Origin of the sequence: Streptomyces sp. NPDC048623 (assembly GCF_040650755.1) — a bacterium.
Taxonomy (GTDB): domain Bacteria; phylum Actinomycetota; class Actinomycetes; order Streptomycetales; family Streptomycetaceae; genus Streptomyces.
Genome location: NZ_JBEZHV010000015.1, coordinates 1 through 115,343 on the forward strand (window position 1 = coordinate 1; position 115,343 = coordinate 115,343).

General features: G+C 71.4%; 88 protein-coding genes and 8 pseudogenes. 42 read left to right on the top strand and 54 right to left on the bottom strand.

From position 1 onward, the window contains the following. Positions 1-110: 110 nt before the first annotated feature. Positions 111-1,127, bottom strand: a complete 1,017-nt coding sequence (locus AB0C73_RS21755) for a PHB depolymerase family esterase (RefSeq protein WP_362532506.1) — start codon at positions 1,125-1,127, stop codon at positions 111-113. A 147-nt stretch (positions 1,128-1,274) separates the two neighbouring features. Then, the gene (locus tag AB0C73_RS21760; RefSeq protein ID WP_362532509.1) at positions 1,275-2,774 is read right to left on the bottom strand and encodes a long-chain fatty acid--CoA ligase; all 1,500 of its coding nucleotides are present in this window, start codon (positions 2,772-2,774) and stop codon (positions 1,275-1,277) included. Between the two features lie 173 nt (positions 2,775-2,947). On the opposite strand from AB0C73_RS21760, the gene AB0C73_RS21765 reads away from it, so the two are divergent. Both AB0C73_RS21765 and AB0C73_RS21770 read left to right on the top strand, forming a co-directional pair. Next, on the top strand, positions 2,948-3,619 hold the full coding sequence (locus AB0C73_RS21765; RefSeq protein ID WP_362532512.1) for a TetR/AcrR family transcriptional regulator: 672 nt from the start codon (positions 2,948-2,950) through the stop codon (positions 3,617-3,619). Positions 3,620-3,714: 95 nt separating this feature from the next. After that, a complete protein-coding gene (locus AB0C73_RS21770; RefSeq protein WP_362532513.1) occupies positions 3,715-5,202 on the top strand; it encodes a carboxylesterase/lipase family protein in 1,488 nt (495 codons plus the stop codon). Positions 5,203-5,314: 112 nt separating this feature from the next. Here AB0C73_RS21770 and AB0C73_RS21775 read toward each other — a convergent pair whose 3' ends face one another. Further along, positions 5,315-5,458 carry a hypothetical protein gene (locus AB0C73_RS21775; protein ID WP_362532516.1) on the bottom strand — a complete coding sequence of 48 codons (144 nt, stop codon included), beginning with the start codon at positions 5,456-5,458 and terminating at the stop codon, positions 5,315-5,317. A gap of 48 nt (positions 5,459-5,506) precedes the next feature. Further along, positions 5,507-5,998, bottom strand: coding sequence for a GNAT family N-acetyltransferase (locus tag AB0C73_RS21780; protein ID WP_362532519.1), 492 nt, complete (start codon positions 5,996-5,998; stop codon positions 5,507-5,509). 50 nt (positions 5,999-6,048) lie between these two features. Between AB0C73_RS21780 and AB0C73_RS21785 the strand changes: the two genes are divergently transcribed. Next, positions 6,049-6,627 carry a TetR/AcrR family transcriptional regulator gene (locus AB0C73_RS21785; RefSeq protein WP_362532522.1) on the top strand — a complete coding sequence of 193 codons (579 nt, stop codon included), beginning with the start codon at positions 6,049-6,051 and terminating at the stop codon, positions 6,625-6,627. Between the two features lie 78 nt (positions 6,628-6,705). Here the strand turns inward: AB0C73_RS21785 and AB0C73_RS21790 are convergent, their stop codons facing one another. Continuing rightward, positions 6,706-7,194 (bottom strand): hypothetical protein, encoded by a 489-nt coding sequence (locus AB0C73_RS21790; RefSeq protein WP_362532944.1) that lies wholly within the window; start codon positions 7,192-7,194, stop codon positions 6,706-6,708. Between AB0C73_RS21790 and AB0C73_RS21795 the strand changes: the two are divergent. Both AB0C73_RS21795 and AB0C73_RS21800 read left to right on the top strand, forming a co-directional pair. Next, a pseudogene (locus AB0C73_RS21795) lies at positions 7,153-7,341 on the top strand (HxlR family transcriptional regulator); the annotation flags it as partial. The gene AB0C73_RS21790 and the pseudogene AB0C73_RS21795 overlap by 42 nt on opposite strands. Further along, complete coding sequence (locus AB0C73_RS21800; RefSeq protein WP_362532524.1) at positions 7,266-7,700, top strand: transposase; 435 nt, start codon at positions 7,266-7,268, stop codon at positions 7,698-7,700. The pseudogene AB0C73_RS21795 and the gene AB0C73_RS21800, both read left to right, overlap by 76 nt. A gap of 635 nt (positions 7,701-8,335) precedes the next feature. Here the strand turns inward: AB0C73_RS21800 and AB0C73_RS21805 are convergent. From AB0C73_RS21805 to AB0C73_RS21830, 6 genes are read right to left on the bottom strand one after another with little or no spacing between them, the layout of a single operon-like run. Further along, complete coding sequence (locus AB0C73_RS21805; protein WP_362532527.1) at positions 8,336-9,220, bottom strand: alpha/beta hydrolase; 885 nt, start codon at positions 9,218-9,220, stop codon at positions 8,336-8,338. After that, a complete protein-coding gene (locus AB0C73_RS21810) occupies positions 9,217-10,269 on the bottom strand; it encodes a branched-chain amino acid ABC transporter permease (RefSeq protein WP_362532530.1) in 1,053 nt (350 codons plus the stop codon). Before AB0C73_RS21810 ends, AB0C73_RS21805 begins: the two co-directional genes overlap by 4 nt. Next, entirely contained in the window at positions 10,266-11,276 is a 1,011-nt protein-coding gene (locus AB0C73_RS21815) for a branched-chain amino acid ABC transporter permease (RefSeq protein ID WP_362532533.1), read from the bottom strand. Before AB0C73_RS21815 ends, AB0C73_RS21810 begins: the two co-directional genes overlap by 4 nt. Further along, a complete protein-coding gene (locus AB0C73_RS21820) occupies positions 11,276-12,010 on the bottom strand; it encodes an ABC transporter ATP-binding protein (protein WP_362532535.1) in 735 nt (244 codons plus the stop codon). Before AB0C73_RS21820 ends, AB0C73_RS21815 begins: the two co-directional genes overlap by 1 nt. Further along, positions 12,007-12,747, bottom strand: coding sequence for an ABC transporter ATP-binding protein (locus tag AB0C73_RS21825; RefSeq protein ID WP_362532538.1), 741 nt, complete (start codon positions 12,745-12,747; stop codon positions 12,007-12,009). Before AB0C73_RS21825 ends, AB0C73_RS21820 begins: the two co-directional genes overlap by 4 nt. Before the next feature lie 4 nt (positions 12,748-12,751). Then, a complete protein-coding gene (locus AB0C73_RS21830) occupies positions 12,752-13,939 on the bottom strand; it encodes a substrate-binding domain-containing protein (RefSeq protein ID WP_362532541.1) in 1,188 nt (395 codons plus the stop codon). A gap of 377 nt (positions 13,940-14,316) precedes the next feature. Between AB0C73_RS21830 and AB0C73_RS21835 the strand changes: the two genes are divergently transcribed. Next, entirely contained in the window at positions 14,317-15,282 is a 966-nt protein-coding gene (locus AB0C73_RS21835) for a PHB depolymerase family esterase (RefSeq protein ID WP_362532544.1), read from the top strand. A gap of 106 nt (positions 15,283-15,388) precedes the next feature. Here the strand turns inward: AB0C73_RS21835 and AB0C73_RS21840 are convergent, their stop codons facing one another. Next, a complete protein-coding gene (locus tag AB0C73_RS21840; protein WP_362532547.1) occupies positions 15,389-15,514 on the bottom strand; it encodes a hypothetical protein in 126 nt (41 codons plus the stop codon). 218 nt (positions 15,515-15,732) lie between these two features. Here AB0C73_RS21840 and AB0C73_RS21845 point away from each other — a divergent pair, with 218 nt between their 5' ends. Next, positions 15,733-17,124 carry a PHB depolymerase family esterase gene (locus AB0C73_RS21845; protein ID WP_362532929.1) on the top strand — a complete coding sequence of 464 codons (1,392 nt, stop codon included), beginning with the start codon at positions 15,733-15,735 and terminating at the stop codon, positions 17,122-17,124. Between the two features lie 37 nt (positions 17,125-17,161). Here AB0C73_RS21845 and AB0C73_RS21850 read toward each other — a convergent pair whose 3' ends face one another. The 3 genes from AB0C73_RS21850 to AB0C73_RS21860 all read right to left on the bottom strand — a co-directional run bounded on the left by AB0C73_RS21850 (position 17,162) and on the right by AB0C73_RS21860 (position 19,777). After that, on the bottom strand, positions 17,162-17,971 hold the full coding sequence (locus tag AB0C73_RS21850) for an SDR family oxidoreductase (protein ID WP_362532549.1): 810 nt from the start codon (positions 17,969-17,971) through the stop codon (positions 17,162-17,164). A gap of 52 nt (positions 17,972-18,023) precedes the next feature. Then, on the bottom strand, positions 18,024-19,211 hold the full coding sequence (locus tag AB0C73_RS21855) for a lipid-transfer protein (RefSeq protein WP_362532551.1): 1,188 nt from the start codon (positions 19,209-19,211) through the stop codon (positions 18,024-18,026). Between the two features lie 356 nt (positions 19,212-19,567). After that, positions 19,568-19,777 carry a hypothetical protein gene (locus AB0C73_RS21860; protein ID WP_362532946.1) on the bottom strand — a complete coding sequence of 70 codons (210 nt, stop codon included), beginning with the start codon at positions 19,775-19,777 and terminating at the stop codon, positions 19,568-19,570. An 852-nt stretch (positions 19,778-20,629) separates the two neighbouring features. Between AB0C73_RS21860 and AB0C73_RS21865 the strand changes: the two genes are divergently transcribed. Continuing rightward, entirely contained in the window at positions 20,630-21,112 is a 483-nt protein-coding gene (locus tag AB0C73_RS21865; RefSeq protein ID WP_362532554.1) for a hypothetical protein, read from the top strand. 296 nt (positions 21,113-21,408) lie between these two features. On the opposite strand, the gene AB0C73_RS21870 is transcribed toward AB0C73_RS21865, so the two are convergent. Next, positions 21,409-22,305 (bottom strand): helix-turn-helix transcriptional regulator, encoded by an 897-nt coding sequence (locus tag AB0C73_RS21870; RefSeq protein ID WP_362532556.1) that lies wholly within the window; start codon positions 22,303-22,305, stop codon positions 21,409-21,411. A 228-nt stretch (positions 22,306-22,533) separates the two neighbouring features. On the opposite strand from AB0C73_RS21870, the gene AB0C73_RS21875 reads away from it, so the two are divergent. The 4 genes from AB0C73_RS21875 (at position 22,534) to AB0C73_RS21890 (ending at position 24,464) form a co-directional block, all read left to right on the top strand. Next, the gene (locus tag AB0C73_RS21875) at positions 22,534-22,854 is read left to right on the top strand and encodes a carboxymuconolactone decarboxylase family protein (protein WP_362532559.1); all 321 of its coding nucleotides are present in this window, start codon (positions 22,534-22,536) and stop codon (positions 22,852-22,854) included. A 69-nt stretch (positions 22,855-22,923) separates the two neighbouring features. Next, positions 22,924-23,358: a cupin domain-containing protein gene (locus AB0C73_RS21880; protein ID WP_362532562.1), complete on the top strand. Its 435-nt coding sequence runs from the start codon at positions 22,924-22,926 to the stop codon at positions 23,356-23,358. Beyond that, positions 23,355-24,212: an aldo/keto reductase gene (locus tag AB0C73_RS21885; RefSeq protein WP_362532565.1), complete on the top strand. Its 858-nt coding sequence runs from the start codon at positions 23,355-23,357 to the stop codon at positions 24,210-24,212. The genes AB0C73_RS21880 and AB0C73_RS21885 overlap by 4 nt, the downstream gene beginning before the upstream one ends. Positions 24,213-24,341: 129 nt before the next feature. Beyond that, a complete protein-coding gene (locus AB0C73_RS21890) occupies positions 24,342-24,464 on the top strand; it encodes a hypothetical protein (protein WP_362532568.1) in 123 nt (40 codons plus the stop codon). 144 nt (positions 24,465-24,608) lie between these two features. On the opposite strand, the pseudogene AB0C73_RS21895 reads toward AB0C73_RS21890, so the two are convergent. Both AB0C73_RS21895 and AB0C73_RS21900 read right to left on the bottom strand, forming a co-directional pair. Further along, positions 24,609-25,519: pseudogene (locus tag AB0C73_RS21895) on the bottom strand (Tn3 family transposase); the annotation flags it as partial. Further along, the gene (locus tag AB0C73_RS21900) at positions 25,479-27,107 is read right to left on the bottom strand and encodes a DUF4158 domain-containing protein (RefSeq protein ID WP_362532571.1); all 1,629 of its coding nucleotides are present in this window, start codon (positions 27,105-27,107) and stop codon (positions 25,479-25,481) included. The pseudogene AB0C73_RS21895 and the gene AB0C73_RS21900, both read right to left, overlap by 41 nt. Before the next feature lie 84 nt (positions 27,108-27,191). Here AB0C73_RS21900 and AB0C73_RS21905 point away from each other — a divergent pair. Next, a pseudogene (locus tag AB0C73_RS21905) lies at positions 27,192-27,329 on the top strand (cytochrome P450); the annotation flags it as partial. A gap of 229 nt (positions 27,330-27,558) precedes the next feature. On the opposite strand, the gene AB0C73_RS21910 reads toward AB0C73_RS21905, so the two are convergent. The 6 genes from AB0C73_RS21910 to AB0C73_RS21935 all read right to left on the bottom strand — a co-directional run bounded on the left by AB0C73_RS21910 (position 27,559) and on the right by AB0C73_RS21935 (position 34,376). Next, positions 27,559-29,517, bottom strand: coding sequence for a GAF domain-containing protein (locus tag AB0C73_RS21910; protein ID WP_362532574.1), 1,959 nt, complete (start codon positions 29,515-29,517; stop codon positions 27,559-27,561). A gap of 120 nt (positions 29,518-29,637) precedes the next feature. Next, positions 29,638-30,672 carry a branched-chain amino acid ABC transporter permease gene (locus AB0C73_RS21915; protein WP_362532576.1) on the bottom strand — a complete coding sequence of 345 codons (1,035 nt, stop codon included), beginning with the start codon at positions 30,670-30,672 and terminating at the stop codon, positions 29,638-29,640. Beyond that, entirely contained in the window at positions 30,669-31,535 is an 867-nt protein-coding gene (locus AB0C73_RS21920; protein WP_362532578.1) for a branched-chain amino acid ABC transporter permease, read from the bottom strand. Before AB0C73_RS21920 ends, AB0C73_RS21915 begins: the two co-directional genes overlap by 4 nt. Before the next feature lie 63 nt (positions 31,536-31,598). Beyond that, positions 31,599-32,846 carry an ABC transporter substrate-binding protein gene (locus AB0C73_RS21925; RefSeq protein ID WP_362532581.1) on the bottom strand — a complete coding sequence of 416 codons (1,248 nt, stop codon included), beginning with the start codon at positions 32,844-32,846 and terminating at the stop codon, positions 31,599-31,601. Positions 32,847-32,932: 86 nt separating this feature from the next. Further along, entirely contained in the window at positions 32,933-33,625 is a 693-nt protein-coding gene (locus tag AB0C73_RS21930; protein ID WP_362532584.1) for an ABC transporter ATP-binding protein, read from the bottom strand. After that, positions 33,618-34,376 carry an ABC transporter ATP-binding protein gene (locus AB0C73_RS21935; RefSeq protein WP_362532587.1) on the bottom strand — a complete coding sequence of 253 codons (759 nt, stop codon included), beginning with the start codon at positions 34,374-34,376 and terminating at the stop codon, positions 33,618-33,620. The genes AB0C73_RS21930 and AB0C73_RS21935 overlap by 8 nt, the downstream gene beginning before the upstream one ends. 241 nt (positions 34,377-34,617) lie before the next feature. Here AB0C73_RS21935 and AB0C73_RS21940 point away from each other — a divergent pair, with 241 nt between their 5' ends. From AB0C73_RS21940 to AB0C73_RS21950, 3 genes and pseudogenes are all read left to right on the top strand, one after another. After that, positions 34,618-36,225 carry a long-chain fatty acid--CoA ligase gene (locus AB0C73_RS21940; protein WP_362532590.1) on the top strand — a complete coding sequence of 536 codons (1,608 nt, stop codon included), beginning with the start codon at positions 34,618-34,620 and terminating at the stop codon, positions 36,223-36,225. A 1,290-nt stretch (positions 36,226-37,515) separates the two neighbouring features. Further along, positions 37,516-38,019, top strand: a complete 504-nt coding sequence (locus AB0C73_RS21945; RefSeq protein WP_362532593.1) for an N-acetyltransferase — start codon at positions 37,516-37,518, stop codon at positions 38,017-38,019. 271 nt (positions 38,020-38,290) lie between these two features. Beyond that, positions 38,291-38,908, top strand: a pseudogene (locus tag AB0C73_RS21950) (IS5 family transposase). Between the two features lie 89 nt (positions 38,909-38,997). On the opposite strand, the gene AB0C73_RS21955 reads toward AB0C73_RS21950, so the two are convergent. The 8 genes from AB0C73_RS21955 to AB0C73_RS21990 all read right to left on the bottom strand — a co-directional run bounded on the left by AB0C73_RS21955 (position 38,998) and on the right by AB0C73_RS21990 (position 54,227). Further along, complete coding sequence (locus AB0C73_RS21955; protein ID WP_362532595.1) at positions 38,998-39,366, bottom strand: hypothetical protein; 369 nt, start codon at positions 39,364-39,366, stop codon at positions 38,998-39,000. Positions 39,367-40,159: 793 nt separating this feature from the next. After that, positions 40,160-40,426 (bottom strand): hypothetical protein, encoded by a 267-nt coding sequence (locus tag AB0C73_RS21960; protein ID WP_362532597.1) that lies wholly within the window; start codon positions 40,424-40,426, stop codon positions 40,160-40,162. A 42-nt stretch (positions 40,427-40,468) separates the two neighbouring features. Further along, positions 40,469-40,675, bottom strand: a complete 207-nt coding sequence (locus AB0C73_RS21965; protein WP_362532600.1) for a hypothetical protein — start codon at positions 40,673-40,675, stop codon at positions 40,469-40,471. Between the two features lie 13 nt (positions 40,676-40,688). Further along, the gene (locus AB0C73_RS21970; RefSeq protein WP_362532603.1) at positions 40,689-40,883 is read right to left on the bottom strand and encodes an MbtH family NRPS accessory protein; all 195 of its coding nucleotides are present in this window, start codon (positions 40,881-40,883) and stop codon (positions 40,689-40,691) included. Next, complete coding sequence (locus tag AB0C73_RS21975; protein WP_362532606.1) at positions 40,880-46,417, bottom strand: amino acid adenylation domain-containing protein; 5,538 nt, start codon at positions 46,415-46,417, stop codon at positions 40,880-40,882. The genes AB0C73_RS21970 and AB0C73_RS21975 overlap by 4 nt, the downstream gene beginning before the upstream one ends. After that, entirely contained in the window at positions 46,410-49,520 is a 3,111-nt protein-coding gene (locus AB0C73_RS21980; RefSeq protein ID WP_362532608.1) for an amino acid adenylation domain-containing protein, read from the bottom strand. Before AB0C73_RS21980 ends, AB0C73_RS21975 begins: the two co-directional genes overlap by 8 nt. Continuing rightward, positions 49,517-52,630 (bottom strand): amino acid adenylation domain-containing protein, encoded by a 3,114-nt coding sequence (locus AB0C73_RS21985; RefSeq protein WP_362532611.1) that lies wholly within the window; start codon positions 52,628-52,630, stop codon positions 49,517-49,519. The genes AB0C73_RS21980 and AB0C73_RS21985 overlap by 4 nt, the downstream gene beginning before the upstream one ends. Further along, positions 52,623-54,227 (bottom strand): condensation domain-containing protein, encoded by a 1,605-nt coding sequence (locus AB0C73_RS21990; protein WP_362532614.1) that lies wholly within the window; start codon positions 54,225-54,227, stop codon positions 52,623-52,625. The genes AB0C73_RS21985 and AB0C73_RS21990 overlap by 8 nt, the downstream gene beginning before the upstream one ends. A 172-nt stretch (positions 54,228-54,399) precedes the next feature. Between AB0C73_RS21990 and AB0C73_RS21995 the strand changes: the two genes are divergently transcribed. From AB0C73_RS21995 to AB0C73_RS22010, 4 genes are all read left to right on the top strand, one after another. Further along, on the top strand, positions 54,400-56,028 hold the full coding sequence (locus tag AB0C73_RS21995; RefSeq protein ID WP_362532617.1) for a class I adenylate-forming enzyme family protein: 1,629 nt from the start codon (positions 54,400-54,402) through the stop codon (positions 56,026-56,028). Continuing rightward, positions 56,015-59,086 (top strand): amino acid adenylation domain-containing protein, encoded by a 3,072-nt coding sequence (locus tag AB0C73_RS22000; protein WP_362532620.1) that lies wholly within the window; start codon positions 56,015-56,017, stop codon positions 59,084-59,086. Before AB0C73_RS21995 ends, AB0C73_RS22000 begins: the two co-directional genes overlap by 14 nt. Continuing rightward, on the top strand, positions 59,083-60,060 hold the full coding sequence (locus AB0C73_RS22005) for a hypothetical protein (RefSeq protein WP_362532623.1): 978 nt from the start codon (positions 59,083-59,085) through the stop codon (positions 60,058-60,060). Before AB0C73_RS22000 ends, AB0C73_RS22005 begins: the two co-directional genes overlap by 4 nt. Before the next feature lie 75 nt (positions 60,061-60,135). Next, positions 60,136-60,453 carry a hypothetical protein gene (locus AB0C73_RS22010; protein ID WP_362532626.1) on the top strand — a complete coding sequence of 106 codons (318 nt, stop codon included), beginning with the start codon at positions 60,136-60,138 and terminating at the stop codon, positions 60,451-60,453. A gap of 406 nt (positions 60,454-60,859) precedes the next feature. Here the strand turns inward: AB0C73_RS22010 and AB0C73_RS22015 are convergent, their stop codons facing one another. The 3 genes from AB0C73_RS22015 to AB0C73_RS22025 all read right to left on the bottom strand — a co-directional run bounded on the left by AB0C73_RS22015 (position 60,860) and on the right by AB0C73_RS22025 (position 62,634). Continuing rightward, on the bottom strand, positions 60,860-61,558 hold the full coding sequence (locus tag AB0C73_RS22015; protein ID WP_362532628.1) for a hypothetical protein: 699 nt from the start codon (positions 61,556-61,558) through the stop codon (positions 60,860-60,862). Between the two features lie 432 nt (positions 61,559-61,990). Continuing rightward, complete coding sequence (locus AB0C73_RS22020) at positions 61,991-62,296, bottom strand: hypothetical protein (RefSeq protein WP_362532631.1); 306 nt, start codon at positions 62,294-62,296, stop codon at positions 61,991-61,993. A gap of 23 nt (positions 62,297-62,319) precedes the next feature. Further along, positions 62,320-62,634 carry a hypothetical protein gene (locus tag AB0C73_RS22025; protein WP_362532634.1) on the bottom strand — a complete coding sequence of 105 codons (315 nt, stop codon included), beginning with the start codon at positions 62,632-62,634 and terminating at the stop codon, positions 62,320-62,322. 1,638 nt (positions 62,635-64,272) lie between these two features. On the opposite strand from AB0C73_RS22025, the gene AB0C73_RS22030 reads away from it, so the two are divergent. Together AB0C73_RS22030 and AB0C73_RS22035 are read left to right on the top strand one after the other, a co-directional pair. Further along, positions 64,273-65,718 (top strand): alpha-amylase family protein, encoded by a 1,446-nt coding sequence (locus tag AB0C73_RS22030; RefSeq protein ID WP_362532637.1) that lies wholly within the window; start codon positions 64,273-64,275, stop codon positions 65,716-65,718. 204 nt (positions 65,719-65,922) lie between these two features. Further along, the gene (locus tag AB0C73_RS22035; RefSeq protein ID WP_362532640.1) at positions 65,923-68,265 is read left to right on the top strand and encodes an isoamylase; all 2,343 of its coding nucleotides are present in this window, start codon (positions 65,923-65,925) and stop codon (positions 68,263-68,265) included. Between the two features lie 454 nt (positions 68,266-68,719). Here the strand turns inward: AB0C73_RS22035 and AB0C73_RS22040 are convergent. The 3 genes and pseudogenes from AB0C73_RS22040 to AB0C73_RS22050 form a co-directional block, all read right to left on the bottom strand. Continuing rightward, a pseudogene (locus AB0C73_RS22040) lies at positions 68,720-68,863 on the bottom strand (ammonia channel protein); the annotation flags it as partial. 122 nt (positions 68,864-68,985) lie between these two features. Further along, entirely contained in the window at positions 68,986-69,321 is a 336-nt protein-coding gene (locus AB0C73_RS22045) for a hypothetical protein (protein ID WP_362532643.1), read from the bottom strand. 414 nt (positions 69,322-69,735) lie between these two features. Beyond that, on the bottom strand, positions 69,736-70,518 hold the full coding sequence (locus AB0C73_RS22050; RefSeq protein ID WP_362532646.1) for a branched-chain amino acid ABC transporter permease: 783 nt from the start codon (positions 70,516-70,518) through the stop codon (positions 69,736-69,738). A 371-nt stretch (positions 70,519-70,889) separates the two neighbouring features. Here AB0C73_RS22050 and AB0C73_RS22055 point away from each other — a divergent pair, with 371 nt between their 5' ends. Both AB0C73_RS22055 and AB0C73_RS22060 read left to right on the top strand, forming a co-directional pair. After that, positions 70,890-72,941 (top strand): SpoIIE family protein phosphatase, encoded by a 2,052-nt coding sequence (locus tag AB0C73_RS22055; protein ID WP_362532648.1) that lies wholly within the window; start codon positions 70,890-70,892, stop codon positions 72,939-72,941. A 330-nt stretch (positions 72,942-73,271) separates the two neighbouring features. Then, positions 73,272-73,418, top strand: a complete 147-nt coding sequence (locus tag AB0C73_RS22060; RefSeq protein WP_362532651.1) for a hypothetical protein — start codon at positions 73,272-73,274, stop codon at positions 73,416-73,418. A 779-nt stretch (positions 73,419-74,197) separates the two neighbouring features. On the opposite strand, the gene AB0C73_RS22065 is transcribed toward AB0C73_RS22060, so the two are convergent. Beyond that, positions 74,198-74,479 carry a hypothetical protein gene (locus AB0C73_RS22065; protein ID WP_362532654.1) on the bottom strand — a complete coding sequence of 94 codons (282 nt, stop codon included), beginning with the start codon at positions 74,477-74,479 and terminating at the stop codon, positions 74,198-74,200. A 259-nt stretch (positions 74,480-74,738) separates the two neighbouring features. Between AB0C73_RS22065 and AB0C73_RS22070 the strand changes: the two genes are divergently transcribed. Beyond that, a complete protein-coding gene (locus tag AB0C73_RS22070; protein WP_362532656.1) occupies positions 74,739-75,977 on the top strand; it encodes a nucleoside monophosphate kinase in 1,239 nt (412 codons plus the stop codon). An 843-nt stretch (positions 75,978-76,820) separates the two neighbouring features. Here AB0C73_RS22070 and AB0C73_RS22075 read toward each other — a convergent pair. Further along, positions 76,821-77,354 carry a MarR family transcriptional regulator gene (locus AB0C73_RS22075; protein ID WP_362532658.1) on the bottom strand — a complete coding sequence of 178 codons (534 nt, stop codon included), beginning with the start codon at positions 77,352-77,354 and terminating at the stop codon, positions 76,821-76,823. Positions 77,355-77,464: 110 nt separating this feature from the next. After that, complete coding sequence (locus AB0C73_RS22080) at positions 77,465-78,829, bottom strand: MFS transporter (protein ID WP_362532661.1); 1,365 nt, start codon at positions 78,827-78,829, stop codon at positions 77,465-77,467. A gap of 292 nt (positions 78,830-79,121) precedes the next feature. Here AB0C73_RS22080 and AB0C73_RS22085 point away from each other — a divergent pair, with 292 nt between their 5' ends. From AB0C73_RS22085 to AB0C73_RS22135, 11 genes are read left to right on the top strand one after another with little or no spacing between them, the layout of a single operon-like run. Further along, entirely contained in the window at positions 79,122-80,606 is a 1,485-nt protein-coding gene (locus tag AB0C73_RS22085; protein ID WP_362532664.1) for an aldehyde dehydrogenase, read from the top strand. Between the two features lie 37 nt (positions 80,607-80,643). Then, positions 80,644-81,588 (top strand): VOC family protein, encoded by a 945-nt coding sequence (locus tag AB0C73_RS22090; RefSeq protein WP_362532667.1) that lies wholly within the window; start codon positions 80,644-80,646, stop codon positions 81,586-81,588. Then, entirely contained in the window at positions 81,585-82,388 is an 804-nt protein-coding gene (locus AB0C73_RS22095) for an aspartate dehydrogenase domain-containing protein (protein WP_362532670.1), read from the top strand. The genes AB0C73_RS22090 and AB0C73_RS22095 overlap by 4 nt, the downstream gene beginning before the upstream one ends. Continuing rightward, complete coding sequence (locus AB0C73_RS22100; RefSeq protein WP_362532673.1) at positions 82,385-83,185, top strand: alpha/beta fold hydrolase; 801 nt, start codon at positions 82,385-82,387, stop codon at positions 83,183-83,185. The genes AB0C73_RS22095 and AB0C73_RS22100 overlap by 4 nt, the downstream gene beginning before the upstream one ends. 20 nt (positions 83,186-83,205) lie before the next feature. Further along, positions 83,206-83,727, top strand: a complete 522-nt coding sequence (locus tag AB0C73_RS22105) for a cupin domain-containing protein (protein WP_362532676.1) — start codon at positions 83,206-83,208, stop codon at positions 83,725-83,727. Beyond that, positions 83,720-84,475: an SDR family oxidoreductase gene (locus AB0C73_RS22110; RefSeq protein ID WP_362532679.1), complete on the top strand. Its 756-nt coding sequence runs from the start codon at positions 83,720-83,722 to the stop codon at positions 84,473-84,475. The genes AB0C73_RS22105 and AB0C73_RS22110 overlap by 8 nt, the downstream gene beginning before the upstream one ends. 35 nt (positions 84,476-84,510) lie before the next feature. Then, entirely contained in the window at positions 84,511-85,299 is a 789-nt protein-coding gene (locus AB0C73_RS22115; protein WP_362532682.1) for an SDR family oxidoreductase, read from the top strand. Between the two features lie 9 nt (positions 85,300-85,308). Further along, a complete protein-coding gene (locus AB0C73_RS22120; protein ID WP_362532685.1) occupies positions 85,309-86,943 on the top strand; it encodes a thiamine pyrophosphate-binding protein in 1,635 nt (544 codons plus the stop codon). A 15-nt stretch (positions 86,944-86,958) separates the two neighbouring features. Further along, positions 86,959-87,894: a PDR/VanB family oxidoreductase gene (locus tag AB0C73_RS22125; protein WP_362532687.1), complete on the top strand. Its 936-nt coding sequence runs from the start codon at positions 86,959-86,961 to the stop codon at positions 87,892-87,894. 30 nt (positions 87,895-87,924) lie between these two features. After that, positions 87,925-88,152, top strand: a complete 228-nt coding sequence (locus AB0C73_RS22130) for a recombinase-like helix-turn-helix domain-containing protein (RefSeq protein WP_362532690.1) — start codon at positions 87,925-87,927, stop codon at positions 88,150-88,152. A gap of 1 nt (position 88,153) precedes the next feature. Beyond that, a complete protein-coding gene (locus AB0C73_RS22135; RefSeq protein WP_362532693.1) occupies positions 88,154-89,170 on the top strand; it encodes an aromatic ring-hydroxylating dioxygenase subunit alpha in 1,017 nt (338 codons plus the stop codon). 336 nt (positions 89,171-89,506) lie between these two features. Here AB0C73_RS22135 and AB0C73_RS22140 read toward each other — a convergent pair whose 3' ends face one another. From AB0C73_RS22140 to AB0C73_RS22160, 5 genes are all read right to left on the bottom strand, one after another. After that, positions 89,507-90,991 (bottom strand): long-chain fatty acid--CoA ligase, encoded by a 1,485-nt coding sequence (locus AB0C73_RS22140; protein WP_362532696.1) that lies wholly within the window; start codon positions 90,989-90,991, stop codon positions 89,507-89,509. Between the two features lie 22 nt (positions 90,992-91,013). Continuing rightward, on the bottom strand, positions 91,014-92,732 hold the full coding sequence (locus AB0C73_RS22145; protein WP_362532699.1) for an aldehyde dehydrogenase family protein: 1,719 nt from the start codon (positions 92,730-92,732) through the stop codon (positions 91,014-91,016). Positions 92,733-92,795: 63 nt separating this feature from the next. Then, positions 92,796-94,112, bottom strand: coding sequence for an MFS transporter (locus tag AB0C73_RS22150; protein WP_362532701.1), 1,317 nt, complete (start codon positions 94,110-94,112; stop codon positions 92,796-92,798). 89 nt (positions 94,113-94,201) lie between these two features. Further along, positions 94,202-95,125, bottom strand: coding sequence for a TauD/TfdA family dioxygenase (locus AB0C73_RS22155; protein WP_362532704.1), 924 nt, complete (start codon positions 95,123-95,125; stop codon positions 94,202-94,204). Between the two features lie 118 nt (positions 95,126-95,243). Continuing rightward, on the bottom strand, positions 95,244-95,846 hold the full coding sequence (locus AB0C73_RS22160; RefSeq protein WP_362532707.1) for a TetR/AcrR family transcriptional regulator: 603 nt from the start codon (positions 95,844-95,846) through the stop codon (positions 95,244-95,246). Between the two features lie 213 nt (positions 95,847-96,059). Between AB0C73_RS22160 and AB0C73_RS22165 the strand changes: the two genes are divergently transcribed. Further along, entirely contained in the window at positions 96,060-99,806 is a 3,747-nt protein-coding gene (locus tag AB0C73_RS22165; protein ID WP_362532710.1) for a S8 family serine peptidase, read from the top strand. A gap of 44 nt (positions 99,807-99,850) precedes the next feature. Here the strand turns inward: AB0C73_RS22165 and AB0C73_RS22170 are convergent, their stop codons facing one another. Continuing rightward, the gene (locus AB0C73_RS22170; RefSeq protein ID WP_362532713.1) at positions 99,851-100,846 is read right to left on the bottom strand and encodes a helix-turn-helix domain-containing protein; all 996 of its coding nucleotides are present in this window, start codon (positions 100,844-100,846) and stop codon (positions 99,851-99,853) included. Positions 100,847-101,086: 240 nt separating this feature from the next. Then, positions 101,087-101,263 (bottom strand): annotated as a pseudogene (locus AB0C73_RS22175) (DNA-binding protein); the annotation flags it as partial. Positions 101,264-101,367: 104 nt separating this feature from the next. On the opposite strand from AB0C73_RS22175, the pseudogene AB0C73_RS22180 reads away from it, so the two are divergent. Further along, positions 101,368-101,954, top strand: a pseudogene (locus tag AB0C73_RS22180) (hypothetical protein); the annotation flags it as partial. Positions 101,955-102,204: 250 nt separating this feature from the next. Continuing rightward, positions 102,205-103,848 carry a lamin tail domain-containing protein gene (locus AB0C73_RS22185; protein WP_362532716.1) on the top strand — a complete coding sequence of 548 codons (1,644 nt, stop codon included), beginning with the start codon at positions 102,205-102,207 and terminating at the stop codon, positions 103,846-103,848. A gap of 87 nt (positions 103,849-103,935) precedes the next feature. On the opposite strand, the pseudogene AB0C73_RS22190 reads toward AB0C73_RS22185, so the two are convergent. Together AB0C73_RS22190 and AB0C73_RS22195 are read right to left on the bottom strand one after the other, a co-directional pair. Then, positions 103,936-104,028: pseudogene (locus AB0C73_RS22190) on the bottom strand (IS5/IS1182 family transposase); the annotation flags it as partial. 352 nt (positions 104,029-104,380) lie between these two features. Then, positions 104,381-106,528, bottom strand: a complete 2,148-nt coding sequence (locus AB0C73_RS22195) for a glycoside hydrolase family 9 protein (protein WP_362532719.1) — start codon at positions 106,526-106,528, stop codon at positions 104,381-104,383. Between the two features lie 228 nt (positions 106,529-106,756). On the opposite strand from AB0C73_RS22195, the gene AB0C73_RS22200 reads away from it, so the two are divergent. Both AB0C73_RS22200 and AB0C73_RS22205 read left to right on the top strand, forming a co-directional pair. Beyond that, positions 106,757-108,016, top strand: a complete 1,260-nt coding sequence (locus tag AB0C73_RS22200; protein ID WP_362532932.1) for an SLC13 family permease — start codon at positions 106,757-106,759, stop codon at positions 108,014-108,016. A gap of 3 nt (positions 108,017-108,019) precedes the next feature. Beyond that, positions 108,020-108,541, top strand: coding sequence for a universal stress protein (locus AB0C73_RS22205; RefSeq protein ID WP_362532722.1), 522 nt, complete (start codon positions 108,020-108,022; stop codon positions 108,539-108,541). A 99-nt stretch (positions 108,542-108,640) separates the two neighbouring features. On the opposite strand, the gene AB0C73_RS22210 is transcribed toward AB0C73_RS22205, so the two are convergent. Both AB0C73_RS22210 and AB0C73_RS22215 read right to left on the bottom strand, forming a co-directional pair. After that, positions 108,641-109,921 carry a glycoside hydrolase family 6 protein gene (locus AB0C73_RS22210; RefSeq protein ID WP_362532725.1) on the bottom strand — a complete coding sequence of 427 codons (1,281 nt, stop codon included), beginning with the start codon at positions 109,919-109,921 and terminating at the stop codon, positions 108,641-108,643. A gap of 92 nt (positions 109,922-110,013) precedes the next feature. Then, positions 110,014-110,979 (bottom strand): glycoside hydrolase family 6 protein, encoded by a 966-nt coding sequence (locus AB0C73_RS22215; RefSeq protein WP_362532727.1) that lies wholly within the window; start codon positions 110,977-110,979, stop codon positions 110,014-110,016. 316 nt (positions 110,980-111,295) lie between these two features. Here AB0C73_RS22215 and AB0C73_RS22220 point away from each other — a divergent pair, with 316 nt between their 5' ends. Further along, positions 111,296-112,309, top strand: a complete 1,014-nt coding sequence (locus tag AB0C73_RS22220) for a LacI family DNA-binding transcriptional regulator (RefSeq protein ID WP_362532729.1) — start codon at positions 111,296-111,298, stop codon at positions 112,307-112,309. Between the two features lie 96 nt (positions 112,310-112,405). On the opposite strand, the gene AB0C73_RS22225 is transcribed toward AB0C73_RS22220, so the two are convergent. Together AB0C73_RS22225 and AB0C73_RS22230 are read right to left on the bottom strand one after the other, a co-directional pair. Next, positions 112,406-113,848 carry an endo-1,4-beta-xylanase gene (locus tag AB0C73_RS22225; RefSeq protein ID WP_362532732.1) on the bottom strand — a complete coding sequence of 481 codons (1,443 nt, stop codon included), beginning with the start codon at positions 113,846-113,848 and terminating at the stop codon, positions 112,406-112,408. Between the two features lie 320 nt (positions 113,849-114,168). Then, positions 114,169-115,182, bottom strand: a complete 1,014-nt coding sequence (locus AB0C73_RS22230; RefSeq protein ID WP_362532734.1) for a LacI family DNA-binding transcriptional regulator — start codon at positions 115,180-115,182, stop codon at positions 114,169-114,171. Between the last annotated feature and the right edge of the window lie 161 nt (positions 115,183-115,343).

Here is a 115,343-nt window from a genome sequence, read left to right on the forward strand (position 1 = left end):
GCTTTTTGTCTGGTTTTCTGAGGTGTCCTCTCCCGTTGTGGGGGGGGGGGCGGGGCCGCGCGGTCGGCGTGGGTCCGACTCGCGCGGCCCGGAGTCTCATGGGTGGGTCGTCAGCCGCCGAGGGCGTGGACCATGGTGGTGATGGCCCTCATCTGCGGTGCGCTCTTGACCGCGAAGTCCGGGCCGTTGTAGCCGAACCAGTCCCAGCAGCCCTGGGGGTTGTAGGGCACGGTGGTGGCGATGGCCTGCGGGTAGAGGACGACGAGGTCGTTGGTGTCGGCGTAGGTGTCGAGGTTGCCCCGCTCGGCGAACTCGTCGCCGAGCAGGTACTGGCCGGACAGGCAGCCGTGGAGTGCGACGACCAGCTTGCAGGGCTGTCCGGCGGCGCAGGACGGCGGGACGTAGAGCTGACCGGTGGTGTCCATGGCGTACCAGGGGGCGAAGCCGCCGGGGGTGTACCGGTTCTGGTCGAAGTGCGTCAACGTGCCCTTGGGCGTACCGGTGTTCGGCGGGTTGACCTGGCCGAGCCAGTGGGTGAGCATCTCGCCCTCGGGGTCGTCGAAGCAGTTGTTCATGAACGGCGCCGAGGTGAGCGAGCAGGCGACCGGGCCGTACGGGGTGACCCAGGCGTGGCCGGCCGGGTCCCAGTCGTGGTACTGGGTGCTGGCGCCGAAGTCCTTGTAGAACTGGACCCCGGCGTCGGAGAGCAGGGGGTTGACCACCGGGTCGAGGGTGCCGTGGTACGTGTAGACGGGCTTGCCGGCCAGGTTGGAGACCGGGTCGATGCGGCCCTGGTTCGCCCAGTCGACGGCCTGCTGCTCCAGGACGGGCAGGCCGATGCCCAGGTCACAGGCGTCGAAGCCGATGATGGTGCCCTGGCCGCAGTCGTAGGGGCCGGCGGCGATGATGCCGGCTCCCTTGAAGGTGCCGGAGTAGGCGACCTGGAGCTGGGTGGCCATGAAGCCGCCGGAAGAGACACCGGTGACGTAGTCGCCGGTGATGTTGAGATGCGGGAGCGGCGGGCTGTAGGCGTGGGCGGGAGCGGCCGTGCCGAGGACCGCGAGGACGGCTGTGGTGGTCAGGGCCGCCGCGGCTCGGGCAGCGCGGCGCAGGGAGCGGAACATCATGGGACGCACTCCTGGGTGGGTGGGGGACGACCGTTGGGGCCGGTCGGCGGTGTGGGGCGCTGTTCCTCGGGCCCCCGTGCGCCGGGCGTGACAGGGCGCGCTCGGTTCACGGCCGCGGGCGGGGCTGAACTCGTTGCCCGCCGGGGATCATTCGTCCGACGGGAGCTTGATGTCGCGCTTGAGGATCTTCCCTGTGGCGCCCTTGGGCAGGGCGTCGGCGATCCGTACCAGGCGGGGGTACTTGTACGCGGCGACCCGGGACTTGACGAACTCGCGCAGTTCGTCCGGTCCGGCGGCGGCGCCGGGCTTGAGCGTGGCCACGGCGGCGACCTCCTCGCCGTGCGTGGGGTGGGGGACGCCGATCACGGCGGCCTCGGCGACAGCCGGGTGCTCGTAGAGGACCTCCTCGATCTCGCGCGGGTAGACGTTGAATCCGCCGCGGATGATGAGGTCCTTCTTGCGGTCCACGATCCGCAGGCAGCCGTCGGGGTCGCGGACGCCGATGTCGCCGGTGCGCAGCCAGCCGTCCACGATCGTCTCCGCGGTGGCCTCGGGGTTGCGCCAATAGCCCTTCATGACGTTGTGCCCGCGGACGGCGATCTCGCCCGCCGTCCCGTCCGGCACCTCGGCGCCGTCCAGGTCCAGGACGCGGATGTCCACGCCGAGGATCGGGGTGCCGATGGTGCCGGGCCGGCGGGGGCGGTCGGGGTGGTTGAAACAGGCCACCGGGGAGGTCTCGGACAGGCCGTAGCCCTCCAGGATCGTGCAGTCGAAGGCCGTCTCGAAGGCGTGCAGGATCTCCACCGGCAGGGCCGCGCCGCCGGAGACGCACACCCGCAGGGATGCCGTGTCGGTGTGGCCGCGGGCGGCGAGCAGGGCGCCGTACATGGTGGGCACGCCGAGGAAAGCGGTGACCCGGTCGCGTTCGATGATCTCCAGGGCCTTGGCGGCGTCGAAGCGGGGCAGCAGGGTCAGGCAGGCTCCGGCGGCGATGGCGCAGTTGAGGCCGACGACCTGCCCGAAGGCGTGGAAGAGCGGAAGGCCGCCGAAGACGACGTCCTGCTCGGTGAGCTGGAGCAGGGTGGTGCGGGTGACCTCGGTGTTGCGGGTCAGGTTGTCGTGGTTGAGTTCGGCGCCCTTGGGCCGTCCGGTCGTCCCGGAGGTGTAGAGGATCACGGCCGTGTCGGAGGGCTCCCGGGGTGCCACCCCCGGTTGCGGGTCGTGGTTCGCAAGCAGTCCGGCAAGTCCGCCGGGCGGCACCGTGACACAGGGGGTTCCGGCCGCCCGGGCTCCTTGGAGCGCCTCATCAGCCTCCTGCTGGGCGAACAGGAGGGATGCCTCGGAGTCGCTCAGGTGGTACTCCACCTCGCGAGCCTTCAGTAGCGGGTTCATCGGCACCACGACGGCCCCGGCGCGAAGGATCGCGTAGTACAGGACGGCGAAGGAGGGGACGTTCGGCAGCATCAGGCCGACCCGGTCGCCCGGGTGCACCCCGGCGGCGCGTACCAGGGAGGCCGCGCGGGCGCCGGCCTCGTCGAGCTCGGCGTAGCTCAGGGTGGCATCGTCCAGCCGGACGGCCGGACGGCCTGGGTGACGGGCCGCCGACTCCGCCAGGATCGCGGCGAGGTTGGTGGGGAGGTTCGGCACGTGCTGGGCTCCTTCGGCCTCCGAGGCATCGGGGTTCTTGGACCGCGCCCCCGATGTTTCCAACCAATCGATTGGTTGTTTCTCTCGTGTTGCCGGATACCCTCGGCCTTCTGCACTACCGTGTCAACCAATCGATTGGTTGGAAATTTGTGATCAGCTTCAGGAGGAGCCCGTTGGACGTCGCCGAGTGGGAGCCGCGCCGGGTCGCGGCCGTGGCCGTCGCCCTGCCGGACGGAGTGACGCCCGCCGGCACTCGCGGCAAGATCCTGGAGGCCGCCCTCGCCCTCTACGCGGAGCTGGGGTTCTACGGCACCTCGATCCGCCGTATCGCCGACCAGGTCGGCATCAACTCCGCCACGCTGTACTCGCACTACCCGTCCAAGGAGCACGTCCTGGCGGAACTCGTCCGGGTCGGTCACCGGGAGCTGCACGGCCGGCTGACCACGGCGGTCGAGGCGGTACCGCCGGCCGACGGCGCGACGGGTCAGCTGGCCGCCCTGGTCCGCGCCCACGTCGGGGTGCACGTCGACTACCCACTGCTCGCCGTCGTCACCAACAGTGAGCTGCATGCTCTCTCCCCCGAGCACGCGGCACCGTCGCTGGAACTCCGGGCCGCCTGCCGGCGCCTGCTCCTCGGCATCCTGGAGCGGGGTGTCAAGGACGGCGAGTTCGCCGTGCCCGACCTGGTGCTCACCGCCACCGCGATCGGCGCCATCGGCATGCACGTCGCCCAGTGGTTCGGCCCCGACCAGCCGTTCAGCGGCGAGTGGATCGCCGAGACGTACGTCCGCCTCGCTCTGCGCATGGCCGGTGCCGCAGGCATGGCTGACGCCGCCGGCCGCTGAACCACCGCTCCGCGGTAAGGCACCACCCCGAGGCGACTGTTCCTCGGATCCGCCGCCGGGCCCTGCCCGGACGCTTCGACAGGGAGATCCACGCCATGCGGTCCGTCGTCACCACCCGGCACGGCAGTTTGCGGGGCACCGCCGAGGGCGGCATCACAGCCTTCAAGGGCATCCCCTACGCCGCCCCTCCGTTCGGCCCCGACCGCTTCCGGCTGCCGCGCCCGGCCACACCCTGGGACGGAGTCCGCGACGCCCGCGCCTACGGCCCCACGGTCCCCAAAGCCCCGTACGCCCCGCCCTTCGACCGGCTGATCCCCGAGGTGGACATCCCGGGCGAGGACTGCCTCAACCTCAACGTCTGGACCCCGGGCCTCGGCGGCTCGCTGCCCGTCATGGTGTGGCTGCACGGCGGCGCCTTCTCCAACGGCTCCGGCTCGGTCCCCGGGTACGACGGCAGCCGCTTCGCCCGCGACGGCGTCGTCTGCGTCACCGTCAACTACCGCCTCGGCGCGGACGGTTTTCTCCACGTCAGCGACGACACCCCCGCCAACCTCGGCCTGCTCGACCAGATCGCCGCCCTCGCCTGGGTACGGGACAACATCACGGCCTTCGGCGGCGACCCCGGCAACGTCACCGTCTTCGGCGAATCCGCCGGCGCCATGAGCATCGGCACCCTCCTCGCCATGCCGAGCGCTGCCGGACTGTTCCAACGCGCGATCCTGCAGAGCGGCGCCGCCCACCACGCCCTGAGTCCGGCGAGCGCCCGGCTGGTCGGCCGCCACCTGGCCGACCTGCTCGGCGTGGAGGCCACCGCCAAGGCCATCGCGACCGTCCCCCAGGGCCGGCTCACCGAAGCCCAGCAGCAGCTGCGCACCGCGATCTCCGCCGACCCCGACCCGGCACGCTGGGGCGAGGCGGCCCTCAACCTCATGCCGTTCGAGCCCGTCGTCGACGGGGAACTGCTGCCGGCGCCACCGATCGAGCGGATCGCCGCTGGCGCGGGCGCCGGCATCGACCTCCTGGTCGGCACCAACAGCGACGAGTTCAGGCTCTTCCTCGTCCCCACCGGCGTCATCGGCCACGTCAACGAGCCGATGCTGCACGCCACTGCCGCCCGCTACGGCCTCGACGCCGACGCGGCCGTCGCCGTGTACCGCGCCGCACGACCGGACGCCTCCCCCGGCGACCTGCTCGCGGCGATCGCCACCGACTGGTTCTACCGCATCCCCGCCATACGCCTCGCCGAGGCCCGCACCGGGCAGCCCGGTACCACGCACCTGTACGAGTTCGCCTGGCAGCCCCCCACCTTCGACGGCCACCTCGGCGCCTGCCACGCCACCGAACTCCCCTTCGTCTTCGACAACCTGCACGACGAGGCATTCACCCCCCTCCTCGGGCCCGAGCCCCCGCAGCAGCTCGCCGACGCCATGCACGCCGCCTGGGTCTCCTTCGCCACCACCGGCGACCCCGGCTGGCCCGCCTACGACCTCCAGCAGCGCCCCACCATGCGCTTCGACATCGTCCCGGAGATCCTCACCGATCCACGCGCCGGCGAGCGCGCACTATGGGAGGGAATGCGGTAGGGCACCCGGGCTTCGCTGCGGGGGCTGCGGGCCCGGCCGTCCACGTGCACGACGGGACAAGAGGTTGGTCGTTCGGTTCTGCTACGGGCTGGGCCGGGCAGTGGACGGGGCGTCAGCGCAGGTCGAAGACCAGGCGCGCGGAGACCTTGCCTGCCAGGATCTCCTCGACGCAGGTGTTGACCTCCTCCGGGCGGCGGCTCTCCCGGATCACTCGGATGCGGCCAAGCCCGCCGGTGCCGGTGGCATCGGTGATCAAGTGGTGCTTCGGCTGATGATCCGGCAACCCGGGGGCCCGTCGCGTCCGCTACAGGTGGCGCTGCCAGGTCTGGCCGACGAGGGCGTGCCCGAAGCTGTGGTGAGGTTCCTGCGCGACGAGTTCGAAGCCCTGCGCCTCGTAGATCCGCCGGGCCGAGCCGAGGATGTCGTTGGTCCACAAGGTGATCGCCTCGTACCCGGCCTCCTTCGCGAAGCGCAGGCACTCCTCGACCAGGTGGCCTCCCAGGCCCAGGCCGCGGGCAGCCGGGTCGACGAGCAGCAGCCGCAGCTTCGCGGTCCGCTCGTCCGCGCGGACGCAGAAGACGCTGCCGACCCGTGCCCCGTCGACCTCCGCGATCCATGCGGCCTGCGGCCCGGGTTCCTTCCCCTCGGCGTAATCAGCGACGATCCGGGCGACGAGCGCCTCGAAGTCCGTGTCCCATCCGAACTCTCGGTGGTAGAACTCGCCGTGCGCCATCACTACCCAGCCCAGGTCGCCGGGCCGCCCCAGCGGCCGGACGGTCACTCCACGCTCCGCCATCACTTCTCCACTCGCATGCACTGAAACAACTGTTTCAGTAGACTAGCCCGGTGACCAGATCCGAACCAAGCCCGTCGCCGCGCCGACAGGAACTGCTGGAAGCGGCCTACGCCTACGCCCTGCGCAGCGGCCTGGGTGAGCTGTCCCTGCGCCCCCTCGCCGAGGCGATCCAGTCCAGCCCGCGCGTGCTCCTCTACCTGTTCGACAGCAAGGACGGTCTGATCCGTGCCCTGCTTGCCCGGGCCAGGGCGGACGAACTGTCACACCTTCAGCGGATCACCGACCCGAGGCGCGAACCCGGCGACCTGCGGTCGATCGCACGCGAGCTGTGGCGGTGGCTGGCCGACGATGCCCACCGTGGCCTGCTGACCCTGTGGGTGGAGAGCTACTCCCGCTCCCTCGTGGACCCGAACGGCCCGTGGGCCGGCTTCGCCCGCGACACGGTCGGCGACTGGCTGGAGCTGCTCGCCGCCGGCCAGCCCGCCGAGGTGCGCGACACCGAGGCCGCGCTCGCGCAGCGCACACTCGTGCTCGCTGTGCTGCGGGGAGCACTGCTGGACCTCCTGGCCACCGGCGACACCGCGCGCGCCACTGCGGCGGTACACCTTCAGCTGGCCCGGCTGGAGTGATGCGGCGGGAGGACGAATGTCCGGGCGTCCCATGGATGCCGCCGTTGGACGCCCTGCGTTTGCTTGCCGCGTGCGGGTTCAGTCGTTGTCGTTGTAGAAGGTGATGCCGCGCCAGTCGGTGACGCATGAGCGGCTGAGGAAGGTCCAGCCGATCGTGCTGTCGCGTACGGCGATGGCCGGGTTCGGGCCGTTGGTGGTGAAGCGGTACATGACTGTCGAGCCGGGGGTGCCGGCCGCGTCGCGCAGCGAGCCGTCGTTGTAGGTGCTGGTCGTGTAGTAGTTGTAGTACGCCGTGCAGGCCGGGTTGACCGTGATCGCGGTGCCGTCCGTGGCGGCGTGGGCGGCGGCGTTGAAGTTGTAGCCGACCGTCCGGCGGTGCGCGATGCTGTCCTTGGTCGCGTCGCTGCACGATTCCGCGACGGAGGCGGTCGGGCTGGAGCCGAGGGCGCCGGGCGGTATCCAGGCGCAGATGTTCTCGTCGACGCCGAGGTCCTGGACCGCCTCTTCCGCGATGCCTACGACGCGTTCCGCGCGGCCGGTGCCGAGGTGCGCGGCGTGAGCACCCAACGCCCCGACGAACAGCGCGTGTTCGCCGTCGAGGAGGGTCTCCCCTTCACCCTCCTCTCCGATGTCGACCTGTGCCTGTCCGCGGCCCTGCGCCTGCCCGTCTTCCGGGCCGACCAGGCCCTGCGCCTCAAGCGCGCCGTCCTCGTGGACCTCGTACGGGGCTGAGGCGGCGCCGGGCGGGGCAGGGCATCACCTCCGCCGGGGTCCAGCGCCAGTTCTCCGGGACCGCCGACCGCACCGAGAACAGCCAGATCGGCGTCTTTGCCGCCTATGCCACCACCCGCGGCCGGACGCTGGTCGACCGCGAGCTCTACCCGCCCAAGTCCTCGGCCGAGGACCGGGCACGCTGCCGCGCGGCCACGGTCCCCGACGAGTGGGAGTTCGCCACCAAGGGTGAACTGGCCAGGCGCATGGTGCTGCGTGCGCTTGCCTCGCCGCTGCTCATCGCCTGGGTCACCGCGGATTCCGTCTATGGCCAGGAGAGCCGCTTCCGCCGGCTGCTGTAGAAGTCCGGTGTCGGCTATGTGCTGGCCGCGCCCAAGTCCCAGTTCAGCGTGGGATGTTCTCGCATCGAGGGCTTGTTCACGCAGGCCCCGGCTGAGGCGTGGGAGAAGATCCCGTGCGGCGACGGCGCGAAGGGACCCGCGTCTATCACTGGGCGGCGGTGCGGCTGCCGGCCGTCGCTGAGTTCGACTACCCAGGCGAGATCCCTCACCGGATGCGGTGGGCGCTGGCCCGTCGCAGCATCCGAAAGCCGGACGAGATCGCCAACTATCTCGCGTACGCTCCCTTCGAGAACCGTTCAGGAGCTGGTGCGGATCGCTGGGATGCGCTGGGCGATCGAGGAGTGTTTCCAGGCCGCGAAGAACGAATGCGGCCTGGACCAGCACGAGGTTCGTCGCTACGCCGGCTGGTACCGGCACATCACCCTCGCCATGCTCGCGCACGCCTTCCTGGCGACCATGGCACACCAGGTCCGGGGAAAGGGTGCGGAACCGGTGAGACGGCCGAGCTCATCGAGCTCACAGTGGCGGAGGTTCGGCGACTCCTGGCAGCTTGTGGTCCCCAACCCCGCACCTGCGCGGACACCGAGGCCGACGCCACGCGATGAGCTGGTCGAACTGGCGTCCGCGGGCGCGGGCTACATCTGCTTGAGTTCCGCGTGCACCGCCTCTGCGATCGCCGTCGTCGCGTTGTCCGCGAGGGCGATCGTGTAGTGGTTGGTGTCGTCGATCCGGCGGGTGGTGATCCGGTCCGGGGCGAGGTCGCTCGCGGCCAGGCGGCCCTCGTCGTACAGGCCCTGGGGCTCGTTCATCACTCCGCGTTCCGCCCACAGCAGCGTCCCGCGTACCTGCGGCTGGTGGATGGCGGCGAGGGCCTCGGGGTCGCCGAGAGGGCCGGCGCCGTCGGCCCGGATCGCGTCCAGGACGCAGCTGCTGCGCATCGCGGGGGGCTCGCCGACCAGATCGCGGTCCACGTACGCCTGGACGTACGGGCCCCAGTGGGCGGCGAGGGACGGGTGCTCCCGGAACAGGTTGTGGTAGGCGTCGCGGTCCGGGAAGGTCGTCTTGAGCCGCCGCATCGCGGGGCCGATGACGGCCTCGATCACCTCGTCGATGTCCGCGCCCCCTGGTACGGGGAAGCCGAGGCCGCCGTCGACGAGGACCATGCGCGGGAAGCGGTCGGGGTGCCGCGCGGCGGCCACCGCCGCGATGAAGGCCCCCAGGGAGTGGCCGACGAGCAGCGCCTGCCGCAGACCCAGGTGGTCGAGCAGGGCCAGCACGTCCTCGACGTGGGCGGGGATGCCGTACGGACCCGGAAGCCCGGCGCTGTGCGCCCGGCCGCGCAGGTCCGGGGCGTAGACGTCGACCTCGCCGAGCTTCTCGGCTGCGGCGGCGAAGAACAGGCCGTTGCCGGTGATGCCGTGCAGCGCGATGACCGCCGGACCCTCGCCCCGCCACCGGGTCACGGCGAGGTCGCCTCCGCGTACGGGGACGGTGAGTTCCTGCGGGGTACGGGTCGTCATGCGGACCTCCTCCTTCTCTTCAGTGCGGCCAGGCCGCCCGGGGCCACGTAGACGGCTACCACGAACAGGGTGCCGAGGACCAGCATCGGCTCAAGGCCCAGATCCCAGCCCGGCAGCCGCTGGTCGAGGTAGGTGAAGAGCACCCCGCCGATGACCGGACCCCAGCGGGTGCCGCTGCCGCCGAGGACCACCATCACCAGGAGCGTGAGGGTGAAGTCGGGGGTGCTGGTGCGCGGGGTGGCGCCCGCGGTGACCAGCAGGTGCAGTGCACCTCCGAGCACGGCGAGCGCGCTCGCCAGGGTGAAGGCGGCGAGCTTGTACGCGAAGGGGCTGCGGCCGAGAACCGCGACGCGCTGCTCGTTGTCCCTGATGCCCTGCCAGGTCCGCCCGACCGGACGGGACACGGCGGTCCATACGACGGCGGCGACCAGGACGAGGTAGGCGAGGGCGAGCCAGTAGACGTTGGCCGTGTTCTGCACGCCGACCAGGGCCTCGGGCACGCCGTCGGTGCTCAGCGTCAGGCCCTCCTCGCCGCCGGTCAGACCGCCCGGATTGCGTTCCACCCAGATCGCCCCGGCCTGCGCGAAGGCCAGAGTGACCATGGCGAACCCGATGGGTCCCAGTGCGACGGAGCGCAGCGAGACGGCACCGATGAGGACGGCGAGCAGGGTCCCGGTGGCCAGGGTGAGCAGCACGGCGGGCAGCAGCGCCAGGCCCAGGTGGGTCATGGCCAGCTGGGTGCCGTACGCCCCGCCGGCCACGTAGAGGGCGTGGCCGAAGGAGAGCAGCCCGGTGCGGCCGAACATCAGGTCGTAACTGAGCGCGAGCCCCGCGAAGAGCAGACAGAGCGCGAACAGCTGGAGGGAACCGGGGGAGTTGACGGGTCCGTCGAGGAGCCCCGGGATGTCCAGGGCCGAGAACGGCAGCAGGGCCAGGACGAGCAGCACCAGGGCGGGCGCCAGGAAGGGCAGCAGACGCAGGAGCGCGCCCGGCCCACGCGGCTCGGCCGGGGTGGCCGGCGGCGCGGGAGCGGTGTCGGTGAGGGTCATGCCGTACCTTCCGGGTGAGCCCCGCCACCGGGGCGGGAGGATGCCATCACGGCCTCCGGGGAGTCGGCCTCCGGGGATCCGGTGCCGGGGCCCGGTCGGCCGGACGTGTCGCGGCGGGCGCCGAGCAGCTGCCCCAGCCTGCCCACCACGGTGGTGCCCCCGGCGGGCCGGCCGAGGACGACGACGGCGAGCAGGGCGACCACCGCGAGGTCGCCGTATCCGCCGGCGTAGTAGTTGGCGTACTGCTGCACCAGGCCGACGACGAGCGAGGACAGCGCCACCCCGGTCAGGGAGTTCAGTCCGCCGATGATGACGACGACGAACGCGAAGATCAGGTACGAGGTGCCGCCGTGCGGGGAGATGGAGCCGAAGTACACGCCTCCCAGCACGCCCGCGAGTCCGGCGAGCGCCCCGCCGAGAGCGAAGACGAGAGCGAACGCCCGGGTGACGTCGATGCCGAGGGCACGGACCATGGCCCGGTCCTCGACGCCGGCGCGCACGATCAGGCCGTAGCGGGTCCGGTTCAGGAAGAGCTGTACGGCGATGAGTACGGCGACGGCGGCCACGATCAGGACGAAGCGGTTGACCGGCACCAGGGCGCCGAGGACGCCGACGGTGCCGTTGAGTGCGTCCGGAACGGGGAAGGTGCGCGCCTCGGCGCCCCAGGCGGTCTGCACCAGGGCCGGGACCGCCAGGGACAGGCCGACGGTGACCAGGATCTGCTCGCGCGGGCGGCCGTAGAGCCGGCGGATGAGCACGAACTCGACGACCAGGGCCAGGACGAGCCCGACCAGGGTTCCCACCACGAGCGCCAGGAACAGCCCGGTCATCCCACCGACGGTGGCGGTCGTACGCCAGGCGGCGTAGACGGCCACGGTGAGGAAGGCCCCGTGGGCGAAGTTGAGCACGTCCATCAGCCCGAAGATCAGGGCGAGCCCGGAGGCGAGCAGGAAGTACAGCGCACTCAGCCCGAGTCCGGTGAGGGTGAGCAGGACCAGGGTGTCCATCAGGCGGCTCCGGGGGCGGTACGGCTGGCGACGCCGAGCAGTGCGGTGGCCAGTTCACGGTCGGCGAGCAGTTCCTGGGCGCCGCCGGTGTGCACGACGTGTCCGGCGTCCAGGACCACGGCGTCGTGGGCAAGCCGCCGTACGACGGCGAGGTTCTGCTCGACGAGCAGCAGCGGGACCCGCTCGGCGGCCCGTTCGAGGACCTCGGCGACCTCGGTGACCACGCGTGGGGCCAGGCCCTTGGTGGGTTCGTCGACGATGATGAGACGGTTGTCGTTGAGCAGGGTGCGGCCGATGGCGACCATCTGCTGCTGGCCGCCGGACAGGGTGCCCGCGCGCTGGTGGCGCCGGGTGTGCAGTTCGGGGAAGAGGTCGTGGACCAGGTCGTAGTGGTGGGCGCTGCCGGGCCGTTCGGCCAGGGCCAGGTTCTCGGCGACGGTCAGATGCGCGAAGACGCCGCGGTCCTCGGGGGCGTAGCCGATGCCCCCGCAGACGATCCGGTGGGTCGCCTCGCGGGTGATGTCCCGGCCGTCGAAGACGATCCGGCCGCCGGTGACGCGGCCGCCGTCGGGCAGCAGTCCGAGCACGGAGCGCACCGTGGTGGTCTTGCCGACACCGTTGCGGCCGAGCAGGGCGGTCACTCCGGTGGCGGCCACCTCGAAACCGACGCCGTGCAGGATCCGCGAGCCGGCGATCTGCACGCTCAGCTCGCTGACGGTGAGGACGGGAGTCACAGCTCGGCCCCCATGTACGCTTCCTGGACGGCCGCGTTCGCCATCACCTCGTCCGGGCTACCGGTCGCGAGGAGCGTGCCGTGGTCCATGACCGCGACCCGGTCGGCGAGACCGAGGACGATCTCCATGTGGTGCTCCACCATCAGTACGCTGCGGCCTTCCTGTCGGTGCAACTGCCTGATCACGTCGGACAGTTCGCCGGTCTCCTCGGTGGCCATCCCGGCCATCGGCTCGTCGAGCAGCATCAGCCGTGGCCCGGCCGATGTGCCACGCAGGGTGGGCGCGAGCAGCATCGCCAGTTCGAGCTTGCGCCGGTCGCCGTGCGAGAGGTCTGCGGCGAGCATGGGCGCGCGCTCGGCCAGCCATACGCGGGTGAGCACGGCGCGCACGTCCGCCGGGCAGACCCGGCGGACCCCGGCCGAGCGCGCCGCGAACTCCACGTGCTCCGCGACGCTCATGGTGGCGAAGACCGAGGAGGTCTGGAAGGTCCTGCCGAGGCCGCGCCGGGCCCGCCGGTGCGGCGGCAACGCGGTGATGTCGGCGCCGTCGAGGCGGATCGTGCCGCCCGTCGGCCGGGTCAGCCCGCTGACGAGGTTGAACAGCGAGGTCTTGCCCGCGCCGTTGGGTCCGATGACCGCGAGGAACTCCCCCTCGGCCACGGTGAGCGAGACCTCGCTGAGGATGCGGGCACCGCCCACCGCCCAGCTGAGCCGCTCTGTCTGCAGTACGTCCGCCATCGCCTCAGCCGATCGGCTTCTCGGCAGGCGCCACCTGCTGGTTGGAGAAGGTCTTCTCGATCACCGGCATATCGCCCGTGGCGCCGAACTTGGCCTGGAACATGGGCTGGAGCAGGGCGTGGTCGCTGCCTCGCACGGTCATCTGCCCCTTGACGCCGAGGAAGTTGTAGTCTTCCAGGGACGCGATCATGGCGTTGGTGTCCTTCTTCGCGCCGCCGGCCTTGAGGGCCCGCACCACCATCTGGGCGGCGTTGAACCCGTCGGGCACGAACAGGTCCTCCTCCCAGCCCTTCTTCTTGAAGTAGGCCCGCATCGCCTTGGCCTCGTCGTTGTCCGTGGCCTCCGGAACGTAGTGGGCGAGCAGCGTGATCTTGTCCTTGGCCTTGCCGAGCACGGGGTAACTCGCGCGCAGGTCGAGGCCGGTGACCACCTTGGAGGAGTCGAGCACGCCCTGCTGGTCGAGGGTGTTCCACAGCGCGGTCGCGGTGGTGCCGGCCCAGGCGACGAAGACCAGGTCGGGCTTGGCCGCCTTCACCTTGCTCGCGGTGGGGGTGAAGTCGGTGGCGGTGGGCGAGATCAGCTCGGGCTGGACGACGGCGCCCTCGGCCCCGAGGATCTTCTTGACCGCCCCGGAACTGGCCTGTCCGAAGGTGTTGTCCTGGGCGACGACGATGACCTTCTTGCCCTTGACGGTGCCGAGTATCTGCATCGCCGTCATCACGTCCTGGTAGGTCTGCCGACCCGAGCGGAAGACGTACTTGCCCACTCCCGTCATCGCGTCCGTCGCGGCGGGGCCGGAGATGTACAGCGTCTTGTTCTGGGCGGCGAGCGGGGCGACCTGGACCGCGACGCCCGAGGAACCGGTGCCCGCGACGATCTGCACGCCCTCCCCGACCCGCTTCTTCACCAGGGACACCGCCTTGGCGGGGTCGGCGCCGTCGTCGTCCTTCGTCACGGTGACCTTGACGCCGTCGACCTTGCCCGTCCCACCGGTCGCGTAGTCGAGACCCGCCTCGAAGCCGTGCAGGTACTGCTCGCCGTAGGAGGCCAGCGGGCCGGAGGTGGTGGTGACCAGGGCGACCTTGTACTCCTTCGGCTTGTCGCCGCCCGCGGCACCGGGGGTGGAGCACGAGCTGACGAGCCCGGCGACCGCGAGGGCCGCGGTGAGGCTGAGGGTGGTGGATCTACGCATGACGGAACGGCTCCTTGGTACGGGGTGCGGGGGTGGGGGTGGGGTGTGGGTGAGTTGCCCGTAGCGTCTCCGTCACGGTCCGGACCGGGCAATGTGGGCGTTCTCCACCGGTCACCGGGCCGCAGTGGACGGCACATCCAGGAGGACGGGGCCCCGCCGGGTCCGCGCGGGAGTCTGCTGTGGATCCGGCGTACATCCGCTCGTCCCCAGGAGTGTTCGACACGTCCATGCGTGGGGCGCGCGGCGCGGTCGTAACGTCACAGAAACGCCCCGGTCGCCTTGCCGCCCCACGGCGCGGCCGGCCGGCGGTGGCGTCACGGTCCCTGCCCTCACATCCCGGCGCGGTCGGTCCGCCCCGGACGGAAACGGAGACAACGATGCGCCTACGAACGCCTGGTCTGATCCTGTGTCTGGTCGGCCTGCTGCTCGGCCTGTTCACGACACCCGCGCAGGCGGCGACCCTCACCGAGGTGACGAGCTTCGGCTCCAACCCCGGGAATCTGCGGATGTTCCGCTACGTCCCCGACGGCTTGCCCACCGGGCGGCCGCTGGTCGTCGCGCTGCACGGCTGTACGCAGTCCGCGGCGGCCTACGACGACGAGACCGGCTGGACGAAGTGGGCCGAGACTTGGGGCTTCGCGGTCGTGCTGCCCCAGCAGAAGGCGATCAACAACGCCAACTCCTGCTTCAACTGGTTCCAGTCCTGGGACTTCTCACGCGGCTATGGCGAGGCGCTGTCCATCAAGCAGATGGTCGACAAGGCGGCCGCCGACCTTGGCACCGACCGCTCGCGCATCTATGTCACCGGCCTGTCGGCGGGCGGCGCGATGACCTCGGCGATGGTGGCTTCGTACCCGGACGTCTTCCGCGGTGCGGCGGTCGTCGCCGGAGTTCCGTTCGACTGCGCCCGGTCCGCGTTCACGGGGCTGGCCTGCATGAGCCCGGGCTCGAACCTCACCGCGCAGCAGTGGGGCGACAAGGTGCGCGCCGCCTACCCCTCCTACGCGGGCCGGTATCCGGCCATGTCGGTCTGGCACGGCACCGACGACACCACGGTCAAGCCGATGAACATGACCGAGCTCGTCGAGCAGTGGACCAACGTGCACGGCACGGACGCGGTCGCCGACGTCAGCGACACCGTCCAGGGCTACCCGCACAAGGTCTACCGTGACGGTTCGGGCCGGGCGGTGGTCGAGTCGTACTCCATCACCGGCATGGCGCACGGTCAGCCCGTCGACCCTGGTTCCGGGGCTACCCAGTGTGGCACCGCCGGCCAGTACTTCCCGGACATGAACATCTGCTCCTCGTACCGGATCGGGGCGTTCTGGGGTCTGGCCGGCTGACCCGTACGTCGGCACCCTGACCGGGCTGCCCCGCTGATCCTCCCCGCTCCGATGGCGCGACCGTCCACGTCGACGGTCGCGCCATCGTCATGGGCGCTCCCGCGGCTCACAGCCCCGGCAGGCGGGTCTTCGCGTGCTCGAACTCCTCGCGGGTGAGCGGCCCCTGCCGCTCTGGTGCGCCCTCGGCAACGGAGACGGGATACACCCCGTGTCTCGGGGTGATGGAGCGCATCGCCATATTCCTCCGCGAGGTGGCTGGCCGAAACTTCCCCTTAACTCCGGGGCAACGCAACGGTTTCCGGCCCCACCGGTCATCGGGGCCTGTCCCGCCTCCCACGTTACCGACGAGGTGACTTCATGCAACGACGTACTGCCCACACCTCACCGCGGCTCGGCACCCCGGGCGGACCGCGTTCGCTGCGCGCGTCCGTGACGGCGCTCGTGCTGTCCATGCTCGCCCTGGTCCTGGGCTTCACCGCGACTCCGGCGCAGGCCGCGAGCCTGACCGAGGTGACCGGCTTCGGCTCCAACCCAGGCAATCTGCAGATGTTCCGTTACGTCCCCGACGGGCTGCCCGCCGGTCGCCCCATGGTCGTCGCCCTGCACGGCTGTACGCAGACCGCCGCCGGCTTCGACAACGAGACCGGCTGGACCAAGTGGGCCGACACCTGGGGGTTCGCCCTGCTGCTTCCGCAGCAGAAATCCGCCAACAACGCGAATTCCTGCTTCAACTGGTTCGAGCCGGGTGACTTCTCGCGCGGCCAGGGCGAGGCGCTGTCCATCAAGCAGATGGTCGACAGGATGGCCGCCGACTACGCCACCGATGCCTCGCGCGTCTATGTCACCGGCCTGTCCGCGGGCGGTGCGATGACGTCCGTGATGGCGGCCTCGTACCCGGACGTGTTCGCGGGCGCGGCGGTGGTCGCCGGTATCCCGTTCGACTGCGCCCGCACCATGTCCGCCGGTCTCAGCTGCATGAGCCCCGGCTCGGACCTCACCGCGCAGCAGTGGGGTGACAAGGTGCGCGCCGCGTACTCGACGTACTCGGGTGCGTACCCGACGATGTCGGTCTGGCACGGCACCGACGACACCACGGTCAAGCCGATGAACATGACCGAGCTCGTCGAGCAGTGGACCAACGTGCACGGCACCGACGCGACCGCCGATGTCAGCGACACCGTCCAGGGCTACCCTCACAAGGTCTACCGTGACGGCTCGGGCCGGGCGGTGGTCGAGTCGTACTCCATCACCGGCATGGCGCACGGTCAGCCCGTCGACCCGGGCAGCGGCGCCACCCAGTGCGGCACCGCCGTCCAGTACATCCCGGACATGAACATCTGCGCCTCGTACCGGATCGGCGAGTTCTGGGGCCTGGCGGGTGGCGGCGGCGGCACCGGCAGCCTGCCCGCACCGGCCGGCCTCACCGTCACCGGCACCACCGACACCTCGGCCTCCCTGTCCTGGAACGCCGTCGACGGCGCCGCCTCCTACCGCGTCTACCGCGGCGGCACCCAGGTCGGCACCCCGGCCGGCACGTCCTTCACCGACACGGGCCTCTCCGCCGGCACGACGTACAGCTACACCGTCGCTGCCGTGGACGGCTCCGGGACGGTGGGGGCGACCTCCGCTGCCGTACAGGCCACCACCGGCGCCGTGCACCAGTGCTACACCGACAACAACTACAACCAGGTGGTCGCGGGCCGGGCCCACACCAGCGGCGGATACACCTACGCCAACGGCTCCAACCAGAACATGGGCCTGTACAACCTGTACGAGACCCACACTCTGGAGGAGACCTCCCCCGGCTACTTCGTGATCTCCGACGCCGGCTGCCCGGCCTGACCCGATTCCCCCGTGCGGCGGCTTCACCGGCCGAGCGTCAGCCGGTGAAGCCGCCGCCGCACACCACGACCTGGCCGGTGATGTAGTCGGCCTCGGGCGTGCACATCAGGTAGACGGCCCCGGCCGCCTCCTCGGGGGTACCGGCGCGGCCGAGCGGGATGGACCGCTCGGCCGCATCGAAGTACTCCTGGCTGATCCCCACCTTGATCTCGCGGCCCGCCACCTCGATACCCGAGCCGCCCTCCGCGGCCGACGCCTCCGTGAGGCGCGTGCGGATGAGACCGAAGGCGACCGCGTTGACGTTCACGTCGTAACGCCCCCACTCCTTGGCGAGCGTACGGGTCAGGCCCACGACACCCGCCTTGGCGGAGGCGTAGTTGACCTGACCGGCGTTCCCGGAGAGCCCCACGATGGACGACACGTTGACGACCTTGCGGTAGTACGCGGCCGGGTTGGCCCTGAAGTACGGCTGGGCGGCGCGCAGAATCCGGAACGGGGCCTTGAGATGGACGTCGAGGATGGCGTCCCACTGCTCGTCCGAGGTCTTCTGGATGACGCCGTCCCAGGTGTAGCCGGCGTTGTTGACGATGATGTCCAGGCCGCCGAACGTCTCGACGGCGGTGGGCACGAAGTGCTCCGCGAAGCCGTCCTCGGTGATGCTGCCGGGGCAGGCGACTGCCTCGCCGCCCGCCGTCTTCACGGCCAGGACGGTCTCGGAGGCCGGCCCGGGGTCCAGGTCGTTGACGACGACGCGTGCCCCTTCGGTGGCGAGCTTCAGGGCGATGGCGCGGCCGATGCCACGCCCGGCGCCGGTGACGATGGCGGTCCTGCCGTCGAGGTTGCCCACGGCGGATTCCCCTTTCATACAGGGTTGTTCAGTACGGAGTGAGGTCTCGGGTTCAGGCGTCGGCGCGTTCGTACAGGGTGACGACGGCGGCGCCGCCGAGCCCGATGTTGTGCTGGAGCGCGAGGTTCACACCCTCGACCTGGCGCGCGTCCGCCTCTCCTCGCAGCTGCCAGACCAGTTCGGCGCACTGGGCGAGCCCGGTCGCGCCGAGCGGGTGCCCCTTGGAGAGCAGTCCGCCGGAGGGGTTGGTGACCACACGGCCGCCGTAGGTGTTGTCGCCGTCCATGACGAACTTCTCCGCCGTGCCCTCCGGGGTCAGCCCCAGGGCCTCGTAGGTGATGAGCTCGTTGGCCGTGAAGCAGTCGTGCAGCTCGACGACGCGGATGTCCTCCGGGCCGACGCCCGCCGACTCGTACACCTTCTGTGCCGCGGCCCGGCTCATGTCGTAACCGACCAGCTTCATCATGTCCCCGCCCTCGAAGCTGCTCGTCGTGTCGCTGGTCATCGCCTGCGCACGGATCCGCACGGTGCGCAGCCCGTGGCGCCGGGCGAAGTCCGGGCTGCACACGGCCGCGGCCGCCGCGCCGCAGGTGGGCGGGCAGCACTGGAGGCGGGTGAGGGGGCCCTGGATGTGGGGGGAGGCGAGCACCTCGTCCACCGTGACCGGGGCGCGGAAGACGGCGTACGGGTTGTGCGCGGCGTGCCGGCGCGACTTGACCGTGATCCGCGCGAACGTCTCGGGCGCGGTCCCGTACCGCTGGGCGTGCTGGGCGCCCGCGCCGCCGAAGAACTCGGCCGCCCACGGCGCCTGCTCGTTGCGGCCCTGAACCGCCTCCATCGTGTCGAGGGAGCGGGTCAGCGGGTTGGGTCGGTCACCCCATACGAGGGGCAGGGCGCCCTTGTTCATCTGCTCGAAGCCCAGCGCGAGCACGCACTCGGCGGCCCCGCTCTCGACGGCCTGCCGGGCCAGCCACAGGGCCGAGGAGCCGGTGGCGCAGTTGTTGTTGACGTTGACGATGGGAATACCGGTCTGCCCGAGCCCGTAGAGGGCGGCCTGCCCGCTGGTGGAGTCGCCGTAGACGTACCCGACGTACGCCTGCTCGACGAGGCCGTAGTCGATCCCGGCGTCGGCGAGGGCGGCGCGCGCGGCCCGTTCGCCCATGACGTCGTACGGCTCGCTCGCGCCGGGCTTGGTGAACGGCACCATGCCGACGCCGGCGACGTGTGCCCGCTGCTTCATCCGTCTCCTCCAGGTGTCCCGAACCAGGTGTGGTGGTGTGTGCGGCTCTCTTCGACGCTAGACACCGGAGGGGAGGCGGGGTATGGGGAACCGCTGGGTGGTTGGCGGCCGGGTGTGGAGGAGACCTCCACACCCGGCCCTTTGTCCACGTCACAGGAGTACGCATCGGGCGGCGGCTCCACGGGTTTCAGAGGCGGCTGTGCAGGTGCCGACACCTTCTCGTGTCGCATCCGGCAACGTTCGCCCCTGAAGTCCGTCGTGCTGCTCGGGTCGTGGGCATGCCAGGTGGCCGGTTTTTCCCAGACCGAGACGTGCTGGGCGCTGTCCTCGGTGAAGGGCTTGCCTGTCCAGCCGTCCTAGCCGTCCCAGCGGTCCCAGCGGTCACGCAGGCGCAGGCCGGCGAGCTGGGTCATGAGGTCGAGCCTGGCGGGCCAGCCGCGGCGGAAGGCGTCGACCGTCGTCGGACCGTACCGCAGTCTCAGGTCGGCGATCCAGCGCATCTTTGATGCGCGCGCCGGGGCGTGGTGAATTCCGCAGTGCGCGGCGGGCACCTTCTGTCTGCCCATGTGGGCGAGCTTTCAGGCACTCCTCATCGGGTCCGACCTGCGTCGTACCACGTATCGCAACGACCGTTGCTTGCAAGCCGGTTGTGCCGGAGGTCTAGTCCTGTGGCAGATGGTGACGGTGTGGACGCGTATTCCGTCAGGGCGGACCTCTGCGACAGGACAGACGCGGTCCGCTGCGACAAGCTGGAGAAGTTCTCTACCGAGGACCTCGCCTGATCATCGAGCGACCCGGCCCTGCCCGGCCCTGGCCTGGCACAGCGACGCCGGGATCGGGCGGGGCCGCTTCGTGCCCGTCCTGCGGACACCTTCGCCCCCCCCGAGGAGAAGCGCCGTGACCCGTGAAGAGACCAGGTCCCTTGCCGAGCTGCACGCCGACGCCCTGGCCGAGGGCGGCACCCTGACGGTCTACGCCGGCGGTGACATCCCGGACCAGCAGGACTACACGGTTGACGGCTTCAGGCAGGCGTTCCCGGACGTCGAGATCAACATGATCGTCGACTACAGCAAGTACCACGACGTCCGCATCGACCGGCAGCTGGACCAGGGCCGGCTCGTGCCGGACGTGACACACCTGCAGACGTCTTTCGACTTCGACCGGTGGCAGGCGCTCGGCGTGCTGGAGGCGTACAAGCCGGCCGGCTTCGGCCAGGTCCACGACATGTTCAAGGACCCGGACGGTCACTGGTGTGCCATCGGGGTCTCCGCCTTCAGCTATATGCACGGCCCCGGCGGCGGCCCGGCCACCCCGCAGAACCTCGTGGACTCCGAGTGGAAGGGGCAGATCCTGTCCTCCCATCCCGGGGACGACGACGCCACGCTGTTCCTCTACAAGACATACGCCGACCGGTACGGGTGGGACTGGATCAAGCGCCTGGCCGACCAGGACATCGCTTCCACCGTGGTACCAACAGTCCGGGCGAGGCGGTCGACGCCGGAGCCAAACAGATCGGCCTGGCGGGCGCCGAGACGGGCGGCGCAGACACCACCACCTGGGTCACCCCACAGGGCGACCACCCCTTCCTGGCCTGGGGCCAGCGCGCGGCCATGTTCAAGAGTGCCCGACACCCCGCGGCCGCCAGGCTCTACCTCAACTGGCTGCTCACACCCGAATGGCAGGCCACAGGCCAGCACGGCTGGGGCGTGCGCACCGACGTCACCCCCACCGGGCAGGGGATCTGGGATGTCCCCAACGCCCACACCCGCGACTTCATCGACTTCATGGCCGACCGCGCCGCCGTCGAACGCTGGCGCCAGACCATGGTTCTGTACCTCGGCGAAGTCTCCGGACCGCCCACCCCCGGCTGGCTCGGGCTGTCCCCCACCCGCCACGCCTGAACGACTCCGACACCCCGCAATGCGACGGCTGCGCGAATACGACGTGCGGGCCGCCACGGCGACGAACGCCCCGCAGGCGAACCGTCGCCCCGGCCTGCTCCGTAATCAACGGCGGCTGTAGCCCGTGACGGCGGGGGCGTCCGCCCTTGCTGCCCTTGGCCTCTGCTGCGCGCAGTCCGTCGTAGGTGAGCTCGCGCTGGAGGTCTCGCTGGGGTTCGCCGGCGGTGGCAAGGGTCTGCACCATGAACTTCACGGCGTGCAGGCAGGGAGGCGGAGCGCGGGCCGGAGGGGATGGGCTACGCGTGCCGGTCGGATGATGCCGGGTCCGCGCTCTGCTGCGGGCTGCCTTCGGTGGCTGCCCAGGCGGCAAGGAGCAGGAGCATGTCGTGGTCGGGGGTGTGCGGTGGTGCGGTGTAGGCGGTGAGAGTGAGGCCCGGCTGGGCGGGGAGTTCCATGGCGTCGAAGTCGAGAGTGATCTCGCCGATTGCGGGGTGGCGGAAGGCTTTGCGGCCGGTGTGGTGCAGGCGCACGTTGTGTTTGGCCCAGGCGGTGCGGAACTCCTCACTGCGGGTGACGAGCTCGCCGATCAGTCCGGTGAGGTCGCCGTCGCCGGGGGCACGGCCGGCTTCGGTGCGCAGCAGGGACACGGTGGTGTTGACCGACTCCTCCCAGTGCGGGAAGAAGTCGGGGCCGGCCGGGTCGAGGAACTGGAACCGGGCGATGTTGACCGGCTGTCGCGCGGCGCTGGTGTACAGGGGGCTGTATAGGGCGCGGCCCAAGGGGTTGGTGGCGAGGATGTCGAGGCGGCCATTGCGGATGAAGGCGGGGCAGCCGCTCATGGATTCCAGTACACGCACCGTGCTGTCGGGCAGGGGGCCGCGGGGGCGCTTGGCGCGGCGGGTGGGCCGTTTCGCGGCGGCGCGGGCCAGGTCGTAGAGGTGAGCGCGTTCGGCGTCGTCGAGCTGGAGGGCGTTCGCGACGGAGTCGAGGACTTCCTCGGAGGCGCCAGCCAGGTGGCCGCGTTCCAGACGGACGTAGTAGTCGATGCTGACGCCGGCGAGCAGGGCGACCTCTTCGCGGCGCAGGCCCGGTACCCGCCGGTTGCCGCCGTAGGCGGGCAGCCCTGCCTGTTGCGGGGTGATCTTGGCGCGGCGGGAGGCCAGGAACTCGCGGATGTCGCTCTCAGTACTCACATTCTCCAGGCTAAGACGGGTGCGGAGTGTGTGTGGGGGGTCCTGTTGGTACCTGTAACCACAGGCCCTTCCCCACGCCGTTGGCCTGCGGTGTCCTCGATATCGGCACTGCTTGTGAGCCGTCCGGGATTCCGGCGGGCTCTTGGACGAGCGAGTGCCGGCCGCCCCGCCCGGCCGCACGATGGCAGGCGGGACGCCCCACCCCCTAAATGATCGAGGAGCTGTGTCATGGCGAAGCAGTCTGCTCCCCAGGAGCTGGCCGGTATCGCGCCGAAGCTGGTCGAGCTCACCAACGACGTTCTGTTCCAGGACGTGTGGGAGCGCCCCGGGCTTTCCCCGCGGGACCGCAGCCTGGTCACGGTCAGTGTGCTGGCAGCCCTCTACCGCAGCGAGCAGCTTCCGTACCACCTGGGTGTGGCCCTGGACAACGGGCTCACGGTCAAGGAGTTGTCCGAGGCGATCACGCACCTGGCGTTCTACGCCGGATGGCCCAACGCCATGACCGCGATCACCCTGCTGAAGAAGATCGCGGACGATCGCTCCGCCTGATCCCCGGCACGAACGCAAACCGGCCCCCCACGATCGGCGGGGCCCAGTGAACCAAAGAAGAGGAACAAGATGGCCGGCAACGGATTCGACCAGATCTTCCCGCTCGGCGAGAAGAACGACGCCTTCGCGCAGTACTTCATCGGCCAGAGCTACCTGGCTACGCTCACCTCGGGCAGCGTTCCCGTCATGAATGTCTCCTTCGAGCCGAGCTGCCGCAACAATTGGCACATCCACCACGGCACAGCAGGCGGCGGTGACCAGATTCTGCTGTGCACCGCGGGTAGCGGCTGGTACCAGGCCGAGGGCGAGGACCCCATCAGCATGGAGCCGGGAACGGTGATCCGCGTCCCCGCAGGCACGAAGCACTGGCACGGCGCGAAGGCCGACGCGTGGTTCTCCCACCTCGCCTTCATCACCCCGGGCGAAGGTGTCAGCAACGAATGGCTCGAGCCGGTCACCGACGAGGTGTACGGCAAGCTGCCGAAGAACGGAGCAAACGCATGACCATCCTGGACGAGACCTACACACTGGCCAACGGCGTCGAGATCCCCAAGCTGGGGCTCGGCACCTGGTTCATCGACGACGACAAGGCGGCCGACGCGGTCCGCGCCGCCGTGCAGATCGGCTACCGCAACATCGACACCGCCCAGGCGTACGGCAACGAGCGCGGCGTCGGCGAGGGCGTGCGCACCTCGGGGGTGCCCCGCGAGGACCTGTTCGTCTCGACCAAGCTCGCCGCGGAGATCAAGGACTACGACCAGGCGGTCGCCGCGATCGACGGCTCTCTGGAGAAGCTGGGCCTGGATTACGTCGACCTGATGCTGATCCACAGCCCGCAGCCGTGGGACGACTTCCGCGGCGGAGACTACGCCCAGGGCAACCGCGAGGCGTGGCGTGCCCTGGAGGACGCCCACCGGGCCGGAAAGATCCGGTCCATCGGCGTCTCCAACTTCCAGCAGCACGACCTGAAGAACATCCTCGAGGGCGCGACCATCGCCCCGCACGTGAACCAGCTGCTCGTGCACGCCGGCAACACCCCCGCCGAACTGCTGGCGTACTGCGAGAGCCAGCAGATCCTTGTCGAGGCGTACTCTCCGATCGCCCACGGCGCGATCCTCAAGAACGCCGAGGTCCAGGCGCTGGCCGAGAAGTACGGGGTGTCCGTCCCGCAGCTGTGCATCCGCTACACCCTGCAGTTGGGCACGGTGTCGCTGCCCAAGACGGCAAACCCCGACCACATGCGCTCCAACGCCGAGGTCGACTCCGAGATCTCCGATGCGGACATGGACGCTCTGCGGGGCCTGCGCGATGTGGACTACGGCGACCACAGCGCCTTCCCCGTCTACAGCGGGAAGTGACGCCGGACGAGCGCACCTCGCGTTGGCACGGATCGGCCATGACGCACCGAGCCGGACGTATACGCGACGGTGTCGATGGTGCCGAACTCGGCGGTCGGCCTGTGTCAGGTCTTGCAGCAGGACAGGGCGATGATCTTCTGTGCGGACCCCCTGCACGTCGCCGCCATCTTCAACCTGCACCCCGACACCGCTCAGCGATACGTCGACGCCCTCTATGGCCGTGTCGATCCGACCACCGAACCAGGAACATGAGGGCGCATAGTGGTTCAATGGGCCGGTCACACCTCTGAGTTCGCGCCCAACCACCCTTCGGAAATGCTGAACTCGTGGCCCTCTCCTGGGCATCAGGTCGAAGCCCAGCAGGTGCGCCAGGGCGAACACCGGGAAGGACTGGCCCTGGGTGTCGGCGTGCACGGTGGTCGGCTTGACCTCCGATGTGTTCTCGAGGAGGCCCTCGATGATGTAGACGGCCTCCCATACCCCGCACGGGATGAAGTGCGTGAACAGCGCGATGTACGTGTCGGAGATGTGGTGGTAGGCGATGCCGCCCGGCTTGCCGTAGCGCACGGACGTCTCGGACAGCAGGTTGTTGAGGTAGGTGTCTATGTGGGTGCCGTCCGCGGCGACCGTGGCCCGTCGCCCCACGCCTGCGAGATGTCGAGGCGGGCGTGCGCGTTGACCAGGTCGGCGATCGCCTCGTTCAGAGTGGGAATGGAGAAGTGCCGGTTCGCGGCCAGCGACAGCTCGTGCCCCGAGACGCCGGGGATGTGCCGGGCCGCCTCGTCGGGGCCCATGTTGGTGCCCTTCACGAACGTCGTGCTCACGTACCGGCCGAAGGGGTCCTTCAGCTTCGGCTCGCTGCCGGAGGCGGGCCCGAAGCGGCGCCACCACTCCACCCAGTACGCCGTACGCGAGATGATCCCGATCAGCGAGCGTTCCGGCATCCGGGCCTTGATCTCCTGCTCCAGAGCCTTCGCCGAGGCCCGCTGGCCTTCCGAGCGGTGCGCCTTGAGGGAGGGAATGCCGGTCTCCGCATCGATGACCAGGCCCTCGTTGTCCGGGTATCCGGCATCCGCGTGCGCGGCGGCCGCCGTGAGCTTGTCCTCCAGCTGCCGGCGGAAGGCGACCGCGTCGTACGGCGTCTCATCCCCGGGTTCGGCGAGGCCGACCTCGACCAGGTAGTCGCCCAGCTTCGCCTCGACGTCCTCCCAGGGCAGCAGTTGCTCGCTCCAGTCGGCGAACTCCTCGGAGCCGGCCACCGCGACGTCACCGGTGCGCAGTTCCTCGGCGAGCGCGGCGAACACCATCGCCTCGAAGTGCTTGCGCACGAAGACGCCGGGCCGGTTCTTGTCGCGGACGGCCTTCTGCCAGTTCAGCGTGGCGAACGAGACGTCGACGCGGCGGCCGTCCTCGTACCGTTCGGGGAGGTAGTCGCGCAGGTGCTTGTGGGTGCGGGCGTGTTCGAGCGCGTCCAGGACCCGACTGTCCTCGGACGTCGCCGTCAGTTCCAGGCGGCTGGTCAGGTCGTACATGGTGGAGCGGTCCTTGCGCAGGTGCCCGTACAGCAGCACCTCCCAGTAGTTGCCGTGGTGGGCGGCGACCTTTTCGATCTGCTCGTACTGGCCCTCGAATCCGCCGAAGCCGTGCACCGCCGCGGCGGGCACTCCCAGCGCGCCGGCCTGCATCCGCACGGCCGTGGCCAGCGTGTGCAGCGCGGGCGCGAGCCCGTCGCCGAGCTGGGCGGCGACCGTGTCGGGCTCCTCGTCCGGGGTGAGATGGGCGATCGTCTCCAGGACGTCGGCGGTCATCGTCGGGGCCTTCTCGCGGGCGGCCTGGACCGGGCTGTCGGCGTCCAGGTGCTGCAGCACTGTGCGGTAGTTCCCGATCAACGCCTCGACCAGGGCCTGCTGTTGCTCCCGGATGCTCTCCAGCTCCGCCTTGCCCCGCTTGACCTGCAATGCGATCCGCTTGCAGAACATCGTCGTCAGCTCGTCGCGGGCCCGCATCCGCGCCTTTGTGGACCAGGCACACCAGCAGCGCGAGCCGCTTGACCTCGGTGTAGTCGCGTAGCGCCGGCGCGTCCGCGGCGTCCGCCTCTCCGGCGAAGTCCGTGATTTTCCCTGGAGCGACCCCGTCCAGCCACACCTCGGTCTCGCCGAGTGCGTCGACCCACTCCAGGCGCGCGACCTGTTCGCGCAGGTGCGACCACGTCGGGGCCTTCCCCGACTGCTTCAGCCGGTTGTACTCCGTAGTGCCCGAGGCGTCCTTGCCCGTCAGCAGGGCCAGCAGCCGCGCCCGATGCGCCTCGCTGAGCTGGTCATAGATCCCCATGCAGATTGAGGCGTTTACCTCGGTGCGCACCTTCGCCGCGAGCGCGTCCAGCGTGGTGAAGCCCGGCAACTCCAGCCCGGCCTCGACGACCTTCTCCAACGCGATGTTGATCAGGTCCGCCGGACGGTTCTTCACCACCGCCTCGCTCCGCATCACCGCCTCGGCGATCTTCCGGGCCTTCGCCTTGTCGTAGATCAGGCCTGTGCGCTGGCGTACGGCGGTTCGCTGCCACTCCGCCGTGCGGTTCGCCGCGGTCGGCACGACGTCGTCCGGCAGGTCGACGACGCGGCGTACGAACTCGACGACCGGGTCCGGGATCTCCTCCATCTTCGGGAAGCACCCCATGCGCTGGTACGACTTCAGCGCCAGCAGCAACGACAGCAAGTGCCCGTCGCAGTCCGTACGAGCAGTGGCCCACTCGACCTCGTCACGGCTCGGCGCGAAGAAGAGATGCAGTTCATGCGCGGTGATCAGCCGCTTGAACCGCGGATAAGCGGTCCTCTCGATGGAGGTCACAGCCCACACCCCGCCACAGACGTAATCCGACGTCACCAGCAACGACACTGCGCCGAACGGGTGACGGTCGGAGAGGCCTCAACAGTCCAAGATCATCCCATGGCGGGTTTCTGGCGTATCTGGGTCACGCCCCAGTTGCTGCTGATGCTCATAGGCAGCGGCTCGGATCCGGAGGTGTTCGACGCCCCGGAGCGGATGTGCCCGCACCGGACGAACATCCGCCACCACCTGGCCTTCGGCGCGGGCCGTCACCGCTGCCCGCGCGCTTCCGGCGGCGCGGTTGACGGAGGGCCCTCGGCACCACGGTCGGGGCCGGGGTGGTCGTGGTCGCCACGATGCACGCACCTTGAGCGACTGGCCCGGCCCGCTCCGGGCGGCCACCGCGTCCGGCTGTGTGGCCCACGGTCGCGGGCCTGTCCGGGCACCTCACGCAGCAGACAGAAGGGGCCGGCGGCGACGGCGACGTGCACAGCTGGAACGTACGCGGCCGGTGCGTCGCTCAATGCGCCGACAGCACGCTGTGCACCTTGAGCGCGAGGTGGACCTGGAGGGCGTGATCGCCGTGGCGCCACTGCGGCCCCAGAAGGGTGGTGACCCGGTCGATGCGCTGGTAGAGCGTGTTGACGTGGACGAACAGGTCGGCCGCGGTGCGGGTGAGACTGGCGTCGCAGGCGAAGTAGGCAAGCAGGGTGCGGACCAGTTCGCCGCCCCGGCGCTCGTCGTAGTCCAGCAGGGCACCGATGACCCGGCGTACGAACCCGAGCAGTTCCTCGCGGCCGGCCTGGCTGAACAGCAGCCCGTAGATGCCCAGTTCGTCGGGGGAGGCGCCCTGGCCGTCCCGGTCGAGGGCCAGCAGGACGCCGAGGCACTGGAGGGCGTCCCGGTGGGCCGCGACGAGCGCGTCGACGCCTTCGGCCGCCGAGGTGCCGCCGACCGTGACCGGATCGCCCACGGTGGCCGACAGGTGGTCGGCCAGGGACCGGGCGGTCGCCGCCGGGTCCTGCTCGCCGGGGAGCAGGACGACCACGTCGCCGCGGTACTCGCCCGCGAGCCCCTTGGCGTGTCCGGCGAACGCGGTGGCCGCATCGGCGACGGTACGCCGGTGCCCGCCCCCACGGCAGCGGGCCGCGAGGACGGTGTGCGGCCGGCCGAGGTCCAGGCCCATGAGGGCGGCCCGGCGGCGCAGCCCTTCGAGGTCGCGGTGCGCGGCGCCGAGCAGGTCCTCCAGGATCTCGCCGCGCAGCCGGTGCTCGGCCTCGGCGACGCTGCGTTCACTGAGCAGCATCAGCGCCGTGACCAGGGCGGCCCGCTCCAGGGAGCGGACGTCGCAGGCGTCGAGGCGGTCGCGTACGAGGGCCAGCGAGCCGAGCACCTCGGTGCCGGCCATGATCGGCGTGGCACAGGCCGAGGCGTTGGTCCCCGCCCCGGGGATGCGCCGGGTGCGGCGTGACTCGGCGCTGAGCACGCACGCCTCGCGCACGGCGCGGGCCGCCGGGGTCCCCGCGGGCAGGGAGCCGCCCTCTCGCGCCTGTTCCACCACGGGGTCGGTGCCCACAGCGGCCATGACGCGGCCCGCGGGATCGAGGACGAGGATGCTGCCGCCCAGCACCTCGGCGAGGTTCTGGGCGACGTCGGCCATGGCGCCGCCGTGCAGGACGATGCTGGTCAGCCGTTCGTGCAGGGACGCGGCCTGCTCCACGGAGGCGCTGTGGGCCTGGATGACGGCGTTGGCCTCGGTGAGGTCGTCGACGGCGCGCTGGACCTCCTGGAACAGGGTGGCGTTCTCGATGGCGATGGCGGCGTGGTCGGCCAGGGACACCAGCAGAGCCACTTCGTGGTCGGAGAAGGGGCGGGCGCCGCGGTTGGCGGCGAACAGCACGCCGATGACGTTCAAGCCGAGTTTGAGCGGCGCGCCCTGGATGGCGATCAGTCCTTCGGCGCGCACAGTGTCGTCGAGGGTGTGCTCGAAGCGCGCGTCGTGCAGGTAGTCGGGTGTGTTGTAGGGGACGGCGGTCTTGGCCACCAGGCCGCCCAGGCCCGCGCCCATCGCGAGCCGGGCGCGTTTGAAGGCGTCGCTGCGAATGCCGTCGGTGGTGCGTACATAGGTGTCGCCGTGCTGGGTGTCGTGCAGCATCAGGTAGGCCGTGTCCGTGCCGAGCAGTTCGCGGGCCCGGCGCACGATGGCCTGGAGCACCGCCTCCAGGTCGCGCAGGGAGGAGAGGTCGCCGGCGGTCTCGTACAGCGCGGCCAGCTCGTCCTCGCGGCGGCGGCGTTCCTCCAGCTGCGCCCTGACATGCAGCGCGTCCTCCACGAGCGGGCGCAGCCACGCCGCCTCGCCGGGTGGACAGGCGTCGAGGAGCGACTGGTACTCCTCGGACGCCGCGTTCTCGCGCAGCAGGCGCAGCAGCTCGCGGGCGCTGTCCGTGCCCGGGCGCGTCGGTGACAGGTCGGTGCTCATGGCTTCCTTGCTGCGGCTCGGGCGGGCACGGTGGCGAGTGCGACTCTTGCGGACGGCGGCCACGACCGCCGTCCTGCGAGGGCGCGCGTCGCGCTGTGGACGGCGGCCACGACCGCCCTTCTACGATGACACGCGCTGCGCGGTGTCGTCACGGTCCTGCTCCGGGTGCGGCTCGGGGGCCGTGGGCGTCCCCGGCGCGGCGCGGTCGCGCAGCAGATGCGCGAGCGTGCCCCACACCCCGCGCCGGAAGACCAGCACGGTGACCATGAAGACACCGCCGGTGATCAGGCCGGTCTCCTCGAAGCCGGCCGTGGAGAGCCAGTCCTCCAGGCGGACGATCGCCCCGGCGCCGACGAGGCTGCCCCACAGGGTGCCGATGCCGCCGAGGACGGCCATGACGACGACCTTGCCGGAGGTGGTCCAGTACACCTCCTGGAGCGAGGCGAAGCCGTGGTTGACGGCGTACAGACCGCCGGCGAGTCCGGACAGGAACGCCGAGACGACGAAGACGACGAGCTTGTACCGGTCGACGGGGTAGCCCAGGGCCCGGACCCGGTCGGGGTTCTCCCGCACGCCGGCGACGACGCGCCCGAAGGGGGAGCGTACGAACCGCCAGGCAGCCGCCAGACCGAGCAGCACCATCGGCAGCATGGCGTAGTAGAAGACGAACGAGTCCGACAGGTCGATGCCGGCCAGCTCGCGCGGGATGCCTTGGAGTCCGTTCTCGCCGCCGGTGACGTCGTCCCACTGGTTGGCGACGAAGTACACCAGCTGCGCGAAGGCGAGGGTGACCATGGCGAAGTAGATCCCGCTGCGGCGTACCGCCAGGTAGCCGATGGGCGCGGCGAGCAGCGCGGCCGCCACGGTGCCGCCGAGGACGGCGACGGGGAACGGCAGTCCGCCGTGGAGGGCGATCAGGCCGGTGGCGTAGGCGGAGGTGCCCCAGAACGCGGCGTGGCCGAAGGAGAGCAGCCCGGCGTGCCCGAGCAGCAGATCGAAGGCGACGGCGAACAGGCCCCAGCACAGGATGTCCGCGGCGACCGGCGGATAGAGCATCCAGGGCAGGGCGAGCGCGGCGATCAGGCCGGCCGAGAGCAGGCCCCAGCGCACACCGGCGGGGTACCGGCGCAGGGCGCCGACGAGGGAGAGGATCATGCGTGCTCCTCCTTGCCGAACAGGCCCGCCGGCCGGATCAGCAGGACGACGGCCATCAGCAGGAAGACGGAGGTCTGGGACAGGACGGGGGCGTAGAGGCTGCCGAGGGCCTGGATCAGGCCGATGGCGAAGCCGGCGAGGACCGAGCCGAAGACGGAACCGAGGCCGCCGATGACGACGACGGCGAACACGGTGATGATCAGGTCGCCGCCCATCGTGGTGTTGACCGCCCGCATGGGGGCGGCGAGCACCCCGGCCAGGGCGGCCAGGCCGACCCCGAAGCCGAAGACGGGGGTCACCCAGCGGCCGGTGTCGATGCCGAACGCCCGGGTCAGCTCGGGGCGTTCGGTGGCGGCGCGGACGATGATGCCGATCCGGGTACGGGTCAGCAGCAGCCACACCGTGACGCACACGGCCGCGGACACGGCAAGCACGACGACCTGGTAGCGGGGGAACTCGAACAGGCCGAGGTCGATGGAGCCGGGAAAGGGCATGTGCTCGTACGGCTGGGAGTGCGAGCCGTACTTCATGCGCAGCAGGTCCTGGCAGACCAGGGCGATGCCGAAGGTCAGCAGGAAGTTGTACAGCGGGTCCAGGGCCGCCAGACGGCGGATGAGCAGCCGCTCCACCAGGATGCCGACGGCGGCGAGCGCCAGGGGCACAAGCAGCAGCGCCCACCAGAAGCCGAGCCCCGCGCTGTCGGCGAGGACGACCGCGCCGAACGCGCCGAGCATGTAGACGGCGCCGTGGGCGAAGTTCACCACGCGCAGCATGCCGAAGATGACGGCGAGGCCGAGGGCGAGCAGGGCGTAGAAGCTGCCGCTGACCAGCCCGTTGAAGGTCTGTTGCAGGAACGAGGTCATGGGTGGTCCTGTGGTAGGGGGCGGCCCTCCCGCACCGTTGCGGGAGGGCCGCCGGTCCGGGGGTCAGCTCATGTGGCAGTCCGGCGAGGGCTTGTCGAACGCCTCGTCCGCGGGGATGGTGTTGACGAGCTCGGTGTAGTAGCCGTCCTCCTGGACCTTGGCCGGGTCCTTGACCTTGACCAGGTAGGCGTCGTGGACGAGCCGGTGGTCCTCGGTGCGCAGGGTGCCGTTGCGGGCGAAGAAGTCGTTGATCTTCATGCCGTCGAGCTTCTTGGAGACGTCCTCGGCCTTGTCGGTGCCGGACTGCTGCACGGCCTCGAGGTAGTGGGTGGCCGCCGAGTAGTCGGCCGCCTGGTCGAAGGTGGGGCGCTTGCCGGTGCGCTCCTTGAAGCGGTCGGACCAGGCGCGCGTCTCGGAGTCGAGGTCCCCGAGCCAGGCCGTGGTGAACATCGTCCCGGCCAGCTTGTCCGCGCCGATCGCCTTGATGTCGGTGTCGAACATCAGGCCGATGGCGAGCTTGATGTTCTTGTCCTTGAGCTTGAACTGCTCGTACTGCTTGACGACGTTGGCCAGGTCACCACCCGCCTGCAGGGCTCCCAGCACCTGCGGCTTGGGGTTCATACCGGACGCCTTGAGCAGGAACGTGGAGTAGTTGTCGCTCGGGAAGGGGGTCGGGTCCTTGGCGAGGACCTTGCCGCCCGCCCCTTCGATGGCGGTGGTGAACTTGGCCTGCATGTCCTGACCGAAGGCGTAGTCCGGGTAGATCATGTACCAGCTCTTGCCGCCCTGTTCGGTCACCTTGGCGCCGGTGCCGTGCGCGAGCATGTAGGCGTCGTACGCCCACTCGTAGGTGTAGGGGTTGCAGCTCTTGCCGGCGAGCGCGGTGGTGGCCGCCGCCGTGTTGAAGTACAGCCGCTTGGACTGCTTGGCGATGTCCGCCACCGCCAGGGCCGCCGAGGAGGTGGGCACGTCGAAGAGAGCGTCGGCCTTCTTGCGGTCGTACATCTCCCGCGCCTGGGTGTTGGCGACCTCCGGCTTGTTCTGGTGGTCGGCCTTGATGACCTCGATGTTCTTGGTGACTGCCTTGTCGCCGTACTTCTTCTTGAAGTCGTCGACGGCCATCTGCACGGCTTCGACGGATCCCGGCCCGGCGATGTCGGCGTAGGTGCCGGACAGGTCCGTGAGCACGCCGAGGACGATCTTGTCGTCGCTGACCTTGCCCCCGTCGGAGCTCGGGCCGCCGCCCCCGCAGCCGACGAGCAGAGCCCCCGCGGCGGCCAGGGCCGCGCCGGTCGTGATGGTGCGCTTCATGGGTGGTGCCTCCTGATCGGTACGTCTTCGTAGAGCGGAGGGGGAAATCCTTGGGGTGCCTTGGGGCACCTTGGGGTGACGGAGTGTCACAGTCCGAGGTGGGCGAGGAGTTCGCTCTCGCGTTCCCGCACGCCGGTGTTGTCCAGGGACTCGACGATGCGGCCCTGGGCGATGAGGTAGTGGCGGTCGGCCACCGTGGTGGCGAACCGCAGGTTCTGCTCCACGAGCAGGACGGCCACTCCGTGCCGCTTGGCCTCAAGGAGGATCTCGCCGATGCGCTGGACGATGACCGGGGCGAGTCCCTCGGTCGGCTCGTCGCACAGCAGCAGCCCCGCTCCGGCCCGCAGCACCCGCGCGAGCGCGAGCATCTGCTGCTCGCCGCCGGAGAGCTTGGTGCCGGGGAAGCGACGGCGGTCCGCCAGGACCGGGAAGGTGTCGTAGATCCGCTCCAGGGGCCACGCCGAGGTGCCTGTGACCGCGGGGAGGGTGAGGTTCTCCTCCACGGTCAGGGACGCGTACATGCCCCGGTCGTCGGGGACGAGGCCGAGTCCCAGACGGGCCCGCCGGTGCGGGGGCGCGGTGGTGACGTCGTGGCCGGTGAACCGCACCCGGCCCGTCATCGACCCGTGCAGGCCCATGACGCAGTTCAGCAGTGTGGTCTTGCCGGCGCCGTTGCGGCCGACGAGGGTGACGACCTCGCCCTCACCCACGCGGAGGGACACGTCGTGTAGCACCTCCGCCTCGCCGTAGCGGGCGCTGACGCCTTCGATCTCAAGCAACTTCGGCTCCCAGATACGCCTCGATGACCCGCGGGTCCGCCTTGACCTGGTCGTAGGGGCCCTCGGCGAGCACCTCGCCGCGCTGGAGCACGGTGACGGTGTCGGCGAGGGAGCCGACGACGCTCATGTTGTGCTCGACCATGACCACGGTGCGGCCCTCGCGGACGCGGCCGATCAGCTCCGCCGTACGGTCGACGTCCTCCAGGCCCATCCCGGCCGTCGGCTCGTCGAGGAGGAGGAGCTTGGGGTCCAGAGCGAGCGCGATGGCCAGTTCCAGGGCGCGTTTGCGCCCGTACGGCAGGCTTCCGGCGGGATGCTCCGCCAGCTCCACCAGGCCGACCTCGTCGAGCAGCTCGCGCGCACGGCCGGAGAAGCGGCCCATCAGCCGGTCGCTGCGCCAGAAGCTGCGGCCCAGGCCGGTGCCGGACTGCAGCGCCAGCTCCACGTGCTCGCGGGCCGTCATCTGCGGGAACAGGCTGGTGACCTGGAAGGAGCGGGCCATGCCGAGCCGGGCGACGCGCTCCGGCGGCCGGCCCGTGACATCGTGGCCGGCGAAGGTGATGCGCCCTGCGGACGGCTTCAGGAATCCGGTGAGCAGGTTGAACAGAGTGGTCTTGCCGGCCCCGTTGGGGCCGACCAGGGCATGTACGGTGCCTTCGGCGACGCTCAGGTCCACGTCGTTCACAGCGCGGAAGCCCTGGAACTCCTTGGACAGACTGTGCGTGGCCAGAATGGCGCGCGATTCTCTCATGACGGCCTCGGCTGCACGGGGATCTCGTCGGCGATTGCCGATGTGTCGCCGACGTTAAATTTCGGCCATCCAGAGCGGCTACGTGGACAACCTCCACAGCGCGCGCTCGGCGAGTGTGGGAATCTCCCGCCCGGGTCTCACGGCCCCGAAACGGGGTGGGGGAGCGCTCCACACCCGGTGCCCCGGGAACGTGGGAATCCTCCGTGGCCGGGCCGTCGGGGTGGGACTGACGATGTGCGCCATGGCGATGATGAACACCCCGCTGAACACCTGGCTCCTCTTCGGCCACGCTCCGCGTTACTTCCCCGACACAGAGGTGATCACGCGGTTCTCCGACGGCCACGTGCACCGCTACACCTACGCCGACTTCGGCCGCCGGGCGCAGCAGCTGATGCACGCCCTGGACTCACTCGGCCTGGGGCCGGGCGAGCGCGTGGCGACCCTGGCCTGGAACAGCCACCGGCACCTGGAGGCCTACTGGGCCGTGCCGTGCACCGGCCGCGTCCTGCACACCCTGAACCTGCGGCTCTCGACGGAGGACCTGATGTACATCATCGGGCACGCCGAGGACCGGGCGATCCTGGTCGATCCCGACCTGCTGCCGATGCTGGAGAAGGTGCACGAGCGTGGCGGACTGGCCGGCGTCCGGCACCTGATCGTCCTCGGCGACACCGTCCCGGAGACCACGCTGCCGGGCGTTCTGGCGTACGAGGAGCTGATCGCCGCGCAGCCCACGGAGTACGCGCCGGTCGACATCGACGAGAACGCCCCGCTCGGCCTGTGCTACACCTCCGGCACCACCGGGCGCCCCAAGGGCGTCATCTACACCCACCGCTCCACCGTGCTGCACGCCCTCGCCGCCTCTTCCCAGGCAGCGATGCGGATCGGCCCCGGCGACTGCGTGCTGCCCGTGGTGCCGATGTTCCACGCCAACGCGTGGGGCATCCCCTACACCGCCACCCCGTACGGCGCCAAGCAGGTCTTCTCCAGCGGCCCCCTGGACCCCACCGCCCTGGTCGACCTCATGGCCGCCGAGCGGGTCACCGTCGGCGCCGGCGTGCCCACCATCTGGATGTCGGTCGCCGACGCGATGGCCGCCCGCGGCGGACTGCCGGAACTCAAGCACCTGCTGTGCGGCGGCGCCCGGCCGCCGCGCTCACTGATCGAACGCTATCGGCGCGACTTCGGTATCCCACTGATCCAGGTGTGGGGCATGACCGAGACCTCACCGCTCGCCTCCCTGGCCTGGCCCAAGGAGAAGATGCGCGACTGGGACGAGCAGCGCGTCACCGACGCCGTGAGCACCCGCGCCGGACTGCCCCTGCCCGGCGTGCAGATGGAGATCCGCGACGACGAGGGCAACCCGGTGCCGTGGGACGGTGAGTCCATGGGCGACCTGCTGGTGCGCGGCCCCTGGATCGCCGGCGCCTACCTTGGCGGGGACGGCGCCGACGCGTTCACCGAGGACGGCTGGTTCCGCACGGGCGACATCGCCGTCGGCTCCCCGCACGGCTACATGGTCATCGCCGACCGCGCCAAGGATCTGATCAAGTCCGGCGGAGAGTGGATCTCCTCGGTGGACATGGAATCGGCCGTGATGGCCCTGCCCGAAGTCGCCGAGGCGGCGGTGATCGCCGTCCCCGACGAGAAGTGGCAGGAACGCCCGCTGATCTGCGTCGCCGCGCGCCCCGGCGGCACGGTCACCCTCGACCGGGTCCGCGACCACCTCGAACGCAGCGGCTTCGCCCGCTGGCAGCTGCCCGACCGTATCGAGGTCATGGACGCCATTCCGCGCACCGGCGTCGGCAAGTTCGACAAGAAGGCCCTGCGCGTCCGCTTCGACGCCTGACTGAGGAGAACCCGTCCCCGCGCACGGTCCGCGCGCCCGCGCGCTCGGACACCTGCGGCCTCACGCCACGCGGCCTAGGAGGGGGAGCACCCTCCTGTCTGCCGCCCTCCCCGACGGCCACGGCCACGGCGGTCGGCACCAGCGCCCCGCCGGGGCCGCCGGGAGGGCGGAGGGTCCGTCGCGGCGCCGGATCATCGTCCCCGGCGCAGAGCCGCGGCGGATCTCCCGTACGGACCACCCGACGACCGGACCCTGGTCGGCAGGCCCTGCACCGACACCGCCTGCGTCGGAGCCGGGGGACTTCGGGGGAACAGCCCATGGCCGAGGTACATCCTCCGCTTCCCCTACGCGGACTGAGCCCGGCCGGCTCGCCCCATGGCTGGGAGCCTCGCGTGGAATGCGGGCGGGTGCGAGTGGGCGGGACTGGGAGGCCACGGCGAGCGAAGCGGTATGCGCGCCAGGCGCGAGGCGGCGCGTCCACGTTGAGCTCGCCGCGGTCGTTCGTGTGGGCGCGGAGCTGCCCGAGTGCGTCGAGGAAGCGGTCGTCGCCCCGAGCCCGGCTGTACTGGGACAGCACGTACACGTGGAAGAAGAGGTTGTAGCGCCAGAAGGGATACTCGACCTGTGCGAAGCGGCTGCCGATGCCGAACGCGCACGGTCCGAGCGGGAGGCGTGTCTCCCAGTGTCGGAGCAGGGAGTCGACCGCCGCGTCGAGAATCCTTTCCTGCTCGGGCGCGTTCTCACGGCAGCGGAACGCGTCCAGGACGAACAGCGTCGCACCCGGGTTGCTCGCATCGGTCTCAGGCGACGTGCCCAGCGGATCGTACTCGACGGTGGCGCCGAGTTCACCGAGGACGTTCAGGACCAGCAGCGTCGAGAACCCTGCGGGAGCGTGGATATTGCCGTCCGCCCGGGACCGGAACGGCCCGCCGTTCACCCCCCTGGACATCCAAGATCAACTGGATCTCGCCCGTCCCGCGCTCCACGTCCATCAGCATTCCCAGTGACAGTCCGGCCCCGGCCCTGACAACGATGTCAGGTGAGCAGTCGGCGATCGTCGCGAACCGCCGAGCCTCCAGACGGGACAGAACACACCGAGCCGAGCCGGCGCCAGAGCAGCGCCGCAGGCTGGACTGAGAAGCCGTTGCCATACCGATCATGGAGTCTGTCGATCGAACGGGATTCCCGATCGGGTGATCGCGGGCGCTGCCCGGCATGAGAGCAGGGGCTGGCGGCATACGGGGAGAATCCAGGGGAGCGGACGGCCGCGCGCTGCTACGGTCGGGCGCCATGAGCTGGCTTCCCGATGACTTCGTCCACCCCGTCCTGGTACTGCTGCCGGGCGGTGGCCATCACCTGCGGCCGATCCGGGAGGCGGACACCCCGCTCGACTATCCGGCTGTGATGGGTTCGCGCGAGCGGCTGTGGACCATCTTCGGCCCGGCCTGGGACTGGCCGGCGGCCACCATGACCTACGAGGCCGACCAGGCCGACCTGTTGCGGCACGAGAAGGAGATCGCCGCACACCAGTCTTTCAACTACGCGCTGTTCGACGCGGCGGAGACAGCTCTGCTCGGCTGTGTCTACATCGACCCACCGGAGAGGGCCGGTGCGGACGGCGAGATCTCCTGGTGGGTGGTGGACGAGCTGGTGGGCGGCAAGGTCGAGCAGGCCCTCGACATGCTGGTGCCGCAGTGGATCGCCGCCGACTGGCCGTTCGAGCAGCCGCGCTTCCTCGGCCGCGAGATCTCCTGGTCGGACTGGCTCGCCCTGCCGGAGCATCCCGACACGTAAGTGGTTGTTGCCCGTACCGACCTCGAAGGCTGTCGATCGAACGGGAGTCTTGATCGGGTGACTGCGGCGGTTTCCGCGCGTGAAAGTGGGGCCTCCAGGTAGCTCGGGGGTGCGATCCCATTCCGAGTGGTTCCCCGGAGGCTCTGTTGTCACGGTTTTGCGTTCCCGAGCATGTCGACCTCAACTCGTCCGCCGTGTCGTGCGATTGCCTCGCGCACGTGTACGGCAACGCGGCCGACCATCCGGACCGGGTGCGCCGGTTCCGTCGGACATGACGGACGCGGAGTGGGCGGCCGTCCGGCCGTTGCTGTCGGTGCCGGCCTGGTTCCAGGGGCGGGGCGGGCAGCCCGAGGGCTACTGCCACCGTCAGATGCTGGACGCGATCCGCTATCTGGTCGCGGGCGGGATCTCGTGGCGGGCGATGCTCGGACTTCCCCGCATGGGCCCGGGTCTACGCCTTCTTCCGCCGTTGGCGCGAGCACGGGCTGATCGCCGAGTTCCACGACCGGCTGCGCGGGACGGTCCGTGAGCGCGAGGGCCGTGAGGCCGAGCCCACAGCGGGGATCATCGACGCGCAGTCGGTGCGGGCCGCCGCGACGGTGCCGGCCGCCTCACGCGGCTACGACGGCGGGAAGAAGGTGCCGGGCCGCAAGCGGCACATCGTGACCGACACCCTCGGCCTGCTCCTGGCCGTCGCGGTCACGGCTGCGAACATCAGCGACCGGGACGCCGCGGCGCAGAGCGCACGTTCGCGTGGTTGATGAACTCCCGCCGTCTGGCCCGGGACTACGAGACCCTGCCCGTCACCAGCGAGGCGATGATCCGGTGGTCGATGGTCACGCGGATGAGCCGGCGTCTGAGACGGCCACGGTCCGCCGGACGGCACTGAACGCCCCCGACGCCTCCAGGAGGAGCCACCCACGCTCCGCCAGGCGCCGGGCTTTCGACCGCAGCCCCTCGACCTTCGCTGGCGTCGCGTCAAGGCCCAGCTCCACCGCGATCTCCTTGACCCGTGGATCGCTGCCGTTCCAGCACGCCCAGAATGCGCTGATAGTCCGGCGCCAGAACCGTCACCGGCAGCCCTTCCCGCCAGGGCGGCACCGTCGAGCCCGGCACCGGCGCGAGCGACAGCACCGCTTTCTCCTCGGCCTCGGTCCCGGCGGTGGTCTCGGCAGCCGAGGCTGCCAGGGCCTCGACCAGCTCTTCCCGCGCGATCACCCGCCGGTCCAGCTCGATCTCGGCGGCCTCCAACACCTCAGCCAACCGGGCGACTTCCTCCCGTAGCCCTTCCACCCGCACACGGGCCGGTGTCTCCCGCTCCTCCAGCATTCCCAGCACCGACGCCATCGCGCACCCCTCGCTCACGGAGCAGAAACAAGACGCCGGATGTCTCTCTCATTCCGAGCTACACCATGCCTGACCAGCAGAAATCAACGGATCACGTTCGGTTGAGATACGGCTTCTGAAGCCGGCTTCGCGTCCTGAGGGGGGAGACGAGCCCGGACCGGGGCGGCTCCGGTCCTCGCCGTCGTTCGTTCGACGGTGGGACCGGAGCCGACTTCGTCACGCCAGGGTGAGGAAGAGGTCCTCGAGTTCCTGTGGCGCCGAGCCCGTCGACATCCTGGCCGCGCTCGACGCCCTGGAGCGCTGACACCTCTGCATCGCGCGAGGGTGACTTGCCTTGCGCGGCCGTGGCGCTGAGCCGATCGGGGATCCGCCGCGAGGCCGGCCCATGCGGGCGACCGGGGATGCAGGCGTCCTCACCGTCAAACGTGCGGACGCCCGAGTCCACAGGCAGGACGCTACGCACCGCAACTGCGATCAGTGGCTAACCCTGGGCCAGGGCATGCAGTGCCCCTGGTGACGTGTGCAGTGTGAGGCGCTGGCTGGCAGGGGTACTCGTATTGCGTGCGTGCGTGCGTGGGTGCGTGCGCGGTTGGGGCGTTGAAGCGTTGCGGTGCCGGTGGAAACCGGCGGATCTTTCCGAGCTGGGTGTGTTCTCCCTCGTATCGACTTCATGGGAACTCGCTGCCGAGCTGCCCGCGTTGGCTGCCGCCCTGGACACGGTGGCTGTTTCGGTCGTGGGTGTGCTGCGGCGCCAGTTGGTTGAACTCACCACGCGCTCCGGGATCGCCGTGAGCTACAGGCGGCCGGTCGTTGAGATCGGCAGGACCCACCTCCTCGCCCAGGAAGCTGTGCGACTCGCGGCGTGACGTTGGTGCACTGGCTGTCCACCACATCGCGCACACCACTGCCCCCCCGCCGCTCCGTACGCGGCGGTGCCGGTGGCCGCGCCTGCGAGATACGCCACCGCGCCGGCGAGGGCGACGCCGAGCCACTCCCAGCGCCCGTCGAGGGCGGCGAGGGCGATGAGCAGCAGGGCGTACCAGGAGTAGCCGGGCGTCATCAGGAGGAAGCCGGTGCCGAGGGTGCAGCGGGGGACATTTCCTCACAGTGCAACCCGGGCTCGTGCGGACCGAACCTTGTGCGGCGGGGAGCCGAGGCTGAGGCCGGTGACGGTGAGGGTACGCACCGCGCGGGTCTCGCGTCGGTCGTGCCCTGCCTTGAGGTCGTAGCGGCGGTCACCTCCGCAGACGATCAGTTGGAGCTGGTGGTCGACGATCAGCGGGATGATGACGGGCTGACCGCCGGCCACGCCTGTTCGGCGGTCAGCCCCGCAGGCTCAGCGGGCGCATGTCGGTCCAGACTTCGTCGACATGGGCGAGGCACTCCTCACGGGAGCCGTGGAATCCGGTGGCCCTCCAGCCGTCGGGGAGGGGACGCTCGTGCGGCCAGAGCGAGTACTGGTCCTCGTCGTTGACGACGACGCAGTGAGCGGCTTCGGCAGTGCTGGTGGTGCTCATACGGAATGCAACTCCTTCTCTGTCAGGGTGGGGGTGGGAAGCTGCGGGGTGTGCCGGGCGCGGAGGATCTCCAGACCGACGAGGTCGTCCGGCGGCGCGTCGGGCAGTTCCGAGTCGAAGGTGCGCAGCGCCCGGACCCGCAGCGCGACCGCGACCACGCCCGCCATGGCGAACGCGAAGAGGATGTAGAGCAGGGCGATCCCGCGCCCGGGGCCGGTGCCGATGAGGCGTCCGACCGAGTCCGCGAGAGCGCCGTGATCGGTCATCAGCGGCTCCAGCAGCCGGCTGCCGAGGGGGGCGACCACGGCGAAGCCGAGCGGGAGCGTGGACCAGGAGATGACGGTGTTGAGGGCGAAGACCCGGCCATGGAAGCGCTGGGCCACCTTGACCTGGACGGTGGTGAAGTAGATGCCGTTCATCACCGCGAGTGCCAGGCTCATGGCGAAGGCGCCGCCCGCCACCAGCCAGGTGCGGGCCCCGAGCCCGGGCACCGCGCAGCATGCGGCGAGGGCCAGCGCCGACAGCAGGATGCCGCGCATCCGCTGATGGCGCGGGCCTCCCCACAGGCCCATCGTCAGTCCGCCCGCGACCGCGCCGAGCCCCGCGCACAGGGAGACCCAGCCTGCGTCGGCCAGCGAACCCAGCGACAGCGTCAGCGGGGTCAGCAGGATGAACAGCGGGGACAGGAAGATGTTGAAGACCGCGAAGAAGAGCAGCATCGCGCGCAGCCCGCGGGTCTGCCACGAGTAGCGCAGGCCCGAGCGGATCTCCTGCATCAGCGTCTCGCGGGGCCGCCACGGCAGCGTACGCGGGAAGCGCACCGCCGCCGTGACGGCGACGGCCAGGACGTAGCTGGCGACGTCGAGGGCGAGGATGCCCCCGAGGCCGATCAGCGCCATCAGCCCGGCGGCCAGCAGCGGGGCGAGGACCTGGGCCGCGCCGCCGATCATCTGGGTGATGCCGTTGGCGTGCCCGAGGTACTGCTTGGGGACGAGCTGCGGGACGGCGGAACCGTACGCGAGTCGCTGGAAGGTGAGCGCCACCGAGAGCACCATGACGAAGGCGTAGATGTACGGCATCTCCAGCTGCCCGCTCCAGGTCAGCAGCGCGAAGAGCAGTTGGACGCCGCCGGCGGCGCAGTCGGCGGCCAGCATGACGTGTTTGCGGTTGCTGCGGTCGACGATGGCTCCCGCGATCGGAGCCGCCAGCAGGCCGGGCGCCAGGCCGAGCGCGGTGAACAGGGCGTACTGGGCCAGCGAACCGGTGTGCAGGTAGATCCAGATGGGGATGGCGAACTCGGTGAGTGCCGAACCGGTGAGGGAGACGAGCTGCCCCGATGACACCGCGAGGAAGCGGCGCAGGCTCGGCGGCGGGGCGGGTCTGCGCTCGCCCGGCAGGGTCTCACGCTCGCCGGGCGCACGCCGCGAGCTCCCGGCCAGCCACCAGGTCCGGCCCGGCCCGGGGCCGATGGCCTGCGCGGCACCGCCCGCGCCGCCCTCGTCGTCCAGCGCCTCGGCGGTCCGGGTGACGATCTCGGCAAGCTCCGCCGCGCGGTACTTGAGGAAGAAGTGGCCTGCCTCGTCCAGCACCACCAGTGCGGTGCCGCGGCTGAGGAAGTGCCACTCCTGGTAGCGCTCCTCGGCGAACTCGGTGGCCGGGTCGCGGTCGCCGACCACCGAGACGACGGGCGCGGTGAGCTGTTCGATGCCGCTGTCCAGCAGCTCCGTGAAGTGCCGCTCGGCGTTCTCGCTGTCCTCGCGCATGGTACGGACGATGCGGTGGGCCTGCTCCTGGTCCAGGTCGCCCAGTTCCAGGCCGAGACCACGCAGCCAGTTCTCGTACACGCGATGGCCTGTCACCCGGTCACGCCGGGCCAGGGTCGACAGGCCGCGCAGGACGCGGCTGCGCGGGCGGGCGAAGGGGAAGATGCCCGCGACGTAGACGGCTTCGGGGACACGCCCCGCCGCCTCCAGGCGGCGGGCCAGCTCGACCGCGACCGCACTGCCGATCGCGCAGTGGCCGTAGAGGGCGACCGGGCCCGTCACCTTGTCCAGGATCTCCTGGGTACAGCGGGAGACCAGTTCCTCGAAGGGGATGCCGGCCTCGGTGCGGCCGAGGTCATGTCCGGGCATGGAGACGGCGAACAGGCGGTGACCGGGCGGAAGTTCGTCGGCCAGTGGCTGGTACACGACGGCGCTGCCGCCGCCGTAGGGGACGCAGACCAGGGTCAGCGCGGCGTCCCCGGTGACGCCGCGGGACAGCTCGTGCAGCAGTTCGGCGGGGCCGCGCTCGTCCTCGGGGGTCTCGGCGAGCCGGGCCAGGGCCCGTACCGTGGGGTGTTTGAAGAGGTCCAGCACGGTGATCTGCGCGTCGAGCCGCTTGCGCAGCCGGGCCACCACCTGGGTGGCCAGCAGGGAGTGGCCGCCGAGCGCGAAGAAGTCGTCCTCCGCACCGACCGCGTCCAGGCCCAGCACCTCCTGCCAGATGGCGGCGATCTCCTGCTCGGCTCCGGGCGCGGGCGGCGCGGCCTCGGCGGAGCGGGCGGCTGCGGCGGGCGGAGGCAGGGCGTCGCGGTCCAGCTTGCCGCTGGGGGTGAGCGGAAGCTCCGGCAGGGCGACGAAGGCGGCGGGCACCAGGTGCTCGGGGAGGGTGCGGCGCAGCTCCTCGCGCAGATCGCCCGACTCGGGCAGGTCCGTCCCGGTGAGGTAGGCGACCAGCCGCTGGTCGCCCGGGCGGTCCTCGCGGACGATCACCACGGCCTGGCGCACGCCGGGCAGAGCGGTGAGCGCGGCCTCGGTCTCGCCGGGCTCGATTCGCATGCCGCGGATCTTGACCTGCCGGTCGAGGCGACCCAGGAACTCCAGCGCGCCGTCGGGGCGCCGCAGCGCGAGGTCCCCGGTCGCGTACATCCGCGAGCCGGGCGGCCCGTAGGGGTCGGGGCGGAAGCGCTCGGCGGTCAGGCCGGGCCGGCCGAGGTAGCCGTGGGCCAGGCCGGCGCCGGCGATGTACAGCTGGCCGGGGACGCCGTCGGGCTGGAGGCGGTCCTCGTCGTCCAGGACATAGAGGCTGGTGTTCTGGATCGGCAGGCCGATCGGGAGCCGCGCGGCGGTCGCGCAGTCCTCCGCAGGGCACGGCCACGCGGAGACGTCGACGGCGGCCTCGGTGGGGCCGTAGAGGTTGTGCACCTCGACGTCCAGGCGTGCGTGGAGCGCGGCGGCAGCGGCGGGCGCCAGTTCCTCGCCGCTGCACACGACACGGCGCAGCGAGCGGCAGCGCTCGATGTCCTCGGCGGCGGTGAAGGCCCCGAGCATTGCGGGGACGAAGTGGGCGAAGGTGACGCCCTGCTCGGCGATGACGTCGCGAAGGTACTCCGGGTCCTTGTGGCCGCCCGGGCGGGCCAGCACCAGGCGGGCGCCCGCGAGCAGCGGCCAGAAGAACTCCCACACGGAGACGTCGAAGCTCGCAGGGGTCTTCTGCAGGACGGCGTCCTCGGCTGTCAGCGGGTAGGCCCGCTGCATCCAGTGCAGGCGGTTGACGATGGCCCGGTGGGGGACGAGGACGCCCTTGGGATGGCCGGTGGAGCCGGAAGTGTAGATCGCGTAGGCGGTGTCGAGCGGCCCCGCGAGCGGCTCCGGGTCGGTGTCGGGCTGTCCGGCGAACGCGGCGGGGTCGTCGAGCAGCAGTGTCTCGGCCGCGCCGGGCGCGTCGCCGGCGAGCCGGCGCTGGGTCAGCAGGATGCGCGCACCTGAGTCGGCGAGCATGAACTCGAGCCGCTCGCGCGGGTACTCCGGGTCCAGCGGGAGGTACCCGGCCCCGGACTTGAGCACCCCGAGGAGGCCCACCACCAGGTCGATCGAGCGTTCCGCCGACACGGCCACCAGCTGCCCGGGGCCTACGCCGCGGGCGCGCAGTGCATGGGCGACGCGGTTGGCGCGGGCCGCGAGCCGGTCGCGGGTCAGCGTGCCGTCCGGCGCGGTGACCGCCGTACGCCCGGGATCGTCCCGCAGCCCGGCCTCGACCAGGGCGTGCAGCGTGGCGTCCGACGGGAAGTCGACGTCCTCGCCCCGGCTTGCGGCGAGCGCGGACGCCGCACCGTCCGTGTCGAGCAGCGGGAGCAGGCCGACCGGCGTGTCCGGGTCGGCGACCGCGGCGGTCAGCAGCGTGCGCAGGGCGCGGCCCAGGCGCCGGGCGGTTGCGGGGAGGTAACAGTCGGTGTTGTACACCAGCTGGCCGTGGAAGCCGTCCGCGTCCTCGGCGTCCCCGGTGATGTACAGCTCGAGCTCGAAGCGCGCCGCCCAGCTGCGCAGCGGGAAGCCCTGGACCCGCAGCCCGCCCTCGGGGGTGTTCCCCTTCGGCGAGCCGTAGTTCTGCAGGGCGAACAGCACCTGGAAGACGGGCGTCCGGCTGATGTCGCGGACCGGGTCGAGGGCCGCCACCAGCTGCTCGTAGGGCAGCTCCTGGTGGGCGAAGGCGTCCAGGGTGTCGGTGCGCACGCGGTCCAGCTGTTCGCGGAAGGTGCGGCCCGGGTCGAGGTCGGCGCGCAGCGCGAGCGTGTTGACGAAGAGTCCGACGACGTCCTCGAGCTCGGGGCGGGTGCGCCCCGCCACCGGCGTGCCGACGGCGAAGTCCCGCTGCCCGCTGATCCGGCCCAGCACGAGCTGGAACGCGGCCAGCAGCACCATGTACGGCGTGGCCGAGCAGGTGCGGGCCAGCTCGGCGACCCGGCGGCTGACGTCCGCGCCGAGGGCGAAGGAGTGCTCGGCTCCGGATGCCGTGTGCTGGGCCGGGCGGGGGTGATCCAGTGGCAGGTCCAGGGCGAGGACGCAGGCCAGGCGGGGGAGCCAGTGGGCCAGGTCCCGCTGGTCGGCACCGGGGCCGCGACCCTCGCGCTGCCACGCGGCGAAGTCGCCGTAGCGCAGCTCTGGTTCGGGCCCGGGCTCGCCGCCGGAGGCGACGTGCAGCACCTCCCGCAGCAGCTGCTCGGCCGACCAGCCGTCGCAGGCCAGGTGGTGCACGGCCAGGGCGAGCACATGCTCGTCCGGCCCGAGGCGGACCAGCAGCGCGCGCAGCAGGGGCGCCTCGGCCGGGTCCACCGGCACGGCGAGCTCGGCGTCCACCAGCGCCTGTGCCTGGTCGTCGTCGGCGGCGTCGGCCACCCGCAGCCGCGGCTCGGCCTCCGCGAGCACCGAGGCGACGGGGCGCCCGTCCTCGGTCGCGCTGAACCGGGTGCGCAGCACCTCGTGCCGCCGGACCGCGGCGCCCAGGCCGCGCCGCAGCGCGTCGGCGTCGAGGGGGCCGTGCAGCCGCCGGACCAGCGGGATGGTGTACGCGCCGGTGCCGGGGGCGTACTGCTCCAGGAACCACAGGCGTTCCTGCGCGTACGACAGCGGCGGGTCCGGTTCCGTCCGGCGCGGGATCGGCGCCGGGGCCGAGGCCGGGCTCGGCCGCCGCAGCCGCTGGGCGAGCAGGGCCCGGCGGTCCGCGGAGAGCGCGACCGCGTCCGGGGTGCGCGGAAGGGGCAGGTGGTCAGTCAAGGGTGGGTGTCCTTCCGAGGGCCGCGGCGACCTCGACGTCGCTCAGGGACTCGATGTCGGCCAGCAGCAGCGCCTCCAGCGCGGCGGCGAACGCGGCCACGGTGCGGTGGTCGAACTGCAGGCGTACGGGCAGTCGGAGGCCGGTGGCCTCGGCGAGCCGGGCGGCGACTCGCAGCGCGTGCAGGGAGTGGCCGCCGAGGGCGAAGAAGTCGTCGTACGCACCGATGTCTGGCAGGCCGAGTACCTCGCCCCACACATCCGCCACCAGCAGCTCCGCCTCGGTGCGCGGCGGTGTGCCCGCCTGCGGCTCCGGCTCGGGCGCGGGCAGCGCGGCACGGTCGACCTTGCCGGAGCGGGTCAGCGGCAGCCGCTCCAGCCGGATGAAGCGGGCCGGGACCAGCCGCCGGGGCAGACGTGCGGCGAGCCTGGGGCCGAGCAGGGAGGGGTCGGTCAGCTCGTCCGGTCCGGCCACGACATAGGCGGTCAGCGCCTGGTCGTGGACGGCCACCGCCGCCGCCCGCACCTCTGGTTCGGCCGTCAGCTCGCGTTCCACCTCGTCCGGTTCGATCCGGTACCCGCGCACCTTCAGCTGGGCGTCCATCCGGCCGAGGAAGTGCAGCTGCCCGTCGGCCGAGCGGAACACCCGGTCGCCGGTCGCGTACAGCCGGCTGCCGGGCGGCCCGAAGGGGTCGGGGCGGAAGCGCTCCGCGGTCCGGGCCGGGTCGCCGAGATAGCCACGTGCGAGGCCGGCGCCACCCAGGTACAGCTCGCCCGCGACGCCGTCGGGGACCGGGCGCATCGCGGCGTCCAGCACATGGACGCGGGTGTCCGCGAGCGGCCGCCCGATCGGCGGATCGGCATCGGTCGTCTGGCCGGCGGCCAGCTCGGCGGCGGTCGCGATGACGGTCGCCTCGGTGGGCCCGTATGTGTTGACCAGGCGGGGCCCGTCGCCGACGGCCGCGCGCCATGCGGTCACCGTGTCGCCGCGCGCTGCCTCGCCGCCCAGTACCAGCAGCCGCAGCGCGGGCGGCCATGCCGTGTCCGGCTGCGCGGTGAGCGCGTGCCAGTAGCTGGTCGGCAGGTCCAGCACGGTGAGCCCGGCGCCTTCCGGGGTGCGCAGGAAGTCCGGCAGCAACTCGCCGCCGCCCGGCAGCAGCACCACCACCGCGCCGGAGGCCAGCGCGGGGAAGATCTCCTCCGCGTGGGTGTCGAAGGCGGGGTTGGCGAACTGGAGCACCCGGTCAGCCGGGCCGAGCCCGTACGCGGCGGCCATCCAGCGCACCCGTGCGGCCAGTCCGGCGCGGGTCACCATCACAGCCTTGGGCTCGCCGGTCGAACCGGAGGTGTGGCACAGGTAGGCCAGCCCCGGCTGCAGCTGCCCGCTCCCGGTGGGCAGCGGCACCGCCCCGTCGTCCGTGAGGCGCAGCACGGCCCCGCAGCGCCGGGTCAGCCGTTCGCGGCGGACCTCCGGGTCGGCCGGGTCGAGGCAGGTGTAGGCGGCGTCCGCGGCGAGCACCGCGAGCAGGTCGACGACGAGCCCGGGGCCGCGTTCGCGGCACACCGCGACGACCTCGCCGGGCCGCACGCCGAGGCGGCGCAGCTCGGCCGCGCGCTCGTCCACCAGCCGGGCCAGCTCACCGTAGAGCAGAGTGCGCCCGCCGTGCCGGACGGCGGGGGAGTCGGGGGTGCGCGCGGCCTGCTGCCGGAACCGTTCGAGCACATCGGGCGCGGGCTGCGGCGGTTCGGGTCCCCGGCCCGCCTCCACGAGCGCCGCCTGCTCCCGCGCCGTGGTCAGATCGAGATCCCGGAAGGGGAGTTCGGGATGGTCCACGGCGTGGGCGAGCAGGGTCGCGAGATGCCCGGCGAGGCGGGCTCCGGCGGCCTCGTCGAAGAGGGCCAGCCGGTGCCCGAGAACGAGTTGCAGCCCGTCGTCGGCATCGGTCAGGGCGTCCCACACGTCCAGCGTCAGCGGTGCTTTGACCTGCCGGTTGCCCGACCAGAAGCCCTCCGCCCGCAGGCCGTCGAAGTCCTCCGCGGGGCCGCCCGAGGCGGCCCCGTTGACCACGAACAGCGCCTGGAAGGGTCCGGCGGGCCCGGCGCCCAGCTCCTCGAACGGCACCTCGGGGTGCGGATAGGCGTCGAAGAAGGCGCGACGTGAGCGGCGCAGGAGCTCGCGGAACGCCGGTTCGCCCGTCAGGTCGGCGCGCAGCACGACCGTGCCGCTGAGATAGCCGAAGAGCGGCTCGTCCTCGACCCGGTCGCGTCCGGCCACGGGCGTGCCGACACACAGGTCCTCCTGCCCGGTCCAGCGCGACAGCAGCGTCTGGAAGGCGGTGAGCAGGACCAGGAAGACGGTGGACCGCTCGGCTCGTGCCAGCGCGCGGACCCGGCGCACCAGGCCGGGCGGCAGCGGCACCGTGTGGAACGCCCCGGCCGGGTCGGCGACCGCTGCGAGCGCCTGCGGGCGGGCGCCCGGAGGGTTGAGGACGGGTGCTCCGGCCAGCCGCTCCAGCCAGAACTCCCGGTCAGCGCCCGCGCGTTCGCGGCTGCGCGCGGCGTAGCGGTGGTAGGGCTGTGGCAGCGCGGGCTGCGGCAGCGCGCCGCCCGCCCGGTGGGCGTTGTAGCGCGCGGGCAACTCGGCCGACCACACGCCGAGCGACCAGCCGTCACCCGCGATGTGGTGCAGGACCACACTGAGGACATGGTGATCGGGCCCGAGGGTGTACACGGCGGTGCGCACCGGGGCGCCCGCCGTCAGGTCGAAGGGCTCCTCCAGCCGACCGCGCACCTGGGCCGCGACGGCAGCCTCCGGGTCGGGCTCGCCGGACAGGTCCAGCAGGTCGAGCTCGGGCAGCACCCCGGCAGGCGCCACGATCCCGTACGCGATCCCGTCCTGCTCCGTGCAGCGGGTACGCAGCGGTTCGTGCCGGGCCACCAGGTCGGCGACCGCCGCGCGCAGCGCCGCGAGGTCGAGCTGGCCGCGCAGCCGCAGTGCCCAGAACATGTGGTAGCTGGTGTCCTGCGGGTCGAGCCGGTGCAGGAACCACAGCCGCTCCTGCGCGGGCGTGAGCCGGAACGTCAGCTCGGCGGTGCTGCCGTTCATGACGCAGGCTCCACATGCTCCAGCACCTCGGCCAGCTCGCGGATGGTCGGGGTGTCGAAGAACTGATGCAGCGGCAGGTCCACACCCAGCCGGTCGCGGACGCGGGCCGCGATCCGCGCGATCACCAGGGAGTGGCCGCCCAGGTCGAACAGGTCCTCGTCCGGCCCGACCGTGTCCGCGCCGAGTACCTCGCACCAGATCGCGTGCAGCTCGGCCGCCGCGCCCTGGTACACATGGTCCGCCGGGCCCTGAGCCTGGCCGGGCCCCGGCTCGGGCAGCGCGCCGCGGTCCAGCTTGCCGTTGGGCGTGGTGGGCAGCGCGTCGAGGACGACCAGCGCGGACGGGACGGCGTACGCGGGCAGCGCGGCCGCCAGCACGGCGCGCAGCCGATCCGGTTCCGCCGTGCCGGTGACATAGCCGACAAGTATGGTGCCGCGCAGCGCCGCAGCCGCCTGCCGCACGCCCGGGCATGCGCGGAGCGCCGCCTCGACCTCGCCCAGTTCGATCCGGTGGCCCCGGACCTTGACCTGGTCGTCGAGCCGGCCAAGGAACTCCAACGTGCCGTCGTACCGGTGGCGCACCAGGTCGCCGGTCCGGTACATGCGGCTGCCGGGCGGGCCCCAGGGATCCGGTAGGAAGCGGTCTGCGGTGAGCTCGGGGCGGCCGAGGTAGCCGTCAGCCACGCCCGCTCCGCCGATATGCAGCTCGCCGGGGACGCCGACCGGGCTGGGACGCCCGCGGCCGTCCAGCACCATCAGCCGGGTGCCCGGGATCGCGGTGCCGAGCGAGACCCGCTCGGGTCCGGCGGGCACCTGCCAGCAGCTCGACCAGATCGTGGTCTCGGTGGGACCGTACATGTTGAAGACCCGGGCGGTGCGGCGGCGGAGCTCGGCCGCGAGTACGACGGGCAGTGCCTCGCCGCCCGTCAGCACGGTGGCGGCCGCGGCGTCGAACCCGGCGGCCAGCAGCAGCTCCCATGCGGAGGGGGTGGCCTGGTAGTGCGTCACTCCGTGTTCGCGCGCGAGACGGAGGGCGTCAGTGCCCGGCTGCGCGGCCTGCTCCTCGCCGGGCAGGACGAGGCGCCCGCCGGTGGTGAGCGGCAGGTGGGTCTCGAGCCCGGAGATGTCGAACGAGACCGAGGTGAGGCCCAGCCATGCGGCCTCTGGGCCGGTGCCGCCGACGAGGGCGGCGGTGGCGTCCAGGAACGCGGCCAGGGAGGCGTGCCCGACGACGACGCCCTTGGGGCGGCCGGTGGAGCCGGAGGTGTACAGCACATACGCCGGAGCCGAGGCGTCCGGCAGGCGGTCGGGCACGGGCGCGAGGCTCGCCGCCTGCTCGACCGCGACCGCGGGAGCGGCGGTTCCGGCGGGCAGTCGCGGCGCGGACCGCGCGGACACCAGCACACATGCGGCCTGCGCGTCGTCGAGCGCGAGCGCCGTGCGGGCGGCCGTGTGGCGGGGGTCGAGCGGCAGGTACGCGGCTCCCGTACGCCACACGCCGAGCAGCGCGGCGACCAGCTCGGGCGAGCGTTCGACGAACACACCGACCACATCGCCCGGACCCACGTCCCGGGCGGCCAGCAGTGCGGCGATCCCGGCGCTGCGCCGCTCCAGCTCGGCGTACGTCCAGCTGCCGCCGTCCCAGTCGAGGGCAGGCGCGGTGGGGGTGCGCCGGGCCTGGTCGAGGAAGCGTTCCGCCGCCGTGGCCCCGGGGCGGGACACCAGCGCCGCGCCCTCGCCCAGGCGCAGCAGCTCGGTGCGCTCGCGCTCGGGCAGCAGCTCGGCGTCGTCGACGGGTCGGTCGGGTTCGGCGACCAGGGCGGCGAGCAGGGTGAGGTAGCGGTCGGTGAGACGGCGCGCGGTGCCGTCGGTGAACAGGCCGGTCGCGTAGCTGAGATGGCACTCCGTACTCTCGGGGCCGCGCCAGACCTCCAGTGCCAGATCGCACTTGGCCTGCCCGATCCGCACGTCGAACAGCTCGCCGTGGGCGTCGCCGAGGGTGAACGACCGCCCGGCTGGCCCGGTGTGCTGAAGCGCGAACATGGTCTGGAAGACCGGAGTGCGCGAGCGGTCGCGGACCACGTCGAGCGCCCTGAGCAGCTCGGCGAAGGGCAGCTCCTGGTGGGTGAACGCCTCCAGCGCGTGGTTGCGGACACGGCGGACCAGTTCGCGGAAAGTGGGCGCGCCGGACAGTTCGGCGCGCAGCGCCACCGTGCCGGCGAGGCAGCCGACGACGTCCTCGTGCTCCAGTCGGGTGCGCCCGGCCACAGGGGTACCGACGGCGAAGTCCTGCTGGCCCGTCAGCCGTCCGAGCAGCACCTGGTAGGCGGCGAGCAGCACCATGAACGCGGTGCCGCGCTGCTCGCGGGCCAGCCGGTCCACGGCGGCGATCAGCTCGCCGGGGATGGCCTGCTTGTGCAGCGCGCCCGCCGGGTCACGGACCGGCGCACGCGGCAGGTCGGTAGGCAGGGCCAGGTCCGGCGTCCCGGCCAGGGCCCGGGTCCAGTGGTCGAGCGCGGCGCGGCTGCGCGCCTGCCCGGTCTGGGCGCGCAGCTCGTCGACCCAGTCCCGGTGGGTCGCGGCCAGGGCCGGCAGCGGTGAGGGCTTGCCCTCGGCACGGGCCGCGTACAGCGCAGACAGTTCGTTGCCGATGATGCGCAGCGACCAGCCGTCAGCCGCGATGTGATGGACGACCAGGCACAGCACGTGGTCCCGCGCCCCGAGCCGCAGCATGCTCACCCGCAGCGGTGCGCCCGCGGCCAGGTCGAACGGGAGCGACACACGCTCGCACACCTGCCGCTCGGCCTCCGCGACGTCGCCCTCGGGCAGCTCTACCAGCTCGACCGGGACCGGCGCGGGCGCGGCGACCCGGGCGGCGGGCACCCCGTCGGCCTCCGGGTAGCTGGTGCGCAGCACCTCGTGACGGGCCGCCAGGTCGTCCAGCGCGCCACCGAGCACCGCGAGGTCGAGCGGGCCGTGCAGCCGCTGCACCCAGAAGATGTTGTACGAGGCGTCCTCCGGTTCCAGGCGCTGCAGGAACCAGAGGCGTTCCTGGTGGTGCGACAGCTGCGACGGTGCGTCCACCGGGAGTGCTGCGGACGGTTCAGGCATGTGCGTTCTCCGGTTCGGCCGCGGCGACGACCTGCGCCATGAAGGCACGGGCGAGCGCGGCCGCGGTGTCGGGCGCGAAGGCGTGGTGGTTGTAGACGACGGCGGCGTCGAGCGAGCCGTCGGGCTGCTCCTCCGCGATCAGTTCGGGCGTGCTGAGGTCGAACTCGCCGCCTGGGCTGGGCCAGTCCAGTTCCTCCTGCTCGCGCGGCAGCGCGTACGCCTCCGAGCGCAGGCCGGGGAAGAAGGGGCTGCCGCCCCAGCTCTCGTAGTGGATGCGGGCCGGGTAGGGCACCTTGGGGGCGGTCTCGTGGTAGGCGTGGAACTGGTGCGCCGCAGCCTGGAGGAGGGTGGCGCGTACGCGGGCCAGCTGTTCCGCGAAGCCGGGCCGCCCGGAGGCGTCCACGCGCAGCAGCAGCGACTGCACCAGGCAGCCGATCAGCGCGTCGTGCTCGGGCGCGGTACGCCCCGGGACGGGCGACATCAGCACGATGTCCTCCGCTCCGGACCACTCGGCCAGCACCTGCGTCCAGCAGGCCGCCGCGCCCATGAAAGCGGTGCAGCCCTGGTGCTGCGCGGCCGTGCGCAGCCGTCCCCACAGCTCGGCGGGGGCCGTGAAGGGGTGCCGGCGGCGCGAGAAGCGGTGGGTCCGGGTCCGTCCGGGGAAGGGCACGAGGGCGCGCGGAGCACCCGCCAGCGCGTGCTCCCAGTAGGGGCGATTGCGGTCCCACTCGGTCGCGGTCCACGCACAGTAGTCGGCGTGGTCCTGGGCCAGCGGGCGCAGCGGGCTGCCCTGGCCGTGCCGGAACGCCGAGTACAGCAGGCCGAGTTCGCGTAGCAGCACGCCGAGCGACCAACCGTCGAAGACGAAGTGGTGCACGCCCAGGACGAGTACGAAGTCGTCCCCGGCGAGGCGGACGACCAGGGCGCGCACCAGCGGGTCGGCGGCCAGGTCGCCGATCCGGTTGCGCTCGGCACGGGCCAGACCGGCGGCGTGCTGCTCGCGCTCGGCGGGTGTGGCGCCGACCGCGTCCACCACCTCGACCCGCGACGGCAGGCTTGCGGCCACCGCAAGACGCAGCGTGCCGTCCGCCTCGCGGGTACAGACCGTGCGCAGCGGTTCGTGGCGGAGCGTGATCTCATCGAGCGCGCGCCGCAGCAGCGCGGCGTCGAAGGGCTCGTGAATGCGCACCGCTGTGCAGACCGCACCCGGGTCCCGGGGCGGCTCGGTGGCCGCCATCCAGTCCAGGAACTCCAACTGCTGGGTGCTCAGGGCAATTTCATCCCGACCGGACGCCGGCTCTGTCCCGGTCGTGGCCGCGGCGGGTGCCACGGAGGCGATCAGCGCCGCCTGCCCGCCGAGCGTCGGCCGGTCGAAGGCGAGGGTCACCGGGAGGTCCGCACCGAAGCGGCGCGAGGCGCGGGTCGCGAGCTGGGTGGCCCGGAAGGAGTCGCCGCCGAGGGCGAAGAAGTCGCTGTCGCCGTCGACTCGTGTCGCGCCGAGGAGCTGACGCCACAGGCCTGCGAGGGCGCTCTCGACGGACGAGAGGCGGTCAGTGCGGCCGGTTCCGGTGACCGCACGGTCGTGGCTGTGGGTCATCAGGCAGTCCCCATGAGCGTTGTGGCCGGACTGTTCCGGCGGACGGGGAGCAGACTGGCGCAGCCTCGGCATCTTCGCAAGGTCATGCGGAAATTTGCTGCAAGCTCTTCCCATGTGTGTTGCGACCCAGTTAACTTCGCCGGGTCCCACCGGCTTTGACGAAGGGCAGGCCATGGTCCGAGCCGCAGTTCCGCTCACCGTGCCCGATCTGCTCGCCGCCCGGGCCGGCAGTGATCCGGGGCGCACCGCGGTGCTGGACGCCGCCGGGCGGTCGCTCACCTTCGCCCGCTGGCACCGGGCCTCGCTCGCCCTCGCAACCGCCCTCCGCGAGGACGGTCTCGCACACGGCGACCGGGTCGCCCTGCGCTTCGCCGACGACTGGACGGCGTACGCGGTCGCTTTCTGCGGCGTCGTCACCGCGGGCGGTGTCGCCGTCCCGCTCGGCGCCGACGTACCGGAACGGCAACTTGCGGACACCCTGCGCCGCATCGGCGTACGCGGGGTGCTCCACCAGCAGGGCTCAGCCGCGCCTCCGGGCCCCTGGTGGACACGCGTCCCGCTCACCGACGCCGCAGCGGACGGCCCCGGGCCGCTCGTGCGGATCAGCCCTGCCGACGTGGCGCAGATCGTCTGCACCTCAGGTAGCACCGGGACGCCCAAGGAAGTCGCCGCCACCCACGGCAACCTCTGCCATGGCGCCGTGACACAGCCACGCACTCGCCGCTACGCGCACTCGCAGACCATGCTGCACGCGTTCCCGATCGGTACCAACGCCGCGCAGATGATGCTGATGGAGGCGCTCACCGCCCATCCGGCCCTGCTCTGCGCGGGGCGCTTCGAGGCTGAAGAGTACTGCCGCCTGATCGAGCGCCACCGCGTCGGGACGGTCTTCCTGGTCCCCGCGATGGCCGCGGAGCTGCTGCGCTCCGGCGCCGCCGCGCGCCATGACCTCTCGTCGGTGGCCCTGGTCAGCTCGTCCGCGGCGGCACTCCCACCCAGCACCGCGCGCGGCCTGGCAGCGGCGTTCCCCCGGGCTTTCCTGGTCAACTACTACACCAGCACCGAAGCCGTGCCCGCCCAGATCAGCATCCTGGTCGACCCCGGTCGCCCGGAGGCGCTGGGCCGCCCCGCCGACCCGCGCGACCTGCGGATCGCCGGCGAGAACGGCGAGCCCGTGCCCGTCGGCGAGGTGGGCGAGGTGTGGCTGCGCTCGGACGCCCCGCCCCGCCACTACGCGGGCGACCCGGCCGGCACTGCTGCTGTCTTCCGTGACGGCTGGGTGCGGATGGGTGACCTGGGCCGCATCGACGAGGCCGGCTACCTCCACCTCGTCGACCGTGAGAGCGACGTCATCAAATCGGGCGCGCTCAAGGTCTCCACGCTGCGTATCGAGTCCGCCCTGCTCGAGCACCCCGCCGTGGCCGAGGCGGCAACGGTGGGGCTGCCCCATCCGGTGATGGGCACCGTACCGGCGGCAGTCGTCCGCGCGGACGGCCCGCTGGACCTGGACGAACTGCGCGACTTCCTGGCCGGGCGGCTGGCCCGCCCCGAACGCCCCGTACGCCTGCTGACCGTGGCCGAGATTCCTCGCACACCCACCGGGAAGCCCGTCAAACCCCAGGTCAGGAAGCTGCTGGAAGCCGCCGCCCCGACCCTCCCCGCGACCCCGGCCCCACCTGCGGCCGACCCCTTCGGCCGTTCCTTCCTCAGCGCCCTGAGCGCTGCCGAGCCCGACCCGGCCGCCCCGACCACCCGCGCGACAACCCCCGTGATGGAAGCGAGCACCGATGTACGACCGTGACCCCGACGGCCTGCCCGTCCCGGCCACCGCGAGCGGGATCTGGCTCACCGAGCGTCTCCGCGGCCTCGGCACCGTCTACTCGATGCCGTTCGCCGTCACCTTCCACGGCAGCCTGGACGAGCCCGCGCTGCTCGCCGCCTGCCGCGCGGTGACGGAGCGTCACCCCACGCTGTGCAGCGCCGTCGTCGAGCGGCAGGGAGTGCCCGTCCGGGTCCCGGCAGCCCTGCCCCCGGTCCCGGTCGTCATCGACCTCACCGCCTCCCCCGAGAGTGCCGCGGCTTTCGAGCGCGAGGAGATCGCCCGGCCCTTCGACACCGAGCGCGGCCCGCTGATCCGTTTCACCCTGCTGCGTACCGCGCCCGACACGGCCCGCCTGCTCGTGGTCGCGCACCACCTGGTCTTCGACGGCACCTCCACCTCGATCCTGTTGGACGACCTCGCGGCGGCGTACGCGGGCAAGGCACTCCCGGAGCCGGACCCCGAGCCGGACCCGCTGGACCTCGAGGACCGGATCGCCGAGGCGCTCCCCGGCGCGCGCCGCTTCTGGCAGCGCCACTGGGCGGAGCCCGAGGACGTCAGCCTGCCCGGCCTGCGGGCCCAGCCCCGGCCGACCGCCCCGGGCAGCGCCGTGACCCGTCGGCTGGACGACGGCCTGCGTGCCTCCGTCGCCGACTGCACGCGGCGGCTCGGTATGACCGCCTTCCAGTTCACCGTCGCCTCGTGGCTGGTGCTGCTGCACCGCTACGGCAACCGCCGCCCGGTGCTGGGCGCCGACTTCGGCACCCGGGGGCGGGAGGACCGCGAACGGATCGGACCGTGGGTCAACGAGCTGCCCGTGTCCGGTATACCCGATCCCGCCGAATCCTTCCGCTCCTTCGCCGGACGCCTCGTCTTCGACCAGGGCCTGCGCTCCGACCTGCGCGGCCTCTACCATCACCGCGAGGTGCCGCTGGCCCGCGCCGTACCCGGGATCCGTCCCGCCGTCGCCCTGGCCCCGGTCACTCTCGGCTACCGCAGGCGCGAGGCGGCCCCGGTGTTCCCCGGTGTGGAAGCCGAGGTCGACTGGGCCCTGCCCAACCGCACCGCGCGCGGCGCGCTGCGCGTGCACATGGTGGACGGCCCGGAGAGCTGGAGCCTGGCCCTGCACCACGACCCCGAGGTGCTCGAGCACGCCTTCGCCGAGCGCATCACCGACCAGTGGACCGAACTCGCCCGTACCCTGGCCGAGCAGACCGACACCGCACTCGGCGACCTGCCCTTCGCGTCGGACGAGCCCGGCCTGGTCGCCGCGTGGAACCGCACCGCCCGTCCCTGGCCCGACACCACCCTCCCCACACTCTTCGCCGAACAGGCCGCCCGCACCCCCGACGCGGTCGCGGTTTCGGACGCGGAGGGCGATCTGACCTACCGACAACTGACCCGCCGGGCTGCCGACCTCGGCATGCGGCTGCATGCACTGGGTGTGGGCCCCGACGCCCTGGTCGCTCTCGCGATACCGCGCTCCACGGCGGCCCTGGTCGCCCAACTCGCCGTCCTGGGCCTCGGCGCGGCCTACCTGCCGCTCGACCCGGCGCACCCCGCCGCCCGCCTCGCCGAGCTGGTGGCCGACTCCGGGGCCGTGCTCGTGCTCACCGACGGCGGGGCACCGGACGGACTCGCCGCCGACGGCGTCCGCGTACTCGACCTGCGGCGACTGCCCGACGCCCCCGCAGCCGTGGCCCCTGCTCCCGCCCCTCGGCCCGGCGACCTCGCCTACGTCCTGTACACCTCCGGCTCCACCGGTCGCCCCAAGGGCGTCGAAGTCGAGCACCGGGCGCTGGTCAACCTGCTGATGGACTTCCGCGACCGCCTTGGCGCCGGGGACGCGCACCGCTGGCTGGCGCTCACCGCACTCACCTTCGACATCTGCGCCCTCGAGCTCTTCCTCCCCCTGGTCACCGGCGGCCGGGTCGTGATGGCCCCGGCGGACGCCGCCAAGGACGCCCGGACCGTCGCGGCCCTCGTACGCGGGCACGGCGTGACGCACGTCCAGGCCACCCCCTCCGGCTGGCAGGCACTGCTCGACGCGGGCCTGCCCACCCCCGGCCTCACCGTCCTGGTGGGCGGCGAAGTGCTGCCGACCGGCCTCGCGCATGCGCTCGTGGCGCGCGCGACCCGGGTGCTCAATGTGTACGGTCCGACCGAGACCACCATCTGGTCGACCGCAGCCGAACTGGACGCGGCCGCCGAGCCCACCATCGGCGCGCCCCTCGCCAACACCACCGTGCACGTCCTCGACGAGGACGGCCTGCCCGTGCCGATCGGCCTCGCCGGCGAGCTGTGGATCGGAGGCGTGGGCGTGGCCCGCGGCTACCTGAACCGCCCCGCGCTCACCGCCGACCGGTTCCGCCCCGACCCCGACGGCCCGCCCGGCTCACGCCGCTACCGCACCGGCGACCTGGTCCGCCGCCGCCTCGACGGCGGGCTCGACTTCGTCGGCCGGCTGGACGGCCAGATCAAGCTGAGGGGCCACCGGATCGAGACCGGGGAGATCGAGACTCGGCTGCTGGAGCACCCCGCTGTCGCGAGCGCCGCCGTGTCGGCCGTCGGCACGGACCCCGAACTGCGGCTGGTGGCCCACATCGTGCCCGCGGGGGTGGCTCCGGCGCCCGAGGACCTGGCCGCGTACCTGCGCGAACGGCTGCCCGCGGTCATGGTCCCGACCGAGTGGTCGCTGCTCGACGCCATGCCGCTCACCCCCAACGGCAAGGTCGACCGCGTCGCCCTGCGCAAGAGCGCCGCCGCCCCGGCAGCCGCTGCGGAGCCCGCCCGCGACGAGCCGGAGGCGGACCCGACCGCCGAGGCCGTCCGGGCGATCTGGGTCCAGGTGCTCGGCGTACCCGGCGTCGGCCTCGAGGAAGACCTCTTCGACCTCGGCGGCCACTCGCTCACCGTCGCCCAGATCGCCGCCCGGATCAGCGCCGTGCTCGGCGTCGACCTCCCGCTGCATGTCTTCTACGACGACGCCACCGTCCGCGGCATGGCCGAGGCCGTCGACCGGGCACGGGGGCGGCGATGACCGCGCCGACCGAACTGCCCGCCGTCCACGTCAACTGGACCGGCCCCTTCCGGGCCGGTCTGCGGCGGGCCCGCGCCGGAGCCCGGCCCCGCGAGTACGGCTTCCCGGCCGAGGAGATCCTCACCTGCGTGCACAGCGCACTGGCCTGGCGGCAGTTCCACGGCCCGGTCCACCTGACCACCGACGCGCTGGGCGCGGCCTGGGTGCGCGAGCAGGGGCTGGACGTCCTGTACGACACGGTGGACACCGCGCTCGACACGCTGGACGACCTCGACCTCAACCCGGTCGTCTACTTCACCGGCGGCAAATATCCGGCCGTCCGCGACCGCACCGCGCCCTTCGCGCTGCTCGACACCGACCTCTACCTGCGCCGCCCGCTCACCGGTCTGGACCAGGGCGGCTTCCGCTTCGCGCACTGGGAGTCCGTGGACAACCCGGTCTACCCCGAACCGGACACCCTGCCCAACCGCGCCGGTGCGGACCTGTCCCGCTGGGTCTTCGACACCCCGGCCACCAACATGGCCGTCGCGGTCTTCCTCGACGAGCACCACCGTGCCGCCTTCGCCGAGGCCGCGCTGGAGTACGCCTGCGGCAACGGCGGCCCGGCCCCCGGCGAACCCGTGGCCCGGCCCGCCTTCGCCGAGCAGCGCCTCGCCCCGGCCGTCGCCCGCGCACTCGGCGTATCGCTCCGGCCGGTGGCCTCCGGTTTCTGGCTGGTGGAGGAGGAGCGGTGGGACGGCACACCGCCGACGGCCGACTTCCACCACACCTGGAACCTCAAGGCCGCACTGCGCCGCGACCCCGACCTGCGGCGCGCCTACCTGCGCCTGCTGCTGGAGGAACTGCTGTCGCGCTTCCCCGACAGCGCGCAGCTGCTGTACGGCGTGCCCGCACTGAAACCGCTCGCCCCTCTGGTCGTGGCGGTGGCCGACGGCCTCGACCGGCACGGCCCGGTCGGGCTGGGCACCTTCTGACCCGAATGCGCAGGTAGTGGCCGGCGGTGGGCCGGTAGCACTCGTCGTCGGCTGCTGAACTTCGTGACCGGGGCGGTGTCCAGGCGACCGGAGCAGCAGCGCAATCCCGCGGCCACAGCCACGAGCCTCGCCGTGTTCGGGTGGATCAGCCGGGTCGTGGTCGCCGTCTCGGTGGCGGTGCTCCCGGTCGTGGTGTCCAGCGTGACCCCGCTGGTCGAGCACGGCGCCCAGGTGCAGACGGCCTCGGTACAGGCCGCCCCGGCCCTGTCCGTCGTCCAGGTGTACCCGCAGCTGTTCGTGGAACTCGGCAAGTACCCGTCCTTCTCCGCTGCCCCGGCGGACCTGCAGGCCCAGTCCGTGGCAGAGGTCGGCAAGGATGACCGGGAGCGGTGAGCAGATCGGCCGCCAGCAGCAGGGCAGCCACGACCAGGGGGCCCGGAGGCTTGCCGGGTGTTCCGGATGAGTGAGGCCAGGGGGGGGCGGCTGCGGCGTGTTGGGGCGGGTTCGAGGGGGCAGGCCGGACAACCGTCTGGCATGACGACATCTCCGCTGCGCCGATGCCCCGCTCTCCTCGCCCTTGGCCGCTGCCGCGCTCCTGGCTGCACCGAGGAGCCGTGGTGCCTGGAAAGCCGCGTAAAGCCGTAACCGGCAGGGGAATCATGGCGGGGCGGACTGCGCACGGTTCCCTGGGCCGCTGCAGCGAAATCCCAGCTCACAGACGGTGAAGCCATTCTGAAGCTACGGGGTGCCCGGTGGCGGCTGCCGTGGGACGCCCTGCGTTTGCTTGCCGCGTGCGGGTTCAGTCGTTGTCGTTGTAGAAGGTGATGCCGCGCCAGTCGGTGACGCATGAGCGGCTGAGGAAGGTCCAGCCGATGGCGCTGTCGCGTACGACGATGGCCGGGTTCGGGCCGTTGGTGGTGAAGCGGTACATGACCGTTGACCCGGGGTTGCCGGCCGCGTCGCGCAGCGAGCCGTCGCTGTAGGTGCTGGTCGTGTAGTAGTTGTAGTACGCCGTGCAGGCCGGGTTGACCGTGATCGCGGTGCCGTCCGTGGCCGCGTGGGCGGCGGCGTTGAAGTTGTAGCCGACCGTCCGGCGGTGCGCGATGTTGTCCTTTGTCGCCTCACTGCACGACTCCGCGACGGAGGCGGTCGGGCTGGAGCCGAGGGCGCCGGGCGGGATCCAGGCGCAGATGTTGTTGTTGCCGTGGCTGCGGCCGTAGTGGTAGTTGCTGGCGGTGGTCTGGTGGACGTCGAAGGACGAGCCGGCCATGGCGGTGCCGACCCAGTAGCCGCAGGGTTTGTTCTGCAGCCAGGTGCCCGCGGGGACGGTGCCGGAGTTGTTGCAGGCGGCCGGCTTGGGGGAGTTCGGCTGGATGGTGTACCGGTTGACGTTCGCCTGGGAGGCGGTGGGGAGCAGGCCGACGAGCGCGGCCGCCGCGGCGAGCACGGTGGCGGCGCGGGTGCGCCGCCGGAGGGTGGTACCGGTTCTGGTCGTCACTGCATCTCCTTCGTGGCGGAATGGTGCGGTGGGGTGGAGCGGTCAGTAGTCAGCAGTCAGCAGTCAGCAGTCAGCGGTACGCCAGGAGCCGAGGGCGGAGCGTCGGATCCGCGGCGGCGCGGCCGGCGAGCACCGTTCGATGCCCGCGGTGTCCTCGGCCCGGCGTGAGTTCCGGATCAGCAGGAAGACCCAGCGCGCCCTGGTACCGATGACGGAGTGCGTCGGTGATGTCGAGTCGGGCGTGGCCGGCTGCGGGGAGCGCACACAGTCGACCGACCGGGAAGAGCGCGGCGGTTTCCCAAGAATCGGGCGACAACCTCCCACAGTGTTCCCGAGGGCCTGCCGAGGAACTGCACGAGTTCGCAGGGAGGCACCGCCAGGACCAGGGCTTGTCCTGCCGTGCTCGGCAGGACAGGCCCTAGGTGTTTCCGGTCAGCAGAACCAGCCGTCCTGGACCCAGCCGTGGCGGTTGATGTAGCCGTAGGCGAAGCCGTACACCCAGCCGGACTGCTTGCTCTCGACCTGGAAGGTCTGGCCCTGGTAGAGGGTGCCCATCCAGGCGCCTCCCGGGTCGGTGCGGACGAAGAGGTCCTGGGCGCAGACGGTCTCGCGTTCGCCGATGGTGCCGTTGGCGGCCTGAGCGGGACCGGAGCCGAGCAGCAGGGCCGCGCCTACGGCGGCTGCCACTGCCGCGGTACGGACCGTGCGGATGGAGCGGATGGAACGGGGTGCGGACATGACGTTTCCTCCCGAATCCCGGCTCACCAGGAGCCGTAGCCGCCGATGCATTCGTAGCGCACGTAGCCCCAGTCGTTGGGGCCGAAGTCGAAGGTCGCCGCCCAGCCGTTGTAGACCGGGTGGACGCCGCGGGTGTGGCCCACCTTGTCGCCGTAGGGCAGGGTGCGGAGAAAGCCCGTCGGGCCGGAGGAGCTGTCGTAGTTGGCGTAGAAGCTGGCGCTTTGGCAGATGATGATCGCGTGCTCCGGTACCACGGCCGCCTGGGCCGGGGACTGCAGTAGCGCCGCCGTGGCGACCGCGGCTGCGGTCGTGGCAAGCGTTCGTCTGACGTATGGCATCGCTCATCGACTCCTTGAGGCGAGATCATGAGGAATCCGGTCTACGCGCGTAGATGCAGTGCGGACCGGGCTGCGCAAAGTAGGGGTTGGTGTAGCCGGGGCCCTCGGTGGCCTTGGCGTAGGCGAACTCGGCCCCATTGGCTCAGGCGGAGCTCCAGTTGGCGTTGCCACGCCAGCCGCTGACGTCCATGCCCGGGGTCTGGACGTCAGCCAGGGGCGGGGTGGTGCCGACGGGCCCTCTGCCTTCATTGGCCGCGACCGTCGAGTCGGCGAAGTCGCACTCGGGGCGACTGGGAAGCCGCGGAGGTGGGCGTGGCGCCGCCAAGGGTGATGGCGGCCAGCCCTGAGGCGGTCGGGCCGGCGGCGACGGCCTTGCTGGACGGCCGCCGCGACGAGAGTGAGTGACCATGTTTCTCCTCCTGGATGGGAAGCCCCTGGTACTCGCTCCGAGTGGGGGTATGCGGGGTATGGGCAGGGGAAGTCATATGCATGCCAAATCTTGGCGCGCATGTGCCTCGATCACTCTTCGTGTCGTTGCCCGAGCTCACCCCATCGGCCTGGGCGCGCATCAGAATGACCTTTGCGCGCTCGCTTCACAAGGGGCTTGCAGAGATATTCCGCAAGAACTTGCCGTGCGCGGGGCAAACGTGACTCGGCATCAGCCACAGCAGTGTGGGGCGGAAGTCGTCGGGTCGATCGTGGGCTTGATCCGCTTTGGGTGCGGAACTTCTCAGGGGACAACGCACCTCGGGACCTCGGTGGAGACAGCGATCCAGCGGGAAATTTCACCGCAACAAGATCCAGTGGTTGTGGCACGGCGCCGAGCTTCCGGAGAACATCCTGCTGACGGAGGCGGCAGTTTGCGGCCGGCCGCCTGGTACAGGTCGGAGGAGCCGGCGAAACGGGTGGCGAGGTCGGTGGGGGTGACGTTCTCGCTACCCATGGCGTTCTGGTCACGGCGCACGGCGCACGGCGCACGGCGCACGGCGCACGGTGTCGCGGAAGTGAGCGGGTCGTGGCTGAGCTCCGGAGCGTACGGGTCGGTCAGCAGCTTTGTTCCGGTTGAACCGGTTGCCCGCGCTGTCCGCGTCCGAGACGAAACCGGCGCTGGATCCCTTCGTCCGCGCCGCGGCGCAGGGCCAGTTCGGGCCCCAGGCGCGGTACCCGTAGTGGATCGCGCCGGTGATGCCGAGGCGTGAGGCGGCGCGTCTACGACGAGCTCGCCACCGTCGTTCGTGTGGGCGCGACGGTGCCCGAGTGCGTCGAGGAAGCGGTCGTCGCTCCGGGCCCGGCCGTAGCGGCAAAGCACGTACACGTAGCCGGCCGCCGGGCTGGTAGCACAGGCCGGTGCAGCACCGTGTTGATCACGAAGATGGCGGTGGTGGGACTGCGGCGACCCACAGCAGAAGAACCGAGAAGCGGCGCAGGCCCACCTGGAAGGCGGTCTCCGGCGGTATCCGGTCAGGGCGGCCCGCCGCCGCTGCAAGTACCTGACGATCTGTCACAACAGAGGCCTGCGGCAAGCCTCGACGGGCACATCGCGCAACCCTAGGTTCCGGGAGCGGAAATTCTTGCGGAAATTTTCCGTAAAGACTTCCGGCCAGTGTGCACTGCCTCCACCCCACCCAAGGAGACACCGTGTCCACCAGATCATCGCTGTGCGGGCTGCGCAGAATGCGCGGACTGCGCGTCGTGGCGCTGTCCACGGCACTCGCCGCCTCCCTCGGAGGCGGTATCGCCTCCGCCCCCACCGCCCACGCCACCCCGCCGGGTGGGAAGGACGTCACCGTCACCCTCTTCGAGTGGAAGTTCGCCTCCGTGGCCAGGGAATGCACCAACGTCCTCGGCCCGAAGGGTTACGGCTACGTCGAGGTCTCCCCGCCGCAGGAGCACATCCAGGGCTCCCAGTGGTGGACCTCGTACCAGCCGGTCAGCTACAAGATCGCCGGACGGCTCGGCGACCGCGCCGCGTTCCAGAACATGGTCAACACCTGCCACGCCGCAGGCGTCAAGGTGATCGCCGACGCGGTGGTCAACCACATGACCGCCGGCTCCGGCACCGGCACGGGCGGGACCGGCTACACCAAGTACAACTACCCGGGCTACTACCAGGACCAGGACTTCCACTCCTGCCGCACCAACATCAGCAACTACGCCGACCGCTGGAACGTGCAGAACTGCGAGCTGGTCGGGCTCGCCGACCTGAACACCGGCAGCGACTACGTACGCGGCAAGATCGCCGGGTACATGAACGACCTGATCTCGCTGGGCGTGGACGGGTTCCGGATCGACGGCGCCAAGCACATCGCCGCCAGCGACCTCGCCGCGATCAAGGGCAAGCTCACCAAGCCGGGCATCTTCTGGGCGCAGGAGGTCATCTACGGCGCCGGTGAGGCCGTCCAGCCGTCCGAGTACACCGGCACCGGCGACGTCGACGAGTTCCGGGCCGCCTTCGACCTCAAGCGGGTCTTCACCAACGAGAAGCTGGCCTACCTGAACAACTGGGGCGCCTCCTGGGGCTACCTCCCCAGCAACCAGGCCCGCCCCTTCGTCGACAACTGGGACACCGAGCGCAACGGCTCCACCCTCAACTACAAGTACGGCAGCACCTACACCCTCGCCAACGTCTACCTGCTGGCCTGGCCCTACGGCTCGCCCAACATCTACTCCGGCTACGAGTTCACCAACATCGACGCCGGCCCGCCGAACGGCGGCACGGTCAACGCCTGCTTCCAGGACGGCTGGAAGTGCCAGCACTACTGGCGCCAGATCACGAACATGGTCGCCTTCCGCAACGCGGTCGCCGGGACCTCGGTGACCAACTGGTGGTCCAACGGCAACAACGCCATCGCCTTCGGCCGCGGCGGCAAGGGCTACGTCGCCATCAACCACGAGGGCTCCGCCATCACCCGCACCTTCCAGACCTCCCTGCCCGCCGGCAGCTACTGCGACGTCCAGCACGGCGACCCCAGCAGCGGCGGCGGCTGCTCCGGTCCGAAGTACACGGTGAACTCCTCCGGCCAGTTCACCGCCACCGTCGGCGCGGGCGACGCCGTGGCACTGTACGTCGGCGCCGGCGGCTGACGACCCGCCGCACACCGCCGGACGGCCCCAGCCGACATGTGGAGCCCGGCACTGCCAGGGCTCCACACCGCCCTGGTCGGGCACAAGACTTCGCAAGATCTTCGGCACAGCCGCCCCCAACCTCGGCTGTCCCCACCCCCACCCCCACCCCCCACCCCCCACCCCCACCCCCCACCCCCACGCCCCGACGCCGTAGGAGCCGCCGTGCGTCCTCAGACCCGAACCCGAACCCGCAGCCGCCTGGCCCTCGCCGCCGCGCTCACCGCACTCCCGATAAGCACCGGCATTCCCGTCGCGCTGAGCACCCCGGCAGCGGCCGCCTCCCTGCCCACCCTCGGCGCCCGCTATGACGGCACCGCCAGCAACATCACCTTCCGGATCTACTCCTCCCGCGCCACGCGGATCCAGGTCTACCTGTACGCCGCCGCCACCGGCGCCCAGGAGAAGGTCAGCTACCAGCTCACCAAGGACAGCGCCACCAACATCTGGTCGGTCACCGTGCCGGTGGCCACCCTGCGCAACCAGTACGGGATCACCGGCGCCATCTACTACGGCTACCGCGCCTGGGGACCCAACTGGCCGTACAGCGCCTCCTGGACCAAGGGGTCCTCGGCCGGTTTCGTCTCCGACGTCGACTCGGCGGGCAACCGCTTCAACCCCAACAAGCTGCTGGTCGACCCGTACGCGCTGGAGACCAGCCACGACCCGGTCACCCCCAGCCAGACCAGCGAGAACGTGTACGCCTCCGGCCCCAACTACCGCAACCAGGACAGCGGCACCGTCGCCCCCAAGGGCATCGTGCTCGCCGACCCCGGCACCGGCTTCGGCAGCAAGCCCACCCGGGCACTGAAGGACGACATCGTCTACGAGGTCCACGTCCGCGGCCTGACCAAGAACGACACCTCGATCCCGGCCGCCGACCGCGGCACCTACAAGGGCGCCGCCCAGAAAGCTGCCGGGCTGGCCGCGCTCGGGGTCACCGCGGTGGAGTTCCTGCCCGTCCAGGAGACCCAGAACGACGCCAACGACGTCAACCCCACCAGCACCGACGGGGACAACTACTGGGGCTACATGACGCTCGACTACTTCGCCCCCGACCGCCGGTACGCGGCCGACAAGAGCGCCGGCGGGCCCACCCGCGAGTTCCAGCAGATGGTGAAGGCCTACCACGACGCCGGGATCAAGGTCTTCACCGACGTGGTCTACAACCACACCGGCGAGGGCGGCCCGTGGAACGCGGGCGACAAGAACACCTACAGCCTGTTCTCCTTCCGCGGCCTGGACAACCCCACGTACTACTCGCTCACCAGCGACATGCAGAACCCCTGGGACAACACCGGCGTCGGCGGCAACTACAACACCTACAACCCCACCGCCCGTACCCTGATCACCGACTCGCTGAAGTACTGGAAGGACTACCTCGGCGTCGACGGCTTCCGCTTCGACCTCGCCCCCGTCCTCGGCAACACCTGCCAGCACGGCTGCTTCCAGTACAGCCGGACCGACGGCAATACCGCCCTCAACAAGATCACCGCAGCGATGCCCGCACGTCCCGACGGCGGCGGCTCCGGCACCGACTGGATCGCCGAGCCCTGGGCCCTGGGCAGCGGCACCTACCAGGTCGGCAACTTCCCGGCCGGCTGGTCCGAGTGGAACGACCAGTTCCGCGACACCCTGCGCCGCGACCAGAACAAGATGGGCGTCGAGAACGTCACCCCCAGCCAGCTCTCCACCCGCTTCGCCGGCTCCGCCGACCTCTACCAGGACGACGGTCGGAAACCCTTCAACTCGGTCAACTTCATGGTCGCCCACGACGGCTTCACCCTCGCCGACCTGTACGCCTGCAACACCAAGAACAACGGGCAGGCCTGGCCCTACGGGCCCTCCGACGGCGGCTCCGACAACAACCTCTCCTGGAACCAGGGCGGCGTCGCCGCCGACCAGCGCAAGGCCGCCCGCAACGGCTTCACCTTCCTGACCCTCTCCGCCGGCACCCCGATGATGACCGGCGGCGACGAGTACCTGCGCTCCGTGAAGTGCAACAACAACCCGTACAACCTCGACTCGTCCGGCAACTGGCTGACCAACTCCTGGACCACCGACCAGAGCATCTTCCGCTCCTACGTCCAGCGCATGATCGCCTTCCGCAAGGCGCACCCGGCGCTGCGCCCGGCCGGCTTCTACACGGCCGCCGACGGCAACGGCAACGGCCTGGGCCAGCTGCAGTGGTTCACCCCGGCGGGCAGCGCACCGGACAGCGCGTACTGGTCGAACGCCGGCAACCACGCCCTGGCCTGGCGCTACGACGGCAGTGAGCTGGGCGACGCCAACAACATCTACGTCGCCTACAACGGCTGGTCCGGCGACGTCGACTTCACCCTGCCCTCGCCCGGCGCGGGCAAGCAGTGGTACCGGGTGACGGATACCGCCACCTGGGCCGAGGGCCCCAACCAGGTGGCCTCCCCCGGCAGCGAGGCCCTCATCGGCGGCACCGGCACCGTGTACACGGCGCGCGGCCGGTCCACCCTGGTGCTCATCGCCAAGTGACCGGAAGGCCGGGTCCCTACAAGCTCGAGAGGAGGTTTCGGAGACGGCCGCCCACCTGGTGTGGAGGCTGGCACCGGGGAGGCGGGCCGCGAGGTCCCGGGCGGCGCCTACGGGCGTGATGCGGTCACGGGCGCCGGCCAGGATGTGCACGCGGGTAGGGGCCATCGACCGGAGCCCGGCTGTCTCGTCCTGCCGGGTCAACGGGCGCCAGTAGGCGTTGGCATTGGCACTCGACGTGGTCCCGAGCCACAGCGTGCAGCACACCACGAGAGTGAGCCGCCCCCTGAACGTTGATCCGTTCCGAGACCGCGCGCAGCCCCCCGGCAGGAACCGGCCGACCACAGAAGCCGGCCGGTTCCTGGGCGGAACACCGCCCGGGCCCCGGTTAGCTCGGAAGCGTGTTCAGCCGCCACCGCGAGGGCTTACCGGCCGAGCTGGCCGAGCCCGCCGCCACGAGGGAGTCGTCGTAGCCGAAGCGAAACTTCCAGGCGACCGCGTACGAGCAGACGACGCCCGCGGCGGGGCCGACCGCAGCCGCGCCGGGCACGCCCACGACCCCGCACGCCGGAGTGATCGCCACGAGCCCGGCGACGGCGCCGGGCTCGTGGCGAACGTGGACGGGTGGCCGTCGCGCCCCTGTTTCGGCGAAGAGCCGACCGGGCAGCCCCTCGGTTTGCCGCCCGGTCGATGTTCCACCTGGTGACCCGAGTGGGGGCGTTGCTACATCTGCTTCAGCTCGGCGTGCACCGCCTCCGCGACGGCCGCTGTCGCGGGTTCCGCGAAGAGTGCGCTGTAGTGGTTGGTGTCGTCGATGCGGCGAGTGGTGATCCGGTCCGGGTCGAGGTCGCCCGCGGCGAGGCGCGCCTCGCCGTACAGGCCCTGGGGCTCGTTCATCACTCCGCGTTCCGCCCACAGCAGTGTCCCGCGTACCTGCGGCCGGTGGATGGCGGCCAGCGTCGCGGGGTCGCCGAGAGGGCCGGCGTCGTCGGCCCGGATCGCGTCCAGGACGCAGCTGCTGCGCATCGCGGGGGGCTCGCCGACCAGATCGCGGTCCACGTACGCCTGGACGTACGGGCCCCAGTGGGCGGCGAGGGACGGGTGCTCCCGGAACAGGGTGTGGTAGGCGTCGCGGTCCGGGAAGGTCGTCCGAGCCCGCCGTCGACCAGGACGGCCCGGGGGAAGCGTTCGGGGTGGCGGGCCGCTGACCCAGGTGGTCGAGGGGGGGCCAGCAGGCCTCGACGTGGGCGGCCACGCCGTACGGCCCCGGCAGGCCCGCACTGTGGGCCCGGCCGCGCAGGTCCGGGGCGTAGACGTCGACGTCGCCGAGCTGTTCGGCGGTGGCGGCGAAGGCCAGGCTGTTGGCCGTGATGCCGTGCAGCGCGATGACCGTCGGCCCCTCGCCGGGCCATCGGGTCACGGCGAGGTTGCCTCCGGGCACGGGGACGGTGAGTTCCTGCGGGGTATGCGTGGTCACGTGGTTCTCCTCTTTCTTCTCTTCAGTGCGGCGAGGCCGCCCGGGGCTGCGTAGACGGCTACCACGAACAGGGTGCCGAGGACGAGCATGGGCTCAAGGCCCAGGTCCCAGGCCGGCAGCCGCTGGTCGAGGTAGGTGAAGAGCACCCCGCCGATGACCGGTCCCCAGCGGGTGCCGCTGCCGCCGAGGACCACCATCACCAGGAGCGTGAGGGTGAAGTCGGGGGTGCTGGTGCGTGGGGTGGCGCCCGCGGTGATCAGCAGGTGGAGTGCGCCTCCGAGTACGGCGAGCGCGCTCGCCAGGGTGAAGGCGGCGAGCTTGTACGCGAAGGGGCTGCGGCCGAGGACGGCGATGCGCTGCTCGTTGTCCCTGATGCCCTGCCAGGTCCGCCCGACCGGACGGGACACGGCGGTCCACACGACGGCGGCGACCAGGGCGAGGTAGCCGAGGGCGACGGAGCGCAGCGAGGCGGCGCCGATGAGGACGGCGGGCACCGTCCCAGCGGCCAGCGTGAGCAGCGCGGCGGGCAGCAGCGCCAGGCCCAGGTGGGTCATGGCCAGCTGGGTGCCGTACGCCCCGCCGGCCACGTAGAGGGCGTGGCCGAAGGAGAGCAGTCCGGTGCGGCCGAACATCAGGTCGTAACTGAGCGTGAGCCCCGCGAAGAGCAGACAGAGCGCGAACAGCTGGAGGGAACCGGGGGAGTTGACGGGTCCGTCGAGGAGCACGGGGATGTCCACCGCCGAGAACGGCAGCAGGGCCAGGACGACAAGCACGGCCACGGGCGCCAGGACCCGCAGCCTGCGACGGCGCGTTCCGGCCCCGCCCGGCTCGGGCGGCGTGCCGGGCGGCGCGGGTGCTGCGGTGTGGGTGAGGGGGTGGTTCGCGGCGCGGTGTGGAGGAGACCTCCACACCGGGCCGCGCGCCCCATGTCACGCGCGCACGCATCGGACGGCGGGCCGCGGGATTCGGGGCCCGCGCCGCAGCGGTCGCGCCGCGATGTGCGGACTGGCGCGGGTGCCCGCACGATGGGTGGGTGGGCCGGTGGCGGCCCGTACCTCAGGACCTCGCGTCGGGAAGGCGGGCAATGGGCGGCCGACCGTCCCCGAAGAATGCTCATCCGCGTGGCTCGCTGGAAGCGGAGTCCGCCGCCGTGCTGGACAGTCTGTGCAGCCAGTCGCCGTTCGGCATCGCCGTCTACGACACCGGGCTGCGCCTCGTACGCGTCAACCCGGCCCTGGAGCGCATGAGCGGCACGCCCGCCGGAGAGCTGCTCGGGAAGCGGCTTCACGAGCTCGTCGCCGGGGCGGAGGCCGACGCCGCGGAGGAGCGGCTGCGCGGGGTGCTGGAGACCGGCGAGCCCGTCGTGGCCGTCGAGCACCACGGCGGAACACCCGTGGACCCGGGGCGCGAGCGGGTGTGGTCGGTGTCTTCCTTCCGGCTGGCCGCGCCGTCCGGCCGGGTGCTCGGCGTGGCGTCCGCCGTGGTCGAGATCACCGACCGTTACCGCGCTCAGCGGCGTCTGGCTCTGCTGAGCGAGGCCGGAGAGCGGATCGGCTCCACCCTCGACGTCACCAGGACGGCCGAGGAGGTGACGGAGGTGATGGTGCCGGAGGTGGCCGACTTCGTCGCCGTCGACCTGCTGGAGGGGGTCGCCGGGGGTGAGGAGCCGCTGCCGGGGCCGGTGCCCGGTGCGGCCGTACTGCGGCGGGCGGCGATCCGCTCGGTCCTCGCCGCGGCGCCGGAGGCGACGTACCCGGTGGGCGCGCTGATCACCTACCACCCCGACACCCCGCAGGCCCGCTGCATGGCCACGGGCACCCCGCGGCTCATCCCGGTCCTCGCCGAGGACGCCGACTGGCTGGCCCACTATGCCGAGCGGGCGGCGAAGATCCTCGAAGCGGGCGTGCACTCCGTGATGACGCTGCCTCTTCGGGCCCGTGACGTCACCCTGGGCCTGGTCCATCTGTACCGGTGGCAGCGGCCGGACGCGTTCGACGAGGACGATCTGGCCCTGGCCGCCGACCTGACATCACGAGCGGCCCTGTGCCTGGACAACGCCCGCCGCTACACCCGCGAGCACCAGGACGCGCTCACCCTGCAACGCAGTCTGCTGCAGAGCGGCGTCCCCGAACCCGGCGCGCTGGAGGTCGCCCACCGCTATCTTCCCGCCCGCGCCCACGCCGGCGTCGCGGGCGACTGGTTCGACGTCATCCCACTGTCCGGCGCCCGGGTCGGCCTGGTGGCCGGCGATGTCACCGGCCGCGGCCTCCTCGCGGTCACCCGCGCCGCCCGGCTGCGCACGGCCGTGCGCACCCTGGCCGGCATGGACCTGGCACCCGACGAACTCCTCACCCGCCTCGACGAGCTGATGCAGCGAACCCAGCAGACCCTGCGGGCGGCCGGCGACCCCGCGGAGGTCCTCGCGACGTGTCTCTACGCCGTGTACGACCCCGTCTCCGGACGCTGTACGGCAGCGAGCGCGGGGCACCCGGCGCCCGCGGTGGTACGCCCGGGAGGTTCGGCGGAACTCCTGCGGATGCCGGTCGGACTCCCGCTGGGCTTCGGCGGCCTGCCCTTCGAGGCCGTCGACGTCGAACTGCCCGAAGGCAGCCTCCTGGCCCTGTTCACCGACGGCCTCCTCGGCAACCGCACCGACGACGTCGACCACGCGCTCAGCAGGCTGTGCCAGGCCCTGGCCCAGCCGGAGACGCGTCTTGACACTCTGGCCGGCGCGGCCGTCGACGCCGCCCTGCCCTCCCGCACGCCGGAGGACGACGCCGTGCTCCTGCTGGCCCGCACCCGCCTCCTCTCACGGGACCACGTCGCCACCTGGGACCTGCCCAGCGAACCCGAGGTCGTCGCGCGGGCACGTGCCATGACCGAGCGCCAGCTCGGAGCGTGGCATCTTGAGGAGATGGCCTTCACGACCGAGCTCATCGTCAGCGAACTGGTCACCAACGCCATCCGCTACGGCCAACCGCCCATCCGGCTGCGGCTCATCCGTGAACGCTCGCTGATCTGCGAGGTCTCCGACACCTCCAGCACCTCACCCCACCTGCGCCACGCCGCGACCACGGACGAAGGAGGCCGCGGACTGTTCATGATCGCCCAGCTCGCGGACACCTGGGGCACCCGCTACACGCCGACAGGGAAGACCATCTGGGCGGGGCAGGCAGCGGCACCGGACACCGCCCCTTCTTGAGACACCCCACCCCGACCGGCATCTCCGGTGGAACGCCTGCCGGCGCTGAGCGGCGCCAAGGTACGTGACGGGCTGCCCGAGGCCACGCGGACGGCAGGGGTGCAGGCGCGGCCGGGCCCGGCCGCACGCACCGGGCGGCGGTAAGGCGCCCGCCACGACGGAGAAGGGCCACGGCCCGGTCCGACCCCGACCCGCTGGACCGGCCCTAGCTGCCCGCCGGGCGCAGGCCGGCCAGTACGAGGTCGACGGCGGCTTCGGCCCAGCCGGGGTGGCCCCCGCGGCCGGCCATGTAGTCGGCGTAGTAGGGGCGAGATCACTGGCGATGCCGACGTGGAGGCGCTGACCTCGGCCCTCGTGGGGGCCTGCCTCGCCGACCACCTTGCAGGACGTGTCCCGGAGCCGGGCTGGGCCGAGCGCGTCGTGACCGCCGTACTCGGCCCCGAGGGCCGCACCGCCGGAGATCCGGTCGACAGTTGATCCGCTGTCCGTGCCGGCTCGCTGCTGACCGCTCCGCCGGCGCCGAAATGCGCCTGGCGCCACGCCCGTTCCAGATCCTTAAGCTTCGGCTGGAGCCCTCGGTGGGCGCCCTTCGACGGCTTCAGCTGCAGGCGGGCCGTGGCGGCTCTGGACGTCATCCCATCGGAGGCGCTGCCAAGGGCACGCTGAGTGACTGCATGTGAGGGCAGGGCGGAAGCCTGGCGTCGAGCGGATGAGCGCAAGGCGTGAGTCTGACTCTGCCTGAGCAGGGGCTCGCCTTCGAACCTTCCGTTGGCGACCGACGTCTTTCCGATGACCCACCATGTCGAGTGCGTCGCGATCCTTGAGCCTGCCGAAAAGGGCCGCTGACCTGCAGGTTCATCGAGTGTGCGTTATGGGCTCTACGTGCGTTACGGGCGATATATTGACGCATATCTGACGCACGTGACGCACGTTTGACGCACGAATGGCGTGTTGCCTGATGGGTCGTCATGCGCGGTTTAAGCCTGCCAGGCGGGGCGCTCGCCCACGTGGGGGTGGACAACGGGATGGGATGGTGAGACCGGCTGCTGAGCGGTTGGCCGGCCCCACTTCCTTGCTTCTCGGCCGTGACGTTCCGTGATGCTGGGACGGTGTCGGCGGATGCCGTGTTCGGGGTTGTAGGGCCTCCCGTGTCTCAGGGAGGGCTTCCCAGTCGGCGCCTCGCCGCACTCGAACCCGTCGGAGAAGATGCTCGTCGAGACATTGCGTGCAGGACCGGCCCGCACGCCTGAGTCTGCTCAGGGCCGCGGTTGACGGGCTCCCCCTCGCTCGGACCGGACGGGTACGAGCGCCGCGGCCGGATATCGGTTCCCCCGTCCCCAGGGCAGGAAGAGGGCCAGCGCTGCCAGCACTTGGCCCAGGCCAGGAAGGATGTGTGGCAGGTCCTCAGGCCGGGCCTTCGCCACCACAGCACGGGCGATGATCGCGACCACGGTGAACAGCACGACCATGACCGCCAGAGCGGCAAGCAGGACGTAGGCAGGTACGGAAGCAAGATCCATCTGCTGGATGAACGCCATTGCTGGTTTGGTCTCCAAGGTTCAGGTCCCGGTGATCGGAACAGCCGAGCGCGTGGCACCCATGAGACTCGCCGGCAACAGGGTCCTGCGAGTCAAGCGACCAGACCCGGAAAAGCCCGGACAGCACTGGCAGAAGACTTCGTTCGAGCGTACGGCGCAGGACCGCGCCGAACAGGCCATCGTTCGGCGGTATTCGGCAATGGTCGGCGAAGTTCGCAGACGCGCTTCTAGGCTAGATCTCTGCCAAGGGAGGGAACGAGTGGCCGATCAGACCGATGACCAACACCAAGCCGTCGACGCGTATGCCCGAGAACTGACCGCCTTCGCGGACGCCCTGCACGTCCTGCACGTCGACTGCGGATCACCGTCGTACCGAGAGATCGCCACAGCGGCACGAGCTGCGGGCCGTGTGTCTCTGTCCTCGTCTGCCATCTCTGAAGCCATCAGCGGCAAGCGCCTGCCATCGCTGGACTTCACCCTTGAGCTGGTTCGACAGCTGGCGAAAACTGATCAAGGGGTGCTGGACCAGTGGCGCGAGCGGTGGAAGCGAGTCAAGATCCACCAGCGACAGTCCGGCGCCCACAGAAAGCGGTCTGGGACTCGAAGCAAGATCGAGGAAGCGCCTGATCAGCCACTCCCGGGAGGGGGTCAGGGAGTTCTGCCCGCAGCCCACCTCGAAGCAGAACGCATCGTCAAGAATGCGCAGGCTCAGGCAGAGTCAATCATCGAGAAGGCGCGAATTCAGGCGGACGAGATGACAGCATCAGCGACACAGATGCTCCTCGATGCCACCGAACGTGGAACAATCCACGTGGTCGCACAACTGAAGCTTCGGGAGCATTGTCGGATCGCCCTCGTCGGCCCCCCTGGGAGCGGAAAGGGGACTCAGTCCCCGTTCCTGAGTAAGCTGCTGGAAGTTCCTGTCCTGCACCTTGGGGAGCTGTTCCGGGACAACATCAGGGGCGGTACACGACTCGGACATAAGGCCCGTCGGCACATGGAACGCGGGGAACTCGTGCCCGACGAAGTAACCCTGGGGATGCTAGAAGTCCGACTCCAAGACCGTGATACCCAACACGGCTTCATTCTGGATGGCATTCCCAGGACGCTCGGTCAAGCGGAAGCAGTAGACAATCTGCTAGCGAGGACCTCAGAGAAGATCGACGCCGCGCTGAACTTCGAAGTCGGGCGCGACGAATCTTTCCGGCGTCTTGTCGGTCGACGGATATGCAAGAAAGACAGCTCCCACGTTGCGCACATCATGTATGCCGCCCCTCAAAAGGATGGGATCTGCGACATCTGTGGTGGACCTCTCTACTTGCGCGAGGACGACAGTCGCAACGTCATCGCCAGTCGATGGGACGCATGGAATGTCCAGTCGGAGCTCGTCGTGAAGAAATATGGATCCGAGCGGCGCCTGGTCACCATTTCCGGCACGGGAACCGTCTCCAGTGTCACCGAGCGCGCAATTTCTGCACTCAATGCATATTTCGGCTAGATTGATGCACGGGCTCACGGGCTGCCGTTTCACTCACGGCCTGCCAAGTGCCGTACGGGCCCCATGACCCGAGAGCTGGCCGGAGACCGTCGGCTCGCGGGTCGGTGGCTCACGCCAATGGTCCCTACGATTTCTTCGACGATTTCCATGGTCGTGCGTCGCGATCCTTGAGCCTGCCGACAAGGGCCGCTGACCTGGCATTTATTCGAGTGTGCGTGATGGACGATACGTGCATTAGGTGCGATATCTTGACGCATGTTCGACGCACGTGACGCACGTTTGACGCATGAACAGGGCGCTTCCTGGCGGATCGTCATATGTGGTTTGAGGCTGCCGGGCGGTCGCTCGCCCATGTAGAGGTGGCCCCCGCGATGGTGTGGTGAGGCCGGCTGCCGCGCAGTGGGCCGACCCCGCTCCCTTCGCTTCTCGGCCGTGACGCTCCGTCGTGCTGGGGCGGGTGTCGGGCGGATGCCGTGTCAGGCGTCGTAGGGGTTCCAGTGCCTGAGGAAGAGCTTCAGGTCGTGGCCTCGTGGTTCCAGGGGCAGCCGGGGCGGCGGCCTGACGGCGTTTCCGGGCGGGCGCTTCCCACGACCGCGGTGGGCGCGGTCAAGCAGGAGACCGTCCGGGCGGTCGTGGTGAAGGAATACCAGTCCAGGAAGAGGTGAGGGAGGCCCGGTCCCGCGACAAGCGATTCCGGGTCATTCTCCGGTCCGGCCTCCGGTATGCATCTCCGCGCAAGCGCCCTCAGCGTGTGCGAGGTTCCGCGTCGCGACGAGGAGGAGCCACCGAGTCCCGAAGATCCTCCTCGACCGCGAAGGCCCGGCGGGCCGTTCCTGACCCCCGCTACTCGGCGGCCGGCTCCGCGTCGGAGGCGAGGATCGAACCCTCCAGCTTGCGCAGCAGGCGCGCGAGCTGGCGGCGTTCGGCGGGGGACAGGCCGTCGAGCATCCGGCGTTCGTTGTCGAGGTGCTCGGCGAACACGGTGTCCACGGTCGCGAGGCCCTTGTCGGTGAGGCGCGAGTAGACCACCCGGCGGTCGTCGGCGTCCCGTTCGCGGACGATGAGGCCGTCCTTCTCCAGGCGGTCGATCCGCAGGGTCACGCCGGCCGAGGACACGAGGCCGGAGTCGGCGAGCTGTCCGGCGGTCAGCCGGTGGGGCGCCCCTGCACGCCGCAGCGCCGTGAGGACGTCGAAGCCGGCCACGGACAGGCCGTGACGCTCGATGGACGCCGTGAGTCGCGTGTTGTAGCGCAGGTACGAGCGGTGCAGACGCGCGAGGACCTCCAGCGGGCTGGTGTCCAGGTCGGGCCGCTCCCGCGCCCAGTCCTCGATCACGCGCGCGACCGCGTCACGGTCCGCGGGCCTGGCTGCGGCCATGCTCGTCCCCTTCCCTGCGCTTCCCCTCACCCGGCCTCGAATCCGGCTTCACCTCAGCGCTGAGAATCTTAGCGCTGAGGTGAATGCGGGTGGCCTGCGGCCTGGTGGGCTCAGGCGTTGAGCTCTTCCAGCGTCCGGCCCTTGGTCTCTACGGCGAAGCAGGCGATCGCGGCGCCCACCGCGCCCACCACCGCGAGCTGGGCGAAGACGAGGGCCAGGCTGCCGCCCGCGCCGAGGATCGCGCCGACGGCCACCGGGCCGAGGATGACGCCGAGGCGGTTCCACACGCCCCCGAACGCGGCGCCCTTCGCCCGGTTGGAGGTCGGGTACAGCTCGGGGGAGTAGAGGTAGAGCCCCGCGTTCACCGCGTACAGGAAGAAGGTCGTGCAGGAGGCGAAGACCGCCACCTGGCCGCCCGAGCTCGCGCCGGCCAGGGCGAGGACGCCCAGCGAGAGCCCCGTGCCGACGAGCGCGCCCACCAGGGCGGGCCTCCGGCCGACGCGGTCGATCAGCAGGGCGACGACCAGCGTGCCGAGCAGGCCGGTCACGTTGCTGAGCAGGGTGTAGACGAGCGCCGTCGTCAGATCCAGGCCGAACGTCTTCGTGTAGAGCGACGGCAGCCAGACGGAGATGCCGTGGTTCACGTAGTAGGCGACGAACCACAGACCCGACAGGACCACCGTCCGTCGGAGGTAGCGTCCCCGGAACAGGTCGCGCAGGCGACCGGTGGACGCCTCGTCGGACAGGCCGGAGGCGGGGGCGGGCAGCGCCTCGGCGGCCGATCGGGCCACCTCCGCCTCGATGTGCGTGATGACCTCCTCCGCCTCCTGTACGCGTCCACGGGCGAGCAGCCAGCGCGGGGACTCGGCGACCTGACGGGGCAGGACGGCGGCGAGCAGGACAGGGATCGTGCCGATGACGAACATCGCGCGCCACCCCAGGTGGGGGACCACCCACACGGCCACCAGCGTGGCCGCCGCGAGTCCGGCGGGGAAGATCATCTCGTACAGCAGGACGAATCGGCCCCGCTTGTCGGAGCGGGCGATCTCGTTGATGTAGGTGGCGGCCACGGGCACCACCCCGCCGATGCCGAGCCCCTGGACGAACCGGAAGAGCGAGAACGTCTCGATGGAGCCGGAGAACGCGACGGCCAGGCTGGCGAGGCCGGTGATGCCGACGCCGAGTGCGACGGTGCGGACCCGGCCGATTCGGTCGCCGAGCCAGCCCGCCGCCAAGGCGCCGAGCAGCATGCCGATGGACGCGGAGGTCACGGCGAAGGTGGCCTGCCCGGTCGTCAGGTGCCACTCCTTCATCAGGACGGGCAGCGCGGACGCCGCCAGGAGCTGGTCGAACGCCTCGAAGAAGGTGACGGCGCCGATCAGGAACCGGACCTTGACGTGCCAGCGGGAGTGCGGAAGCCGTTCGAGTCGCGCGGCTATGGAGCTGTGTGCCTGCTTGCCGGCCACAGTCGTCATGGAGGGGGTCCTTCCGCAGGGAGGGGAACAGCCCGAGACAGTAGGAGCCCTTATCTAAGTGGTCAATGGTTAAGAGCTTAGAGATCTTCGATCCGTGAGCTCGACGGCCATCATCGGTCGTGCGAAGGGCGTGCTCAAGGCCGATCCGGCAACGATTTCGGCGCGAGGGCTTGTCGGGAAATAGTTAAGCGCTTAGATTTCTAGCGCTTCGATGATTCTGGACCTCCGGGGTCGGGCCGTCCCGTCCGTGCCCGGAGCCAACTCCCCTTCCCTGCCTGCCCGGAGGTCACCCGTGCCGCTCCCACCCACCGACATCCTGATCGCGGGCCAGTGGCGACGCGGTGCGGGCGAGCCCCTCGACACCATCGATCCGGCCACCGGACGCGTGCTGGCCACCGTGCACTCCGCCTCCGCCGCCGAGGTCACCGAAGCGGCCGAAGCCGCGGCAAAGGCCATGGCGGCCCCCGCCTGGCGGAACCTGCTCGCCCACGAACGAGCCCGCCTCCTGCACCGGATCGCCGAGCTGGTGGAACAGGCGGCGCCCGAGCTGGCGGCCGTACAGACCGCGGACACCGGCAAGACCCTCGCCGAGACTCGGGCCCTCGCGCTCAGCGCGGCCGGCACCTTCCGGTACATGGCCGCCGCGCTGGAGACGGCCGAGGACGCGGTCACGCCGTCCCGGGGCCCGTACCTGACCATGAGCGTGTACGAGCCGATCGGCGTCGTCGGCGCGATCAACCCGTGGAACTCCCCGGTCGCCAGCGACGCGCAGAAGATCGCCCCGGCGCTCGCCGCCGGCAACGCCGTCCTCCTCAAGCCGGCCGCCTGGACCCCGCTGGTCTCCCTCGCCCTCGGGCGGCTGATCACCCGGGCCCTGGACGAGTTCGGCCTGCCCACCGCCCTGCTCTCGGTGCTGCCGGGCAGTGGGCGGGTCGTCGGCGACGCCCTCGTACGCCACCCCCTCGTCACCCGGATCGGATTCACCGGAGGCACCGAGACGGGCCGGTCCATCGCAGCGATCGCCGCCGAGAAGCTCATCCCCGCCTCCCTGGAACTGGGCGGCAAGTCGCCGACCATCGTGCGCGCCGACGCCGACATCGAACAGGCCCTGGCGGGAGTGATGTTCGGGATCTTCTCGTCCAGCGGCCAGTCCTGCATCGCCGGATCACGGCTCTTCGTGGCCCGCGAGATCTACGACAGCTTCGTCGGCGAGCTCGTCGAGCGGGTCCGCAAGCTGCGCGTCGGCCCCGGCACCGACCCGGCCACCCAGGTCGGCCCCCTTGTGCACCACCGCCACCGCGACTCCGTCGCCGCCTACGTCGACCTCGCCCGCTCCGAAGGCGCGCGCGTGTTGTGTGGCGGGGCGGCGCCCCAGGGTGAGCGGTACCAGGACGGCGCCTACTATCTCCCGACCGTCCTCGACGGCCTGGCCAACACCTCCCGCACCTGCCAGGAGGAGATCTTCGGCCCGGTCCTCGTCGCCCTGCCCTACGACGACGAGGACGACCTGGTCCGCCAGGCCAACGACTCCGTCTACGGCCTCGCCTGCGGCATCTGGACCCGTGACCTGCGCGCGGCGTGGCGGATCGCGCGCCGGGTCGAGGCAGGCACCGTCTGGATCAACACGTACAAGCAGTTCAGCGCCTCCACCCCGTTCAGCGGCTGGAAGGACAGCGGCCTCGGCACGGAGAAGGGCCGGGACGCGATCCGCGCCTACCAGCGCCAGAAGTCCCTGTACTGGGGCACCTCCGACCTACCCCTGCCCTGGGCCAACTGATCCGGCACGCCCTGCCCGCCCGTCTGGAGAGACCTTCATGCACCCCACACCGCCAGGCCCGATCGCCCGGCTCCGCGCGCTGCGCTCCGTCGAGCTGTACACCCCGGCCTTCACCGAGAGCGCCGGCTTCTACGAGGACGTCTGGGGTCTCGAAACCGTCGAGTCCGACACCGGGACCCGCTGGCTGCGCGGCACCGGCGAGGAACACCACGTCCTCCAGCTGACCGCGCACGAGCGGGTCGGCCTCGGGCGGATCTCGTTCGCCGTCGCCACCCCGGCCGAGGTGGACGAGGCGGCTCGTCGCCTTGAGGCCCGCGGCCTCGTCCCCGCCTTCGGGCCCGGACCGCTGGGCGGCGCGGGCGGCGGATACGGACTACGGTTCACCGACCCCGAGGGGCGGCTGATCGAGATCAGCGCCCATGTCGAGGCCGTCGTCCCGCGCGGACGGGAGAGCGCCGTGCCCGTCGGCGTCACCCACGCAGTGTTCAACACCACCGACATCGACGCCGCCGTCGCCTTCTACCGCGAGGTGCTCGGACTGCGCGTCTCCGACTGGTCCGAGCACCAGATGGCCTTCCTGCGCTGCAACGCCGACCACCACAGCATCGCGTTCAACCAGGCCGAGTGGACCTCGCTCAACCATGTGGCGTACGAGATGAGCTCGGTCGACCACTTCATGCGCGGTCTCGGCCGGCTCCGCCACCACGGCATCGCCCCGCAGTGGGGGCCCGGCCGCCACGGTCCCGGAGACAACACCTTCTCCTACTTCACCGACCCCTCCGGCCTGGTCTGCGAGTACACCTCCGAGGTCGCCCAGATCGTCGAGGACGCCTGGATCGCCCGGGTGTGGCGACGGGTCCCGGACCTGTCGGACCTGTGGGGCACGGCGGGACCGCCGTCGAAGGAGATCCGCTGCCACATGGCCGGCGTGCCGGACCCCGGCCCGCTCGCTCCCGTCGACGCCCAGGAGGCCACCGCATGAGCACCGTACGCGTTCGCAAGGTCGGCCTCGTCGGCTGGGGCGCGATCGGCCGGATCGTCGGCGGCGCGCTCGCCGTCGGCGAGGTAGGCGGCGCGGAACTCGTCTGCGTCGTGGACAACCGCCCGCTCGGCGACACCGCCCCGGCCCCGCAGGTCACCTTCGAGGAAGCCCTTGAGCGCTGCGACCTGATCGTGGAGGCGGCCGGCCAGGGCGTCGTACGGGAATGGGGCGAGCGCGTGCTCGCCTCCGGCACCGACCTGCTGGTCGCCTCGACCGGGGCGCTGACCGACGAGGACCTGGCCAAGCGCCTGCACGCGGCGGGTCCGGGCCGGGTGTACTTCACCGGCGGTGCCGTGGGCGGCCTCGACCTGCTCCAGGCGGCCCGCTCCATGGGCCCCCTGGACGACGTCCGGCTCACCACCACGAAGCTGCCCTCGACCCTCGAACAGCCGTGGATGGACGCCGAGTTGCTCGACCGGATGCGGACGGCGACCGGCCCCGTCGTGGTCATGAGCGGAACCGCCCGCGACGTGCCGGTCCGCTTCCCCAAGTCGACGAACGTGGCCGCCTCGGTCGCCCTGGCCGTCGGCGACCTGGACACTGTGCGGGTCCGGGTCGTCGCCGACCCCTCGGCGCACCACACGCGACACGTCGTCGAGGCGTCCGGCGCCCACGGCTCGTACCGCTTCGAGGTCGCCCACCTGCCGGACCTCGGCAACCCGGCGACCAGCCAGGCCGTGCCGTACGCGGTGCTGCGCAGCCTGGCCGCGCTGGCCGGGCGGACGGGCCAGATCCTGTGACCGCCCCCTCGATCAGCGGCGTCCGTGTCCACGTCGAGGAGGCCGGTGCCCACGGCCCCCTGCTGCTCTGCCTGCACGGCATCGGCTCGTCGTCGGCCGCCTTCGCCCCGCAGCTCGCCGAACTCTCCTCGTACGTACGGGTCGTGGCCTGGGACGCCCCCGGCTACGGCGCTTCGCCCGACCCCGAAGTCCCCCTCACCCTCGACGACTTCGCGAACACGGCGGCAGAGCTCATCCGGGAGCGCGGCGGCAGCGCCCATGTGCTCGGCGTCTCCTGGGGCGGCGTCGTCGCCCTGCGGCTCGCCGCCCGCCACCCGGAGCTCGTCGCCTCGCTGATCATCGCCGACTCCAGCCCCGGCTCGGGCATCGACGAGACGAAGGCGGCGGGCATGCGGGCCCGTGCCACCGAACTCGCCGAACTCGGGCCCCGGGCCTTCGCCGAGGCCCGCGGACCGCGCCTGGTGTCACCTGGCGCCCCGGCCGCACTGGTCCGGCGGGTCGTCGACACCATGGCGGCCTCCGTACGCCTGCCCGGCTACGCGTACGCCGCCGAGTCCATGGCCTCGGCCGATCTGCGCGCCGAACTGCCCGAGATCGCCGCGCCCTCGCTCGTCCTGTGCGGCGAGCAGGACCACGTCACCGGCATCGACGCGAGCCAGGCCGTCGCCGGCGCCCTCCACAAGACCGCCTTCGTGATCGTCAAGGACGCCGGTCACCTGGCCAACCAGGAGCAGCCCGGGCGCTTCGACGCCTGGGTCCTCTCCCACCTCCGTATCACCGCCCGTATCCCCGAATAGAAACGAACAGGAGCTCTTCCATGCCTCTGACCACCACCGCCTACGACAACGGCGGCGACCTCGCCGCGTACACCGACTCCCTCATCGCCACCAAGGACTCCAGGGTGGCCGACTTCGACACGCTGTCCTTCCAGGAGAAGGCCGGCCCGCAGTACCGCCGCGGACAGATCCGGTACGTCGGCTCCGGCGCCACCGGCGACCACGAGAACGACAGCCGGATCATCCCGTCCGGCGGGTTCACCTTCTCCAACATGCTGCTTCCGCCCGGCGCCGAGGGCCCGGCCCACACCCACCACGACGTCGAGGAGGCGTTCTTCGTCCTGGAGGGCGAGATCAAGGTCGGCATCCACCGGGGCCCCGACGAGGCCGAGTACCGGACACTGGGCTACCGCGACATGATCGTCGTCCCGGCCGGTGTGACGCGCTCCCTGAAGAACGAGGGGGACACCGACGCCCTGTTCTGTGTCGTGATCGGCACGCAGAAGCCGCAGGTGCCCAGCTATCCCGAGTACTCGCCGATGCACGGCGTCACCCGTGGCTGATCTGCCCCCGGCCGACGCGCGCACCGTCGTCGTCACCGGAGCGGGCCGTGGCCTGGGACTGGCCATGGCCCGCCGGGCGGGCGAGGACGGCTTCCGCGTCGTCGTCGCCGAGCTGGAGCGGGAGCGGGGCGAGCGAGCCGCCGCCGGACTGCGCGCGGACGGCATCGACGCCCGCTTCGTACGCTGTGATGTCGCCGACCCGGACTCGGTGGCCGAACTCGCCTCCGCCGTAAGGGGGATCGGCCCCCTTTACGGCCTGGTCAACAACGCGGCACTCGCCAACGGCGTGGGTGGCAAGGAGTTCCAGGACATCGACGTCGAGGTGTGGGACCGGCTGATGACGGTCAACGCCCGGGGCCCCTGGCTGGTGTCGAAGGCCCTGTACCCGTTCCTCGCCGCGCCGGGCCGGATCGTCAACATCGCCTCGGACGCCGCGCTCTACGGCTCCCCGCGCCTCGCCCACTACATCGCCTCCAAGGGAGCGGTCATCGCCCTGACCCGGGCCATGGCGCGCGAACTCGGCGACAAGGGAATCACCGTCAACGCGGTCGCCCCCGGACTCACCGAGGGCGAGGCGACCGCGACCGTCCCCGCCGAGCGACACGACCTCTACCGCATGAACCGGGCCGTCTCCCGGCCGCAGCAACCCGACGACCTCACCGGGATCGTCTCTTTCCTGCTCGCCGAGGAGTCGCGCTATCTGACCGGACAGGTGATCGCCGTCAACGGCGGCTTCACCATGCACTGAACGCGCTGATTGCGCTGAAACACAGGAGAACCGTCATGGATCTGGGCCTCGCCGACCGCACCATCGTGGTGACCGGCGGCAGCTCGGGCGTCGGCCTGGCCACGGTCCGCGCCCTGCTCGACGAGGGTGCCCGCGTCGCCACCTGCGGCCGCGATGCCGACCGGCTCGCCAAGGCGGCCGCCCGGCTCGGCGCCGGGCGAGACCGGCTGCTCGCCGCGGTGTGCGATGTACGGGACACCGACGCCGTGGACCGCTTCGTACGCAGCGCCGCCGACACGTTCGGCGGCGTCGACGGACTCGTCAACAACGCCGGACAGTCCCGCATGAAGGGACTCGACGAAGCGACGGCGGAGGACTGGCGCGACGAACTGGAACTCAAGTTCGCCGGCGTGCTCAACCCCCTGCGCGCCGCGCGCCCCTTCCTCGCCCGCTCCGACGCCGCGAGCATCGTCAACATCAATGCGGTGCTCGCCAAACAGCCGGAGACGCGGCTCATCACCACCAGCGCCGCCCGCGCCGGCATCCTCAACCTCTCCAAGTCCCTCTCGGTCGAACTGGCCGGCGACGGCATCCGGGTCAACTCCGTGTGCCTGGGCCTCATCGACACCGGTCAGTGGACCCGCCGCCACGCCGCGGCCGACACCGGCATCAGCTACGAGGACTGGCAGGCGGAGCTCGCGGCGGACCGGGGCGTCGCGCTCGGTCGGCTCGGCCGCGCCGAAGAAGTCGCCTACGCGGTCGTCGCCCTGCTCTCGCCCCGCGCCTCGTACATCACCGGCACCGGCATCGACGTCTGCGGCGGCGTCGGCCGCTCCATCCTCTGAGGAGACACCATGCGCTACCCCAACGGAGGCGATCTCCTCGTCGCCGTCCTGCAGGAACTCGGCATCGACACCGTCTTCGGCATCGTCAGCGTGCACAACCTGCCGCTCGTCGAGGCCGTCGACCGGGCCCTGCGCTTCGTCCCCGTACGGCACGAGGCGTCCGCCGTCAACGCCGCCGACGCGTACGGACGGGCCCGCGGCTCGATCGGCTGCGCGCTGACCTCCACCGGAACCGGCGCCGGCAACGCCGCCGGATCGCTGATCGAGGCGCTCAGCGCGGGCAGCTCCGTGCTGCACGTCACCGGTCAGGTGGAGAGCGAATTCCTGGGCAGCGGACGGGGGTTCATCCACGAGACCAAGGACCAGCTGGGCATGCTGACCGCCGTGTCGGCGTACGCGGCGACCGTGCCCGACACCGAACGAGCCGGCCGCATCCTGCGCGAGGCGGCGCGTGCCGCGCGCGGCGGACCCGGCGGCACCGGAGGGCCGGCCAGCGTCGAATGGCCCATCGACCTCCAGTACGCGCCCCAGGCCGACCTCCGTGCCGCGCCGGACTTCCCAGCCTTCCCCGGGCCGACGGCTGGCGAGATCGCTGCGGCCGGTGAACTTCTGGCCTCCGCTCGCCGCCCGCTCGTCTGGGCCGGCGGCGGCGCGACCAGGGCCCGCCGCGAACTCGCTCCGCTCCTCGAAGCGACCGGAGCCGGACTGCTCACCTCCAACTCCGGGCGCGGCACGGTTCCCGAGGACCACGATCAGGTCATCGGCAACTTCGCCACCGCTCCCGCCGCCCGGACCCTGCTCGCCGACGCGGATCTGCTCCTGACGATCGGCACCCACTTCCGCTCCAACGAGACCGCCGACTACACGCTCGACCTGCCCGCTGCGCACATCCAGATCGACCTCGACGCTGCGGCCCTCGGCCGTGTCTACCCGGTCGCACACCCCCTGCACGGCGACGCCGCGCCCACCCTGGCGGCCCTCGCCCGGTACGCCGCTCCCGCCGAGGCGGGCTGGCGGGAACGCGTCCGCGCCGTCCGCGCCGACGTGCGGGCCGCCCTGCACGACGCCATCGGACCGCAGGCCGCGATCTGCGACGCGATCCGCGCCGCCCTGCCCCGCGAGGCCGTCATCGCCCGTGACGTGACCATCCCCTCCAGCAGCTGGGGCAACCGGCTCCTGGACATGTACGACCCGCTGGACAACGTCTTCCCGCGCGGCGGCGGCATCGGCCAGGGCCTCGGCATGGGCATCGGCGCGGCGCTCGCCCGGCCCCACGCACCCACCGTCGTCCTCGCCGGCGACGGCGGACTCGCCGTGCACCTGGGCGAACTGCTCACCCTGGCCCAGGAACGCCCCAGGCTGACGCTCCTGGTCTTCAACGACGGGGGCTACGGCGTGCTGCGCAACATGCAGGACCGGTACAGCGAGCGCCGCTCCGGCGTCGACCTGGCCACCCCCGACTTCGAACTCCTCGCCCGCGCCTGCGGTCTGCCGTACGGCCGGATCGCGGCCGAGGAGGACGCCGCACCGGTCATCGACGCGGCCGTCGCCTCGGACGGACCGACGCTCGTCGAGGTCGACCTCACGGCCCTGGGCCCGATGAAGAACCCGTTCACCCCGCCCGTCAGGATCCCGAGCCGGTAAGGAGGCACCAGGCCCATGAGCGACAACCTGCTGCAACTGATCGTCCACCGCATGACCTGGGAGGCCGAGGGCGTCCTGTCCGTCGAGCTGGCCCATCCGGCCGGCAAACCCCTGCCCGCCTGGCAGCCCGGCTCCCACATCGACGTGTACCTCGGGGGCCGGATCCGCCAGTACAGCCTGTGCGGCGACCCGCGCGACCCCACCGTGTACCGGATCGGTGTGCTCAACGAGCTCGCGTCACGGGGGGGTTCGCGCTTCGTCCACACCCAGCTGCGCCCGGGCCAGTGCGTCCCGGTCTCCGAGCCGCGCAACCGCTTCGCCCTGGAGGACGCCGGCTCGTACGTCTTCGTCGCCGGCGGCATCGGGATCACGCCTCTCCTGGCGATGGCCCGGGAGGCCGCGCGGCGCGGCGCCGACTGGCGCATGGTCTACGGCGGCCGCACCCGGGCGTCGATGGCCTTCGTCTCCGAACTCGCCCCACTCGACGGCGAAGTGACGCTCGTCCCGCAGGACGAGCAGGGGCACATCGACCTGGACGCGGCGCTGGCGCCACTGCCCGACGGCGCACTCGTCTACGCGTGCGGACCCGAGCCGCTGCTCGCGGCCGTGGCGGAACGCTGCCCCGAGGGCCGGCTGCGCCTGGAGCGGTTCGCCGCTCCGGTGGTCGAACACACCGGAGCGGACGAGGAGTTCGAGGTCGAGTGCCGTACCTCGGGCCTGACGCTCCGGGTCGGGGCGGACACCTCGATCCTCGACGCGGTGGAGAGCGCCGGTATCGGCGTGAACAGCTCCTGCCGCGACGGCATCTGCGGCTCCTGCGAGACCCGCGTGCTCGACGGCACGCCCGACCACCGCGACTTCCTGCTCAGCGAGACCGAACGCACCGCCGGCACCAGCATGATGATCTGCGTCTCGCGGTGCGCATCCGGCCGGCTCGTCCTCGACCTCTGACCCTCTGCCCCGCCTTCTTACGGAGACACCGTGACCGACACCACCTGGCCGTACCTGGACGTCCACCAGTCGCGTACGCGCGAACCCACGCCGTACGAGTTCCAGCTCGCCGCCACCCTCGAAGAGGTCTTCACCCAGGAGGGACACGAGCTCGCCGACGTGGTGCGCGGGCTCAACGCCCGCAAGGTGCGCACCCCCGACGGCACGCCGTGGACCGAGGAGTCCTTCCGCATCGAGATCGACCGACTGGGAGCCTGACATGACGCTGTCGACCACCGCCACCGCGGACCACATCTACGCCACCGGTCTGCGCAACCAGTGGCACCCCGTCGTCCCCTCCCGGTTCGTCGCCCCCGGCGGCATGCGCAAGGTGACCGCGCTCGGCGAGCAGTGGCTACTGTTCCGCCGCCAGGACGGCACCCTCTCCATGCTCGCCGACCGCTGCCCGCACCGCGGCGCACCCCTGTCCCTCGGCAAGCACCTCGGGGACCGGGTGGCCTGCTGGTACCACGGCGTCGAGGTCGGCTCCGACGGCACGGTGACCTCCGTGCCCGGACTGCCCGGGTGCAACCTGGAGGGCAAGAAGCTGGTCACCTCGCTTCCCGTGCGCGAGGTCGGCGGCGCGATCCTCGCGTACTTCGGTGACGAGGAGCACCCCGAGCCGGTCGAGCTCGCCCTGCCCGACCCGCTGACGGACCCCGCCGTGGACGCGTTCCTCTGCTACGCCGAGTGGAACGTGCCGTGGCGGTACGGCGTGGAGAACCTGCTCGACCCCATGCACGGCGCCTTCCTCCACCACGAGTCGCACAGCATGTCCGGCGGTGACACCTCCGCCAAGTTCCGCATCCAGGAGACCGGCCGCGGCTACTTCTTCGAGAAGACCGACCAGCGGGGCGTCAACTTCGACTGGGTCGAGCTGTGCCGCACCGGCGTCGACTGGGTGGACCTGTCGATCCCGTACCCGCCGTCGGCCGGCCCCGGCGGACCGTTCGGGATCGTCGGCATGGTCTGCCCCGTCGACGAGCAGCGCACCGGCGTCTTCTTCTGGCGCTACCGCCGCGTCGAGGACTGGCAGCGCGCGTCCTGGCGATTCCTCTACAAGACGCTCATCGAGAAGCGCCACTGGGAGGTCCTGGAGCAGGACCGCGTCATGCTGGAAGCGATGCCCGCGGACGCCGACCAGCGCGAGAACCTGTACCAGCACGACCTCGGCGTGGTCCGCCTGCGCCGGCTGTACCGGGCGGCCGCCGAGGCGCAGTCCTCGGCCGGAGCCTGAGGGCGCCGCAGACCGCCCCACCCCCGGATGCCGCCCGGGCTCGCTGTCGCCGAGCCCGGGCGGTGCCACGTCCCACCACGGACCCCCACCGATATAGGGGGCGAAGAGGGCTGCCCTGGCTTGGAGAGCGGCGGTCAGGGCATCCAGTACGCCGAACCCGCGTGAGTCCAGTCCGCAGAGGGGGCGGTCGCATCACGTATCGCCAGGCCCGTACGTCGCGCGGGTGGCTTCGAAGACGATCACTGACGACGAGAACGACAACGCCCGGAACCCGCGGCTGGCGCGGGTTCCGGGCGGGGCGCCGGAGGGCCGATGTTCGGGATTCCTTGCTCGCCGTCAGGGGCGGGTGTCTGCGATCTCCCGCTTGAGGATCTTGCCTGTGGCGCCCTTGGGCAGTGCGTCGACCAGCCAGATCAGGCGGGGGTACTTGTACGGGGCGACCTGGCCGCGGACGAACTCCCGCAGCTCCTCCGGGGTGGCCGAGGCGCCGGGACGCAGCGCGACCGCGGCGGCAACCTCCTCGCCGAGCCTCTCGTCGGGCAGTCCGATCACGGCGGCCTCGGAGACGGCGGGGTGTTCGTAGAGGACCTCCTCGATCTCGCGGGGGTAGACGTTGTAGCCGCCGCGGATCACGAGGTCCTTCTTGCGGTCGACGATGTAGTAGTAGCCCTCGTCGTCGACGCGGGCGAGGTCGCCGGTGTGCAGCCAGCCGTCCTGCACCGTCTCGGCGGTGGCTTCCGGGTGGCCCCAGTAGCCCTTCATGACGTTGTGTCCGCGGACGCACAGCTCGCCGATGCCGTCGGTCACATCGGCGAGGCGCAGCTCGACGCCCTCGATCGGGGTGCCGATCGACCCGGCCTTGCGCGGGCGGTCCGGGTGGTTGAAGGAGGCGACGGGTGAGGTCTCGGACATGCCGTAGCCCTCCAGGACCGGGCAGTCGAAGGCCTTCTCGAAGCCGTGCAGGACCTCGACGGGCAGGGAGGCGCCGCCGGACACGGACAGGCGGAGGGTGGAAGAGTCGTGGGCGCCGGGTTCCTGGGCATGGGCGCCGAGCAGGGCCGCGTACATCGTCGGCACGCCCGCGAACATGGTGACCCGCCGCTGCTCGACGGTCCGCAGCGCGAGCGCCGGCTCGAAGCGGGGGAGCAGGGTGAAGCGGGCGCCGACGCTGATGGCCGTGTTCATGGCGACGGCCTGGCCGAAGGCGTGGAACAGCGGAAGGCAGCCGAGCACCACGTCGTCGGCGGTGAGGTGGAACAGCGACCGTGCGGCGATCTCGGAATTGCGGGCGAGATTGGTGTGGGTGAGTTCGGCGCCCTTGGGCAGGCCGGTGGTGCCGGAGGTGTAGAGGATGACGGCGGTGTCTTCGTCGCCACCGAACACGGCCGAAGCGGGCTCGGGGTGGTCGGCGAGCAGCTCGACCAGCGAGCCGGCCGCGACCGGGATGATCGCGACTTCCGTGCCAGCGGTGCTCTTCCCCTCGGCAGCCTCACCGGTGACCGCGTCGTGCGCGAGCAGCAGCCCCGCGCCGGAGTCCTGCAGATAGTGGGCGATCTCGCGGGCCTTGAGCAGCGGGTTCATCGGCACGACGACGGCGCCGGCGCGGAGCGCGCCGTAGTACAGCACCAGGAATTCCAGTGTGTTGGGCAGCATGATGCCGACCCGGTCACCGGGCCGGACACCGCGTGCGGTGAGCAGGGCGGCCGTCCGGCCGGCGAGGGCGTCGAGCTCGGAGTAGGTCAGCGCGTCCTCTCCGAGTTCGACCGCGATGCGAGGGCCGTGCTGTGCCGCGCTGCGGCTGAGGAAGTCGGCGATGTTCACGGGACAGTCTCCTTCGGGGAGTTCAGCCGCGGAGTGCGGAGGCGAAGATGGCAGGGAGTGCGGCGACGCCCGGGGCCGCTGTGAAGCGGGTGACCCGTGCCAGGGTGAGGGCGCCGGTGCGGTTGGTGGCGAAGTAGGGCGGACGCGGGGACAGGGAGGGGGAGCCGGTGAACAGGCCACGGGGCGCGGGTGCGAAGGGCGCCCGCAGGACGGTCTTCTCGATGTCGTCCTCGGCGAGCATGAACGCGTTGTGGACGAAGCCGACGCCGCTGCCGATGTCCTGGCGGGTGTGGCCGGGGAAGGCACCCCAGGGGGTGTAGCCGAGCAGGAAGCCGATCGCGGACCAGCAGTTCACGCCGACCGTGCCGTAGCGCAGACCGTCGACCGCCGCTTCGACGGCTGATCGGTGGGTCTTCTCGGTCCTCGGGTGCACGATGAGGGTCGCACCGAGGGTTCCCGGGAGGCGGTCGTTGGCGAAGGCGACGGCCTCGCGCAGGAAGGCGTCCGGTGTGGCGCCGGGCAGTCGTACGACCCCCAGTGCGCTGCCGAAGACCTCGTTGCTCAGCATCATGTCGTCGTCGGTGGTCGCGATGTCGGGGACCAGGATCCGGCAGTTGCCCTCCCCGTACGTCTCGGCCTCCGGGTGTGCCGTCCGCACGGCGCCCAGACGTTGACCGGCGCCCGGGTAGTAGTCGGTGCGGGCGGGCAGTTCCCGCAGTACGCGGCGGATCTCGTTGAGCAGCCGCTCGGTGCCGTCCCAGTCCCGGGGCACGACGAGGATCTGGCTGGCGACGCAGTTGTGGCCGGAGTTGTTCATTTTGCTGGTGACGATGTGCTCGGCCTGGAAGCGGAAGTCCGCCGCGCTCCACGGGCCGGGCACGACGACGCAGGGGCTGACGCCGCCCAGTTCGCTGCTGAACGGCTTGGCGTTCAACGGCGTGTCGGTGCGGCGGCGCGCCTCGGCCTCGTCGTCCGCACCCCACACGATGGCGTCGTGGGTCCGCTCGCTGCCGGTGACATGGATGCTGTCGACGTCCTCGTGGGTGGCGAGCCGAGCGCCCTCCGCCGCGCCGCCGTCCACGAATCGCACCCAGTCGCGCTCGGTGAACTCGCGGAAGACCTGCTCGAAGTGGGGGCGGAGGTAGGAGTTGACCGGGTTCATCTTCGCGATGACGACCTGGCCGTCGACGTACAGCTTGTGCAGGATGTCGAGGGCGGTGATCGCCGCGACGTTGCCCGCGCCCAGGACGAGGGCGACGCCGGGGGCGGCGGGCAGGCCGCGGTACGGGCTGGCCGCCCGGCTTCGTACCCCGTCCGCGGTCGTGCCGGGCCGGGTCCACACCTGCGCGGTGAAACCGTTGAGGAGCAGCCTGTCCCAACCTGCGGCCGGGAAGACGTCGACGACGGTCCGCCCGTCCCGCTCGTGCACGGCACGGGCGTGGATCGGCTCCTCGCCGGACGCGATCCGGCGAAGTACGCGCAGATAGGCGCTCACGGTCTGCGTCAGGGCCCATGGGGCACCCGCCCAGTCCTCCGCCGCCCAGGGCGAGCCGGCGTCGTAGCCCTTGGCCCGGGCACAGGCCGCGACCATGGCCTCGGAGCCCTCGGCGATGCGTGGCAGGAGCCGTTCGAGGAGCGCGATGCGCTCCGCGAGCGGGGTGCCGGCCCAGGTTTCGGCACCCTCCCGCAATGCGGCGACGGCGTGGTCCAATACCTCGGTGTCAGGGGCGAGTTCGGTCATGCTCGGACTCCTTGGTTACTGCGACGACGTGAGGGGCGGGGTCGTGTTTTCGGCCGGAGAGGTTCAGGCGTCCGCGGGCGTCGCGTCGCGCGCCGGGTCGATGAGGGTGAAGGCCGCGAGCGCGCCCAGCAAGAGCAGGACGGCCGAGAGCACGACGGCGTTCTGGTAGCCGGCGCCGCCCTGGCTGTCGATCATGCGGCCGACCACGGTCGGGGCGATCAGGCCCGCGGTGGTCACCACGGCGTTCATCGTGCCGAGCGCGCCACCGCGCCGCTCGGCCGGGGCGAGTTCGGCGACCGTGGTGATCGCGACGGTCGCGAAGGCCCCGCCGATGCCGAAGCCGGCCACGAGCAGTGCCGTCTTCGCCCCAGTGCCGGTGACGAGGGGGACGGCGAGGAAGCACAGGGCGCCGAGGAGGAGCAGCCCGGCGCCGACCCGGCCGCGTGCCCAGCGGCTGCTCACCCCTCGCCGCATGAGCCACCCGGTGAGCGCGGCCTGGCCGAGGAGCGCCACGGCGCCGATCGCCCAGGGGACGGCCACCAGCCTGCCGGCCGTCTCTGGCGAGTGGCCGAGCCCGTTCCTCAGGTAGGACGGCATCCACACGAGCATCAGGGCGACGACCCAGTAGCTGGTGAAGTACGCGACGGTGGTGCCGATCCAGGTACGGCTGCCGAAGATGCGCCGGTACGCGGCCCACACCGCGGATCTGCCCGAGGGGCCGCTGCCGGCGCCGGCCCGGTCGTCGGCGGCAGCGCGGTGATCGCCGTCGGCACCGCAGACGAGCCACGCGGCCGCCCACAGCACACCGGCCGCGGCGACCACCCACAGGGCGGCCCGCCAGCCGTGCCGGGTGATGACCCAGGTCAGCCCCGGCGCCGCGGTGATCACGCCCAGGGTGACGCCCAGGGTGACAAGCGCCCCCGGCAGATTGCGCCGGTGGTCGGGGAACCAGGACAACGCGGTCTGCTGGGCGACCGGGAACGCGGGGCCCTCGGCGGCGCCGAGCACGATCCGGGTGCCGACGAGCACGGCGAGACCGCCGCCCAGGGCGGCGGGCACCTGGGCCACCGACCAGAGCAGCGCCATAGTGAGGAGGAGCCACTTGGGGGACACCCGGTCGGCAAGGAGTCCCACGGCGGCGGCGGCCACGGAGAACAGCAGGAAGAACGCGCTGTTCGCCAGACCGAAGTCGGTCGCGGACAGACCCAGATCGGCCCGGATCTCGTCGGCCGCGAGACCGAACACCGACTTGTCGGCGAAGTTGACCATCATGAAGACCACGAGCAGGCCGGTGACGATCCAGGCGCGGGTGCCGGTCGTCTCGACTGCCTGTGCGAGGGCGGCGCGCGGCGGTCCGGCCGAGGTCTCGGCAGCGGTCACGGGAACCTCCGGGGGTGCGGGACGGCGGGGGAGAGGTGCTGCGGGGGAAGGCACTGCGGGAAGCGGGACCGGTCGGCCCGGTCCGGCCGTCAGGACAGCGGCACGCCCGCGACGGCGATGCGCTCCATGACCCGGCGCTGCGGGTAGTAGTCGCTGACCGCGTAGTGCTGGACCGCGATGTTGTCCCAGATCGCGATCGAGCCCGGCTGCCAGCGGAAGCGCACCTGGTACTCGGGGATGCGGGCCTGGAGCACGAGCAGGTCGAGCAGCTCGCGGTTCTCCTCCTCCGACAGGCCGACGATGCGCGTGGTGAAGGGCTCGTTGACGTAGAGGAGCTTACGGCCCGTCCGCGGGTGCCGGACGACGACCGGGTGCTCCACCGGTGGCAGGGACTTCCGGAAGTGCGCGATCTGATCCTCGGTCATCGTCGCGCCCCAGCTGGGCACCCAGTCGTGCACCGCGGTGAGCCCTTCGACGCGGGCCTTCAGGTCCGTGGGGAGGTTGTCGTAGGCGGCGTGCATGTCCGCCCACTGGGTGTCGCCGCCGGTCGGCGGGATCTCGACCGCACGCAGCACCGAGCCCTGGGCGGGGGCGGCCATGAAGGAGTGGTCGCTGTGCCAGATGTTCTCCTGGCCGACGGCCATCGCGTCCTTGGCGAGCCGTGAGACGCCGGCCGTCCCGCTCTGCGGGAAGAAGGGATTGACCTCGGGCTCGCCCCAGACAGCGGCGAGGGCGACATGGTGCTCGGGGGTGAAGCCGTGCTGGTCGCGGAAGAAGAGCACCTTCCATTCGAGCAGCGCCAGACGCAGCTCGGTGACGAGCTCCGCGCTGATCGGGCGGGTGAGGTCCACGCCGCCGATCTCGGCACCGATGTGCGGGGTGAGCGGCGAGACGTCCAGGATCCGGTACTCGTTCCCGGGCGTGCCGGGGGCCGTGCGGTCCAGGACCCGGCGGCCGTAGTGCAGCAGGGGCTTGTCGAGGACCGGCTGGGGAGTGGTGGCAGGCGTGGCCATGGAGTTCCTCCGCTGGGGCGACCAGGAATTCGATACCGGCAGTATTGATATTCGGCCAGGGGAGGGCAAGGGGTCTGCCTCTGCGGATTTCCGCGTACGGAAGGAAGGCGTCCGGCGGTCAGTCGCGCGGGGACACGGCCCGCGCGACGAGTTCCACCACCGTGTCCACGAGCGCGGCGTCCGGCAGCTCCATCTCGCCGACCAGCCGGAACACCAGCGGCGCCGCCACCATCGTGGTCACCGACCGGACATCGGTGTCCGGGCGCACGTCGCCGCGGGCGATCCCGCGCTCCAGGATGTGCCGGGTCTCGCTCATGCCACGCGCGGTGTAGGCGCCGTAAGTGCCGCGTGCGGCGCCCGCCTCGGCTCCGGCGCTGATGACGGCGGCGAGCAGCCGGTCGATCCCCGGCTTCCGGTACTCCTTCAGACGCGTCTCGAGTACGACTCTGAGCTCGGCGCGGAAGTCCCCCAGGTCCGGGACGGTCAGCGGGCCCACCCGGGACTCGGTGGCGGCGATCAGCAGGTCCTGCTTGGTGGGCCAGCGGCGGTAGATGGTCGCCTTGCCGACCTCCGCCCGCAGGGCCACCGCGTCCATGGTGACGGCGGCGAGACCGCCCTCCGCCACCAGGGCGACCACCGCGTCGAGCACCGCGCGGTCGACCCGCTCCTCCCGGGGCCGCCCGGGCCCCCGCCCCTCGTTCCGAACCCGCTTCACACCCATTCCCCGAGCGTACGGGCTCGTTGTCCGTCCTGATCGGCAGGGTGGCCGAGGAGGGGTCTCCCCGCGACCTGACGGTCCGGAACCCGGACCGCGGAGCGGCGTACCCACGCATCGCCTTGAACGGGTCGTCTCCCTGGCGGGCCGTGCACTGGCGACTTTCCGCCAGCCTCATTCTGTGGATCTCCCGGCGCCACGGCCTCCAGGATCACCCGCATGATCCCTCAGAACTCCTCCCAGGGCCGCCCCGCCCCGACCGGTCGCGGTCGGCGCCGCGCCCTGGTCATAGCGACCACCGTCGCGCTGGCGGGCGGACTGCTGCTGCCGCTCGGTACGGCCACCGCCGCGCCGGAGACCACGCAGCCGGCCATTCCGTCACCCCGGACCGAGAACCACGAGATCACGCTGGTCACCGGCGACGTCGTGCACTACGCGGACGGCCCGGGCAGCCAGGACACCGTCACCGTGGACCGGGCCGACGGCGCCACCGGCGGCGTCCGGGTGCAGCAGTCCGACGGCGACCTGTACGTGGTGCCGGACGAGGCGGCGCCGCTGATCGACGCGGGCCGGCTCGACCGCCGTCTCTTCGACGTCACCGCCCTCGTGGGGATGGGTTACGACGACGCCCGCACCGGCGGCCTGCCGCTGATCGCCACCTACGGCGCCCAGGCGGCCCGCGCACTGCCCGCCGCCCCGGCCGGAGCCACCGTCACCCGCCGTCTGACCAGCATCGGCGGCACCGCGCTCCAGGCCGACAAGGACACGCTGCGCGCCTTCTGGACCGACGTCGCCTCCGCCCCCAAGGCCAGGACGCTCGACAACGGGATCCAGAAGCTGTGGCTGGACGCCCGGGTCGAGGCCGCCCTGAAGGACTCGGTGCCGCAGATCGGTGCCCCGCAGGCCTGGGCCGCGGGGTACGACGGCAAGGGCGTCAAGGTCGCGGTGCTCGACACCGGCATCGACCCGAACCACCCGGACGTCAAGGACCGCATCGTCGAGTCCAAGAGCTTCGTCCCCGGCCAGGAGGTGCTGGACAAGCACGGCCACGGCACCCACGTCGCCTCCACCGTCGCCGGCACCGGCGCCGCCTCGAACGGCCTCAACAGGGGTGTCGCGCCCGGCGCCCAGCTGCTGGTCGGCAAGGTGCTCTCCAACGAGGGCTACGGCACCGACTCCGAGATCATCGGCGGCATGGAGTGGGCCAAGGCCGCGGGTGCCGACGTCGTCAGCATGAGCCTGGGCTCGTCGGTCCCCGACGACGGCAGCGACCCGATGGCGCAGGCCGTCGACGCCCTCTCCGCCGACGGCGGCCCGCTCTACGTCATCGCCGCAGGCAACTCGGGCCGCCAGGGCACCATCGGCTCGCCCGGCTCGGCCGAGAAGGCGCTCACCGTCGCCGCCGTCGACAAGTCCGACTGGCGCGCCGGATTCTCCAGCCAGGGCCCGCTGTACCGCTCGAACGACCTCAAGCCGGACGTCTCCGCGCCCGGAGTCGACATCACCGCGGCCGCCTCGCAGGCGGTGCCGAACACCACCTCGATGTACCGCACCATGTCGGGCACCTCGATGGCCACCCCGCACGTGGCCGGTGCCGCCGCGATCCTGAAGCAGCGTCACCCCGACTGGTCCGGCCAGCAGCTCAAGGACGCGCTGATGAGCACGTCCAAGCAGCTCGCGTACACCCCGTACCAGCAGGGCACCGGCCGCGTCGACGTCAAGGCCGTCATCGACAGCACCGTGCAGGCCACCGGCTCGGTCCCCGTCGCCTCGTACGACTGGCCGCACGCCGCCACGGACGCCGTCGCCGAGCGGACGATCACCTACCGCAACAGCGGCACCCAGGACGTCACCCTCGACCTGGCCACGAACACCGACTCCGCCGCCTACACCCTCTCGGCGAACCGGATCACCGTCCCGGCCGGCGGCGCCGCCACGGCCGTGCTCTCCCTCGACCCGGCCAAGGTCCCGGCCGGCACCGTCTTCTCCGGCCAGGTCGTCGCCAAGGACGCCGCCACGGGCACGGTCGTCGCGCACACCGGGTTCGCCCTGCAGAAGGAGAGCGAGCGCTACGACCTGAACGTCAAGGTCCTCGACCGCGACGGCAAGCCCGCCTCGGCCCGCGTCGTGCTCGGTCAGCTCGGCAGGCTCGGCGGCATGTCCCCGATCAACGTGGACGGCGAGACCACGCTGCGCCTGGCTCCGGGCACCTACGCGGCCTGGTGCATTCTCGATGTCCCCGGCGACACGCCGGACTCGCAGGCCACGGCCTTCCTGATCGACCCCGAGACGGTCCTGGACAAGAACGCCACGGTCGTCCTGGACGCCCGCAAGGCCCGCAAGGTCAGCGCCCGTACGCCGCGCGAGACCGAGACCCGGCAGTGGCGCTGGGACATGGCCCGGACCGCCTCCGACGGCACGCTACTGCGCGACGTGTACATGCTCCCGGTCAAGTACGACCAGCTGTGGGCCACCCCCACCGAGCAGGTCACCCAGGGGAAGTTCAGCTTCCGCACCCGCTGGCGGCTCGGTCAGGAGGCGTGGGACGTCGAGGCCGGTGGCAGCGACCTGCCGGTGGTCGTGCAGGTCGGCAGCTCGGTCGGTACCGGTCGGCTGAAGTACGAGGCGGTGTACGCCGGTGACGGCGCGACCGCCGACTACAACGGTCTGGACGTCCGCGGGAAGGCCGTCGTCATCCGGCGCAGCGACTCCGTGAAGCCCGCCGACCGGCTGGCCAACGCCGTCGCGGCCGGCGCCAAGGCGGTGTTCGTCGTCCACGACGGCCGCGGCAGGCTCAGCGAGGGCTACGGCACCGCGTCGATCCCGGTCGCCTCGGTCCAGCGTGACGCGGGCAACCGGCTCATCGAGCGGATCGGCGAGGACCGGGTCGAACTCGTCATCGACCAGCACCGGTACGCCGAGTACATGTACGACCTGGTCTCCCGGCACGACGGTGCCATTCCGGACCGTTCACTGGCCTACACCCCGGACGACGACGAACTCGCCCGGGTGGAGAACACCTTCTACGGCCACCGCAACGTGGTGGGCGGCGGATTCCGCTACGACATCCCCGAGTACGGACCGGGCGTCGGCTTCCAGGAGTGGGAGTCCTACCCCGGCACGCGCACCGAGTGGGTGAGCCAGCAGTCGAACGGCGCGTTCTGGTACGAGGACCACTCGATCTTCAAGCCGGGCAGCACCACCGTCGACCAGCAGGAGCGCGGCGGCAACGACCAGCTCACGGCAGGCCGCGTCTACCGGACCGACTGGTTCGCTCCGGTCCAGCGCCCGCGGCTGGGCACCGCTTTCTGGGGTCCGCACCGCACCATGTACGGCTACATGCAGTTCAACATGACCCCGTGGACCGACGACGCCCCGGGCCACTCCGGTTCGATGCCGGCCGACGCGTACAACCCCGGCGTCAGCAGCAGCGCCCTCTACCAGGGCGACACCCTCGTTCAGGGGGGCATCGGCCAGGCGCTGTACCTCCGCACCCCCGTGCCCGCCGAGACCCTCCCGTACCGGCTGGTCCTGGACGCGAAGCGGGACGGTGCGGTCTGGAAGACCTCGGTGCGCACCCACACCGAGTGGGGCTTCCGCTCCGGTGCGGTCTCCGCCGAGGTGATGGACGAGCAGATCAGGCTGCTCCAGCTCGACTACGGCGTCGACACCGACCTCGCCGGTGACGTCACGGCGGGCCGCAAGACCGTGCTCCGGCTCTCCTCGGCCACGCAGGAGTGGCTCGACGGCCAGGTGAAGGCGGACGAGGCCACCCTCTCCGTCTCGTACGACGACGGCAAGAGCTGGACCCCGGTCCAGCTCGACAAGAACGCCGCCGGAGCGTGGACCGCCACGCTCGACCTGCCCGCCACGCCCGGTGCCTTCGTCTCGCTGAAGGCCACTGCCAAGGGCGCCGACGGGCTGACGGTGAACCAGGAGATCATCCGCGCCTTCGGTCTGAAGTAACCCCATGACCGGCGGTAGGCGATCCGGGACCCCGCCCGGGTCGCCTACCGCCGTACCCAGCCCTGCTCGTGCGCGTACCACCCGAGCTGCATCCGGGTGGTGACGCCGGCCAGTTCCATCAGGCGCTGGATCCGGCGCTGCACCGTACGCAGTCCCAGCTCGGCCTGCTTGGCCACGCTGCGGTCGGTGACACCGGTCAGCATCAGCGAGAGGATCAGCAGATCCGTCTCGTCCGGCCCCTCGGCCTGTGGTTCCGCCACCGCCCCGGCCGCGGTGAGCAGCACCGGACGGGCCTCCCGCCACACCAGCTCGAAGAGCCCGGTCAGTGCCTCAAGGACCCCCGGGGCGTGCACCACCAGCGCGGAGGGTTCGGCGGACTCGGCCATGGCGGCCATCGGGCCGAGGGACATCAGGGCCACCGACCGGTCGGCGACGAGCAGCTTCGTCGGTACGCGCTCCACGACCCTGATCTGCTCCTCCTGGCCGAGGGCGGCGGCGATCCGGCCCGTCCCGCTCTCGCTCTCCAGCTCGGCGCGCTCGATCACCACCCGGTAGTTCACGCCCCGGGCGATGGCATGGTCCTCGACTTCCTGCTCGTCGCCGTGCACGACCACCGGCGCCGCGCTCACCAGCGCGAGCAACTCGTCGGTCGCATTGCTCTGGAGCTGCTCGAAGCGGTGCCGGATGGCCGCGCCGCCCGTCACCACCTCCATCACATCGGCGGTGGAGACCCGGCCCGGACCGGCCCGGTACTCCTCCACGAGCTCTGAGAACGCCGACTCCGCCAGGGCCAGTTCGTGCCGACGCTGCGCAAGGAGCCCGCCCAGCGCCATCCCTGGCGGTGCGGCAGCGTAACGCCCCGCCCTGCCGCCGGAGGACGCGACCAGACCGCGCTGCTCCAGGCCGCGCAGCAGCCCGGCGGCCTCCGTCACGGACAGCCCGAGCCGCCGCGCGGCCTCGTCCGGGGTGACCGAACCGACCTGCATGAGCATCCGGTACGCGGACTCCTGATGGCGGTCAAGTCCGACGAAGCTGAGCATCTTCTCCCACTCCCGTTCCCGCGCTCGGCCGCCTCGATTCCAAAGCCGTATGCCCACCGAGGGCGGGGCGGACAGCTGTCCGCCGAGCAGTGCTCAGCACGGCCACGAGGGGTGCCGACAGGATACGGAGGGCAGCGCTCCGGTCAAATGTGCGAGGCCCGGAGACGCTACGCCCCGTCATCCAGTACGCGGCCGGGTGCTTGGGGCAGGCCGGGCATCGGTGCCGGGTGCCGGCGCGAATCAGATCTTCTCGGCGGTCGCTCGTGGGTGGTCGCTGGTGAGCAGGGTGATGTCTTCGATGCCGGACGTCAGGATGGTGACTCGGCCCGGCTGGGCGAGGGCGGTGGCACAGAGCATGGCGTCGACGGCGTACTTGTGGCCGTGCAACCCGGCTGCGCGCAGAAGGGCGGCGGAGGCCGCTGAACCGCGTCCTCGTCACCTGGCAGTAGCTCGCCATGCGGGGCAGCCGCCCGACGGCTGCCCCGCCATGCCCCCTTGCCGTTCCTCCCCGCGGAGCACTCATGGACCCGCACGCCCCCATAACCTGGCGCTTCCCCCTCATCTCCCGCTTCCGCCCCGCATGCCTGCCACTCCCACAGCGCATCCGCGCCCTGGTCGAACTCGCCGGTACAGCGGAGGACAAAGCGGATCAGGGTCTGGCGTCCGCGGTCTACAACCAGGCGGCCCTCATCGCCTCCGACCTCGGCCTTCCCGACCTCGCACGGGAGTGGTGCCACCAGCACGCCGCTGCCTACCCCCACGCCACCCCCTCCCCGGCATGACCGCCATCCGGGCCCTCGAACCCGTCGTCAACCTCGCCCGCCTCCAGATCCGCGCCGCCGCCACCGACGACGGCCGCCGCCGCCTCCTCGCCCTCTTCGACGCCGTCACCAACGCCACCAGCGCCCGGTTCGAGGGCGTCTCCGTACCAGCGAACCTGACCAGCAGCGATGCCGACCGCAATGAGGTACGCGCCTGGCTGTGGCGGGTGGTCCTGGCCGACGGCACACGTACCCTCACCACCACCGGCCACTGGGACGAAGCCCTGGCCCACATCGAGCGGCACAATGGCATCGGGCAACGGATGCTCGACGGCCGACAGGTCGCCGGTGCCCGGTGCACACTGCGCAACGCGCGTAGAAGTGACATGCGGAGGAAACCTTCCGGTCCCCCGCGTGCAACCCGGCCCGCCTACAACTGCCCTGCCGCCACGGCGTGTCCCCCACACACCCCCGGTGCGGTGCTCCGCGAACCGTCCGCAACCGCTCGCGAAAGGCACCCTCATGTCACCTCGTCACATACCTGTCAGATGCCCCCGCCGCACCGCCGCGCTTGGCGCCGCCTGCCTGGCCGCCGCCGTGACGCTGGCAACGCTCACCACCGCCCCCGCGGCGAACGCCGCCGCCTCGGTTCCGTCGCAGGGATCGCCGACACAGCTCGACGTCGGCAACTGGAACGTCGAGTGGTTCGGTGCGCCGGACTTCGGGCCGACCGACGAGGCGCTTCAGCAGCAGAATGTCCGCGATGTCATGGCGGGCGCGGACATGGACGTGTGGGGCCTCTCCGAGGTCGTCAGCACCTCGGCGTTCGACACGCTCGTGGCCGGCATGCCCGGGTACACCGGGGTCGTGGCCAACGACCCGGTCGTGACGAACGGTGCGCAGTACTACTCGGACTTCGGCGACACCGAGCAGAAGGTCGCCCTCGTCTGGCGCTCCAGCATGGCCACCCTGGTGAGCGCGAAGGTCATCCTGACCGACCAGAACGGCAACTTCGCCGGCCGCCCGCCGGTGGAGTTCACGTTGCGTGGCACGTTCGACGGTGTCACCCGTGACCTCGTCTTCATCGTCCTGCACGCGAAGTCCGGGTCCACCCAGGACGCGTGGAACCTGCGCAACCCCGCGTCGCAGGCCCTCAAGTCCTACCTCGACACGACCTACCCCACACAGAACGTCTTCGTCATCGGTGACTGGAACGACGACGTCGACACCTCCATCACGTCCGGGCAGGCTTCGCCCTACGCCAACTTCGTGAACGACGCGGCCCGCTACACGTTCCCGACGCGGGCCCTCTCGCTGGCGGGCGTGGCGTCGACGACGGGCTACCCGGACTTCATCGACCATCAGCTCACCACCAATGAGGTGCAGGCCAAGTATGTCGCAGGCTCGGCGACCGCCTTCCAGCCCCAGGCTTATGTCCCGAACTACGCGACGACGACGAGCGACCACTACCCGGTGCTGGCTCGCTACGACTTCGCCATCGGCGGTGGCGGCGGCGCGAACCAGCAGCCCACGGCCTCGTACACGCACTCCTGCACCGCTCTCACCTGCACCTTCACCGACGGCAGCACCGACTCCGACGGCACCGTCGTGAGCCGCAGCTGGGACTTCGGCGACGGCCAGACCTCGACGGCGACGAACCCGACCGTGACCTACGCATCGGCCGGAACCTACGCGGTCTCGCTGACCGTGACGGACAACGGCGGAGCCGCCCACACCACGACCCAGAACGTCACCGTCACCGCCGGCGGCGGACCCGCCAACGTCATCATCAACGAGGTACTGGCCAACGAACCGGGCAGCAGCACCGCCGGCGAGGCCATCGAGATCGTGAACACCGGTGGCACGGAAATCAGCATCGCCGGCTGGACCGTCCGGGACGGGACGGCGGTGCGGCACACGTTCGCGGCCGGTACGACGCTGCAGCCCGGCAAGGCGATCACCGTGTTCGGCGCGGGCTCGGCGATCCCCGGTGGCATCGTGGCGGTGGCTGCCAGCACCGGCGGCCTCAACCTGTCCAACAGCGGTGACCAGGTCATCCTGCGGGATTCGACCGGAACGACGGTCCAGTCGATGACCTACACCTCAAGCCAGGCGAACTCCGACGGCGTTTCCATCAACCGAAGCCCCGACGGCTCGGCGACCGGCGGCTGGGCCAAGCACAACACCATCAGCTCGCTGACCAGCTCGCCCGGCCGGCACGCCGACGGAACGTTGTACTGAGCCCCGGTCCACCGGCTCGACTGCGAAGTGATCGCTCAGCAGGGTTCGAGCTGGCCGACTGGTGGACGGCGGGTGGTGGCCGTTGTTGCAGCGGCGGCCACCCTCACGGGCGACGATGAGTATGGATACCCACTCGACCAGAGCATGAGGCAGGTCGAGTGCGGCAGGATGGGGAACCAACAGGGCTCCTGTGTCAATGGGTTGAGACTTCGAACACCTCCCTCAACGGCGCGGGAGCCTGCGCGTTGCGGTCCTCATCCTGACTCGGCCTGGGGCACTCGATCAGTGGCCACTTTGAAAGAGCTCACTCACTCCCTATAGGGGCATCACCTACGTGCCAACATCCCCCCGCCCGTCACGGCGTCGAGGCACCCCTCTCTGCGGTGTGTGCCGCGCTGCGTCACGTTGTCGGCAAGCTCTAGTACGACACGGCGTTCCCCGCGGCCGGGACCCTGGCGGTCCCAATCCACCGGTTCCCTGGCTCACTCGCCGGGAGCTGCGGGAGCTGGACCCGGTCACAGAAGGCCGCGGATCAGGCGCAGGTGCCGCCGTTGAGCGCGAAGGCCGTGGGGGCGGGATTCGCGCCGGTGTGGCTCCCCTGGAATCCGAAGCTCACGGTCGCGCCGGGGGCGATCGACCGGTTCCAGCCGGCGTCGCGGGCGGTGACGGAGGTGCCGTTCTGGGTGGCGGTCGCGTTCCAGGCGCTGGTGACGCGCTGGCCGGCCGGGTAGGCCCAGCTCAGCTGCCAGCCGTCCACGGCGGTCGGACCGGTGTTCTCGACCGTGACGGTCGCGGTGAAGCCGGTGTTCCAGACGTTGTTCACCGTGTACGTCACCGCGCAGGCGGCGGTGGGCGGTTCACCGCCGCCGGAGGGCCGCTCGGCGGCGTAGGCGGCGAGCCAGGCCAGCGGGGCGTTCCAGTTGACGGCCACTTCGTTGGTGGAGTACGAGCCGATGTCGTCGATGTAGCAGGCGGCGGGCGCGCAACCCGCCAGCTTCTCCTGCGCCACCGGGTCCTGGAGCCCGCTGTTGGCACCGCCCGCGAGCGAGCCGGCCGGCGGGTGGGGCAGCGAGGCGTCCAACTGGTGCGCCCAGAAGCGGTGGTGCTGGTTCTGGGCGGACGTCTCGCCGTAGCCGGTCACGTACGACCGGTCGAGGGCGTTGCGGCCGAGCAGGTAGTCCATCGCCTCCAGGGCGCCGGTGCGGTAGCGGGCGTCGCCCGTCAGTTCACCGGCGACGGCCATGACGATCGCGTTGTCGGCGATGTTGCCGTTCGAGCCCCAGAAGTAGCCGTCCGCCGGGGTCGGCACCGCGTAGCCCTGGGCGGCCATCCGGGACAGGTGGCCGTCGGCGGCCGTGGTCACCGAGGCGCGGATGCGGGCCACGTCGGTGGCGGGCAGCCCGCTGGGCGCCGTGGCCAGGGTGAGCCGCCCCAGCGCGGCCGTATCCGCCCAGCCGAAGCCGTACGGGCTGAAGGCGTCGGCGGACGTGTGCCAGGGCGAGGAGGTGACCGCGTCGCGGTAGGCGCTCTCGCCGGTCGTGGCGTACAGCTCGGCGGCCGCCCAGTAGAACTCGTCGGTGACCGTCGTGTCGCCGTAGGCCCCGCCGCCCGTGCTGTCCGTGTCCGGGGCGTACAGGGCGGGGTTGGCCCGGGCCGCGGTCCAGGCGCGCCGGGCGGCTGACAGGCACCTGTCGGCGTAGGCGGAGTCGTACGGACGGAAGACCCGGGCGCACTGCGCGGCGGTCGCCGCGAGGTTGAGGGTCGCCGCCGTGGACGGGCGGTGCAGCTCGCGGGGCTGGGGGTCCTGTTCGGGGCGCATCGGCATGCCCGTCCAGGCCGCGTCGTGGACCTTGTGGAACGCCATGCCCGCGTACGGCCTGGCCTCGGGCACCTGCATCCGCATCAGGAAGTCCAGCTCCCAGCGGGCCTCGTCCAGGACGTCCGGTATGCCGTTGCCGCGCTCGGGGAGGCGCAGGGTCGAGTCGCCGAGCGCGTCGTCCTTTCCCGCCCGCTTCGCCCGTTCGAACGAGTTGACGACCAGCCAGGTCGAGATACCGCCGTTCACCACGTACTTGCCGTGGTCGCCCGCGTCGTACCAGCCGCCCCTGACGTCCTGCGTGTAGTCGCACACGGTGGCCTGGCAGGGGACGGAGACATCGCCCTTGTTGGGTGCGACGCCGAGGTGCCCGGCCGGGCGTGCGTAGGCGGAGCCCACCAGGGAGGCGTCGATGGCGATGCCGCTGCGCTGGTGGTGGAAGAACGCCATGGAGTCGGAACGCAGCGCGTCGTAGAGGTCCGCGCGGATGTCGAAGGACACGCTGCTGCTGCCGTCCACCGCCAGGACGTATCCCGTGCCCGTCTCCCGGTACGAGGAGAAGTCGGCCACCTGGAGGGACTGGCCGGAGGGGGTGTCGGCGCCGTGCGGGACGGTCGAGCCGGTGGCCACCACGGTCCCGGACGCGTTGCGCAGCTGCCAGGTGAGCGACTGCGTCGCCGTGGTGACGACCGTGGCGCGTTTCGGGCCGTCCGGCAGGTAGCCGACCTGGTTGACGCGTACGGCGGCGGTCGCCGCGGTGGCGGCGGGGACGCCTGCGACGGCGGGTGCGGTCAGGAGGCCGCCGAGGAGGAGAACGCCCGTCAGCAGGGCGGCGGAGCGACGTAACGTGCAAGTGGGGGGCATGAGCGGCTCCTTCGGGTGGTTGCTATGGGGTGAGCATGGCAAGTATCTATGGGAGCGCTCCCATAGGATCCGGGGCGCACAGTAGTGACGGCTGCCGACACCGTCAACGGGACCCTGTGCGGTGTCGACAGGCGGGCCTCTCGCGCGTGCGCGGGGCGCGATCTTCGAGGGGGTAGCGTTCCGTGTGATGGCGCGGCAGCCGGTCCGCCGCCGAGGAAGGACCCGATTCTGAACCCCCAGCTCGCGGAGACCCTGTCCGCGGCCCTGCTCGTCCTCGTGCTCGCCTGTGCGGTCATCCGCCCCTTCGGGTGGCCGGAGGCGGTCGTGGCCGTCCCGGCCGCGGCACTGGTGATCGTCACCGGGGCCGTCTCCCTCGACGACGCGCTGGCCGAGGCGGAACGGCTCGGGCCGGTGATCGGCTTCCTGGCGGCCGTACTGGTGCTGGCTCAGCTCTGTGACGACGAGGGGCTGTTCCAGGCGTGCGGGGCGTGGATGGCGCGTACGGCGGAGGGCCGGCCACGTCGGCTGCTCGCCCAGGTGTTCCTGGCCGCGTCGGCGATCACGGCCGTGCTCAGCCTGGACGCCACGGTGGTGCTGCTCACCCCGGTGGTGTTCGCCACCGCGGCCCGCATCGGGGCCCGTCCCAAGCCGCACGTGTACGCCTGCACCCATCTGTCGAACACCGCTTCCCTGCTGCTGCCCGTCTCCAACCTCACCAACCTCCTCGCGTTCGCGGCCGCCGGGCTGACGTTCACCCGGTTCGCCGCGCTGATGGCCCTGCCGTGGGCGGCGGCGATCGGCGTCGAGTACCTGGTCTTCCGGCGCTTCTTCGCCACCGACCTGGACGCCGGAGCGCAGGCCCCCGCCCCCGTGGAACCGCCGCCGCTGCCGCTGTTCGCCCTGGTGACCGTGGGGTGCACGCTGGCCGGCTTCGTACTGACCTCGGCGGTTGGCATCGACCCGGCGTGGGCCGCCCTGGCGGGTGCCCTGGCCCTCGCCGTCCGGGCCCTGATCCGGCGCCGCACCACCCCCCGGGCGCTGGTCCGCGCCGCCTCCGTGCCCTTCCTCGCCTTCGTCCTGGCCCTCGGGATCGTGGTCCTGGCGGTGGTGGACAACGGTCTCGACGACGCCCTCGGACATCTGATCCCCGACGGCACCGGCCTGCCGGAACTTCTCGCGCTCGCCGGACTGGCCGCCGTCCTCGCGAACGTCATCAACAACCTCCCCGCGGTCCTTGTGCTGCTGCCGCTGACCGCCCCGCTGGGACCCGGGGCCGTCCTGGCCGTCCTGCTCGGGGTGAACATCGGCCCCAACCTCACCTACGCCGGCTCCCTGGCCACCCTGCTGTGGCGGCGTATCGTCCACGCCCACGACGGCGAGGTGGAACTCAAGGAGTTCACCCGGCTCGGCGTGTACGCGGTACCCACGAGCCTGGTCGCCGCCGTCCTGGCACTGTGGCTCTCGCTGACCGTCATCGGAGGAGGCTGACCCATGGCCGTGGTCGTCTGGATCGTCGAGGGCACCTGGCGCGCCTGCGTGGACGCCGCCCGCGCGCACGCCCCGGCGGACGCCGACATCGTCCTCCTGCACGTCACTCCCGCCGACGTCCCGGGCGCCGCGCACGGCGCCTTCGTCGGACTCCTCGGCCGCGGCCACCCCGAGGAGCACCGCCCGGGCGAGGGCTGGGGGAGGGACCCCGGCACGCGACTGGAACAGCTCGCCGCCGCCTCCGCGCGGCAGCTGCTCCAGGACGCCGCCGACCGGCTTGGCCGCCCCTGCACGCGTACCGAACGCACCGGTCGCGTCGAGCGCGAGGTCGTCGCCGCGGCCGAGGGCAGCGACCTGCTGATCCTGGCCCGGGACGGCGACCGCACCCACCTCGGACCGCACAGCCTCGGTCCCGCCGCACGCTTCGTCGTCGACCACGCCCCCTGTCCGGTGCTGCTCGTGTGGCCCGAACCGCCGCCGGGGCTGCCCACCCTGCCGCCCCCGCCTCCGCGTCACACCGTCTGACGGGCGACGAACCACCGCCGGCCACCGGCTGGGGCCGGCGGGGGCCGGCCATGGGCGAGAGGCTTCCCGTGGCCGACGCGGACGGGGGACGAGCGGGGCTCAGCGGTTGAAGGTCAGCCTCGGTGCCGCGTTGTGGGCCAGCGTGTGGGCCTGGTCGGGCCACCAGGTGCCGGCCGGCGGGTCGACGATGCCGTACTCGGGGTCGATCGTGCCGCCGGTGTTGCGGGTGCAGCTGCCGTCGGACTCGCCGGGGATCTTGATCCACAGGTAGGCGTCGACGAGCGGGACGCCGGTGTCGGCGGTCGGGCGTGGGCCGAGGCCGCGGCCGGGGGCGTTGCACCAGATCTCCGGGTCGCCGGTGTACTTGCCGGGCTCCGGGGTCCAGGCGCCGAGGCCGTTGCGGCTGGTGTCGATGACGAAGTGGTGCAGGGCGTCGTTCGGCGGGGTGCCCACGCTCTGGTCGAACCAGGCGTCGGTCCAGTGCCAGGTGGCGGGGTCGGCGGGGTCGACCGCGTTGCCGGGGGCGCCGTCGTTGGGTGCGGCGGGCGAGTAGTACTGGGTGGCGCACCAGTCGGTGTGGCCGCGGGCGTACTCGGGCCCTTCGGTGGCGTACCACATGCACTTCGCTATCCAGGTGCCGTACCGGGCGTTGTGGTCGGTGGGGTGGGTGTTGGACACGTTGAGGGCGAAGCCGTCGCCGTACTGGACGCCGGCGTCGAGCAGCCGCCGCGAGATGTCGCCGACGGAGCGCCACAGGACGTTGCCCGCGTCGAGGTAGACCGTGGTGCGGGCCCTGGACTTGAGGGTCTTGACCGCGTACGCGAGATCGGCGATGCGAGCCGCCGTGAGTTCGCCGGTCGGGTCCACGCCCGGCCCGCAGTCGCGGGGGAGCAGGGCCAGGCCGTCGGGCTCGACCACGACGACGGCCTTGCTGTCGCCGATGCCCGCGGCGAAGGCGTCGATCCACTGCCGGTAGGCGGCGGAGGAGGCGGCTCCGCCGCTCGAGTACTGCGAGCAGTCCCGGCCTGGGACGTCGTAGGCGACCAGGATGGGGGTCCGGTCGACCGTACGGGCCTTCCGGACAAGCGTGTCCACCTTCAGCCGGACCTCGTCGGGCGTGCCCTCGGTGAACCACTCTGCCTGCGGCCAGCTCGCGAGCTTCGCCATGTTCACGGCGTTCGCGAAGTCGCCCTTCCGGAGGTCGGAGAGTGCCTGCTCGGCGGCCTTGCTGTGCGGGTCCACGTAGAACTTCGTCGCCGGGACGATCGTGTCCCCGGCGGGCGCGGCCTGCGCCTGGCCCTGCGTCGCGGTGAGGGCGGCGCAGGCGGCGAGCGCCGCGAGGGCGGCGGTCGCACGGCGCCGAAGGCTGGGTGGCTTCATGCTTGCTCCTGGTCGGGGGAGGGAGGCGGATCCGTGTGTTCCTGTGGCCCGGTCGTGGGGCTGGGAGGCACCGGGCCACAGGGGTCCGGGGGTCAGTAGCCGTAGATCATCTTGTAGGCGACCTCGGGGAGGAACTGGCCGGCCGTGGAACCGGTCCCGACGCCGCAGTTGCCGTCGGACTCTCCCGGGGCCTTGATCCACAGCAGCATCTCGGCGCCGCCTCCCAGCTGGGTGGGCGTGCCGATGCGGCGGCCGGCGGCGTTGCACCACTCGCCGTTGGAGCCGTTGCCGTTGCGGCTGGTGTCGACGACGAACGGCTTGGTGTAGCCGTAGCGGGCGGCCAGTTCGCCGTTGACGGCGTTGCCGTAGGCGGTGTTCTGGGCGGTGGTGAAGTAGTTCGAGACGTTGAGGGAGAAGCCGTGGGCCTGGCGCAGACCGGCTTCGTGGAGCCGCTGGGCCATCGTCCCGGCGCTCACCCAGCCGGGGTTGCCCGCGTCGAGGTAGACCCAGGTGTTGGGGGCCTGGCGGTTGAACTCGGCGACGGCGCCGGTGATCATGCCCTGGCGTTCGCGGATCTGGGTCTGGTTCATGCAGCCGTAGTCCGCGAGGGAGTCCGGTTCGAGGACGACGACGGCCGGGCGGCCGGCGATCCCGCCGGCGAACTGCGCGATCCAGGTCGCGTAGGCGGACGGCGAGGCGGCTCCGCCTCCGGACTGACCACCGCAGTAGTCCCGGTGGTAGATGTTGTACGCGACCAGGATGGGCAGCTTGTCCCGGGAGTCCGCCGCCCCGACGTACGCGCCCGTGGCGGTGCCGATGGTGCCGCTCCAGGAGCCGAACCAGCGGGCCTGGGGCGTGTTGGCGAGGGACGCGTTGATCGCGGGCGCCCGGCCGTCACCGGGGTTGGCGGCGACCCACTGCTTGGCGCTGGAGTTCGGGTCCACGTAGAACCCGCTGGTCAGGGTGGTGGGGTCCGCCGCGTGGGCGGACGGCGCGACGGCGAGCGCCAGCGGCAGCGCGAGGAAGGCTGCCGCGAGGGCGCGGATTCGGCGGCGCATGACGGTACCTCGATTCCTGGTGGGGGACGCGCCGCAGGCTCTCGTCCCGAGCCGGCGGCGCACTGAGGAAATGCGGTGGTACGGCACCCGTGGCTGTGGAAGCGCTCGATTATGGGAGCGCTCCCATTGGAAGCGATACCAGCACGGACTTCGACTGCCCGGGTGTGACCGGTATCGTGTGACGCCCCGTCTGGCCTGTCAAGTGAGTGCGGTTTACCGGCACTTCACATGCCAGCGGCAAAGCTTTACAGTCATGAAAACTGGAAGCGCTTCCAGTTTTCCGAAGGTTCTGGTCATGACAGGAGAGGGCAGGCTCATGGCCGAAGGTGTGCCACGCCGCCAGCCGACACTCGACGAGGTGGCCGAACTGGCCGGTGTCTCACGGTCGGTGGCCTCGCGTGCGCTCAACAACGCCCCGCACGTCAGCCGGGCCAAACGCGAGGCGGTCGAACGGGCCGTCCGTCAGCTCGGGTACGTGCCCCATCCGACCGCCCGCGCGCTGGCGACCCGTCAGACCGGAGCGGCCGCCCTGGTCGTCTCGGGAGAGGAACCGTCGATCTTCGCGGATCCCTTCTTCGCCCAGGTGATCGTCGGGGCCTCGGCCGCCCTGGAGGACGCCGATCTGCACCTGCTGCTCTGCCTGACCGCCTCCGAGCGGGGCCGCCGGCGAGTGGATCGGCTCCTGAGGTCCAGGGGTGCCGATGGCGTGATGCTCATGGCGCTGCGCGCGGACGATCCGCTGGCCCGCCTGGCCGAGGAGTCGGAGCTGCCCGTGGTGTTCGGCGGGCGGCCGGTCGGTCTGGAACCCCGGTGGTACGTGGACGTCGACAACGTCGGCGGGGCGCGCGCGGCTACCGAGTACCTCATCGCGGCCGGCCGGACCCGTGTGGCCACGATCTGCGGGCGCCTGGACACCGAGGCCGGGCGCGCCCGATACCGCGGCTACCGGGACGCCATGCTGGCGGCAGGACTCGAACCGTACCCCTCGGAGACCGGCGACTTCGCCGAGTCCGGCGGAGCCGCCGCCATGGCCGCACTCCTGGCGCACCACCCCGACCTGGACGGCGTGTTCGCCGCCAGCGACAACATGGGGGCCGGAGCGCTGCGCACGCTGCGGAACGCCGGCCGCTCGGTCCCCTCCGACGTCGCCGTGATCGGCTTCGACGATCTGCCCGTTGCCCGGATGTCCGACCCGCCGCTGACCACGGTGCACCAACCCGTGGAGGGTCTCGGCCGGGAGATGGCGCGCATGCTCGTCGCGCTCGTCAACGGACAGGAGCCCACCCCGCTGATCCTCCCCACGCGCCTGGTCACCCGCGCCAGCGCCTGACGGGCCACCCCGGGCGGTCAGCCGTGGGCGGTTCAGCCGCGGGCCGGTCTCCCGTCAGGCCCTGGGCCAGGGCCTGACGGGAGAACACGGGCAGGGTCAGGTGCGGGTCCAGCGCTGGTTGCCGCCACCCCAGCAGGAGTAGAGCTGGATCAGGGTGCCGTCCGCGGTGCCGTTGGCGGCGGCGTCGAGGCAGAGGCCGGACTGGACGCCGACGATGGATCCGTCGGAGTTGAGGCGCCACTTCTGGTTGTCGCCGCCCCAGCAGCTGTAGATCTGGACCTTGGTGCCGTTGCCGGTGCCGGCGGCGTCCAGGCACTTGTCGCCGTAGACCCTGAGTTCACCGGCGGCGGTGTAGGTCCACTGCTGGTTGACGGCGTTGTTGCAGTCCCACAGGTTGAGCTGGGTGCCGTCGGTGGTACGGGCGCCGGGTACGTCCAGGCAGCGGCCCGAAGCGACGCCCTTGATCTGCCCGGCATCGGGCGTCGGGGTCGGAGCCGGGGTGGGGGAGGAGGCGTTGAGCGCGTTGAGGACAGAGGTGTAGGCGGCCTTCTTGCTGCCGTCGCCGTTGAACAGCAGCGGCGTCTGATCCGCTCGCCAGGAGTCGGTGTCGCGCACACCCCAGACGGTGATGCCGAGGCAGCGCGGGACGGCCAGGCAGTCGTTGGTCACGTTGGCGTAGGTCGTGGCCGAGGCGCCCTGGATGTCGAGCTCGGTGATCGCCACATCGACACCGAGGGCGGCGAAGCTCTGCAGCGTGGTGCGGAAGTTGCTGTTGTACGGGCTGTCGTTGTTGAAGTGCGACTGGAAGCCGACGCAGTCGATGGGCACGCCACGCTGCTTGAAGTCCCGGACCATGGCGTACACGGCCTGGGTCTTGGCCCAGGTCCAGTTCTCCACGTTGTAGTCGTTGTAGCAGAGCTTGGCGGCCGGGTCGGCGGCGCGTGCGGTGCGGAAGGCGACCTCGATCCAGTCGTTGCCGGTGCGCTGCAGGTTCGAGTCGCGCCGGGCTCCCGAACTGCCGTCGGCGAAGGCCTCGTTCACGACGTCCCACTGGGCGATCTTGCCCTTGTAGTGGCCCATCACGCCGTTGATGTGGTTGATCATCGCCTGACGCAGCGGGCTGCCGCTGAGGCTCTGCATCCAGCCGGGCTGCTGGGAGTGCCAGGCCAGGGTGTGTCCGCGTACCTGCTTGCCGTTCTGTACGGCCCAGTTGTAGACGCGGTCGCCGGCGGTGAAGTTGAACTGACCCTGCTGGGGTTCGGTGGCGTCGATCTTCATCTCGTTCTCGGGAGTCACCGAGTTGAACTCGCGCCCCGCGATCGTGGTGTACGCCGAGTCGCCCAGCCTGCCCGAGGCGATGGCGGCGCCGAAGTAGCGGCCGCTCTGCGCCGCCGCGCTGCCGAGCGTGCTCTCGGCGGCCTGGGAGGACGACGGCGCGACCAGGGTGAGGGCGGAACCGAGGACGCCGACGATCAGCGCCGTACACAGACCGCCGACCCTTCGGCGGACGGTGGAGGGGGGAACGGCATTCGAGCGCATGAAGAACCTCCAGGATGAAGATCTCGGAAGGATTTGAGCGCGGCAGAATGAATCCACGCCGACGACGCCCGTATTCATGGGCGAATGGCGCGGACCATGAGGCGAAATGATTCGAGGCCGGCGCCCGGCACTGGGGCAGAGGGGGCGAGACCGGCTCGGGATTCAGTGTGGAAACCTGGCAGAAACATGTCAAGACTTTCGAAATCTTTCGAGATTCCGGACCTCTTGCCGGTCCAGGCGTGGCCCGTCCGGTGCACCGTGCTCGGCGAAAGTCTTTCGGTAAGGGCCGGTCCTTGGCCCGGGGCGGCCAGGAGCTTCTCCTAGCTGCGGGGCGGGGCGGTGGAGAGCCGGACCTTGAGTTCGGTCGAAAGCTCCAGCCGTGGTGTGACCAGGGGCTGTTTCTCCATGACGTGGAAGAGTGTGCGGGCGGCGATCCGGCCCATCTCCTCCAGCGGCTGGCGCACCGTCGTCAGCGGCGGTGACAGCCATTCGCACATCGGCAGGTCGTCGAAGCCGACCACGCTGAGGTCCTGCGGGATGCGCAGTCCGCTCTGCCGGGCGGCTTCGTAGACGCCCATCGCCTGCTGGTCGCTGCCGGCGAAGACGGCCGTGGGCGGCTCGGGGAGGGCGAGCAGTTCCTGGGCGCACCGGAACCCGCCCTCGTGCTGGAAGTCGCCGAACCGGATCAGATCGCGGTCGACCTCGATGCCGGCCCGCTCCAGGGCGGTCCGGTACCCGTCGATGCGGGCCTGGCTGCAGAGCATCTCCTTGCGCCCGCCGATCGTGGCGATCCGGCGGTGCCCCAGCTCCAGCAGGTGCTCGGTGGCGGCCAGGCCGCCCGCCCAGTTGGTCGCTCCGATGCTCGGCACACCGTTGCCGGGCAGGTCGACGGGGTCGATGACGACCAGAGCGACTCCCGCCCGTTCGACCTGGGCGCGCTGGGCATGGGTGACCGAGGCGGTGACGAGGATGACGCCGTCGCTGTGGTGCAGGACCGGCAGTGCGGCCCAACTGGACGGCGTGGCCTCACCCGGCGGGACGAGTGACACGACGGTGCCGACGCTCCGCCGGGCGCACTCGGCCTCGACGCCTCGCATTATTTCCACCGCCCAGGCGCTGTCCAGACCGCCGATGATCAGGTCGACGAGGCCCGATCGGCGGGCTCTGCCCTGCCGGCCGGGCGGGACGTAGCGGTGAGACTGCAGTAGGCCCTCGATCCGTTTGCGTGTCGCGGGTGCGACATCGGAGCGGCCGTTGATCACCTTGGACACGGTGGCCTGGGAGACCCCTGCCTCCGCGGCGATGACGGCCAGGGTCGGACGCCGTTCGCTCAACTTCCCTCCTCTGCCGGCACGCCTTGGGCCGGTAACAGGTATCGCAAACTTTCGAAGAGTTTCCGGGCGAGAAACCTGCCTGTCAAGGCCATCAACAGGCGCTTTTCTCAGGCGAGTCGGTGACATCTCTTGACCCGGAGGCCTCATGTTCCTAGCTTGTG

What these genes read in the sequence shown, in the direction of transcription:
- AB0C73_RS21995 (WP_362532617.1), top strand. Translation starts at nt 54,400, where the DNA reads ATGGTCCGAGCCGCAGTTCCGCTCACCGTGCCCGATCTGCTCGCCGCC.
- AB0C73_RS21840 (WP_362532547.1), bottom strand. Translation starts at nt 15,514, where the DNA reads ATGCGCTCCATCACCCCGAGACACGGGGTGTATCCCGTCTCCGTTGCC.
- AB0C73_RS21955 (WP_362532595.1), bottom strand. Translation starts at nt 39,366, where the DNA reads ATGGCGTCGGTGCTGGGAATGCTGGAGGAGCGGGAGACACCGGCCCGT.
- AB0C73_RS21925 (WP_362532581.1), bottom strand. Translation starts at nt 32,846, where the DNA reads ATGAAGCGCACCATCACGACCGGCGCGGCCCTGGCCGCCGCGGGGGCT.
- AB0C73_RS22215 (WP_362532727.1), bottom strand. Translation starts at nt 110,979, where the DNA reads ATGCGCCGCCGAATCCGCGCCCTCGCGGCAGCCTTCCTCGCGCTGCCG.
- AB0C73_RS21815 (WP_362532533.1), bottom strand. Translation starts at nt 11,276, where the DNA reads ATGGACACCCTGGTCCTGCTCACCCTCACCGGACTCGGGCTGAGTGCG.
- AB0C73_RS22075 (WP_362532658.1), bottom strand. Translation starts at nt 77,354, where the DNA reads ATGGCCGCAGCCAGGCCCGCGGACCGTGACGCGGTCGCGCGCGTGATC.
- AB0C73_RS21910 (WP_362532574.1), bottom strand. Translation starts at nt 29,517, where the DNA reads ATGAGCACCGACCTGTCACCGACGCGCCCGGGCACGGACAGCGCCCGC.
- AB0C73_RS22225 (WP_362532732.1), bottom strand. Translation starts at nt 113,848, where the DNA reads ATGCGCTCGAATGCCGTTCCCCCCTCCACCGTCCGCCGAAGGGTCGGC.
- AB0C73_RS21780 (WP_362532519.1), bottom strand. Translation starts at nt 5,998, where the DNA reads ATGGCGGAGCGTGGAGTGACCGTCCGGCCGCTGGGGCGGCCCGGCGAC.
- AB0C73_RS22155 (WP_362532704.1), bottom strand. Translation starts at nt 95,125, where the DNA reads ATGGCCACGCCTGCCACCACTCCCCAGCCGGTCCTCGACAAGCCCCTG.
- AB0C73_RS21935 (WP_362532587.1), bottom strand. Translation starts at nt 34,376, where the DNA reads ATGAGAGAATCGCGCGCCATTCTGGCCACGCACAGTCTGTCCAAGGAG.
- AB0C73_RS21825 (WP_362532538.1), bottom strand. Translation starts at nt 12,747, where the DNA reads ATGGCGGACGTACTGCAGACAGAGCGGCTCAGCTGGGCGGTGGGCGGT.
- AB0C73_RS21940 (WP_362532590.1), top strand. Translation starts at nt 34,618, where the DNA reads ATGGCGATGATGAACACCCCGCTGAACACCTGGCTCCTCTTCGGCCAC.
- AB0C73_RS22165 (WP_362532710.1), top strand. Translation starts at nt 96,060, where the DNA reads ATGATCCCTCAGAACTCCTCCCAGGGCCGCCCCGCCCCGACCGGTCGC.
- AB0C73_RS21970 (WP_362532603.1), bottom strand. Translation starts at nt 40,883, where the DNA reads ATGAGCACCACCAGCACTGCCGAAGCCGCTCACTGCGTCGTCGTCAAC.
- AB0C73_RS22120 (WP_362532685.1), top strand. Translation starts at nt 85,309, where the DNA reads ATGCGCTACCCCAACGGAGGCGATCTCCTCGTCGCCGTCCTGCAGGAA.
- AB0C73_RS22105 (WP_362532676.1), top strand. Translation starts at nt 83,206, where the DNA reads ATGCCTCTGACCACCACCGCCTACGACAACGGCGGCGACCTCGCCGCG.
- AB0C73_RS22220 (WP_362532729.1), top strand. Translation starts at nt 111,296, where the DNA reads ATGGCCGAAGGTGTGCCACGCCGCCAGCCGACACTCGACGAGGTGGCC.
- AB0C73_RS21915 (WP_362532576.1), bottom strand. Translation starts at nt 30,672, where the DNA reads ATGATCCTCTCCCTCGTCGGCGCCCTGCGCCGGTACCCCGCCGGTGTG.
- AB0C73_RS22080 (WP_362532661.1), bottom strand. Translation starts at nt 78,829, where the DNA reads ATGACGACTGTGGCCGGCAAGCAGGCACACAGCTCCATAGCCGCGCGA.
- AB0C73_RS22065 (WP_362532654.1), bottom strand. Translation starts at nt 74,479, where the DNA reads ATGGCGTTCATCCAGCAGATGGATCTTGCTTCCGTACCTGCCTACGTC.
- AB0C73_RS21990 (WP_362532614.1), bottom strand. Translation starts at nt 54,227, where the DNA reads ATGACCCACAGCCACGACCGTGCGGTCACCGGAACCGGCCGCACTGAC.
- AB0C73_RS21860 (WP_362532946.1), bottom strand. Translation starts at nt 19,777, where the DNA reads ATGGGCAGACAGAAGGTGCCCGCCGCGCACTGCGGAATTCACCACGCC.
- AB0C73_RS22020 (WP_362532631.1), bottom strand. Translation starts at nt 62,296, where the DNA reads ATGTCCGCACCCCGTTCCATCCGCTCCATCCGCACGGTCCGTACCGCG.
- AB0C73_RS22170 (WP_362532713.1), bottom strand. Translation starts at nt 100,846, where the DNA reads ATGCTCAGCTTCGTCGGACTTGACCGCCATCAGGAGTCCGCGTACCGG.
- AB0C73_RS22195 (WP_362532719.1), bottom strand. Translation starts at nt 106,528, where the DNA reads ATGCCCCCCACTTGCACGTTACGTCGCTCCGCCGCCCTGCTGACGGGC.
- AB0C73_RS22005 (WP_362532623.1), top strand. Translation starts at nt 59,083, where the DNA reads ATGACCGCGCCGACCGAACTGCCCGCCGTCCACGTCAACTGGACCGGC.
- AB0C73_RS21885 (WP_362532565.1), top strand. Translation starts at nt 23,355, where the DNA reads ATGACCATCCTGGACGAGACCTACACACTGGCCAACGGCGTCGAGATC.
- AB0C73_RS22115 (WP_362532682.1), top strand. Translation starts at nt 84,511, where the DNA reads ATGGATCTGGGCCTCGCCGACCGCACCATCGTGGTGACCGGCGGCAGC.
- AB0C73_RS21755 (WP_362532506.1), bottom strand. Translation starts at nt 1,127, where the DNA reads ATGATGTTCCGCTCCCTGCGCCGCGCTGCCCGAGCCGCGGCGGCCCTG.
- AB0C73_RS21855 (WP_362532551.1), bottom strand. Translation starts at nt 19,211, where the DNA reads ATGAAGCAGCGGGCACACGTCGCCGGCGTCGGCATGGTGCCGTTCACC.
- AB0C73_RS21845 (WP_362532929.1), top strand. Translation starts at nt 15,733, where the DNA reads ATGCTCGCCCTGGTCCTGGGCTTCACCGCGACTCCGGCGCAGGCCGCG.
- AB0C73_RS22210 (WP_362532725.1), bottom strand. Translation starts at nt 109,921, where the DNA reads ATGAAGCCACCCAGCCTTCGGCGCCGTGCGACCGCCGCCCTCGCGGCG.
- AB0C73_RS21960 (WP_362532597.1), bottom strand. Translation starts at nt 40,426, where the DNA reads ATGACGCCCGGCTACTCCTGGTACGCCCTGCTGCTCATCGCCCTCGCC.
- AB0C73_RS21945 (WP_362532593.1), top strand. Translation starts at nt 37,516, where the DNA reads ATGAGCTGGCTTCCCGATGACTTCGTCCACCCCGTCCTGGTACTGCTG.
- AB0C73_RS22095 (WP_362532670.1), top strand. Translation starts at nt 81,585, where the DNA reads ATGAGCACCGTACGCGTTCGCAAGGTCGGCCTCGTCGGCTGGGGCGCG.
- AB0C73_RS21985 (WP_362532611.1), bottom strand. Translation starts at nt 52,630, where the DNA reads ATGCCTGAACCGTCCGCAGCACTCCCGGTGGACGCACCGTCGCAGCTG.
- AB0C73_RS22125 (WP_362532687.1), top strand. Translation starts at nt 86,959, where the DNA reads ATGAGCGACAACCTGCTGCAACTGATCGTCCACCGCATGACCTGGGAG.
- AB0C73_RS21880 (WP_362532562.1), top strand. Translation starts at nt 22,924, where the DNA reads ATGGCCGGCAACGGATTCGACCAGATCTTCCCGCTCGGCGAGAAGAAC.
- AB0C73_RS22090 (WP_362532667.1), top strand. Translation starts at nt 80,644, where the DNA reads ATGCACCCCACACCGCCAGGCCCGATCGCCCGGCTCCGCGCGCTGCGC.
- AB0C73_RS21810 (WP_362532530.1), bottom strand. Translation starts at nt 10,269, where the DNA reads ATGACCCTCACCGACACCGCTCCCGCGCCGCCGGCCACCCCGGCCGAG.
- AB0C73_RS21830 (WP_362532541.1), bottom strand. Translation starts at nt 13,939, where the DNA reads ATGCGTAGATCCACCACCCTCAGCCTCACCGCGGCCCTCGCGGTCGCC.
- AB0C73_RS21835 (WP_362532544.1), top strand. Translation starts at nt 14,317, where the DNA reads ATGCGCCTACGAACGCCTGGTCTGATCCTGTGTCTGGTCGGCCTGCTG.
- AB0C73_RS21805 (WP_362532527.1), bottom strand. Translation starts at nt 9,220, where the DNA reads ATGACGACCCGTACCCCGCAGGAACTCACCGTCCCCGTACGCGGAGGC.
- AB0C73_RS21890 (WP_362532568.1), top strand. Translation starts at nt 24,342, where the DNA reads ATGATCTTCTGTGCGGACCCCCTGCACGTCGCCGCCATCTTCAACCTG.
- AB0C73_RS22000 (WP_362532620.1), top strand. Translation starts at nt 56,015, where the DNA reads ATGTACGACCGTGACCCCGACGGCCTGCCCGTCCCGGCCACCGCGAGC.
- AB0C73_RS22205 (WP_362532722.1), top strand. Translation starts at nt 108,020, where the DNA reads ATGGCCGTGGTCGTCTGGATCGTCGAGGGCACCTGGCGCGCCTGCGTG.
- AB0C73_RS22135 (WP_362532693.1), top strand. Translation starts at nt 88,154, where the DNA reads ATGACGCTGTCGACCACCGCCACCGCGGACCACATCTACGCCACCGGT.
- AB0C73_RS21980 (WP_362532608.1), bottom strand. Translation starts at nt 49,520, where the DNA reads ATGAACGGCAGCACCGCCGAGCTGACGTTCCGGCTCACGCCCGCGCAG.
- AB0C73_RS22025 (WP_362532634.1), bottom strand. Translation starts at nt 62,634, where the DNA reads ATGCCATACGTCAGACGAACGCTTGCCACGACCGCAGCCGCGGTCGCC.
- AB0C73_RS21770 (WP_362532513.1), top strand. Translation starts at nt 3,715, where the DNA reads ATGCGGTCCGTCGTCACCACCCGGCACGGCAGTTTGCGGGGCACCGCC.
- AB0C73_RS21875 (WP_362532559.1), top strand. Translation starts at nt 22,534, where the DNA reads ATGGCGAAGCAGTCTGCTCCCCAGGAGCTGGCCGGTATCGCGCCGAAG.
- AB0C73_RS22145 (WP_362532699.1), bottom strand. Translation starts at nt 92,732, where the DNA reads ATGACCGAACTCGCCCCTGACACCGAGGTATTGGACCACGCCGTCGCC.
- AB0C73_RS21920 (WP_362532578.1), bottom strand. Translation starts at nt 31,535, where the DNA reads ATGACCTCGTTCCTGCAACAGACCTTCAACGGGCTGGTCAGCGGCAGC.
- AB0C73_RS22160 (WP_362532707.1), bottom strand. Translation starts at nt 95,846, where the DNA reads ATGGGTGTGAAGCGGGTTCGGAACGAGGGGCGGGGGCCCGGGCGGCCC.